The following is a 113420-nucleotide window of genomic DNA, read 5'->3' as shown; positions in this document are numbered from 1 at the left end:
GGCTCGAATCGCTGGCCCGCCACGTAGATCCGTCGGGCGCCGGCGGCCTCCTGCATGCGGATCGACGCGACGATCCCCTCGCGGAAGTGCTTGCGGTCCAGCTCGTCGTCGAACGGGTAGGCGTGCACGGCCTCGCCGTCGGGGCCGATCGTGACGGTGCCGGTGCCGCGGTCCTTGACCAGCACCACCCAATCGGCCCGGTTCCCGTACTGCGCGGTCAGCTCCTTGTGCGCGGCACCGCCGAGCCACGGCACGACGCTGTTGAACAGGCCGGGCAGGTGCTGCACGGACTCGACGAGGAAGCCGTAGCCCGAATCGGCATCGGCGAACTCGTTCATCACGCCGGACATCGCCGGGCCGTACCAGGGGTTCTGCGGCTCGTCGTAGATGCCGCTGACCAGCGTGGCCGGGTGCAGCCGGAGGCTCTGCCCGACGGCGGGGCCGCCGATCCCCGACCGCAACAGCAGGGCGGGCGTCTCGAGACTGCCGGCGGAGACGACGACGACGGGCGCCTCGATCCGCACCGGCGTCTGCGCGCCGGTCTCGGGGTCGGTGTACACGCCCTCCACGCCTGTCGTGGTGCGCGTACCGTCGGCCGCGTCGACGGTGGTGACGGTGGCGATCCGGGTGTTCGGCAGCAGCCGCGCGCCGGCGTCGGAGGCGTCCTGCAGGTAGGTCCTCATGGTGCCCTGCTTGGCGCCCGTCTGATCACCCATGCCGCTGTACGCGCTGCGCACCGGATCGAACCGGTCCGGGCTCACGTTGAGATCGACCTTCCGGTAGGTGTAGCCCAGGCCCGCGGCGCCCTCGGACAGCCGCTGGTGGGGCTCGTTCTGCAGCGCGACATCCTCGTTGCAGCCAAGCCGGGCGAAGACCGCGTTCAGGTGCTCGTCGAACTCGGGGCCGAGGGCATCGTCGAGGCCCGCACCGGCCCATTCCTTGCGGACGATCTCGGGCGTCTTGAGCGAGTTGGACCAGTTGACGGTGCTGCCGCCACCGACGGTGCCGCCCGCGGCCAGCATGATCATGCCGTCGGACGACGGGAAGAAGCCGCCGCGCAGGAACAGCGTCTGGTACGCGAACAGTTCGTTCTGCACGAAGTCGGCCTCGTTGCGGTAGGAGCCGCCCTCGACCACGATGACCTTCTTGCCGGCGCGAGCCAGCTCGGCCGCGGCCACACCGCCGCCGGAGCCGGAGCCGACGACCACGGCGTCCGCGGTCAGGGTCTCGCCCGCGGTCGGTGCGATCGCGGTGATCGTCTTCGGGGTGGCGGGCGGCGCGGACACGGGCCCGGGGTAGCCCATCCCGGCCCACAGCGGGTTGCGGCCCTCCTCGTCCATGAGGCCGTACGCGATCATCGTGGACAGCTGGCACAGGCTCGCGACAGCGAGGCCGGACTCAGGCGTGATGCCGCCGAGGTTCGCGAGGATCACCTCACGGACGGCCTGCGGCTGGTTCTTCAGGCCCACGAGGGCCGCGGTGTCGAGCAGCTGGGCGAGGCCGGCGAGCCCCTCCTCGGGCAAGTGGGCGAGCAGGTACTGCTCGACCGCGGCATCGACCATCAGGTCGCTGCCCTTGACGGCCCAGAAGCCGGTGGGATCGTCCTCGCGGGGCACGGAGGCGACGAAGGTGTCGACCACGGCGGTGAGCGTCTTGCGCTGGCGCGCATCGAATTCGAAGGTCATGATGGGTCCTCTCGGGAAGGTCGGTCGTGGAGTCGGGTGCGCACTCAGGGCAGCTGCATCGACTTGGTCTCGAGGTAGTCGTCGAGGCCCCACGCGCCGAACTCCCGGCCGTTGCCCGACTGCTTGTAGCCCCCGAACGGGGCGTTGATGTTGAAGGCACCGTCGTTGATCTGGACCTGCCCGGCCCGGATGCGCCGGCCCACCGCCACTGCGCGGTCCTGATCGGCGGAGAAGACCGCGGCGTTGAGGCCGTACGGAGTGTCGTTGGCGAGCTCGACCGCCTCGTCCTCGGTGTCGTAGGCCTGGATCACCAGGACGGGACCGAAGATCTCCTCGCGGACGATCGCCATCCCGGCGTCGACGTCGGAGAACACCGTCGGGCGGACGAAGTAGCCGCGATCCAGTCCTTCCGGCGCGGTCGGGCCGCCGGCGACCAGACGCGCACCGTCGGCGATGCCCTTCTCGATGTACCCGACCACCCGGTCCCGTTGCTGCGCGGAGACCAGCGGCCCGAGCACGGTGTCGGGCTCGAAGGGCCCGCCCACCTTGATCTGCTCGACGCCCGCCGCGGCGATGGCCTCGAACTGCGGCATCGCGGCTCGGGGCACGATCATGCGGGTCAGCGCGATGCAGGTCTGGCCGGAGTTGAGGAAGCACCCGTTCAGGCCGGCGGTGACCGCCTCGACCGGGTCGGCGTCGTCGAGGACCACGAGCGGCGACTTGCCGCCGAGCTCGAGGGCGACCTTCTTGATCGACTGCGCGGCCACCGCGCCGATGCGGCGGCCCGCGCCGGTGGAGCCGGTGAGCGAGACCATGTCGACCTCGGGGTGACCGACGAGCGCCTCGCCGACCGTCTGCCCGGTGCCCGTGACCACGTTGAACACGCCCTTCGGCAGCCCCAGTGCGTCGAAGACCTCGGCGAGCACGAACGCCGTCAGAGGCGCGACCTCACTCGGCTTGAGCACCACGGTGCAGCCGGCGGCGAGAGCGGGCGCGACCTTGGCGACCACCTGGTGCAGCGGGTAGTTCCACGGCGTGATCGCGACGACGACGCCGATCGGCTCGCGGACGACCAGCGAGTTGTACACCGTCTCCTCGAAGGCGTAGGTGCTCGCGACCTCCGCGATCGAGACCAGCGACTGCACCGGCAGGCCGGCCTGCACCACGTTGCTGTACGCGAAGGGCATGCCCACCTCCTGGCTGACCAGGGTCGCGATCTCGGTCTGCCGGGCCTGCAGGGCGCGGGCGGCGCCGAGGAGGAAGTCGAGCCGCTCGGCCAGGGGCGTGCGCGACCAGCCGTCGAAGGCGGCGCGGGCGGCGGCGACCGCGGCATCGGCATCGTCGGCGGTACCGGCGGCGACCCGGGCGATGACCTCCTCGGTCGTCGCGTCGTGGACGTCGATCGTCTCGGTGCCGGCCGACGGCCGCCACTGTCCGTCGATGTAGTGACTGGTGCGGTCGATCATGTCAGGCTCCTGCGGTCGGGTGTGTTGTTCGACACTCCTATGATCGTGTGTGATGAGCGTCATATTCTTGGTGTCATGAGCAAGGTTCGGCCCGATTTTTGTCCCTCCGAACAAAGCCCGTCGTCGTGACGGCGCTGTCGCCGCCCGCCCGCCGGTGGCTCGCGGAATTCGCGCGGGCCGGCGAGAACGAGCAGGCGCTCGACACGATGGTGCGCGACGTCGACGACGCGATCGTCGCGGCGCTGCCCGAGATCGACGAGCCTCTGCTGCGCGCCGAGCTCGACGCCAGCACCCGCGCGCACTGGCGCGGCGTGCTCGGCAACGCCACGCGCGAGACGATCACGATCCGCCCCGGCGAGGAGACCCACGACCTGGCCCGCACCATGGCGCGCCGCGGCCACGAACTCCGCGTCCTCCTCGCGGTCTACCGCGTGGGCCAGAGCGCGGCGTGGGAGCTGTTCACCACCACCGCTGCCGCCGAGATTCCCGACGCGGAGGTCCGCTCCGAGGTGCTGCTGCACTTCTGGCCCCGGACCACGCAGTGGCTGGACGTCTCGATCGAGGCGATGATCGGCACCTTCGTCGCGGAGCGCGAACAGTGGCAGCGCGGCGCGCTGGCCCGGCAGGCCGCCACCGTCGAGGCGCTGCTGTCCGGGCAGGACGTCGACCCCGCCGATGCCAGTGCTGCGCTCGGATATCCGGTGAACCCCGTGCACACCGCGTACACCCTGTGGGCCGACGAGGGCGTCCTCGACGCCGACGTGCAGCGGCACCTCGAGCGCGCAGGCCTCGCCGTGCACCGGGCCGTGGGCGGCGAGCACCGTCTGGCCCTACGGACCGGAGCCCGGTCACTGCGGTGCTGGAGCACGGGATCGACGGTGCCCGATCCCCCGGACCTCCCCCCGACGGTGCGCTGCGCCCTCGGCACCGCGCACCCCGGGATCGACGGATTCCGGACCAGTGCAGCCGAATCCGCGGCGGCCCTGGAGGTCGCGCAACGGACCGGCCGGCGGATCGTCGCCTATCGGGACGTGGAGCTGGCCTGCCTGGCGCACGGGATCGCGGGGCCGACCGGCGCGGACACGCTGATCCGGCGGGAGCTCGGCGACCTCGCCGCCGCGACGGATTCCGCTGCGCGCCTGCGGGAGACGGCGCTCGCCTACCTCGGCGCGGGCGGCGATGCGAAAGCCGCCGGCGAGTCGCTGATCCTGCACCCCAATACCGTTCGGTATCGGATCCGGCAGGTCGAGCAGCTGCTCGGGCACTCCATCGACGAGCGGCGCGTGTACGTCGAGCTGGCACTGCACGCCGTGAAGACCTTCGGTGCGGGCCCCGCGTGACGAGTCAGATCGTGGACTCGAGGGCGCCCTTGAGGTAGGCGGCGGCGCCGAGGTGCTGGGCGCAGTCGTCGACGATGCTCACCAGCCGCACGGCGACGGTGACCGGCGGGTCCCACGCCTCGTCGATCACGCGGGCGAGCTCGTCCGGTGTCACATCGGTCAGATAGGTGCGGGCCATCGCGTCGACGTCGCGGAAGTAGCCGATGAGCAGCGCGTCGCTGCCGTGCACCTGCGCCGCCTCCACGCGGGTGTGTCCGTATCCGGTGGAGTCCGCGGGCAGATCGAGGCCGAACCGGCCGAACCAGTCCTGCGCGGTCCAGACCTGCTCGACCCCGGCGATCGGCGCGAGCTGCGCGTCGATCACCCGGGCGCTGTGCCAGACCAGCCACGCGATCGTGTTGGCGTCCGGCACGATCCGACGGTCCGCGATGTCCGCGGTGAGCCCGTCCGTCACGGCCTCCGCGTGCTCGGCGATCCTCGCGAAGGAGTCGATCAGCAGGTCCCGGGCAGCGGTCGCGTCGTCCATGGACCCGACGGTACGCCTCCCGCCGCCGATCAGCCGAGGTTGCGGGCGAGCTGCCGGGCGAGCACCGCGGCGAACTCGGCCGGGTCGTCCACGGCACCGCCCTCGGCGAGCACCGCGGTGCCGTAGAGGATCTCGGCGGCGTCCTGCAGATCGTCGGCGGGCTCGCCGTCGCCGACCTTCTCGCGCAGGGCGAGCACGAGTGCGTTGTCCGGGTTGAGCTCGAGCGTGCGCCGGGTGCGCGGCACCTCCTGGCCGCTGGCGCGGTACATCTGCTCGAGCTGCGGACTGAGATCGAACTCGCCGCCCACGAGGCACGCGGGCGAGCTGGTCAGTCGGGAGGTGAGGCGCACGCCCGAGACCTTGTCCTCCAGCGTCTTCGCGAGCCAGGCGGTGAGCGACTCGAAGCCCTCCGCCTCCGGCGCGTCGCCGCCGAGATCGGCCTCGCCCTTCGCCACGGAGACGAACCGCTTACCGTCGAACTCCGCACCGGTGGTCCAGAGCTCGTCCACCTGGTCGGTCAGCAGCAGCACCTCGAAGCCCTTGGCGGCGAAGGCCTCCAGGTGCGGAGAGGACTCCAGCTGGCGCCGCGACTCGCCTACCGCGTAGTAGATCACGTCCTGCGCCTCCGGCATGCGGGAGACGTACTCCGCGAGGCCCGTCGTGCCGTCCTCGCTGAAGGTCGACGCGAACGACGATGCCCCCAGCAGGGTCTCGCGGTTCTCCTGATCGTCGAGCAGGCCCTCCTTGAGCACGGCGCCGAAGGCGGTCCAGAAGGTCTCGTACTTCTCCCGCTCGTTGTCCCGCATCGCAGTGATCGTCTGCAGCACGCGCTTGACCAGACGCTTGCGGATCATCACCAGGTGGCGGTCGTTCTGCAGGATCTCGCGGGAGACGTTGAGGGACAGGTCCTGCGCGTCCACGACACCGGTGATGAACCGGAGGTACGGGGGCAGCAGCGCCTCACAGTGATCCATGATGAACACCCGCTTGACGTAGAGGGCGGGGCCCGGCTTGGTGTTCCGGTAGAACATGTCGAAGGGCGGCATCGTGGGGATGAACAGCAGTGCCTGGTACTCGAAGGTGCCCTCGGCGCGGACGGCGATGGTCTCGAGCGGCTCGTCGAAGGCGTGGCTGGTGTGTCGGTAGAAGTCGGCGTACTCCTCGGCACTCACCTCGTCCTTCGGGCGCGCCCAGAGCGCCTGCATGGAATTGAGGGTGTCGTCGCCCAGGCGGATGGGGAAGGCGATGAAGTCGCTGTAGCGCCGCACGACCGTGCGGAGCACGGACTCGGAGGCGTAGTCGTGGAGGCTGTCGTCTCCGTCCGCGGCACGCAGGTGCAGGGTGATGGTGGTGCCGTGCTGCGCGGGCACGTCGTCGCCGGTGAGATCGGTGACGGTGTACGTGCCGTGGCCCTCGGACTCCCAGCGCGTCGCGGTGTCCTCGCCGGCCTTGCGCGTGACCAGTACGACGCGGTCGGCGACCATGAACGCCGAGTAGAAGCCGATGCCGAACTGGCCGATGAGCTCCGCCGAGGCGCCCTGCTCCTTCGCCTGCCTCGCGGCCTCCAGCTTGCGCTTGAGCTCGCCCGTTCCGGACTTCGCGAGCGTGCCGATCAGGTCGACGACCTCGGCGCGGCTCATGCCGATCCCGTTGTCCGCGATGGTCAGCGTGCGGGCCTCGGCGTCGGGGCGCAGCTCGATGTGCAGGTCGGAGGCGTCCGCGTCGAGATCCTTGTCCTGGTAGGCCTCCAGCCGCAGCTTGTCCAACGCGTCCGAGGCGTTGGAGATCAGCTCGCGCAGGAAGACGTCCTTCTCCGAATACACGGAGTGGATCATCAGCGACAGCAGCTGATCGGTCTCGGCCTGGAACTGAAGGGTCTCCGCGGTCACGGCTCTCTATCTCCTCATCATCCGACGGTGCTCCCGACGATTCTGCCAACGGGCGGCTCGGCCCGCGCGGCGGGGTTGCCCGCCGGGAGCGCAGCGCGGGGTGTGCGGCGGATCGGCTGCGCGGAACACCGATGCGTCCGGCGCATCCCTCCGAACCTGCTGCTCAGGACGATGCTCGGACAGCAGGTGATGCTCTCAGCGCATCACCCCGTGCCGCCCCTACCGCCGCCGGTCAGCGATCAGCCCTGCACCGTGGGGAGCACGACCATCCGGGTGGCCATCACCCTGACGCCCCGCCGAAAGTGACAAGAATCCCCGCACGGCGCGAATGTTGTCACTTTAGCTTCGTCGTAAAGTGACAATACGCAGGTCAACGTCTACTCTGAGCCCGTACCAACCCGTACGAACCACACGGCCACCCGACGGAAGGGAGCCACTACGATGCGCCCTTGGAGCATGGACCAGCGCCAGAAGCTGGAGGAGTCCGTCGAAGCGATCCTCGCCTCCGAATCCGACGGATCACTCCTCCTCACCCGCGAGCATCAAGCGATCGACTTCAAAGAGGAGGCCGGGCGACGCATCGGCAAGATCATCGAACCCGGATCCCCCCAGAATCCCGAGGCTGCGAAGAAGCTCGCTGACGAGGTGGCCTGCTTCGCCAATACCCCGGGTGGCGGCGCTCTGATCCTCGGTGTGGAGGATCGCACCGGCGCGTTGATCGGCACCGAGCTCGACGTGGACTGGCTTCGACAGCGCATCCACCGCGCCGTGGACATCGCACCCGATATCCGCGAGCGCCGTGTCGGTGGTCAGCGGCTACTCGTCCTGTTCGTGGCGGAGTCCCCCGAACCCGTGACCGATTCCGGGGACCGGATCCGTTGGCGCGTCGGAGATTCCTGTGTTGCGGTCGATCGAGCCGAATGGTGGGAACACCGTTCCACCCGGCTCGGCTACGACCCGATGGGCGCGGCCTCGGACCGCGGCCTCACCGATGTCACTCCACGCGCGTTGGCCCTCGTGCGTGAGTACGTGCCCGGAGGCGACGACCTCAGCGCCGAACAGCTGATCCGGCGCATCGGCGGGCTTCGTAGCGACGGACGACTCTCGGCGGCCGCCGCCCTGCTCCTCACCCCTGTCGGGTGGTCAGCGATCGACCTGACCACATTGGAAGTACCCGGAGGCGCCCTGCTCGGCAGAGAGGCCGCGCGGCAGGACCAGTCCCTCATCGAGCAGCTGGAATACATCGAGACGGCGCTCAACGCGCGAAACCTCCCCATCTCGCGAACCGACCGATTCGCGGCGACGCCGATCCGCGAGGTGCCCCAACAGGCCGCTCGTGAGGCGATTCTCAACGGCCTGGTCCACCGGGATTGGAACCGTCGGGAGCCCACCGAGGTCCGATGGATCAGCGCGGACTCGACTCTGCTGGTGCGAAGTCCGGGCGGCTTCAGCGGCGAAGTGTCCGAGCGAAACGTCCTCTCGAGCAGGCATGCGCGATACCCCGCTCTAGCGGATCTGTTCCGCGCCCTCGGCCTCGTCGAGAAGCAGGGGCTGGGCGTCGACCGCATGTACCAGGCGATGATCGTCGTGGGTCATCGTCCACCGCGCATCGTCGAAGTCTCCGGTCCGCACGTCGAGTGCGTACTGGTCGGCGGGGAGCCCGTGAATCCCGTCGTCGAATTGGTGCGTGCCATTCGACCGGTCGCTCGCCAGGATGACTTCCGTATCGCGATCATCGTCTTCGTTCTCCTGCGAGAGCCCTATCTGACGATCGATACGCTCGCCGAGGTTCTCCAGGCTCACGCCGAGGAGGCGCGGGATGCGGTGCGCAGCGCCATGCAAACCACAGTCGACGACGAACCGCTGATCGTCGAGTACAAGGATGTGTGGATGTTCGGCCCCGGCGCTTGGGCTCGTGCGGTAGCGGCGGGCAGCGGCACGCGCCTCGACCCCGCGATGGCGCACGCGTCCACCGCACCCGACACTCTGAGAGCCGTCGTCGAGCACTGGCTGTCGACGCATGAGGCGGTGACCTCCGGCGACCTCATGGAAGTCACGGGCGTCTCCCGCGGTACGGCACAACGGTTCCTCCGCGAGCAGGGCTGGTTGAGCAGCGAAGGTGCGGGCAGGACCACACGGTTCGTCCGCCGAAAGTGACAAGAATCCCCGCACGACGCGAAGGTTGTCACTTTAGCTTCGCCGTAAAGTGACAATGCGCAGGTCGAAGGCGGAAAAGGAAGGGCCCGGCACCGTCGAATACGACGATGCCGGGCCCGAAATCCCAAGCCGAGTGGCTGGACTTAGAAGTCCATGCCGCCCATGCCGCCGGTCGGATCGCCCATGGGCGCTCCGGCCTTCTCCGGCTTATCGGCGACGACGGCCTCGGTGGTGAGGAACAGCGCCGCGATCGAGGCTGCGTTCTGCAGCGCCGAGCGGGTGACCTTCACCGGGTCGTTGATGCCGGCGACCAGCAGGTCCTCGTACACGCCGGTGGCGGCGTTGAGGCCGGTGCCGGACGGCGAGTTGCGGACCTTCTCGGCCACGACGCCGGGCTCGAGGCCCGCGTTGAAGGCGATCTGCTTGACGGGAGCGTCGAGCGCGACCTTGACGATGGACGCGCCGGTGGCCTCGTCACCCTCGAGCGCGAGGGCGTCGAAGACCGAACCGGACTGCGCGAGAGCGACGCCACCACCGGCGACGATGCCCTCCTCGACGGCGGCCTTGGCGTTGCGCACGGCATCCTCGATGCGGTGCTTGCGCTCCTTGAGCTCGACCTCGGTCGCAGCGCCGGCCTTGATGACGGCGACGCCGCCGGCCAGCTTCGCGAGGCGCTCCTGCAGCTTCTCCCGGTCGTAGTCCGAGTCGCTGTTCTCGATCTCGGCGCGGATCTGCGAAACGCGGCCGGCGATCTGCTCCTGCGAGCCCGCACCGTCGACGATGGTGGTCTCGTCCTTGGTCACGACGACCTTGCGGGCGGTGCCCAGCACCTCGAGGCCGGCGGTGTCCAGCGACAGGCCGATCTCCTCGGAGATGACCTGGCCACCGGTGAGGATCGCCATGTCCTGCAGCATCGCCTTGCGACGATCGCCGAAGCCGGGGGCCTTGATGGCGACCGACTTGAAGGTGCCGCGGATCTTGTTGACGATGAGCGTCGACAGGGCCTCGCCCTCGACGTCCTCGGCGATGATCGCGAGCGGCTTGCCCGACTGGATGACCTTCTCCAGCAGCGGCAGCAGGTCCTTGACGGTCGAGATCTTGCCGGCGACGAGCAGCACGTAGGCGTCCTCGAGCACGGCCTCCTGACGCTCGGCGTCAGTGGCGAAGTAGCCCGAGATGAAGCCCTTGTCGAAGCGCATGCCCTCGGTCAGCTCCAGCTGGAGCCCGAAGGTGTTGCTCTCCTCGACGGTGATGACGCCTTCCTTGCCGACCTTGTCCATGGCCTCGGCGATGAGCTCACCGATGGCGGGGTCGCCGGCCGAGATGCCCGCGGTAGCAGCGATCTGCTCCTTGGTCTCGACCTCCTTGGCCTCCTTGAGCAGGTGCTCGGTGACGGCCGCGACGGCCTTCTCGATGCCCCGCTTGAGGCCCAGCGGGTTCGCACCCGCGGCCACGTTCCGCAGGCCCTCGCGCACGAGCGCCTGGGCCAGCACGGTGGCGGTGGTGGTGCCGTCGCCCGCGACGTCGTCGGTCTTCTTGGCGACCTCCTTGACGAGCTCGGCGCCGATCTTCTCGTAGGGATCCTCGAGCTCGATCTCCTTGGCGATGGAAACACCGTCGTTGGTGATCGTGGGGGCGCCCCACTTCTTCTCCAGCACGACGTTGCGGCCCTTGGGGCCGAGCGTCACCTTGACGGCGTCGGCGAGGGCGTTCAGGCCCCGCTCGAGACCGCGGCGTGCCTCTTCGTCGAACGCGATGATCTTGGCCATTGCGAAGTGATTCCTCCAGATAGGGGCCTGTTCGGCCCGTACTTTGGACACGTCTCCTAGGTCGATTCGATGCCCGCGACGGACGACCCGGCGTGTCACCTGCGCGCGTTGTGCACAGGGCCCGGTCTCACCTACTCGACCTAGCACTCACGTAATCCGAGTGCTAACTCGTTTCTAGCACTCGACGGGGTCGAGTGCAAGGTCGATCCCGGCTGTTCCGCCCCGGGCGGAAGCACGGCACCGTCGGACGGTTCCTACTCATGGGTAGGATCCGGTCATGGCAACCCCCGTATTGGAGTCGAGCGTCGTGATCGACGCGCCCGTGGAGAAGGTCTGGGCCGTCGTGTCCGACCTCGAGGCGATGGGCCGTCGCAGCCCGCAGTGCAAGAAGGTGTTCGTCTTCGGCGGCCCGCTCAAGGTCGGCAGCCGCATGCTGAACATCAACCGTCAGGGGTGGAAGGTCTGGCCGACCAACACCCGGGTCACCGAGTTCACGGCGAACGAGCGGGTGGCCTTCCGCGTCGCCGAGAACCACACCGTCTGGAGCTTCACCCTCGTGCCTGACGGCGACAAGACCACCGTCGTCGAGCGGCGCGAGGCGGCCGGCGGCAGGACCACCGCGCTGAGCAGCGGCCTCGTTTCCGCGCTGCTGGGCGGCAACGAGGACTTCGAGCGTGGCCTGCTGGTCGGCATGAAGCAGACCCTCTCCCACATCAAGACCGAGGCCGAGGCGAAGTAGCCCGCTCCCGCACGATCGAAGGGCGCACCCGGCAAGGGTGCGCCCTTCGTCGTTCGCGCTACTTCTGCGCGGCGAGGATCAGGTAGGCCGCACCGATCGCCTGGGTCGCCTGGTCGTGCTGCGTGGTGGTGACCTCCGCCAGATACCGACCAACCGGAACGACGCAGTACGTCCGCTTGTCCTTCGACCCCTCGTAGGTCGCGTAGGTCAGGCAGGTCGAGCCCGGCACGCCCGTCACCCGCTCGGATTCGGCGCCTGCGTAGGCGCCCTTCGTCTCCGCGATGAACTCGTCGGCGACGTGCTTCGCCCCCTCGGCATCGCGCGCCCGGTACACGGTGCTCCCACCCGAGCCGATCACGTCCACCCCGGCGTCGGCGAAGGTCTTCACCGAGCGTGAGACGTCCGTCTGACGGGGGACCGCCTGGCGGGTGGGCAACGAGTATCCGCCGCTGCCCTTCGACGGGGCCAGGGTCAGCGTGGCCACTCCGGATTCGTCGAGCTTGAGCGAGGTGACCTTGTCGAGCGGGGTGGGGGTGAACCCGTCCAGCTCCTTCGTCTGCTTGTCGAAGTAGGTGCGGATCTGGTCGGCGGAGAAGTCGCCGTACACGCCGATGACGTACTGCTTGTACGTCAGGAAGGCAACGGTCGACCTCCCGGCGCCCTCGTAGGCCTGGGTATACGCGATCGCCTTGTCGTAGCCCGGGATCGACAGGGCGACCTTCGCCGGCTCGTCCTTGCCGAAGATGTCCTTCTGCGCGGCCATCAGCGAGGAGCCCACCGCGGAGGCTGCGACCCCGTCCGAAGCAGTGCGCAGAACCGCGATGGTGACCTCGCGCTTCTCGACCTTCGGGTCGTACTTGGCACCCTGCTGCTGGGATCCGGCACCGACCACCGCCGCGACCTCGACGACGCCGCCGATCGCCTTGTCGGCCGCCTCGCCGAAGATGTTCTTGACCGACGCCGCTCCGGTCTTCCCCGAGCCCACCGACACGTCGCCCTGGAAGTGCAGCGCGGGGTCGATGTCGTAGAGGTACGGCATGGCCGCAACCATCCGGTAGCCCTCGAGCGACACCCCGTCGGCCTGCGACGGTGCGCCGATCGTGCGGGCCGTCGTTGCATAGGAGCCCGTCTCCGGCTTCGGCACCGCTGACGGATCCGCCACCGGGGTACCGGCCACCGTCGTACTGCACCCGGCGACGACCGCACAGGCGGCGAGCACCGCCGCCGTCACTGATTTCCGCACTGTGTTCCTCACTTCGCGTCCCTCAGAATCAGGTATTCGGCGCCGATCCGTTGAACGGCCTGTTGCTGTTGCCCCGCAGCGACTTCCACGACGTATCGGCCCGCCGTGGCGATGCACCAGTTGGTCGTGACGGAGCTGCCCGGGTACATCGGCAGCACCATGCACACCACGCCGGGGATGTTCTTCGCGGCGATGGGCGTGTTCGTCGAGTAGAAGCCCCGCACGTCGTCGACCAAGGACCTCTGCATCCGGACCGCCGCGGCCGCGTCCTTCGCGCGGTAGACGGTGCTGTTGCCCACGCCGACCGCGTCGACCCCGGCGTCGTCGAAGGCGTTCTTCGCGCTGGTCACGTCGAGCTGGTTCTGCAGGGCCACCGGGATCGGCAGTGTCCCTGTGCGCGTGGGGTCCTCAGTGCTCGGCGGCAGTGTGTACTTCGCGACGCCGGAGTCGTCGACGGGGAGTGTGGTGACCTTGTCGACGGGGGTCGGCGTGAAGCCGCCGAGGCCCTTGATCTGGGCGTCGAAGTACTTCTGGATCTGCGCGGGCGAGTACGCGCCGTAGGCGAAGATCACGTACTGCTGGTAGGCCAGGAACGCGGCGTTCGGCGTGCCGGTCTTGAAGGCCTGCGAGTACGCGATCGCCGTGTCGTAGCCGGGGATCGCGAGCGTCTTCTTCTCCGGGGTGTCCGCGCTCGCATCGGGTTCGCGACCGCGCAGGCCGGCGGTGACGGCGGCCGCCGCCCTAGCCGGCGACGGCATGCGGAGCACTCCGACGGTGACGCCGCGGGACGTCGTGGTCGAGGAGCTGCGGACACCGGGCTTCTGGTCGCTCGCGCCGATGAAAAAGCCCACCTCGTGATCGCGGAAGGCGTCCGCACCGAGCTGCCCGACCATGAACCGCACATTGTTCCGTCCGGTGTTGAGCTGCCCGGCCTCGACCTGGCTGCTGTACCGGATCGCGGGGTCGATCGTGAACAGGAGCGGCGCCGTCGCCGCCATCCGGCGACCCTCGAGCACGAGCCCCAGCACGGTATCGGCCGTACCGACGTCACGGGGCTCGATGCGGTTGGAGCCGTAGTCCGGCCTCGGGACCGCGCCGGGATCGACGACGGCGGTGCCGGGCACCGTCGTCGAGCACCCGGCGAGGAGGGCGGCGGAGGCGAGCACGAGGGCCACTCGGATCCTCACTTCGCCTCCCGCAGAACGAGGTACGACGCACCGATGGCCTGATTCGCGCGCGTCTGCTGCGTATCGGAGACCTCCGCCAGGTAGCGCCCGACCGGCGCGACGCAGTATGTACTGGTGTCTTTGGATCCGGAGTACGAGGGATAGGTCAGGCAGCGCCCGCCCGGCACCCCCTTCGGCTTCGACTCGGTCGACCCGGCGTAGAAGGTCCGCGTCTCGGTGATGAACCGATCAGCGAGCAGCGAGGCACCGGCAGCGTCCCGCGCACGATAGACGTTGTTCCCGGCGCGGGCGATGTAGTCGACGCCGGCGTCGGCGAAATCCTTGACGGCAGCAGTGATATCGCTCTGCATGGGCGTCATCGTCCGGGCGTTCAGCGTGGCCTGGTAGATGGTCGGGGTCGATTCCGCGAGGGTGTACTTCAGCAGATCGTCGTGGTCGCGCGTCAGGGTGGAGAACTTGTCCACCGGCGTCGGCGTGAAGTCCTTCAACGCCGGGATCTGCAGGTCGAAGAACTTCTTGACCCAGTCGAGCGAGCCCGTCGTCCAGCCGGCGAGGACGTACCGCCCGCTCGCGAGCAGTCCGACGGTGCTGGTCGAGTACGTGGTCGTCTTCGTGTACGCCTTCGCGTTCGCGTATCCCGGGACGGTCACGGGCACCTTCGGTGTCGGCGTGGAACCCGCGAAACCCTTGTCCTCGGCGAAGACGGCCGGATTGCCGACCGCCGCGCGCGCCGCGGCCTCGTCCTTGAACCGGAACACGCCCGTGATCAGGTCCTTACCGGAATCGGTCGACTTCGAACCCGGCGCCTTGTCGCCCGCCGAGGTGTACGCCCCCACTTCCAGGCCCTCGAGCGCCTTGCCGACCCCCTCGCCGATGGCTGACCCGATGGAACTCGAGATCCGACCGACGCCGGGCCTCCCCGGGTACCGGACCGAGCCGTCGATCTGAGTGGCGAGCGGAATGATCTCCATCATCCGGAAGCCCTCAGCAGCGGCCTGCACCTTCTCCGTCATCGGTTCGACGGTCCGCGGTGCGGTCGCGTACGAGCCCGTGTCCGGCCTCGGCATTCCCGACGGGTCCGCCTCGGGTGTGCCCGCCACCGTCGTGGAACAGCCGGCGAGCAGTAGTGCGGCCCCCACCGCGGCGATCGACCTTCGTACCATGGATTCCTCCTCCGGAGTCATCCAGTCAACCACGGGACGCGTATCGACTCCCTGCGCCGCGCTATCGTGAACCGATGACCGACAGCAGCCTGCCGCGCACCGTCGAATCCCTGATGGACCGGGCCAGGTCGGACCTGGCGGAGCTGGTCGCGCACCCGTCGGTGCACGACTCCCCCGAGTTCGGCGCCGAGCCGAACGCCGCGTCGGCGGCATGGGTCGCGAAGGCCTTCGCCGAGGCCGGCATCGAGAACGTCGAGCGGATCACGACCTCCGACGGGTCCATCGCGGTCGTCGGGCACACACCCGCACCCGCGGGCGCACCGACGGTGCTGCTCTACAGCCATCACGACGTCCAGCCGCCCGGGCCGCGGGAGGCCTGGGAGTCCGACCCGTTCACGCTGACCACCCGGCCGGGGCCGGACGGCACGGACCGCTGGTACGGCCGCGGCGCCGCGGACTGCAAGGGCAACCTCGTGGCGCACCTGACGGCACTGCGCGCGGTGAAGGCGGCGGACGGGGGCTTCCCGGTCGGCGTCCGGATCGTCATCGAGGGCTCCGAGGAGGGCGGCGGCGCGGGTCTGGAGGACCTCGTCGCGCAGCGTCCCGAGCTCGCGCAGGCGGATCTCATCGTCATCGGCGACACCGGCAACGTCGCCGTCGGCCGCCCCACCCTGACCACCTCGCTGCGCGGCGCCGCGAGCGTCCGCGTCGAGGTCAGCACCGGCACCTCGGACCTGCACTCCGGCGCCTTCGGCGGTGCCGCGCCCGACGCCCTCGGTGCCCTCATCGCCCTGCTCGCGACCCTGCGGGACGGCTTCGGCAACACCACGATCGACGGGCTCGACAGCTCGGGCCGCTGGGCCGGCGAGCCCTACGACCCGGCGCAGTTCGCCACCGACGCCGCGATCTACGACGACGCCGCGATCCTCGGCTCCGGAACCATCGCCGACCAGCTGTGGGCGCGGCCCGCGCTGACCGTGATCGGCCTCGACGCCCCCGCGACCGCGACGGCCGCCGCCGCGATCCAGCCGCGCGCCGCCGCATTGCTCAACCTGCGCGTGCCCCCGGGCACCGACCCGCACGCCGCCAGCGACCTGCTCCTCGCCCACCTGCGCAACAACGCGCCGTGGGGCGCGCACGTCGACGCGCACATCGAGTCCATCGGCGAGCCCTTCGCCGCGGAGACCACGGGCCCCGCGTACGCCGTCCTCAGGGAGGCCCTCGCCGAGGCGTACGACGGTGCCGAGGTCGCGTTCAGCGGTCAGGGCGGGTCGATCCCGCTGTGCACGCAGCTGCGGAAGGCGGCACCGAACGCCGAGATCGCGCTCCTCGGCGTCGAGGAACCGCAGTGCCGCATCCACGCTCCCAACGAGTCCGTCGACCCCGGTGAGCTGCGGCGCACCGCGCTCGCTGAGGCCCTGCTGCTCACCCGGCTCGCCGGGGCTCCCGCTTGATGCGGTCCGTCGGCGACCACCGCGCGGCCGTCGCCGCGCTGGTTCCGCGGCGGCGGACCGTCGACCTGCCACCCGAGGCGGCGGTCGGCCTGCCCGTCGCCCGCGATGTCGCCGCACCGATCTCGCTGCCGCCCTTCACCAACTCCGCGATGGACGGCTACGCGGTGCGTGCCGCCGACGCCGCCGCGGGTGCCGTACTACCCGTCGCCTTCGACGTCCCCGCCGGGCGCACCGATGTGCCCGCGCTCCCGCCCGGGGCCGCGTGCCGCATCATGACCGGTGCCCCCGTGCCCGACGGTGCCGACGCCATCGTCCCCGTCGAGCGGACCGACGGAGGCGTCGAGCGGGTCCGCATCGACGAGGCGCCCGAACCGGGCCGGTTCTTCCGCGCCTCCGGCAGCGACATCGAGGCCGGGGAGGTCGCGCTGCACGAGGGCGAACGGATCGGGCCGGCCACCGTCGGACTGGCGGCCGCCCTGGGCCTGCGGACGGTGCGCGTGCTCGCGCCGCTGCACGTCGCCGTGCTGTCCACCGGCTCCGAGCTGGTGGAACCGGGGACGCCGCTGCTGCCCGGGCAGATCTACGAGTCCAACGCCCCGATGCTCGCCAGCGCGCTCCGCGAGGCCGGCGCCACCGCCGAGGTGCTGCGGTTCGTCGCCGACCATCCGGACGAGCTGCTCGGCCGCCTCGCGGAGCGGCTCGGCGCGGGCGATGTCGACCTCGTCGTCACCAGCGGCGGGGTCAGCGCCGGCGCGTTCGAGGTGGTCAAGGAGGCCCTCGCGTCCCGCGGCGTGGAGTTCGCCAAGGTCGCGATGCAGCCCGGCATGCCGCAGGGATGCGGCACCGTCGGGTTCGACGGCGGGGCCCGGGTCCCGTTCGTGACCTTCCCCGGCAACCCGGTCAGCGCCCTGGTCTCGTTCGAGGTCTTCCTGCGCCCCGCCCTGCGGGCCGCGATGGGCCTACCGGACCGCTCCCGACGGTCCGCGCGACTCGCCGGGCCGGTGGACTCGATCCCCGGGAAACGTCAGTACCTGCGCGGACGCCTGACGCCGGAGGACGACGGTACCGATTCGGTCTCGGTTATCGGCGGACCGGGTTCGCACTATTTACGATGGCTTGCACAGGCCGATTGCCTGCTGGACATCCCCGCCGACGTCAAACATCTGGCCGGCGGGGAGGCAGTAGACGTCATCGTCCTAGACCACTAGACGAGGAGACGTCATGATCGCTCAGTACGCAGACACCGCCCTACTCGCAGCCGGCGGAGTAGCCAAGGTCGGCTGGATCGCCTGGATCATCATCGGCGGCCTCGCCGGCTGGATCGCCAGCAAGTTCATGGGCACCGACAAGCAGATGGGGTTCATCCTCAACGTCGTGGTCGGCATCGTGGGCGGCCTGCTCGGCGGGTTCCTGCTCAAGCTGGCCGGCGTCGACGTCGAGGGCGGCGGCTACTGGTTCACCTTCTTCACCGCCATCGCGGGCGCCGTCGTGCTCCTGTTCGTCGTGAAGCTGGTCACCGGACGCAAGTGATCGCACCGTCGGGTGCGATGATGTCACCCGACATGACAGCGAACAGAGAGGACGTCAGGTGGCGCGCCGACCCCGCACACCGGTCGACGGGCATCTGACCGAGCACTCGACCGGTATCGGTCACATCACCGAGCTGATCCGGCACACCGTCCCGCCGCTGCACCCCGCGGGCACCCCGTTCATCGCGGGGTCCCTCGGGGTCGCGGCGGTCGGCTACCGAAAGAGCTGGATCCGCGTACCCGCGCTGCTCACGGCCGCCGCCTGCGCCGGTTTCTTCCGGCACCCGGCGCGCGTGACGCCCACCCAGGAGGGCGTCGCCGTCGCTCCCGCCGACGGCGAGGTCACCCTCGTCGACGAGCACGTCCCCCCGCGCGAGCTGGGCCTGGGCGATGCCCCGCTGCCCCGCGTCTCGATCTTCCTGTCGGTGTTCGACGCGCACGTGCAGCGCGCGCCGCTGACGGGCGTCGTCGACTCGGTCGTGCACACCGACGGCAAGTTCCTCCCCGCCGACCTCCCCGAGGCCAGCGACGCCAACGAGCGCACGACGGTGCGCCTGGCCACCGAGTACGGCCCCGTCGGCGTCGTGCAGATCGCGGGCCTCGTCGCCCGCCGCATCCGCACCGACTGCGCTCCCGGCGACACCCTCGAACTGGGCGAGACCTACGGCATCATCCGGTTCGGTTCGCGGGTCGACACCTACTTCCCCGCCGGCACCGAGCTCACCGTCTACAGCGGCCAGCGCGCCGTCGCGGCCGAGACCGTGATCGCGCACCTCCCGATCGCGCAGCCGTGAGTCCCGCCCCGCAGGAGCAGCCGCGCCCCGTCGGGATCATGATCCTGCCGTCGGTGCTGACGGTCGCGGCGCTCTGCGCCGGCCTGACGGGCGTGCGTTTCGCGGCGGCCGGCAAGGTCGACCTGGCGCTCATGCTCGTCGTGGTCGCCGCGATCCTGGACGGGCTCGACGGCCGCGTCGCGCGCCTGCTGGGCGCGTCCACGAAGATCGGCGCTGAGCTCGACTCGCTCGCCGACGCCATCAACTTCGGCGTGACGCCCGCGCTGATCCTCTATTTCGTGTGCTTCCCCGGCTCGCCGGCCGGGTGGATCGTCGCGCTGCTGTTCGTGGTCGCCATGGTGCTACGGCTGGCCCGCTTCAACACGCTCGCCGCCGACCCCACGGCGCCCCCCTACACCAAGGACTTCTTCGTCGGCGTGCCCGCGCCCGCCGGCGCGCTGCTGGTCCTGGCTCCGCTGGCGGCGCAGCAGGAGTGGGGCACGGGCTGGTGGGTGAGCACGCCCGTCGTCGCGGTCTGGACGCTGTTCGTGGCCGCGCTAACCGTCTCGCGCATCCCCACCTCCAGCTTCAAGAGCATGACCGTGCAGCCCGCGAAGGCGGCCGGCGTGCTCGTGCTGGTCGCCGGCCTGGTCGCGCTGATGCTCACCTACCCGTACATCGCGCTGCTCGTGGTGATCGTGGCGTACCTGCTGCACATCCCGTTCGCGTGGCGGTCCAAGCAGTGGGTCGCCTCGCACCCGTCGGCGTGGGACAGCAAGCCCGCGGAGCGCCGCGCGATCCGGCGTGAGCAGCGGCGCCCGCTGCGGCCCCGTCGTCGCGCCGCGACCGCGGTCCGCGGAGGCCGACGGTCCGCCGCCCGCCTCGGCCTGCGCCGCCCCACGCGCGAGGACTGACGGCCCACCACCGCGGGGCGCCCGCCCACTAAGCTGGCCAAGGTGCCGAACCTGTCGCTCACCGTCCGCCTGCAGACCTCGGCCCTCGAGGCGCGGCGGGGCATTGTCCGGATCCATCCCGAGGCCCTCGCAGCGCTCGGTCTGCGCGAGTGGGACGGCATCGAGCTGCTCGGCGCGCGCCGCACCGCGGCGGTCGTGGCGGCGGCACCGTCGGGCAGCGCGCCCGGGGTCGCGCTGCTGGACGAGCTGACCATCGCGAACTGCGGCCTCCGCGAGGACGCGACGGTCGTGATCTCGCCCGCCGTCGTCTACGGCGCCAAGCGGGTGCTCCTGCGCGGCAGCGCCCTCACCCGCAACGCCCTCGACGGTGCCGCCCTCCGGCAGGCGCTCCTGGGCAAGGTGATGATGCCCGGCGACAGCGTCTCCCTGCTACCGCGCGACCTCGGCCCCGGCACGTCGAACGCCGAGGCCACCCAGCAGCTGTCGCGGCTGGTCGGGATCACCTGGACGAACGAGCTGCTCACCGTCGTGTCCGTCGATCCCGCGCCCGGGCCGGTGTCGGTGCAGCCGAACTCGGCGGTGCTGTGGTCGGACGAGGCGGCACCCACAGCACCGTCGGAGATGGTGACGCTCGCGGCGCAGGCGCCCGAGGCCGAGGAACCCGCGGTGCGGCCCGTTGCCGATCTCGTCGGCGCGGACACCGCGGTGAAGCGGCTCACCGAGTGGCTGTCGCTGGCGCTGGACGAGCCGGAGCTGCTGGAGAAGCTGGGCGCGCCCGCTCGGCTCGGGGTGCTCGTCACCGGCCCCACGGGCGGCGGCAAGGCGACCGTCGCGCGGGCCGTCGTGGCCCCGCGGCCGCTCGTCGAGCTCGACGGTGCCTTCACCGGCGCGCTGGAGCCGCAGGCGCGGCTCGAGCGGGTGCGGGACGCCGTCGCGCGGGTCCGGGCCGCGGTCGACGGCTCCGGGGCGGCGCTACTGGTCCGGGACATCGAGGCGCTGCTCCCCGCCACGCGCGAGCCCGTCTCGACGATGATCCTCGACGAGCTGCGGCGCGCCGTCGCCACGCCGCGCGTCGCGCTCATCGCCACCACCTCCGCGCCCGGCGACCTCGACTCGCGGCTGCGGGAGCCCGACCTCGCGGACCGGACGGTCGCCGTCGACCTGCCGGGCGTGGAGCAGCGGGAGAAGCTGCTCGAGCTGCTGTTGCGGGAGGCTCCGACCGTCGACCTCGATCTGCACGAGGTCGCGCTGCGCGCACCCGGGTTCGTGGCCGCCGACCTCGCGGCGCTGTGCCGGGAGGGCGCACTACGGGCCGCCGCGCGGGTGGTCGGCACGGACGAGCGCATCGCGATCACGCAACCGGACCTGCTGAGCGCGCTGTCGGTGATCCGGCCGGTGTCGCGGTCGGCGACCGAGGAGGTCTCCGTCGGCTCGATCACGCTCGACGACGTGGGCGACATGGTGGAGACGAAGCAGGCCCTCACCGAGACCGTGCTGTGGCCGCTGCGCCACCCGGACACCTTCGCCCGCCTCGGCGTCGAGCCGCCGCGCGGCGTACTGCTCTACGGTCCGCCCGGCTGCGGCAAGACCTTCGTGGTCCGCGCGCTGGCCGCGTCCGGTCAGCTGTCGGTGCACGCGGTCAAGGGCGCCGAGCTCATGAACAAGTGGGTCGGTGAATCGGAGAAGGCCGTCCGCGACCTGTTCGCCCGGGCGCGGGGCAGCGCACCGTCGTTGATCTTCCTGGACGAGGTCGACGCGCTCGCGCCGCGCCGCGGGCAGTCCTCGGACTCCGGAGTCGGGGACAAGGTGGTCGCCGCACTGCTCACCGAGCTCGACGGTGCGGAGCCCCTCCGCGACGTGGTGGTGCTGGGCGCGACGAACCGGCCGGACCTCATCGATCCGGCGCTGCTGCGACCGGGCCGGCTGGAGCGGCTGATCTTCGTGCCGCCGCCGGACGCCGAGGCCCGGGCGGAGATCCTGCGGACCGGCTCGCGGTCGATCCCGCTGGCCGACGACGTGGACCTGCCGGCGCTGGCCGAGCGGCTCGACGGCTACTCGGCCGCGGACTGCACCGCGCTGTTGCGCGAGGCGGCGCTGACCGCGATGCGGCGGGACCTGGACACGGCCACCGTCACCGCCGCGGACGTCGAGGCCGCGCGCCAGGCCGTCCGGCCGTCGTTGGATCCGGCCCAGGTCGCGGACCTGCAGGCGTACGCGGACCGTCGAACCTCCTGACGTGGGTGCTACGCCTTGCTGACGGCGTAGAAGACGGCGTTGGGAATCGCTCCCGCCGAGGCCGCGTTCACGGTCACGATGTAGCCCTTTCCGGAGAACTGCGCCGACCGGCTGTCGGGGGCCCCGGCGCCGTCGCCGAGGGCGGTGTAGCCGGCGGCGACGAGCTTCTTCTTCGCCTCGTCGTACCCCTCGGGCTTGGCCTGGACCGTCACGCTGAAGACGGTCACGCCGCCCTGGGAGCGCTCCCCCGCGTCGATGATGTTCCCGTCGACCAGCGGCACATCGTCCTTGGGGAAGGTGGCCGGGAGAGTCACGGTGGCAGCGGGCGTGTCCGGGGCATCGCGGTTGCACGCGGCGGTGCCCAGGAGCAGCCCGGCGACCGCCAGGAGCGACGCGACGGCGGGCCCGACGCGCCGACGCGCGGGCCCGAATGAAGTGGTCGGACGATCCGTCATCTGGTCCATGCAGTTCCCGATATCCCTCACCGGTAGAATCAGCAAAGTACGACACCCCGCTCACCAAGGACGGAGTGCCCATTGCTCATCATTCTCATCTGTTTGTCATTTGCGACCTTAGCCGCACCGGTCGTGGTCGGACGTTTCGGCGCGCGCGCCTTCCTCGGTCTCGCCGCGGTCCCCGCCGCGGCTCTGGTGTGGGTCATCACCGTGTGGCCCGTCGCCGGCGAGCCCGCACGCACCGAGTCCCTGCAGTGGGTCCCGGCCCTGCACATGAACCTCGATCTTCGGCTCACCGAGCTCGGCGCGATCATGTCGGTGCTGGTCCTCGGGATCGGCGCGGTCATCCTCGTCTACTGCGCGGGCTACTTCACCGATGTGTCGAGCACCCGCAAGCTGCCCACCTTCGCGGCCGAACTGGTCGCCTTCATGGCCGTCATGTTCGGCCTCGTCGTCAGCGACAACATGCTGGCGATGTACGTCTTCTGGGAGCTCACCTCGGTGCTCAGCTTCCTGCTCGTCGGGTACTACGCCGAGCGCGCCACCAGCCGCCGCGCGGCCACCCAGGCGCTGCTCGTCACCACGCTCGGCGGCCTCGCCATGCTGGTCGGCATCGTCGAGCTCGGCGAGCACTACGGCAGCTACCTGTTCTCCGAGGTGATCGCCCGCGCGGTCGCGGACCCGTCGAGCATCTCCATCGGCGTCGAGGTGGGCGTCGTGCTCATCCTGATCGGCGCGATCAGCAAGTCGGCGATCGTCCCGTTCCACTTCTGGCTCCCCGGCGCCATGGCGGCACCCACGCCGGTCTCGGGGTACCTGCACGCGGCCGCCATGGTCAAGGCCGGCATCTACCTCGTCGCGCTGCTGGCTCCGGCCTTCGCCCACCTGAACGCGTGGCGGGTGATCGTGCTGGGCCTGGGGATTCTCACGATGATCCTGGCGGGCTGGCGCGCGCTGCGCGAATTCGACCTCAAGCTCATCCTGGCCTTCGGCACCGTGAGCCAGCTCGGCATGCTCATGGTGCTGGTCGGCGGGGGCGAGCGGAACCTGATGCTCGCCGGCTTGACGATGCTCACCGCGCACGCCCTGTTCAAGGCGACGCTGTTCATGGTCGTCGGCATCATCGACCACACGACCGGCACGCGGGACATCCGGCGGCTCGCCCGCCTCGGCGACCGGCAGAAGGTGCTCGCGGTGGTCGCGGCGCTGGCCGCCGCGTCGATGGCCGGTATCCCGCCGCTGTACGGCTTCGTCGGCAAGGAGGCGGCGCTCGAGACGATGCTGCACAGTTCCCTCCCCGAGCCGCTCCCGATCGTGCTGCTCACCGGGATGTGCGTCGGCTCGGCGTTGACGATGGCCTACAGCATCCGCTTCCTGTGGGGCGCGTTCGGCCGCAAGGGGCAGTCCGCACCCACCCGTGCCGTCGCCGAGATGCATTCGATCAGCCCGTTGTTCCTGGCCGGACCGGCCCTGCTGGCCGTGCTCTCGCTCGTCGACGGGCTCGCCTCCGGTCAGCTCGACCACGTGCTGTCCGGCTATCCCGACGATGCCTTCCCGCCCGAGTCGGAGCCCTACCACCTGGCGCTCTGGCACGGCTTCACGCTGCCGCTCCTGCTGACGACCCTCATCATCGCCACGGGCATCGTCGTCGCGCAGCCGCACAGCCCGTTCGCCCGGCTCCGCCGCCGCAACAGCGTGCTGCTCGGCAACGCGGACCGGCTCTACGACGCCACCCTCCGCGGCGCCGACGTGCTGTCGCTGCGGATGACGCAGAGCACGCAGCGCGGTTCGCTGCCGCTCACGCAGGGCACCATCCTGCTGACGCTGGTGCTACTTCCGCTCCTGGTGCTCGCCTTCGGCACCCGGGCGCGGCCCGACCTGCGGGTCGAGGCCTCGCCGCTGTTCCTATCCATCTCGGTGCTGATGTGCGCCGCCGCGCTGACCGCGGTCCTGCTGCGGAACCGCCTGGCGACGGTGCTCGTCGTCGGCGTCACCGGCTACGGCACGGGCGTGATCTTCGCGATCTACGGCGCGCCCGACCTCGCACTCACCCAGTTCCTCGTGGAGACGCTGACCCTGGTGGTCTTCGTGCTGGTGCTGCGCAAGCTGCCCGCCGAGGCGCCGATCACCGGTAGCCGTCCGTCGCGGGTGGCTCGCGCACTGCTCGGCATCGCGGTGGCGGCGATGGTCCTCGTGGTGGCGGTCGCGACCCGTGCCGCGCGGGTCGCCGCACCCGTCGCGGACCGGCTTCCCGAGCAGGCCTACAGGTTCGGCTACGGCCACAACACGGTGAACGTGATCCTGGTCGACATCCGCGCCTGGGACACCTTCGGTGAGATCTCGGTGCTGCTCGTGGCGGCGACGGGTGTCGCCTCGCTGGTGTTCCGCAACCGCCGCTTCGGTTCGGCGCCGCGGGTGAGCGCGGAAGCCGCCGCTGCGGCCGCCGCCGCGCCGGGCACCACCTGGCTGCGCGGGAGCGCGCTCCGCGATCCGCGGCACCGCTCGCTGGTCCTGGAGATCACCTCCCGCATGGCTTTTCCCACGATCATGGTGGTCTCGGTCTACTTCTTCTTCGCCGGCCACAACGCGCCGGGCGGCGGCTTCGCCGGCGGCCTCACCGCGGGTCTCGCGCTGGTGCTGCGCTACCTCGCGGGCGGCCGGTACGAGATCGGCGAGGCGCTCCCGCTCGATGCGGGCCGGGTCCTCGGTACCGGCCTGCTGCTCGCGGCGGTCGGCACCATCGTCTCGCTGCTCGCCGGCGCCCCCGCCATGTCGTCGGTCGCCTACGAGTTCACCCTGCCGGTCTTCGGTGACGTCAAGGTGGTGACTGCGCTGATCTTCGACGCCGGCGTGTACCTCATCGTGGTGGGCCTGGTGCTCGACGTCCTGCGCAGCCTGGGAGCACGACTCGACCTGGAGGGATCCCCCGCTGACATGACCTCGCCCCTGCCCGTCCAGTCGGGGGGTGGCGCGCGATGATCGTCGACATCGGTCTGTTCGCGGCGATCGCCGTCATGATCGCCACCGGCGTGTACCTGCTCCTGGACCGCAGCCTCACGCGGATGCTGATGGGCATCATCCTGGTCGGCAACGCGGTGAACCTGCTGCTGCTCGCACTGTCCTCCCCGCCCGGCAACCCGCCCATCGTCGGGTACTTCTCCGCGGGCAGGCTCACGGACGCGGATCCGTTGGCGCAGGCGATGATCCTCACCGCCATCGTCATCACGATGGGCATGGCGGCGTTCATCCTCGCGCTGGCCTACCGCTCGTTCACGATCAACACCGACGACGAGGTCGACGACGATCCCGAGGACACGAAGGTCCTCGAGCGCGACGCCGACATCGCGGCCGACGATCCCGACTACGACGCCTCGGACGACCCGATCACCGGCGCACCGTCTGCCCTGGGCGATGCCTACGGCCCCGACGGTGAGCTGCTCTCCCCCGAGGAGCTCAAGCGGGCCCGCGTCGATGTCGTCGACACCGGGGCGCTGCCCCTGCCCAGCGTGCCGCGCGAGAAGCAGCTCCCGCCCGGCGAGCCCGACGGGGAGGGCGAGCGATGACGGAATCGATGATGCTCGCGCTCGTCCCGCTGCCGACGGTGCTGCCGATCGTCGCGGCCGCGATCACGATGGTGATGGGCCGACACCCGCGGCTGCAGCGGCTGATCTCGCTGGTCTCGCTCGCGGCCATCGTCGCCGTCGCGGCCCAGATGCTCTACTACACGGACCGGCACGGCACCGTCGCCTTGCACGTGGGCGGCTGGGGCGACCGGGACGGCGGGGGCGGGCCGCTCGGCATCACCCTCGTCGCCGACCAGCTCGCCGCACTGATGGTGCTGGTCTCCGCGATCGTGCTGCTGGGCGTCCTCGTGTACTCGGTGGGCCAGGGCATCCGGGACGGCGATGAGAACCAGCCGGTCTCGATCTTCTACCCCACGTACCTGATCCTCGCAGCGGGCGTGTGCAACGCCTTCCTCGCGGGCGACCTGTTCAACCTGTTCGTCTCCTTCGAGATGCTGCTCGCCGCCTCCTTCGTGCTCCTGACGGTGGGCGGCAGCGCCGATCGCATCCGGGCCGGCGTCTCGTACGTCATGGTCTCGATGGTCTCGTCCGTGGTGTTCCTGCTGGGGATCGCCTACGCCTACTTCGCGACGGGAACGCTGAACCTCGCGGACATGGCGATCAAGCTGCAGGACCTGCCGTCGGGCACCAGAACGACCCTGTTCGCGGTGCTGCTCGTGGCCTTCGGGATCAAGGCGGCGGTGTTCCCCCTGTCGACGTGGCTGCCGGACTCCTATCCGACGGCGCCCGCCCCGGTCACCGCGGTCTTCGCGGGCTTGCTGACGAAGGTCGGCGTGTACGCGATCATCCGGGCGCACACGCTGCTCTTCCCGGGCGGCGCGCTCGACGACGTGCTCATGATCGCCGGTCTGCTCACCATGATCGTCGGCATCCTCGGCGCGATCGCCCAGACCGACATCAAGCGACTGCTGTCCTTCACGCTGGTCAGCCACATCGGCTACATGATCTTCGGCATCGCCCTGTCCACGCCGCTGGGCCTGAGCTCGACGATCTACTACGTGGTGCACCACATCCTCGTGCAGACGACGCTGTTCCTCGTGGTCGGCCTCATCGAACGGCAGGCGGGCGCGGCCACGCTGCGCCGCCTCGGCGGGCTCGCCGCGGCCAGCCCGGTGCTCGCGATCCTGTTCTTCCTGCCGGCGCTGAACCTCGGCGGCATTCCGCCGTTCTCGGGCTTCGTCGGCAAGGTGGGCCTCATCGAGGCGGGCGTGCGGCAGGGCTCGGTGCTGGCCTGGGTGCTGGTGGCGGGCAGCGTGATCACCAGCCTGCTGACCCTGTACGCGGTGATCCGCGTGTGGACGAAGGCCTTCTGGCGCCCCCGCTCCGACGCCCCCGAGGGGGAGTTGGCCGTCGCGCACCCGGAGGCCCTGCTCGACGACGCCGATGTCATCGAGTTCGCCGACCGGGAGGACCCGGGCCGCATGCCGATCAGCATGGTCGCGCCCACCGCGGGCCTGCTCGGCGTGGGCCTGGTCCTCGCGATCTTCGCGGGCCCGATGTTCGACGTCACCGACCGCGCGGCGACCCAGCTCATCGGCCGGGCGGACTACGTCGAGGCCGTGCTCGGCCCGGAGGCCCTGCACAAACTCAAGATGCCCGACGGTACGCCCGCGTCCGCCGGTTCGTACGAACCGCTGACCGTCGAACCCGCTCGACCGCAGACCCCGCAGGGAGGCGCGCATGGCTAGGCGACTCGTGACGCGGATCCTGCCCGACCTGCGCGACGGCCGCGCCGTCGGCGCCAAGATCGCGCAGCTGCTGTGGCTCGACGCGGTCTGGGTCATGCTGTGGGGCAACGTGACCTGGGGCAACATCGCCGCCGGCCTGCTGGTGGGCCTGGCGATCCTGCTGCTGCTCCCCCTGCCGCCGGTGCCGGTGGAGGGCCGCGTGCACCCGGGCTCGCTGCTCAAGCTGATCGGCGTCTTCCTCGTGGAGATGTTCCGGTCCTCGATCGAGGTGGCGTGGCTCGCGATCCGGCCCGGGTCGATGCCGCTGAGCGCGGTCCTGCGGGCGAAGGTCTCGATCAAGTCGGACCTGGTGCTCACGCTGCTGGTCGACATGATGAACCTGATCCCGGGCACGATGGTGCTGGAGATCGACACCAAGCGACGCCTGCTGTACGTGCACGTCGTCGACGTGAGCAGCGCGAAGGCGGTGCACCAGTTCTACCGCAGCACCGCGCGTCTCGAGCGGCTGTTCATCGACGCCTTCGAGCGCGACAACGAGTGGCACGCCAGCCCGATGCACGGCATCGACGACGACGATTTCCACCACGTCGCACCGGGCGCCCGGGGATTGGTGGGCGACGCCCGCCGGATGGCGGCGCCGGAGATCGCCTACCGCAAGGCGCAGAACACCGAGGCGGAGGGAAAGCCGTGACCGTCGTCTTCGTCATCACCGGTGTCATCCTCATGACCGCCGCCTTCCTCACCACCTTCCGGCTGCTGCGCGGCCCGAACACCCTCGACCGCGTCGTCGCGGTGGACGCGCTCGTCGCGATCGCCATGGGCGGGCTCGCGGTATGGGCGGCGTACAGCCGCAATTCGTCGGTGATCCCCGGGATCGTCGCGCTCTCGCTCGTCGGCTTCGTCGGCTCGGTCTCGGTGGTGCGGTTCCGGGTGCCCGACGATGCCGGGACCGCCCCGTCGCCGCCCGACGAGACGCCGGACATCGCGCCGCGGAACGGAGGACTGCGATGATCGTCGACATCGTCTCCTCGATCCTGTTCCTCACGGGCGCGGTCTTCGCCGTGACCGCCGCGATCGGCATCATCCGCTTCCCGGACACGCTGACGCGCATGCACGCGGCGACGAAGCCGCAGACGCTGGGGCTGCTCCTGCTGCTGGCCGGCGCCATCGTGCGGATGGCCGACTCGGTCGACGTGTGGATGCTGGTGCTGGCCGGGCTGTTCACGATGATCACGGCGCCCGCGGTCGCGCATCGGGTGGGCCGGGTGGCCTACCAGGAGCAGCGCCTGCGCGACAGCACCATCGACCCGGACCAGATGGAGACCGGCAGCCGCGACTGACGGCGGGCCGGTCCGTCGGTCAGGCCCCGTCGCGCCCCGACCAGCGCATCCGCGCCCACGGCAGCGCGATGTCCGACGGGTCGTCGACGAGCCGCGGCCCCACCGGCACCGCCGGGGCGGTGTCCTCGGCGTGGTCGGCGAGGGCCCGCAGGTAGCGATGTCCCGTGTCGGGCAGCACCTGCACGGTGGCGTCGACCGGTGCGCCGTGCGCCTGTTCGAAATCGGCTGCCGCGTGGCCCGCACCGGAGGACAGGCCGGCGAAGATCGCGTGCTCGCGGAGCAGTCGGAGTGTGCCGGCGCGGGCCACCTCGAAGGACACCCAGTGGATGACCTCGTAGAGCCCGTGCCGCACGTTGTCGAACGGGATGGATGACCCGATGCCGGCGATGAGCATGGCGGGGTCCTCCACGTGTTCGGCGCCGAAGGTGACGCTGCCGAAGGGCTGCACGCCGACCAGTTCCACCGCCAGACCCGCCTCCTCGAAGCCGAGTCGCAGTGCGCCGCTGGACACGCCCGAGCCGACGGGCGCGACGAGGCGCACCGACGCGGCCCCCTCGGCCGCCAGCTCCGAAGCCACCCCACGGGCGATGTCCCGGTAGCCGCGGTAGTGCACCGGGTCGTGGTACTGCCGCATCCAGTGCAGCGCCGGATCCTGCGCGAGCAGTTCGGTGATCCGCCGAACCCGGCGGTCCTGGTCGAGTTTGAGCGATGCCGACCGCGGCATCTGCTCGAGATCGACTCCCAGGGCGAGCAATTGGACCCGCAGCCCCTCGTCGATCGTGGTCGATCCGACGATGCGGCAGCGCACCCCCGCCTCGTGGCAGGCCAGGGCCAGGGCGTAGGCGTAGATCCCCGACGACGAGTCGATGACGGTGCCGCCGGGCCGGACGCGACCCGCGTCGAGGGCGGCGCGCAGGGCCGCCCGGGCCGAGGCGACCTTCATCGATTCGAACCGCAGCAGGTACCGGTCGTCCGTGCCGCGGAGCAGGGCGGGGCGGCTCAGCGCCTCGGCGATGTGGCCGTCGATCCTCATGCGGCGCCGCCGATCACGATCGGGGCATCGGCCACTCGGAAGCCGACCGCCCGGACGCGGGTGCATGCCCGCCGCAGGCGCTCCCGCGGGTACTCCCGGTCGAAGAGCAGGCCCGCGACGTTCCCGGAGTGGGCCACCTGCACGCCGAGCGCTCCCCCGCGCTCGGCCGCCGCGATGAGGCGGTCGAGTCGGGGCTTGTGGTGGCGACTCTGGTTGAGCACCGCGCTGCGGGTCGCGACCGCGGCGACCCCCGCCGCGTCCCCGGCGGGCACCGCGCCGCGCAGCCGAGCGCGCAACTCCTCGTACTCCGCCACGTCCCCGGCGCCGGCCGCGGGCAGCGTCAGCGTGTCGACGGGGCCGCCGAGTACGCACCGCACGAGCAGCATCGCCGGGAGGGTCTCGCCCAGTTCCTCGATGACGTGGCCGTGCCGGTGCGCGAACAGGATCGGGCGGTCGGTCCACAGGGGGTCGGAGGCCCCCTCGGCGGAGACGGCGAGGCGAGCGACGGTGTCGGCGTCGAGCTCCGCGTCCGCGCAGTCCGCGACCGCGCGGACCGCGGCGAGCACGTCGGCGGTCGAGGAGCCGAGCCCCAGGCCGACGGTCGTCGTCCGCGCGACGCGGAGTTCGCCGCCGGTGCAGCCGAGGAGGTCGCGCTCCCGCAGGTGGGCCAGCGTGGCCTCGGCCGCCCGTCGCGCCTTGTCCAGGTCGCCCGCGCCGCCGGTGGTGCGCGCCCGTACGACGCCCGAGACGTCCGGGGCGAAGACCGCGACGGACCCGATGGTGCCGATCGGCACGGTCACCAGGCCCGGGCACTCACCCTGGAGCGGGCAGCGGAACCGGCCCTGGAGGAGCTCGCCGTGGTGGCCGGTACTGCGGCCCACCCCTCGACCGCGGGAGACGGTGCGCGGCGCGCTCATCCGATGCACTCCTGCGCGCGGGTCCCGCGCAGCGCGCGTCGCGCGAAGACCGCGGCCAGCGCGGTGGCACCGCCGAGGACGATGCCAACGCCGGGCCAGCCGCCGAGTGCGAGGGCCCCGCCGGCGAGGGAGGCGCCCGCGAAGACGCCGACGCTCTGCGCCGCCCCGTTGAGCGAGAGGACGGTGCCGCGCACCGCTCCCGCCCCTCGGACCAGTGTGGTGGTCACCGCGGCGGCGATGACGGCGTGCGCGGCGGACACGAGGGCCACCATCGACCAGGCGACGACCACATGCGGTGCGGTGTGGAGCGCCACCATCGAGAGGGCGGCGACGAGGATCGCCGTGAGCACCGTGCCGAGCAGGCGGTCGGCGCCGCGGTCCTGCATCACCCTGCCGCCCAGGAAGTTCCCGAGGAAGAAGGCGAGGCCGGAGGTCGCCCATACCAGGGAGAACCAGCCCGTCCCGATGCCGAAGCGCTGGCCGAAGGTGGCGGCGAGGTAGGCGAGGGAGCCCATGAACGCGAGAGTGCGCAGGAGGGAGACCGCCAGGATGTCGAGGGCGCCGGGGATCGACCGCACGGTGCGGAAGGCCTCGAGGTAGCTCATGGAGGTCTCGCCGCCGCGCGGATCCCGGCGGCGGGCGATCAGTGCCGCGACCACCAGCAGCACCACGGCGGTCGCGGCCATATCGGCGCGCCAGCCCCACAGCACGGCGGGCAGCGCGAGGACCGGCGCCGCGAGGACCGCCGTCAGCGTCATCGTCGACGAGACGAGGGTCGCGGCCCGCGCGGAGGCCGCCGGGGTGTCGAACCGGTCGGCGGCCATGGCCGACACCGCGGGATTGAGGACGGCGGTTCCCGCACCGATCAGCAGGCAGAAGACCACCCACGCGGCGGTGCTGCCCTGCAGCGCCAGCCCGCACCCCACCGCGAGGACGAGTAGGGCCAGCGCGGCCACCGACGAGCGCGAGATCCGGTCCAGGAGAGGCGCGGCCGCGATGCCGACGAGGAGGGCGGCCACCCCGCCGAGGCCGCGCAGGCCGCCGATGAGGTCGATGCCCGCGTGTGCGTCGGCGGCGATGGCGACGAGGAAGTTGGCCATCACGGTGAACGGGACGAGGCCCAGTGCGGCTGCGGCGAGCATCGGCCAGATCGCGCGGACCAGCGCCCGGTCCGGCAGGGGGCGGTCCCCCGGTGCGCTCATGTCCCGCTCCGGTAGAGGTACATCGGGGAGGCGTCGGCGGAGAACTGGGAGAAGGGGAAGTGCTCGGCGGAGAGCGCGCTCAGGCCCGACCCGAGGAAGGCGCGGGCGACGGCCGATCCGCTCTGCGCGTACACGGCGAGCGGCAGCTGACGCTCCCGGCAGGTCGCGAGGATCTCGTCGAAGCTGCCGTTGCCCAAGGTCATTCCGGTCGCGAGTACCGCGTCGGCCTCGGCGAGCACCGCACGGTGATCGTCCGCGACGGGGTCGCCCCAGTGCGTGCGCTGCAGGTTCCGGTCCGCGAGCAGGGGCTCGCCGCCGCGCTCGCGAATGGCGGCCACCAGCGGGTTCACCACGCCGATCAGCGCGACCCGTGCGCCCGGTGCGACCGTGAGCAGCTCCGCCACCGCGGCGTCGCGGGCGATCGCGCGGGCATCGGGGGTACCCGTGGGCAGCATCCGGCGCTCCGCCCGCGGGTCCTCGCGGTGCGGGGCCGCGGCGCCGAGCGCGGCGTCGGCCGCGGCGATCCGCAGCGGCTGCGCGGCGTGCTCGAGCAGGGCGGCGAGCGGTTCGCCGGACAGGTCCGCGATGTCCGGGTCCAGCTCACCCTCCTCGAAGGCACACGCGCCGAAGGCGTCTCCGACACGGACGAGGACGTACCGGTTGCGGTAGCGCTGCTCGCTCCCGGCGAGGCGGGTGCCGTGTGCGACGAAGAAGACGCTGCGCGCCACCTCGTTCTGCGCGACCTCGCGGGCATGGTCGAGGACCTCGGCGACGGAGCCGGGCCCGGTCATCGAGCGACCCCGCTCTGCTCCAGGTAGTCGGCGAGAGCCGCCGCGGCGTCGAGGTTGCGCGGCCCGGCCACCAGCTCGGCGTAGTCCACCACGCGGATGCGGTTCTCGCGCACCGCCGGCGAGTCCTTGATCGGCGACGACTGTCGCAGGTAGTCGATCTTCTGCTGCGCGGGCTGCTTGTCGTAGTCGACGATGACGACCACCTCGGGCTGCGCGTGCACCACGGACTCCCACCCGACCGAGGTCCATCGGCCGTCGACGTCGTGGGTCACGGAGCGACCGCCCGCGAGGGAGATCACCTGGTCGGCCGCGGCGCGGCGGCCCGCGGTGTAGGGCTCCGCGGTCCCCGAGTCGTAGATGAAAACCGACGGCTTCACACTCTTGCGGTCGGCGCGCTCCTGGAGCGTGCGCTGGCGCGCCCGCAGGTCCTCGACCAGCTTCGTGGCGCGGTCCGGGACGCGGAAGATCGCGCCCAGGTTGGTGAGGTCGGTGTACGTGTCCGCCAACGGATTCACCTCCCGCGCGGCGGGCTTGTCGCCGTAGTTGTAGCAGGTCTCCTCCTGCATGTAACTGTCGATCCGCAGCTTGCCCAGAGACTCGGGGGTGACGCCGCGGGCGGGGCTGAACCCCGCCTGCCAACCCGCGAACACCCAGTCCGCCTTGGCGGCGACGAGCGGCTCCTGGGTGAGGACGCCGTCGCTGAGGATCGGGACCTTGGCGTATTCGTCGCGGTACGGCGACTTCGCGATCACGCCGTTCACCGTCTTCGGTAGGACGATGCCCTTGATGCGGTCGGTGAGTCCGAGCGCGAACATCTTCTCGATCGCCGACACGTCGTAGGGCACCGCGGCCGTGGGCGACCGGTACTGCTGGTGCACACCGCAATTGGTCACATCGATGAGGTCGGAGCCGGATTCGGCGGGGCGGGCACCGCAGGCGGTGGCGGCGAGCAGGGTGCCCGCCGCGAGGGCCGCGGAGAGGAGGGAACGGGGACGCATCGGTCGATCCTTTCGATCGGTCGGTCTTCTAGAGTTCGAAGTGGATCCGGGGCGGGCCGGTGCCCGTCACGGCGACCACGGGCCGCACGCCGTAGACCTCGGCGATCCTGTCGGCCGTGAGCACCTCGCCCGGGGTGCCGCTGGCGACCACACGGCCGCGGTCGAGGAGCACGAGGCGATCGCAGCTCTGGGCGGCGAGGTCGATGTCATGGATCGCGGTGACGGTCGTCTTGTTCGCGGCCCGGAGCAGGCGCAGCAGGTCCAGCTGGTGCCGTACGTCGAGGTGGTTGAGCGGCTCGTCGAGCAGCAGGACCGGGGTGTCCTGCGCGAGGGCGCGGGCGATGAGGACGCGCTGCCGCTCACCCCCGGAGAGGCCCAACACGCTTCGTCGCCGTAGCGCGGTGGCGTCCACCGCGACGAGGGCCGCCTCGCAAGCGTTGATCGCGGCCGGGCTGCCGGCGTCGCCGTGGGCGAACCGCCCCAACATCACCGTCTCCTCAGCAGTGAACCCGAGGTGGCCGGTCTCGCTCTGGGTGACGGCGGAGACCAGACGCGCACCGTCGCGCCGACGCATCGCGGCGAGGTCCCGCCCGCCCACGCGGACCGTCCCCGAGGTGGGAGCGATCGCCCGGTAGAGGCAGCGCAGCAGCGTCGACTTGCCGCTGCCGTTCGGCCCGATCAGTCCGACGTGCTCCCCCGCCTCGATGTCGAGCGAGACCCGGTCGAGGATGCGGCGGCCGGCGAGCTCGACCGTCACCCCGTCCAATTCCACTCTCACGCCGCACCTCCCAGCAGTCCGCCGCGACGACGGAGCAGCGCGATGAAGACGGGCACCCCGACGAGGGCGGTGACGATGCCGAGCGGCAGCTCTCGGGGTGCGACCACCAGACGGCTGAGCAGGTCGACCCAGACCAGCAACAGCGCGCCCACGAGCGGCGCGAGCAGCAGCATCCGCCGGTGCGCGGGCCCCACGATCATCCGCACCGCGTGCGGGACCACGAGTCCGACGAACCCGACGGTGCCCGCGACCGCGACGAGGACCGAGGTCAGCACCACGATGATGAGGAACAGCATTCGCCGGGCGCGGTGCGGATCGAGGCCGAGAGCCGCGGCGGCCTCGTCGCCCTGCGACAACACGTCCAGCACACCCGCGAGGCGCGCGATGATCACGCCACAGACCGCCACGGTCACCGCGACCAGCGGCAACACCGACCACTGCGCACCGCCCAGCCCGCCGAGCAGCCAGAACATCACCGACCGCGCCGCATCGCCGACGGGGTCGAAGAAGACGACCGCGCCCGCCAGGCCCTGGAAGGCGAAGGCGAGCACGACCCCCGTCAGCACCAGCCGGACCGGGCTGAGCGCACCGTCGGGGGTCCGGCTGAGCAGATAGACCAGCACCGAGGCGAGGACTGCGGTGACGAACGCGGCACCCGCGGTACCGGCGACGCCGAACCCGGCCACCACGCCGGTGGTGACCACGAAGCTCGCCCCCACGGAGGCGCCGCTGGAGATGCCGAGGATGAACGGATCCGCGAGCGGGTTGCGCACGAGCGCCTGGCAGGCGACGCCCGCCAGCGAGAGCCCGGCCCCGACGAGGGCCGCGAGGATCACGCGCGGGACCCGGAGGTCCCACAGGATCGAGTAGGTCGAATAGTCCTCGCGCGCCACCGTTCCGCCGCGCAGCGCGGCCCAGAGGAGCCGGCGCACGTCGTCGAGCGGCACTGTCGCGGCGCCCTGGGATACGGCGATCGCCATCGACACGACCAGCGCCGCCGTGAGGGCGCCCGCCGGCAGCAGCTGGCGGAGGCCGACGCGAGGACCGGTCTGGATGGGGGGCACGAGGCCAGGCTAACGATAATAGTTATCGTTAACAAAGACGCATGCGGCTATGCGTCCGGAGGAACCGGGGCTACGGCAGGATCAGCTCACGGGTCACGGACCGGACCACGTCGCGATAGGCGTCCGTGCTGCAGACCCCTTCGGCGACGGCGCGTTGCCGCTGGTACGAGGCGCCGCGCCGCGGGATCGCGGCGACCGCGGCCAGTTCGCGCGAGCAGCCGAGCCGGCGTGCGATCGGGGCGAGCTGCTCGAGCAGATCGTCGAGATCCTCGGTGACGAGCCGCTCGTTGTTGTCGGCGTCCTGGATGATGATGGCATCGAGACCGTAGCGGGCGGCGCGCCACTTGTTCTCCTGCACGTGCCACGGGGGCAGCGTCGGCAGGGTCTCGCCCGCGTCGAGGCGGGCGTCCAGCCACACCACGAGGCAGTGGATCAGCGCGACGACGGCCTCGAGCTCCGCGAACGACGACATGCCGTCGCAGATCCGGACCTCGATCGTGCCGAGGTGGCACGCGGGCCTGATGTCCCAACGGATCTCGTTGAGGTGGTCGATGATCCCCGTGGTCTTCTGGTCGTGCACGAAGCGCTCGAACTCGCTCCACTGCTCGAACTGGAAGGGCAGGCCCGCGGTGGGCAACTGCTGGAACATCATCGCCCGGGTGCTGGCGTAGCCGGTGTCGTGGCCGCCCCACATCGGCGAGCTGGCCGAGAGCGCCAGCAGGTGCGGGTAGTGGTTGAGCAGCGCCGAGATGATCGGCAGCACCTTGTCTCGGTGGTTCACGCCGACGTGCACGTGCACGCCCCAGATGAGCATCTGCCGGCCCCACCACTGGGTGCGGGCGATCAGCTCGTCGTACCGCGGATTCTCGGTGAGCTGCTGCGCGTTCCACTGCGCGAACGGATGCGTGCCGGCGCCGAAGAGATCGACGCCCATCGGGTCGGCGGTCTCACGGACGGCACCGATCACGCGGGCCAGGTCGGCCATCGCCTCCGCGGTGTTCTCGCAGACGCCGGTCACCACCTCGACGGTGTTGCGCAACATCTCCGAATGCACCTGGTGCGCGATGTCCGGGCGGGACGCGCGGACACCGTCGAACAGCTCCCCGGCTCTGCTGACCAGGTCCGCGGTCTCCCGGTCGACGAGGGCGAATTCCCACTCGACGCCGATCGTCGGCCGCGGCGACGCCTCGAAGGCGACGGTCTCGATGATCAGCCGACCTTGATCACGCCGCAGGCGATGCGACCGCCCGCGTCACCGGTCTTGAGGGTCTGCTCGTCCGGCACGGGCTGGCCGGGAACGATGTTCGTGTAGCGCGCGGACGGGATGTTGCCGAAGTTGTCGGCGTCCGCGTGGATCATGAGCGCGTTGCCGTCGGCGTTCTTCTTGATGTCCGCGAGGGTGAAGGCACCGGTGCTGGTCACCGTCTGGCCCGTGCCGTTGGCGTTGACGTAGATCGACACCAGGTCGCCCGTCATCGGGTGGCCGGTGGCGCCGGGCTTCTGCCAGTGGCCGCCGGCGGAGCCGAAGTTGGTGGCGGAGCCGGGCGCGCCGTTCTTGGCGACCGAGTTCGGCTCGCACTTGCCCACCTCGTGGATGTGCATGCCGTGGAAGCCGGCGGTCAGCCCGGTGACGCGCACGTCGATCACGACGACGCCGTCCTTCTCGGTGAAGGTCGCCTTGCCCGCACTGCTGCCGTCGGGCTTGACGAGCGAGGCCTCCGCCGTGCCGGCCGACGGGCCGTTGCCGCCGGCCGCGTCCGAACCGTGACCGCCCTCATTGCTGGTGACCAGGCCCTGGGTCGGGACCTCCGCGCCGCTCACGACCACCGGCGCGGTCGGGCCGGTGCCCTTCTCGGCGGGCTTCTCGTTGGTGCTGCAACCGACCAGGGCGAGGGCCGCCACCGGGAGGATCGCAAGCGGGGCGAGGAACTGACGCTTCGTCATCGATGACTCCTTATGGAACGGCTTCCTCGGCGTTGCCGCCGTGGGCTGGGTTGCCCGAATCATATCGGGGTCGGTGGCCGCCGCTGCGGACAGGACCCGTGTCGGCCCTTCGCCGACCTACTTCTTCACCACGGCGACGGCGAGGACACCGGCGCACGCCTCGAGCCCGGCCGGGCGCGCCGCGGTGGTCGAGCCGGGCAAGGCGGACGCGACGGTCTTGGCGTCCGCTTCGCCGCCGTCACCGAAGTAGACGGTGGTGGCGCGCGGGGCCGCGGGACGGTTGGGCCAGACCTCGGTCTCGGGCTGGACGGTGACACCCGCCCTCTTGAGCTTGTCCGTCGCGTCGGCGAGCGGCGCACGCGCGACGGCGAGCAGGCACACCGTCGGCGTGGAGACCGGCGCGGCGGCCGTCTCGGTGCTCGCCGCCTTGAGCTTGGCCTCCTGGGCGTTGAGGGCCGCCTGGGGATCGTCGTTGCGGGTCACGAGACCGTGCACCCCGATCGCCGCGAGGATGATCGCGGCCGAGATCAGAATCATGATGATCGTCCGGATCGGCACGGCACGGGTGTTCTGAGTGCTCACGACACCCGACTGTATCGGATCACGTGATCTCGAAGCCGAGCTTGCGCGCGGCGCGGGCCTTCTGCCGACTCGCACGGACGCGGCGCAGGCGCTTGACGAGCATGGGGTCCGCGGCCAGCGCCTCCGGCGTATCGACCAGGGTGTTGAGCACCTGGTAGTACCGCGTCGCGGACAGCCCGAAGAGCTCCTTGATCGCGTCCTCCTTGGCACCGGCATACTTCCACCACTGCCGCTCGAAGGCGAGAATCTCGTGCTCACGCCTGGTCAGGCCGTCGTCGCCCCGCTCGTGCACGGCGTGCGCGTCAGTATTGGCCAGGTCGTGCGCGGCCGCACCGGCGCCCTCCATGCGTTCCCCTCGCATTCGGAATAACACTGCTGTAGTTCGGTTCAATCTAACCACGGGCGCGTTCGCGGTCGCGGGGCCACGGGGGCGTGTCGCGCAGGTTCCCGCACCGCCGGCGCCTTGTCACGCCCGGTGCGCCGGTGCGGTCCGAACCGACCCCGACTACCGTGGATACATGCCTGTTCTCCCCATCGTCATCGTCGGCGACCCAGTGCTGCACACCCCCACGACGCCCGTCGAGGTGGACGCGGACGGCAGGCCCTCGGCCGAGATCGTGGCGCTGCTCGACGACATGTACGAGACGATGGACGTCGCCAACGGGGTCGGCCTGGCCGGCAACCAGGTGGGCCGCGGCCTGCGCCTGTTCGTCTACGACTGCCCCGACGAGGAGGCCGGCGAGCGGCGCCGCGGCGAGGTCATCAACCCCGTCCTCACCACCTCGGAGATCCCCGAGACCATGCCGGATCCGGACGACGACTGGGAGGGGTGCCTCTCCGTCCCCGGCGAGTCCTTCCCCACCGGCCGCGCCGACTGGGCGAAGGTCGTCGGCACCGATCGGGACGGGCAGCCCGTCGAGATCGAGGGCACCGGCTTCTTCGCGCGGATGCTGCAGCACGAGACCGGACACCTCGACGGCTTCCTCTACACCGACGTCCTCACGGGGCGGTACGCGCGCCAGGCCAAGAAGGCCATCAAGAAGAACGGCTGGACCGAGCCCGGGCTCACGTGGGTACCCGGCACCGTCGAGGACCCCTTCGGCCACTGAGCGACATGACTCCCCCGCCTCCGAGGCCCGGCGACCGGGTCGTCGTCCGGCGGCTGCTGCCGTCCGGGCAGGCCTCGGACGTCATCGGGACCCTCGTCTCCGACGGTGAGCCGCTCGTCGTCGAGCGCGAGGGGCAGCGGATCACGGTGCCCCGGGCCGACATCGTCGCCTACAAGGGCGTGCCGCCGAAGCCCGTGCGGGCGAGCGAGATCCGTTCGCTCGACCTGGCCCGAGCACGGTCCTGGTGGTCGGTGGAACGGGAGTGGATCGACGGCTGGCTGTGCCGGGCCGCCCCCGGCATCGCCGGCAACCGCGCCAGTTGCGCCGCGCCGCTGCATCCCGACGCGTCGCTGGAGCGGCTCGACGGCGTCCGCGCCTGGTATGCGGTACGCGGCCTCCCCGTGCACCTGACGCTCTCCGACCGGCTGCTCCGCGGCGCGCGGGAGAGGTCACCCGTCCTGCAGCCGACCGACGTCCTCGTCGCGCCGGCCGGCGGCCCGGAGCCGGACGGCACCGTCGACATCGTGGACGTCCCGAGCGCCGCCTGGCTCGCCCGCACCGGCACCGACGCGGCGCTGGTGACCTCCGTCGTGGGGCGGGCGCGGTTCGCCGCTGTTCCTGGGCCCGACGGTGCGCCGATCGCCGCGGGTCGGTTGACCCTCACCGCCGACGCGGCCGGGACCGTGTGGGGCGGGCTCGGCTCGATGGCCGTCGCGCCCGAGTACCGCCGACGGGGCCTCGCGTCCCGCCTGGTGCACGCCCTGCGCTCGGAGGCCGGCCGGGCCGGCGCAGATCGGGTGTTCCTCGAGGTCACGCATGAGAACGCGGGCGCGCAGGCCCTGTACCGGGGCCTCGGTTTCAGCCCGCACCACAGCTACCACTACTGGACCGCACCGTGACGCGACCCGAGGAACCCACCTGGGACGACGCACCGTCGGGCTACCGGCGGGCCGAGATCGTCACGACGATCGGCCACGGCGACGAGGCCTTCCGCCGCGCTGCGCACGATGTGCTGCGCTGGGTGGTGAAGACGCGGAGCGGCTTCACCGTGTCCACGGATGAGCCCGTGTCGTCCGGACAGCGCCTGACTGTGACCGCGCGGGTCGCGGGTGTCACGGTGCGCGAGCCGGTCGAGGTGCTGGGCGTGGTGGATAGTGCCCGCAGGGCGGGCTTCAACTACCGCACGTTGCCGGGCCACCCGCGCGTGCGGCGGACTAGGCGCGCGCCGCGTTGACCACGTCCTGGTACTGCGGGAATCGGGTCACGAACGAGCGCACGTAAGTGCACACGGGGATCGCGTGTCGGTTCCGCGAGCGCAGGTCGTCGAGGACGCCGGAGACGAGCGCACGCGCGAAGCCCTGCTTGCCGAACTTCTCCATCACAACCGTGTGCAGCAGGATCACATCACCGTGGTCGGTGACCTCATAGCCCTCGACGCCGATCAACTCGTCACCCGACCACAGCTCGTACCGGTCGCGAACGGGGTTGTCGAACAAGCGCAATGACTCCGCCAGCTCCATCGTGGGCGGCGGAACCTCGACCATGTCTGCCATGAACACCTCCGTGACGTGATGCGTATCACTTCACCGTACGCCGCAGCACCGGCAAGTCGGCGCTGCCGACGCGACCGTGTCCCGATCGTTGCGCGTTTTATGATTCTCAATTCGGCAGCGCAGTTGTCGTAGATTCGCCGCCCCGCGTCCCGCCGGAAGGGCCGCCCCCGGGGTGTGCGGGCCGCCCGACCGCCGATCACCTGAGGACTCGGCGCGGGTGCGTTACGCTCGGTAGCGCACACCATCGGGAGCTCGCCGCAGCGAGCTGAGAGGGCGCCTGGCGCGGGCGTCGACCGTACGAACCTGTCCGGGTAATGCCGGCGTAGGGAAGAGGAGTCCCGCATGCCTGTTTCGTCGTCCACACCTGTCTCCACCGTCACCGTCGGACCGATCGAGGGTTCCGCCAAGCAGTACCGCACCGTCCCGGGCGCACCGGAAGGCGGAGTTGAGCTCCACGTGCCGTTCCGGCGCATCGCGCTCACCAACGGCGATCATCACGACGTCTACGACACCTCCGGTCCGTACACGCAGTACACCGCCGAGGATCAGCTGCACGACCTGGCCGAGGGCCTGCCCAAGACCCGCGCTCGCTGGCACAGGCCCGCCCCGGTCGACGGCGCCAGCACCCAACTCGCCTGGGCGCGTGCGGGAATCATCACCGACGAGGTCCGCTTCGTCGCCGCCCGCGAGGGCATCGCCCCGGAGAAGGTGCGCGAGGAGGTCGCCGCCGGCCGCGCGGTGATCCCCGCGAACCGCAAGCACCCCGAGCTCGAGCCCGCGATCATCGGCAAGGCCTTCGCGGTGAAGATCAACGCGAACATCGGCAACTCCGCGGTGACCAGCTCCATCGCCGAGGAGGTCGAGAAGATGGTGTGGGCCACCCGATGGGGCGGCGACACCATCATGGACCTCTCGACCGGCAAGGACATCCACGAGACGCGCGAGTGGATCATGCGCAATGCGCCCGTCCCCGTGGGCACCGTGCCCATCTACCAGGCACTGGAGAAGGTCAAGGGCGACCCGACCAAGCTCACCTGGGAGATCTTCCGGGATACCGTGATCGAGCAGTGCGAACAGGGCGTCGACTACATGACCGTGCACGCGGGCGTGCTGCTGCGCTACGTGCCGCTCGCGGCGAATCGCGTGACCGGCATCGTCAGCCGCGGCGGCTCGATCATGGCCGCCTGGTGCCTCGCGCACCACGAGGAGTCGTTCCTGTACACGCACTTCCGCGAGCTGTGCGAGATCCTGCGCGAGTACGACGTCACCTTCTCCCTGGGCGACGGCCTGCGTCCCGGGTCCATCGCCGATGCCAACGACGAGGCGCAGTTCGCGGAGCTGCGCACGCTGGGCGAGCTGACGAAGATCGCGAAGTCCTACGGCGTGCAGGTGATGATCGAGGGCCCCGGCCACGTGCCGATGCACAAGATCGTCGAGAACGTGCGGCTCGAGGAGGAGTTGTGCGAGGAGGCGCCGTTCTACACGCTCGGCCCGCTCGCCACCGACATCGCGCCGGCCTACGACCACATCACCTCGGCGATCGGCGCCGCGATCATCGCGCAGGCGGGCACGGCGATGCTCTGCTACGTGACGCCGAAGGAGCACCTCGGCCTGCCCGACCGCGACGACGTGAAGACCGGCGTAATCACCTACAAGATCGCCGCGCACGCCGCCGACCTGGCCAAGGGGCACCCGGGTGCCCAGTCCCGCGACGACGAATTGTCCAAGGCGCGTTTCGAGTTCCGCTGGGTGGATCAGTTCAACCTGTCGTTGGACCCGGACACGGCGCGCGAGTTCCACGACGAGACGCTGCCCGCGGAGCCCGCGAAGACGGCGCACTTCTGCTCGATGTGCGGACCGAAGTTCTGCTCGATGCGGATCAGCGCCGACGTGCGCGCGTACGCGCAGGAGCACAACCTGGTGACGCAGGAGGACATCGACAACAAGCTCGCGGCCGACATGGCGGCGAAGTCGCAGGAGTTCGCCGATGCCGGTGGGCGCGTGTACATCCCGCTGGAGACGGCGTCCCGTTGATCGCGGCCCACGGGGCGACCGCCGGAGAGCCGACGGTGGTGACCGTCGGCGCACCGTCGCGCCTGCCGACTGCGCCGCTGGGCGCGGCACCGCACCGGGTCCTGACCATCGCGGGGTCGGATTCCGGTGGCGGCGCGGGCATTCAGGCCGACATGCGGACCTTCGCCACCCTGGGCCTGCACGCGTGTGTGGCGATCACTGCTGTGACGGTGCAGAACAGTACGGGAGTGCAGGACTTCCGCGGGGTCGATCCGGATATCGTCGGGGCCCAGATCCGTTCCGTCGCGGGCGACATCGGCATCGAGGCCGCCAAGACCGGGATGCTCGCCTCCACCGCGATCATCGAGGCGGTCGCCGCGGCGGCGGATGCTGAGGGCATCGGCAAGGGCCGCGCCACTCCCCTGGTGGTCGATCCGGTGGCGGCGTCGATGCACGGCGACCCGCTGCTCGCTTCCGAGGCGCTGGACGCCCTGCGCGCGGAACTGATCCCGCGCGCCACCGTCGTCACGCCCAACCTCGACGAGGTGCGCCTGATCACCGGCATCGAGGTCGTCGACGGTGACAGCCAGCGCCGGGCCGCCGACTCGCTGCTCGCGCTCGGTGCGCAGTGGGCCCTGGTCAAGGGCGGTCACCTGCGGGAGAGTCCGGACAGCCCGGATCTGCTCACCGACGGCGCGCAGTTCGTCGCGTTCACCGCGCCGCGCGTCCCCACCGGGCACGACCACGGGGCGGGCGACACCCTCGCCGCGGCGATCACGGCCGCGCTCGCGCACGGCCGAGCAGTGCCCGCCGCCGTCGAGTTCGGCAAGGCCTGGGTCACCGAGGGCCTGCGCTGGGCGTATCCGCTCGGGGCCGGCCACGGCCCCGTCAACCCACTCTGGGCGGTCGCCCCCTCAATTGAACACCGTTATGGAGAGCAAACCGACAGGTCGGATTCTCCATAACGGTGTTCAATTCGGTCAGACGCCGGCGGGCCGGAAGGGCTCACGCACCAGACGCATTCCGGCCTCCGCCGGCGTGCGGTCGGCCTTGCGGTGATTGCAGCCCTCGCAGCACGCCACCAGGTTCGACCACGTGTTACCGCCGCCCCTCGACCGCGGGAAGACGTGGTCGATCGTGGTCGCCCGCGCACCGCAGCCCGCGTACTGGCACACGGAACCGTCGCGGCGCAGGATCTCGGACCGGCTCGCGTGGTCGGCGGTGCGCCGGTACGGCACCGTCGCATACCGCACCAGCAGCAGCGACCTCGGAACCTCGATCTCGGTGCTCGGGGACCGCAGCACGCGCGGCGGATCGTGGGGCTCGAGCGCGTGCGCCACCTCGCGCAGCATCATGCCCACGGCGTCCTGCCAGTGCACGATGTCGAGCGGGCTGTAGTCGGCGTTGAACACCCGCACCGGCGGCGCGGAAGCAGTCGCGTTCATCCCGCACCTCCTCTTCTTCTCGACCTGCGAGGCTAGACCTGCTCGCGCGACCGCTCAACGGAATTACGCCTCGCCCGGACGTACCGGCCGCCGCGCCGGTTCCCGGCGCTACCCTGAAGTCCATGCAGCACCTGCCCCTCCCCGGCACCGGCGAGACCCCGGTCCGGGTGATGACCATCGCCGGGTCCGATTCGGGCGGGGCCGCGGGGCTCCAGTCGGATCTGCGCACCTTCGCGCTCGCGGGCGTGCACGGCACCTGCGCGATCACCGCCGTCACCGTGCAGAACAGCCTGGGAGTCACCGGTTTCCACCCGGTCCCGCCCGCCACGGTCGCCGGCCAGATCCGGGCCGTGGTGGAGGACATCGGCGTCGGCGCGGTCAAGACGGGCATGCTCGCGACGGCGGAGATCATCGACGCCATCGCGGACACCGCGATCGACCTCGGCATCGGCGGCCGCCTCCCCGGCGGCACCGACGGCGTCCCGTTCCTGGTAGACCCCGTCTGTGCCTCGCAGCACGGAGACCCCCTCCTCACCCCCGAGGCATTGGACACGCTCCTGCGCCGACTGTTCCCGCTGGCCTGGATCGTCACGCCCAACCTCGACGAGGTGCGCCTGATCACCGGCATCGAGGTGGTCGACGAGGCCTCCCAACGCGACGCGGCCCGCGCCCTGCACGCACTCGGCCCGCGCTGGGCGCTCGTCAAGGGCGGGCACCTGCGCGCTGCCGTGACCAGCACGGACCTCCTCTACGACGGTGCCGAGTTCCTCGAGTTCGCCTCTCCCCGACTCGATACGCGCCACGATCACGGCGCGGGCGACACCCTCGGGGCGGCCACCGTCTGCGCCCTCGCGCACGGCCTGGACGTTCCCGCCGCGATCGCCTACGGCAAGGAATGGGTCACCCGGTCGCTCGCCGCCGCCTACCCGGTGGGCGCGGGGCACGGCCCGGTCAACGCGTCCTGGCGGTTGCGGGCGCACCCCTGAGCCGGGGAAGCCCGGCGCGCACCCGACCGACGGACTCAGGCATCGCGCCGGGCGAGCAGCGCGACCGCCCCCGTCCACAGCCCCCCGATCACCACCAGCAGGTACACCAAGGACACCGGCGCACCCCAGGGAAGGCTCGTGAACAGCACCCCCTGCAGGTTCTGCAGGTTGGAGAACGGTAGGAACGCGGCGGCGTCGTGGGTCTGCGGAATCTGGCTGATCACGTTGTCGACCACGAACAAGTAGCCCAACAACAGTGCGATCGCCCCGGCGCCGTTGCGCAGCGCCGCTCCGGTCGCGACCCCCAGGACCGTCGCGAAGGCCACGGCGAGAGGGAAGGTGAGCAGCGTAGTGCCCCCTGCACGGAACGCCGCGACCGGCGAGCCGTGCACGATCAGTCCGTAGAGTACGGCCCCGACGAGCAGCGCGAGGAGATGCACGACGGCGCAGACCACGACGACGACCGAGGTCTTCGCGAGCACCGCCACCCACCGGTTCGGCACCGCGAGGAAGGTCGTCCGCAGGGTGTTGAAGCGGATCTCCGTGGTCACCGACAGCACGCCGATGATCGCCGCGAAGACGATCGAGATGCCCGGTACGCCACCGAATCCGGTGAACGGCGCGAGGGCGATCACCCCCTCGTCCGATACGTCCTCGGAGCGGAGGACCGACCGCATGACGAGGGCGACGATCACCGTGATGCCGAGCGAGAACACCGTCGACCCGACGAGCAACCACCGGGTGGCCCGGACGGTGGTGAGCTTGACGAACTCGGCCCGTACCGCGCGCACGATCATCCGATGCCTCCCATTCCCCGGTACTCCACGGCAGCGCCGGTCAGCCGCATGAAGACCTGCTCGAGCGAGCTGGTCTGCGGCGCGAGCTCCGCGAGCGGCAGCCCCTCCGCGGCGGCGATCTCACCCACCGCGTCGCTGGTCGCGCCGCGCACCGTCAGGACGGTGCGGCCGCCGCCGCCCGGCGCCGGCTCGGCCGTCGCATCGACGGCGAACCCGCGCGAGGTCAGCGCGGTCGCGAGCTCACGATCGCGCGGGCTGCGCACGCGCACCGAGTGTTCCGAGTTCTGCGCGATGAAGTCGGCCATGGTCCCGTTCCACACGAGGTGCCCGCGGCCGACGATGACCACGTCGTCCGCGGTGAGCGCCATCTCGGCCAGCAGATGACTGGAGACGAACACCGTGCGGCCCTGCGCGGCGAGCGATTTCATGAACGTGCGCACCCAGACGATGCCCTCGGGATCGAGCCCGTTGACCGGCTCGTCGAACAGCAGCACACCCGGATCACCCAGCAGCGCACCGGCGATGCCCAGCCGTTGCGCCATGCCGAGCGAGAATCCACCCGCTTTCTTGCGGGCGGCGTCGGTGAGCCCGACCGCCGCCAGACAGACATCGGCGCGGGCCGCGGGGATCCCGCTCGCGACCGCCAGCCACCGCAGGTGATCGCGGGCGGAACGGTTGGGGTGCACCCATTTGGCGTCGAGGAGGGCCCCGACCTGCGTGAGCGGCCGATCGAGCGTCCGGTACTGCCGGCCACCGATGGTGGCGGCGCCCGCGGTGGGCCGATCGAGCCCGAGGATGCACCGCATCGTCGTCGATTTGCCGGCGCCGTTCGGCCCGAGGAACCCGGTGACCCGCCCCGGGCGCACGGCGAACGACAGGTCGTTCACCGCCCGGACGGCACCGTAGGTCTTGGTCAACCCCGTGACTTCGATCATGGATTCACGCTAACAATCATCCGGCGAACCCGCCCTGACGCCGCGCGGATACACTCGGCACGATCGGACTCTGGGAGGAGCGCGATGGACGGGGACGCAGCGGGAACGCGCGCGGGGAGCACCTTCGGCCGGTACCGCCTGGTCCGGCTACTGGGTCGCGGAGGGATGGGCGAGGTCTACCTCGCTCACGACACCACCAAGGACCGCGATGTCGCGCTCAAGCTGCTCCACGCGAGCGCCGCGCAGGATCCCGGCTTCCGCGAGCGCTTCACCCACGAGTCGCAGACCGCGGCACGGCTGTCCGATCCGCACGTCATCCCCATCCACGACTACGGCGAGATCGACGGCACCCTCTACCTCGACATGCGCCTGGTCGACGGCAGCAACCTCGCCGAGATCGTCGCCGCCGGCCCGCTGCCCGCGGACCGCGCCGTCGACCTCGTCACCCAGGTCGCCTCCGCGCTCGATTCTGCCCACCTGCAGGGCCTCGTGCACCGCGATGTGAAGCCGGCCAACATCCAGGTCACCCCGTCGGGCTTCGCCTACCTCCTCGACTTCGGGCTGGTCGTGACCGGCGACGCCGACCGCCTCACCTCCGCCGGGCTGTTCGTCGGCTCGCAGGCGTACGCCGCGCCGGAGCGGTTCGACGGTGGCGGAGCCGATCCGGCCGGCGATGTCTACTCGCTGGCGTGCGTGCTCTACGAGCTGCTGGTCGGGCGACCCCCGTTCACCGCGAACTCGATCTCCGAGATGATGCGGCACCATCTGCTCTCGCCGCCTCCCCGCCCGTCGGTCGATGCGCCCCGGCAACTCCCCGCCGCCCTCGACGCGGTGGTGGCCAAGGGCATGGCCAAGCGCCCCGAGGACAGGTACGCGACCTGCGGTTCGCTCGCCCGGGCCGCGGCTGCCGCCCTGCAGGGCACGCCGCAGAGCTGGGGCACCACGACGACGGTGCCGTCGGCTCCCCGCCCGGCGCCGCCCTCCTCCGTTCCACCGCCGGCGCACGTCTCCTACCCCCACAGCACGCCCGGGTCGAGCGGCGGGCCCCGCTATGTCACGCCGAGCTACGCACCCCCGGCGTCGTATCCGGCCGCACCCGCCGCACCGCCGCACCGGAAGCGCTCCGCGGTGCCCGCGCTCGTGATCGCCGCCGTGGTCCTGGTCGTCGCCCTCGTCGCCGCCGTCGCCGTGCTGCTCACGTCCGGCGGTTCGTCCTCGGCGCCGACCACGACGGCGGCCTCCACCGCGCCGTCCGTCGAGACCACGACGAGCACGGCACCGTCGACCACGCCGACCGTGACGAAGGCCGTCCAGCCGCCCAACACCGCGATCTGCACGCCCGGCACGGGCGAGGCCTTCACGTCGGTCGCGGCCGACAGGGGCAGCGGCGTCGACGGCGAGCCCTACACCTCCTGCGAGTTCGCCGGCGCGATCGCCGCCGCGTACCGCGCCCGCTTCACCGCGCCCCAGTCCGGGACTGTGGCGGCGGTCAGCCCCCGAGCGCCGGACCTCGGCGCGATCTCTATGTCGTGCACCGGCGAGTCGAACATCGTGACCTGCCGGGGAGGGAACAATGCGATCGTCTACATCTACTAGGACCGCAACACTGTTCGTGGTCGCGCTGAGCGCCGCGGCCTGCACGATCGGGGACGACGGTGCCGCCGCCCCGTCGTCCACGGGGTCGACGGTGGCCCCGGTCCCGTCCGCGGCGCCGGGCCGGCCGTCGGCACCGTCGCAGCGCGCAGATCCGCTGCAGGCGGCACTGGCCCACGCCGTCGGCGAGGTGCCCGGTCGGGCGAGCATCGCCGTCGCGGCCGGTGGCCGAGTGGTCACGGCGGGCGATCCCGCCGGGATCCCGGCGTGGTCGACCTCCAAGGTGCCGCTCGTGATGGCCGCCCTCGAGCGCTCCGGGCAGCAGGAGGCGACGGACCGGATGCGTGCCGCGATCACGCAGTCCGACAACGATGCCGCGGAGGCGATCTGGAACTCCCTCGGCACCCCGGCGCAGGCCGGAGCGGCGGTGCAGCAGGTCCTCCGCGCGGGCGGTGACGCCGTTACCGTGGTGCAGACCCGCAAGGTTCGGCCCGAATACTCCGCCTTCGGCCAGACGCTCTGGAACGACGACGCCGCAGCGCGATTCGCCGCCCGGATCCCGTGCTCCCCCGCGGGGCGGACGGCCCTGGGACTCATGCAGCAGGTCGCCGGAAACCAGCAGTGGGGCCTCTACGGCCTGCAGGGCACGCAGAGCGTGGGCGTCAAGGGCGGCTGGGGCCCCGGCGTCGACGGTGCCTACATCGTGCGGCAGCTCGCCGTCGTCCGGACCGAGCGCGGCAGTACGGGCCTCATGCTGACGGTGCGTCCCGCCGACGGTTCCTTCGCGTCCGGCAAAGACGCGCTCACCCGGCTCGCGGAGGCGGTCCGCACGCAGCTCGGGGCCCTCCCGGCGGCGCCCTGCTGACGCACCCTGCTGCGGTTCCCGCCACACGGACGAAACGGTCATGCGATGATGAATCGCCCGCAGTGACCCCGGAGAGACCGATGACCGCCAACACGATCGACGCCGATGTCACCCGGTCCGCGCTGCGAACCATTCGTACACGCACAGAACTTCCTGTGGCCTTCGCCGGCCTGGTCGACGAGGATCACGTGGTTCTGGGCGGCGGCGTCGGCCTTCGCACTCCGGCACTCAACGGCCTCCCCGTCGCGCGCGGAACGGGCCTCGGCGGGCACGTCCTGCGCAGCGGCCGCGCCACCGCCGTCGCCGACTACGGCACCGCGGGGATCACCCAGCACTACCACGCGCACGTCCAGGCGGAGGGCCTGCGCTCGATGGTCGCGGTCCCTCTCGCGGTGAACGGTGTGGTGCGCGCCGTCTTCTACGCCGCGGACCACCGGCAGTCCACCTTCGGCGATACGGTCCTGGGCGCGGTCGCGCGCACCGTCCGCGACCTCGCCTACGAGCTCCGCGTGCGCGACGAGGTGGAACGACGGATGCAGTTCGCCGAGGCCGCGGCCGCGGAACGCTCCGCCCTCGGCGGAGTCGACCGAGAACTCCTGCGTGAGGTCTTCTCCGAGCTCCGGGCCCTCGCCGGGGAGATCACCGACGGTGCCGTGCGATCCCGTCTGGAGTCCGCGTGCGGCCGGATCACCGATCTCGGCCGCCCGTCCCATGCCGCGGCCGCGCCCGAGCGCCCGCTCACGGCCCGCGAGCTGGACGCGCTCGCCCAGGTCGCGCTCGGCTGCACGAACGCCGAGGTCGCGCAGCGCCTGTCGATCAGCTCGGAGACCGTGAAGGCGTACCTGCGCAGCGCCGGCCAGAAGCTCGGCACCCGGACCCGGTTCGAGGCGGTCACGCGCGCCCGCAGCCTCGGCCTGCTGCCGTAGGGCCGGGCACCGTCGAGCGGCGCACCCCCTTTCGGGGGTACCGGGGGTGTGACCGCGATCACTACCGTTCGTGGGGTTCACCGACCCCGAGGAGCGCACGTGACTGCACCCGAACTCCCCGCCGTCCCGAAAGCCCGGCTCCGCCGGGTGGCGATGGCCAGCTCGATCGGTACCACGATCGAGTTCTACGACTTCTTCATCTACGGCACCGCCGCCGCCCTGGTGTTCCCCACCATCTTCTTCTCGAACATGAGCCCCGGCGTCGCGACGCTGGCCTCGTTCGCCACCTTCGCGGTGGCCTTCTTCGCCCGGCCCGTGGGCGCGATCCTCTTCGGCCACTTCGGCGACCGGATCGGCCGCAAGCGCACCCTGGTGTGGACGCTGCTCATCATGGGCGCCGCGACGGTGATGATCGGCCTGCTGCCCGGCAGCGAGACCGGCGTCTTCGGGCTGTTCCCGAACGGCATCGGCACGCTCGCGCCGGTGCTGCTCGTGGTGATGCGGTTCTTCCAGGGCTTCGCCGTGGGCGGCGAGTGGGCCGGCGCCACGTTGCTCACCGCCGAATACGCGCCGAAAGGCAAGCGCGGCCTCTACGCGATGTTCCCGCAGCTGGGCCCGTCGTTCGCGTTCTTCCTCTCCAGCGGCACGTTCCTGCTGTTCACCCTGGCCGCCGGCGACACCAAGAACGCCGACAGCGCCTTCATGACAATCGGCTGGCGCATCCCGTTCCTGCTCTCCGCGCTGCTGGTGCTCGTCGGCCTGTGGGTGCGCCTGACCGTCGAGGAGACCCCCGTCTTCACCCAGGTCCGCAAGCGCACGATGAGCGAGATCAACCGCACCAGGCTGCCCTTCCTGGACGCGATCCGCTTCCAGTGGAAGGAGATCCTCATCGCCGCCGGTGCGCTGGCATCCCTGTTCTCGCTGTTCTACATGGGCACCGCGTTCCTCACGAACTACGCGACGAAGAACCTCGGCTTCCCCCGCACGACGGTACTGGCGATGGGTATGGCCGGAGCCGTGTTCTTCGGGCTCGCGATCGCCGCGTCGGCGATCTACTCCGACAAGATCGGCCGCCGCAAGGTGATCATGACCTCCTGCGGGCTGGCCGTGGTCTGGTCACTGGTGCTGTTCCCGATCCTCGATACCAAGTCGCTGCCGATGTACGCCGTCGGGCTGATCGGCACGCTGATCATCTTCGGCATCGCCTACGGCCCGGCCGGAGCGGCCCTGCCCGAGATGTTCCACGAACGGTACCGCTACACGGGTGCCGGATTGGGTTACAACCTGGCCGGCATCCTCGGTGGTGCCATCCCGCCCCTGATCGCCGCGAAGTGGGTCGCCGACGGGCACCAGCTCTGGGTCGGCTTCATGCTGGCCGGGCTCTCCGCGGTGAGCGTGCTGTGCTGCTACCTGATGGTGGAGACGAAGGACCACGACATCGTCGAGACCGCGCTCGCGCAGGACGACGTGACGCCCGGTGACGACCTGGCCTCCGTCTAGTCGATCACAGCGTCCGGGCCCCGCCGAGAAGCAGATTCGTGACCACACGAGCGCTCTCGGCGGGGCTCGACACGTCGACATCGCTGACCATCGCCGCGGCGGTGCCCAGCATGTACCCCAGCCAGACCTGCGCGATGTCGTCGATGTCGAGACTCTCGTGCAACAGGCCCGCCGCCGCCGCGCCGCCCAGGATCGCCACGAACCGCATCACGGCCTCCCGGTACAGCCCCAGGTAGGTGTCGAAGGACTCGACGTCGACGCCGGGCACCTCCAGTGCGAGGAAGCGGAACTCGTCCACACGTTCCGCGATGTCTTGCAGGACATCGTGATTGAGATCGAACACCACGGCCTGTAGCGCCTCCACCGTGGAATCGGGCGGATCCGCCAGCACGGCGTCGAGCCGACCGAGGACGGCCTCTCGGTTCCGCTCGACGAGGATCGTCAGCATGTGCCGCTTGCTGTCGAAGTAGTTGTAGAAGGTGCCGTGGCTGACTCGGGCGCGCTCGGTGATCTCGCGGACCCCGACGGCGGCGTAGCCCTTGTCCACGAACTCGGCGATCGCGGCGTCCAGCAGCTCGGCGGAGCGACCGGCGGCGACCGGCGCCGGAGCATCGTCCGCCGGGGTGGGCACGCCCTCGCCCGCCGGCGCAAGGGACGGAAGCGCCGCCCTGGCATCGTGGGAGAGCACGCCGCTCGCCGACATCCGGACGGCGGAGCGCACGTACGCCCGCCGGCGTTCCGGGTCGTCGCCGCCGGTCAGTGCCATCACCAGGCCGGGGACGCCGAGCGACGGGAGCAGCCGCCCCAGGTGGACGGTCTCGCTCTCCGGGTGCTCGGTACGGGTCACGATCCAGCCGAGCTCACGGGCGTGGCCGAGCGCGCGCGCCATCATCGAATCGAAGGTCTGGTACAGGCCCTGGATCCGGTAGCGGACCTCCTCGTCGACCGTGCCGGACTGCACCATGACGACCTTGAGGATGTCGGGCCGCGAGTCGACGACGTCGAAGAGCCGCGCGGCGACGTCCTCCACCATCCGCTCGGCGGCCTTGAGGTCGCCGGCGGCGGTGACCTCCACGACCCGGTCGGGGCCGATGGCGGTCATGAGTTCGTCGACGCAGCGGTCGAAGACGAGGTCGAGGAGTTCACGCTTCCCCTCGACGTAGCGGTACAGGGTGCCCTGCCCCATGCCCGCGCGTTTCGCGATGTCCGCGACGGAGGCCTGCTCGTAGCCCAGCTCCGCGAACACCGCGAACGCCGCGTCGGTCAGCTGGTCCCGGCGCCGCTCGGCGAGGCCGGCCAAGGGCGGCCGGCCACGGCGGGGCCGGGGCCCGTCACTGACTCCCGACTCGGGTTGCGGCATGGTTGAAGATTCTAGCGTGGCGAGATCCCCCGGCGCGCACGCCAGTGTGCGATCTCATGGCCCATGGCGGTCGTCGGCCCGGCGATGTCGAGGACCTCGCACGCCACGTCGCGCCACGCGGCCGTCGCCCGGAGTTCGCCGAGCAGGGCGACCGTCGACATGTCGGTGCGGCGGCCGAGGGCGTGGGCCTCCTGCAGCATCTGACCTTCGAACTTGTCGAAGAAGCCGCCCGCCGGCAGCGTCGCGGTGATGACCGCGTCGCGCGCGGTCCGCGGCGTCACGGTGATCTCGCCTCCGCGCAGGTGCCAGCCGACCACCTTGTCGATGTACGCGGCGAGGTCCTCGGAGGTCATGACGTCGGGGCGGCCGATGAATCCCGCCCCCACCGCGAGTCGGTGCACTCGCTCGTGCTCGCCGCGCAACAGGGCCGTGAACAGTTCCCGCTCGAACTCGTGATCGGCGGGGCTCAGGTGCACCGTCATTCCGAAGTCGACGAAGCCCGCCCTCCCATCCGCGAGCACGATGACATTGCCGGGGTGCGGGTCCGCGCAGAACCGCCCGGTCCGATACATCTCACCGCAGTAGAACCGGTAGATCGCCTCGCCCAGCCGGTTCCGAACCGCCGGGGCGTCGTCGAGGGCCTCGGCGAAGGGCCTCCCGTCGAGGAACTCGGTCACCAGTACCCGGTCGGTACACAGGTCGTCGACGGGGTGCGGCACGGCGATCGAAGGGTGGCCGTCGAACAGGTCCGCGAAGTAGCGGTGGTGGCCGAGTTCGGCGACGAAATCGAGCTCGGCCAACACCTGCCGCGCGATCTCCTCCGACAGCTTCTCGGCGTTCGACGCCGGGATGTACTTGCCGAGCACCTTCATCAGCAGGCGCAGGTTCTTCAGGTCCGCCCGGACCATGGCCTGTACGCGGGGGTATTGGATCTTGACCGCAACGGCGCGACCGTCGTCGAGCACACCGCGGTACACCTGGCCGATCGACGCCGCTGCGATCGGACCCTCGAGCGAGACGATCCGGCCGCGGCGCTCGCCGAGCTGATGATCGAGGAGCTTCATCATCTCGGCATCGCTCCAGCGCGGCGCCGATCGGAACAGCGGTTGCAGCCGCCGTTCGAACTCCTCGCGCGCAGCGCGACTCGTGATGCCGATGTCGACGACCGCGAGCAGCTGACCGAGCTTCATCGCGGCGCCGCGCATCCCGCCGAGCACGGTCACCAGGTCGTCGGCCAGTGCCAGGATCAGTGCATCGCGCGCATCGCGATCCGCCTGCTCGTCGCGGAACCTGGACGCGACCATCGTGCCCGCCGTGCGTGCCGCGTGGCGGACGGCGACGCCGCCGATCCGGGCGCCCCGCCACACCCGCCCGGCCGGAGCGGCCGACCCGTCGTCGTGCGGATCACGCCGCGCCACGATCGCCCCCTGCCCGCAGACACTCCTTCATCCGCGGCGCTCCGCCGACGCGGCACCGCTCGCCGCGGTCCCCAGCCGCCCCTCCGCCGGGGACGACGCCCTCGCCCACCGCCGACGCGGGATCCGCCCGGCGCCCCGCGCGAGGAGCCCGGCCTCGACGGCGAGGCGCATCGCCGTCGCCATCGCCGCGGGATCGGCGGCGCGGGTGACGGCGGACGCGAGAAGCACGGCATCGCAGCCGATCTCCATCGCCAGGGCCGCATCACTCGCGGTACCGATCCCCGCATCGAGGATCACCGGGACCTCGCTCTGCGCCACGATCATCTCGATGTTGTGCGGGTTGAGGATCCCCAGCCCGGTGCCTATCGGCGCCCCCGCGGGCATCACCGCCGCGCAGCCGACGTCCGCGAGCCGGCGGGCCAGGATCGGGTCGTCGTTGGTGTAGGGCAGCACGATGAAGCCATCGGCCACCAGCTCCTCGGCGGCCTCCACCAGCGCGACCGCGTCGGGCAACAGGGTCTCGTCATCGCCGATCACCTCGAGCTTGATCCAATCCGTGTGCAAGGCCTCTCGCGCCAGTCGCGCGGTGAGGACCGCCTCGGCCGCGCCCAGGCAGCCCGCGGTGTTCGGCAACGGCACGATGCCGAGCTCACGGATGAGGTCGAGGACACCGCCGCCCTCCGCCAGGCTGGTGCGGCGCAGCGAGACGGTGGTCATCTCGGTCCCCGAGGCGACGAGCGCCGCCCGGAGGTGATCCAGGTTGGCGCTTCCGCCGGTGCCCGTGATGAGCCGCGAGCCGAAGGCGCGACCACCGATGATCAGCGGCTCGACCGGCGGGGTGCGCTGCGCCGCGTCAGCCACCCTGGACCGCCGTGAGCACCTCGACATCGGCGTACGCCGGCAGCGCCTCCGCCCACCGCGAGCGCGGGTGGACGGCACCGTTGACCGCGATCGCGACGCCCTTGTCGGGCAGCCCGAGCTGCTCGAGCAGCGACTCCGCGGACGTCCCGTCGAGGACCAGCCGGTCCTCGCCGTTCACCGTCAGCTCCATGCGTGCACCTCCTGATCGAGAACCATATCCGCCGCGCGCACCCCGGTGACCGGGGCGAGCAGGATGCCGTTGCGCCCGTGCCCGGCGGCGGAGAAGACGCGCCCGCCGAGCGGCGCGATCACGGGAACGTTGTCGGCCGTCGTGGGGCGCAACCCCGCCCCGACCTCGAGCAGGTCGTACTCGCGGAGGAAGGGCAGCACCGTGAACGCGTCGTCGAGCAGGTCCACCACCGGTCCGATGCGGGGCGCCAGGTCTCGATCGTTCTCGTACTGGGTCGCTCCGACGACCACGCCATCGGCACGCGGCACCACGTACACCTGCCGGCCGTGCACCCGGGCCCGGACCGTCACCGTCGGCGGAGGTAGGCAGGAGGGGCCGCACCGCAACCGCACCACCTCCCCCTTGATCGGGCGGACCTTCAGGTCCGGAGCGAGGGAACCCGAAGTCGAACCCGCGCAGATGATCACGGCATCACCCTCCAGTTCTTCCACGCCCGACGGTCCGCCGACGGCCTCCGCTCGGAACGCGACCCCGGCGTCCGCGCAGGCGACCATCAGCGCGCGGTGCACGAGGCGGTTGTCGACGGCGATCTCCCGCGGTGCCGCCGCGGCGGCCCGGATCCGCGGGGCCGCACCGGGAACCGTCCGGACGGCGGCCGACGGGCGCAGCGCCCCGAACAGCTCCTCGTCGCCGACCGACGCCGCGACGGTCGCCAGGTCGGCGGCGTCACCGTCGTCCATCGCCAGCCAGACGGTGCCGCGGGCCGTGATCAGCGGGCCGTCGGCGTAGGGCTGGAGGGATGCTGCGAAATCGGCCCACAGGCCGAGGGATTCGACGCCGAGGGCGTACAGCTCCTCCTCCCCCGGCCAGGCCTCCGAGTACGGGGCGATCATGCCGCCCGCGACCCAGGACGCCCCGGAACCGGGCTCCGGATCGACGACGGTGACGGCGCACCCCCGGCGCGCCAGCGACCACGCCACAGTGAGGCCGACGGTTCCGCCACCCACGACCGAGACACTCTTGTTCATCCGCACGGGATCCTTCCTTCGCCGGCATTACCCGGATCAGGTCTGACGGTCAGGGGCGGCGCGTGCCCCACTCTCAGCCCCGCGACCTCGGGGCTCCCGTGTGTACGTCGCCACCCTACTCCCGCGCCTAGTGTTGGGGCATGGTCTCCCCACGCGAGCGACTCGCCGCCTCCTCCCTGTACCTGTGCACCGATGCGCGTCGCGAGCGCGGTGACCTGGCGGAGTTCGTGACGGCAGCGTTGCGCAGTGGCGTCGACATCGTGCAACTCCGCGACAAGGGCTCGGCGGGCGAGCGCGAGTTCGGGGCGCTGGAGGCGGCGCAGGAGATCGAGATCGTTGCGCAGTTGCGGGAGATCGCGCACGCGCACGGCGCCCTGGTGGCGGTGAACGACCGCGCCGATATCGCGCTCGGCGCCCGCGCGGACGTGCTGCACCTGGGCCAGGACGACCTGCCGGTTCCCGTCGCGCGCACGATCGTGGGCCCGGAGGTGGTGATCGGCCGGTCGACGCACGACGCCGCGCAGGCCCGGGCCGCGGCGGTCGAGGACGGCGTCGACTACTTCTGCACCGGCCCGTGTTGGCCCACGCCCACCAAGCCGGGCCGCTCCGCGCCGGGCCTGCCCCTGGTCCGCGAGACCGCGGCCGCCGCGCCCGCGCGGAAGTGGTTCGCCATCGGCGGCATCAACCTCGAGCGCGTACCGGAGGTGACCGCCGCCGGCGCGAACGCGATCGTCGTCGTGCGCGCCATCACCGCCGCCGCCGATCCCGAAGCCGCCGCCCGCTCCCTCAAGGCAGCCCTGAGCTGACGGGGTCAGGCGCCCGCGAGCACTGCGACCACAACAGCGATCCGGGCAAGGCTGCGACGGCCGATCCCGTAGATCGGCTGCCCACTCTGGTCATCGCCGACGTCGCGTGGGGGACGACACACCCCACACGGCTCGTCGTGGGGGATTCGGCGTTCGGCGTGGGAGAGTCGGCGTTCAGTGGGGGAATCGGCGCCGCGCGGGGGACAGCCGAGCCCTCATCGAACGAACGGCGTCTGGTGTGGGACCGAACGCCGGATGGGGGAATCGGTGCCGCGCGGGGGACGAACTCCGGTCCCGGCGATCGGAAGGCCGCGACGACGTGAGCACCGCCCGCCTGCGACCGCGAACCAGCGGCTACTCCGCCGCGAGGGCGCGGACCTGGGCCTGCAGTTCCGGCCAGGCGGCGGCGAAGGCGGGGTGCAGTTTGCGGTCGGCGACGGAGCCCAGCGCGACCCACTCGAGGGCGGTGGACTCCTCGTTCGGCACCAGATCACGCGGCTCGACGACGCGGGCCAGCACCGTCGTATAAGTCCAGCCGACGGCGGAGCGGGCGGTGACCACCTCCGACAGCACCTCCAGCGAGGTGGGCGGGAGGCCCGTCTCCTCGAAGGCCTCGCGGAGTGCGGCATCGGCGGCGGACTCGTGCGAGTCGCGCGCGCCGCCGGGCAGCGCCCACGTACCGCCCTGGTGACTCCACCACGCCCGGTGCTGCAGTAACACGCTGCTCTCGTCCGACGACAGAGCCAACAGACCCGCTGCGCCGAACCGGCCCCAGAACCGGGAACCGTCCGGGTCGCGTACCCAGCCGTTCCCGTCACCCAACATGCACCCCACCGTAGCCGACGAACCGCGGACTCGGGCGAGGACAAAGCGCGTCATGCACGCCGATGCGGTGGGGTCGCGCGATAGGGTCGACACACAGTGTTCGTAGTGGCCCGACCCCGGCCGGAGGGTGAACTTCAGGGAAGGAGCAGACGGTGACAGCCCAGGCGTCGAAGAGCCGACAGCTATCGTCCCTGCGCCTCCGATCCTTCCCCGAGTCTTCGGTTTTCGGCGAGCTCCGCGAGTTCTTCACCTCCAGCCCCGGCAAGCTCGTGTCGATGGCCCTGGTCCTCATCACCATGTGCCTGTTCACCGGGTGGTTCACCTCCGCCGTGCAGCTCTCGCGCACCGAGGTGCTGCAGCAGAACCTCGCCGACTACGAGCCGCGCGCCCACGCCGCGCAGGTCCTCTACAGCTCGCTGTCCGCGGCGAACGAGTCCGCGAACGCCGCCTTCGTGGCCGGCGGTCTCCCCTCCGACGAGATCCAGAGCAGCTACAGCCTCGCCCTCGCGACCGCCGGCAAGGCGCTCATCACCTCCGCCACCAGCCTGCCGCCCGAAGACGGGCGCGCGCACGGCAACCTCGACACCATCGCGATGAACCTGCCCGTCTACACCGGCCTCGTCGAAACGGCCCGCACCAACAACCGGCTCGACAACTCGGTGGCAGCGGCCTACCTGGCGACCGCCTCCACCCTCATGCAGGACACGCTCCTGCCCGCCGCGGAGAGCTTCTACCGCGAGGAGACGGAGAACCTGCGCGATACCCACGCGAAATTCGCCTCGCCGCCCTGGGCGGTGTTCGGCGTGCTCGGGATCGCGCTCGCGTCGCTGCTGCTCACCCACGAGTACCTGGCCCGCCGCACCCAGCGCCGGATCAACCGCGGGCTCGTCGTCGCAGCGGCGGCGCTCACCATCGCGCTGTCCTGGGTGGCGGTCGCGGGCCTGGCATCGTCGACCTATTCCCTGCGCGCGGAGCAGCGCGGCACCGCGGCGGTGGACGCGCTCTCGCAGGCCCGGACACTCACCCAGAAGGCGCGCTCGATGGAGACGATGGCGCTCGTGCAGCGCGGCGCCGGACGAGGCGTGCCGGCGAGCGCCTTCGCCGACACCCTGCAGCAGGCACAGTCCGAGCTGCAGTCGCTCGGCACGCCCGACGCCGAGATCTCCGCGGCGGTGGACGCCGCCCGGGCCGACGCCGCGCACTGGATCTCGGCGCACCAGCAGATCGCGGCGCGGGAGGCGACGGGCGACTACCTGGGCGCGACGCGGCTCGCCATCAGCTCGGACCCGGGCTCCGCGGCGGTGGCCTACCGCTCGCTCGACGCGCACCTGACCGCCGCGATCGATCGAGCCCGAACCCTCTACCGCGACAACGTCAACACGGCACGCTTCGCCATCGCGTTCTCCGGCCCCAGCGCATTCGTGCTGTGCGTGCTGGCGGCGGCGGGCGTCGCCGCCGGCTTCTACCCTCGCGTCAGGGAGTACCGATGATGCGCAGACTCCTCAGCGGGATCGCCCTCGGCACGGCCGTCGCCCTCGCGACGACGGGATGCGTCGTCTCGGCTCCCGAGGCCCCGGGGGACGCGGTCACCTCGTTCTCCCAGCCGGTGCCGGGTTCCGGGGCGGTCGTCCCCACCGACGCGCCGATCCCGGCCGAGGTGTCCATGTGCCCCGGCACCCTGGCACCGTCGGGCCTGCCGCCCGCCGGCCAGATGGTCCCGGGCACCACCATGGCGACCATCCACGACCGCGGCCGACTCATCGTCGGGATCGACATCGGGTCGAACCTGCTGTCCTTCCGCGATCCGATCACGGGCGAGATCAAGGGCTTCGACGCGGACATCGCGCACCAGATCGCCGCCGCGATCTTCGGCGACCCGAACCGGATCCACTTCCGGATCCTCTCGACCGCCGAGCGCCAGAAGGCGCTCGAGGACGGCACCGTCGACATCGTGGTCAAGACCATGTCCGCGACCTGCGATCGGGCGAAGACGGTGGCCTTCTCCGCCACCTACTTCATCGCGCAGCAGCGCATCCTCGCGCCGCGCGGCGCCCCCGTCAACACGGTCGGCGACCTCTCCGGGCGGCGGGTCTGCGAGGTGCGGGGCACCACCTCGCTCGATCGGGTGCGGCGACTGGTCCCGAGTGCGAGCGTGGTCGCGGCCGACTCGTGGTCGGACTGTCTGGTGATGCTGCAGCAGTCCCAGGTCGACGCGGTCTCGACCGACGACGCCATCCTCGCCGGGCTCGGGCAGCAGGACCCCAACCTGACGCTGACGGGGCCGTCCATGGGCCTGGAGTACTACGCCGTCGGCATCGGGAAGAACCGACCGGACCTCGTGCGTTTCATCAATGGGGTGTTGCTGCGCATGGCCTTCGACGGCACGTGGATGCGCCTCTACAACCAGTGGTTCGCGCCGTCGCTGGGCCAGGTGTGGTCGGCACCCGCGGCCAGGTACGAGGGGTAGGGAAAGCACGATGGGCGACGAGGTCGAGGAAACGGAGCACACACGGGCGCAGATCGTCGTGTTCGACGACGACGAGGAGCCCGGCACCGTCGGCACTCCGATGGACGGGCTGCTGGACGACGACGAGGAGGGCACCGTCGGGGCACCGATGGAGGGGTTGTTCGACACCGAGCCCCCGCCCGTCGGCACGCAGGTGACGACGGTGCCGCCCCCGGCCCCGGCGGTCCAGACCGAGGCGACGCCGCGGTTCGGGAACGGACCCGTGCGCGCCGCGAGCACGACGCGGGTCGCGGCCCGCCGCCGCGTGGGCGGCGGCCTCGTCGAGATCCCACGGATCATCGAGGTCGACCCGTCCGAGGCCATCCGGACCAACCCGATCATCGCCGAGGGCAAGCGGTACTGCTGGAACTGCCGCAAGCCCGTCGGCCGCGCGCACGACGGTGAGCCCGGCCAGCTGATCGGCACGTGCCCGCACTGCGGCGCCCGGTTCTCGTTCGAGCCCGCGCTCAAGCCCGGCGACATCGTGGCGGACCAGTACGAGATCAAGGGCGCGATCGCGCACGGCGGCATGGGCTGGATCTACCTGGCGACCGATCTCAACGTGGTGGACCGGCCCGTGGTGCTCAAGGGCCTGCTCAATTCCGGCGACGCCCAGGCGCAGGCCGTCGCGGTCTCGGAGCGACGGTTCCTCGCCGAGATGACGCACCCGTCGATCGTCAAGATCTACAACTTCGTCGAGCACCCCGACCCGGACGGCACCCAGATCGGGTACATCGTCATGGAGTACGTGCCGGGCAAGACGGTCAAGGAGATCCTGTCCGAGACCGCCGACGGTGCCGGGGCGGGCACCAAGGTGGAGGTGGAGCAGGCGATCGCGTACATCCTCGAGGTGCTCCCCGCCCTCGGCTACCTGCACAGCCTCGGCCTCGCCTACAACGACCTCAAGCCGGACAACATCATGATCAGCGAGGAGGACGTCAAGCTCATCGACCTCGGCGCCGTCGCCCCGCTCGGCGGCTACGGCTACATCTACGGCACACCGGGTTTCCAGGCGCCGGAGATCGCCAAGACCGGGCCGTCGATCGCGTCCGACATCTACACGGTGGGCCGCACCCTCGCGGTGCTGGTCGCCGAGGTGCCGATGGAGAACGGCCGGTACGTCGACGGCCTTCCCTCCCCCGACGAGGACGAGACGCTCGCGCAGTACAACTCGCTGTACCGGCTGCTGGTGAAGGCGACGGCGGAGAACCCGGACGAGCGGTTCTCCTCGGCCGCCGAGCTCACCGATCAGCTCCTGGGCGTGCTGCGGGAGTGCCTGTCCACCAAGTCCGGTGAGCCTCGGCCGGGCCTGTCCGTGGTGTTCACCCCGCAGCGGTCGACCTTCGGCGTGGAGCTGATGCTGCGCGCCGTCGACCCCGACCCCGAGGTGCACGACGACCGGCTCCGCGCACCGGAAGTACTGGCCGCACTACCGATCCCGATCGCGAACCCCGCAGACCCCGCGGCGGGCGTGCTCGCGCTCACGATGCGCAGCGACCCGACGCAGGTCCTCGACTCGCTCGCCGAGCTGCGCGAGGCGATGGCCGGCACCGTCGAGATCGATCTGGCCGAGGCGCGCGCACACCTGGAGCTCGGCGAGGTCGACGCGGCGACCACGCTGCTCGACTCGCTGGCGGCGCGCGAGCCGCATCGCTGGCAGGTCACCTGGTACCGCGCCGAGACCGCGCTCATGATGGGCGACTACGCGGCGGCCTACGACTACTTCGAGACGGTGACCGATCAGGCGCCGGGCGAGGCGGCGCCGAAGCTCGCCGCGGCGGTGGCGGCCGAATTCTGTTACATGTCGGGGGAATCCGACCCGGAGGGCTGGCTCGACCGCGCCCGCTGCCGGTACGAGAACGTGTGGCGCACCGACCGCGGCATCATTTCCGCAGCCTTCGGCGCCGCCCGGATGCGCCGTGCCGCGGGCGATATCGCGGGCACCGTCGAGATCCTCGACCAGGTCCCGTCCACCAGCCGGCACTACCACAACGCGCTGTGCAGCTCGGTCGTCGCGCTGGTGCACGGCCGCGACCTGGGCCAGGTCACCGAGGCGCAGCTGCAGGAGGCCGCGCGCCGCGTGCGCACGCTCCCCAAATCCGAGTTCCGCCGGCTGCAGCTGCGCGCGCTGGTGCTCGGTGTCGCCCTGGGCTGGGTGCAGCACCGCAATCAGCACGGCCGGCTCGACGGCACGGGCACCCTGCTCGACCACGCCCTCACCGAGCGCGGGCTGCGCAAGGCCACGGAGAAGTCGCTGCGCGAGATCGCCGCGCTCGCCGAGCGCAAACGCCAGCGCCACGCCCTCGTCGACCTCGCGAACGCCATCCGCCCCCGCACGCTGTTCTGACCGCCCGCTCCGCTCGGGAGCGGCACCGTCGGCTTAGCCCGTGCGGCGCGCCCCGATCGGGATGATGCAGGGTCGACCGGGCGCGACGGGATCGTCGATCACCCTCGAGCGCAGGCCGAAGGTCTCGAGCAGCATCTCCTCGCTGATCACCTCCGCGGGCGTTCCCTGGGCGACCACCGCACCGTCACGCATGGCGATGATGTGGTCGCTGTAGCGGATCGCGAGGTTCAGGTCGTGCAGGACCATGACGACGGTCCGCCCCTGGCTGCTGAGCTCGTCGACCAGGTCGAGCACATCGAGGGCGTGCGAGAGGTCCAGGTAGGTGGTGGGCTCGTCGAGCAGCAGCAGGTCGGTGCCCTGCGCGAGGGTCATCGAGATCCAGACCCGCTGCCGCTGCCCGCCGGAGAGCGAGTCGACGGGGCGGTCCGCCAGGTCGCGCACGCCGGTCTGCTCGAGCGCGGCGTCGACGACCTCGGCGTCGTCGGAACTCCACTGCCGCAGCCAGGTCTGGTGCGGGTGCCGGCCCCGGGCCACGAGGTCGCCCACGGTGAGCCCCTCGGGCGCCAGCGGGCTCTGCGGCAGCAGGCCCATGGTCGTCGCGATCTGCTTCGACTTCAGGCTCGCGATGTCGGCACCGTCGAGCACGACGTGGCCGGACGAGGGCTTGATCAGTCTCGCGAGCGTGCGGAGGAGCGTCGATTTGCCGCACCCGTTCGGCCCGATGATCGTCGTGACGACCCCGGTGGGGATGTCGAGGTCCAGAGCGTCGAGAACGGTGGTCTGGCCGTACCCGGAGGTGACCCTGCGGGCGCCCAGGCGCGACGGTGCCGAGGTCGCGGTGTCGGTGGTGGTCACGGCCTGATTCACTTGGCCCCCTTGAGGTTCTGGCGGACGAGCAGGTAGACGAGGAACGGGCCGCCCACGGCGGCGGTCACGATGCCCACCGGCAGCGCGACGGAGAACAGGGTGCGGGCCACGAGGTCGGCGCAGGCCAACAGTGCGGCACCCATGAAGGCGGACGGGATGAGCGGCGGGGTGGGCAGCCGGGTCAACCGCATCGCGAGCTGCGGGGAGACGAAGGCGACGAACGCGATCGGTCCGGCGGCGGCGACGCCGGCCGCGGCGAGCAGGACCGCCGCGATGAGCAGGATCGCCCGGGTCCAGCCGAGGCGCACGCCCAGACCCAGCGCCACATCGTCGCCGAGTTGCACGGCGCGCAGCGCGAACGCCGCGCCGAGGGCGAGCACCGCCGCGGGGACCGCGATCGCCAATGACGACCACACGTCGGTCCAGCTGCGGCTCTCCAGCGAACCGACCAGCCACGCCTGGGCGCGGGCCACGTCGCGGATGTCGGCCCGCACCAGCATCCAGTCGATGAGCGCGCGCATCAGCGCGGTGATCGCGATGCCGACGAGGATGAGCCGCATCCCGTCGACCCCGCCGCGCACGGCCAGCAGGTAGACGAGGGCGCCGGTCGCGAGACCGCCCGCGAGCGCGACGATCGGCAGGCCGACACCGTTGTTCAGGGTCGCGGCGAGAGTGCCCGTGGAGGTCACGAGGAAGACGGCCGCCACGCCCGCGCCGGCGGTGATGCCCAGGATGTCGGGGCTGGCCAGCGCGTTGCGGGCGATCGACTGGACGATCGCCCCGGACATGCCGAGCGCCGCGCCCACGATGATCGCGACCAGGGCCCGCGGCATCCGCAGCTGCATGACGATGAAGTGGGTCATCGAGTCGCCGCGACCGACGAGGGCCTCCAGCACCTCGCCGAAGGTCAACGGGAAGGCGCCGATCCGGATGCTGGCGCAGAACGCGACGAACGCCACGGCCGCGATGATCGCGGTGACGATCACCGGCCAGGGTCGCCACACGAAGGAGACGACGGTGCCGAACCGCAGGCCGGGCCGGATGGGCGGCTTCTGCTCGAGGTCCGTCCGATCGATGGTCGCGCTCATACCCGGACCGCCTTCCGCCACCACACGAGTCCCACGAAGAAGGGCGCACCGACCATGGCCACGACGATGCCCACCTCCAGTTCCCCGGGCCGGGCCACGACCCGGCCGACGATGTCGGCCGCGAGCAGCAGCCAGGCGCCCATGAGCGCCGAGTAGGGCAGCAGCCAGCGGTAGTCGGGGCCGGTGAAGTACCGGACGATGTGCGGCACCATCAGGCCGAGGAAGGCGATGCTGCCGCACGCCGCCGTGGCCGCGCCCACGAGGATCGTCACCGCCACCACGCCGACGGTCCGCGAGAGATTGATGTTCAGGCCCAGCCCCTTGGCCACGTCGTCGCCCATGTTGAGGAGGTTGACGGCCGGGCCGTTGGCCAGGGCGAGAATCACCCCCAGCAGGATCGGGAGCGCGACCACAGCGATCACGTCGTAGCCGCGGCCGACGACGGCGCCCGCGTTCCAGAACCGCAGTGTGTCGAGCGAGGCGTTATCGCTGAGCGCGATCGCCGAGGTCATCGAGCTGAGGAAGACGCTCACCCCGGTACCCGCGAGCACCAGCGTCAGCGGCGAGGACACGCCCCGCCCCATGCTGGAGAGACCGAAGACGACCACCGCGGCGATCGCCGCCCCGGCGAACGCGAACCACACGTACTGGATCGGCGCGGTCAGTCCGCCGAGGAAGGTCGCGCAGACCACGGCGAACGCCGCGCCCTGGGTGATGCCGAGGATGCCCGGGTCGGCGATGGGGTTGCGGGTGTGGCCCTGGATCAGCGCGCCGGCCAGGGCCAGCGCCGCGCCGGCGATCAGCGCCAGCAGCGTGCGGGGTACGCGCAGGGTCTGCACGATGATCGCGGCCTGGTTCAGCTCGGCGTCGGCCGGGTTCGGGCCGGTCGTGTACCGGTGCCACAGGCCGGCCCACACGTCCGACGGTGCCAGGCTGCGCGAGCCGATCGCGAGCGACGCGATGACGGTCACCACGAGCAGCACCACCAGCACGGCGAGCCCGATCGTGCGGCGCCTGCGCCGCGCGGCGCCGGAGGTGGACTCCGAGCGCGCAGGTGGCGCCGCCCCGGGGGCGGCCTCCTCAGTCGATGTAGCGGTCACGGTCGTAATGATAGGCTGCCCTTCATTCCAAGGAAGGGGTGGTATGCGTCTGATCTCGATCGTCCTCGCCGTGCTGGTGTCGCTCACCGTGACCGCGTGCGGCTCCGCGTCCGATTCGAGCTCGACGAGCGAGGCCCCGGCCGCGCCCCAGCGGGTCGCCTCGCTGGGCCTGGGTGACGTGGACACCCTGCTCGCGCTCGGCGTGGTCCCGGTGGTCGTCACTCCGTGGGCGCAGGACGCCAAGGAGCCGGTCGGTGAGTGGGCGAAGCCGCTGCTGCAGGGCAAGAACCCGCAGATGCTGCTGGGCACCGGAACCCAGCTGGACACCAAGGCCCTCGAGACCCTCGCCGCCGCGAAGCCCGATGTCATCGTCGCGGTCAACTCGGGCTTCGACGATGCGACCTTCACCCGGCTCGAGGCGATCGCCCCGGTGGTCCGCCGGCCGGCCCAGTACGAGGCCTGGGGCGTGCCCTGGCAGGACCAGGTCCGTGCCATCGCCACCGGGGTCCACCGCGCCGCGCAGGGCGACGCGCTGATCGGCAAGACCGAGGCCACCATCCGCCGCACCCAGGAGCAGCACCCGCAGTACCGCGGCAGGACGGCCGTCGCGGTCCTGCCGAAGTCCGACGGCGGCTTCTACGCCTACGCTACGTCCGACGGCCGCGGGCAGGTGCTCACGATGCTCGGCTTCACCCTGCCGGAGACGATCTCCTCGCTCATCCCCGCCGGGAAGTTCTTCGCGGAGATCCCCGCGGAGAAGGTCTCCGTCCTCGACCTCGACGCGCTGGTCTACCTCGACTACGGCACGAAGGTCAGCGAGGACACGGCCTTCCGCGCGCTCGCCGTCAGCCGCGAGAACCGGGTCACCACCATCGACCGGACCATCGGCAACGCGATGTCGATGCCCAACCCGGTCACCATCGAATGGGTCCTCAAGGCCCTTCCGCCGAAGCTGCCCGCGTTCGCCTGAGCATCACCGTCTGGCCGGTCAGCGCTTGGCGACGTACATCCGGGTCTCGAGGGTGCGGCCCCGCAGCACGTCGACGGGGCCGGGCCGCCAGCGCGTGCACTCCCCCGGGTCGGCGGTCTCGACCGCCGGGGCCGAGGCCCACGGCACCGTCGGGTCCGCCTTGGCGTAGGTCGACAGCCGCGCCGCCTCGTTGACCGGATCGCCGATCACCGTGTACTCGAAGCGGTCCGCCGCGCCCACGTACCCGGCGACCACGGTGCCGTAGGTGACGCCGCAGCCGGCCCGCACCTCGGGCACCTCCCGGGCCAGGCGCCGCATCATCGCGCGCGACGCGGACAGCGCGGCGCCGGCCGGGTCCGACAGCGCGGCGGGCGCGCCGAAGATCGCGAGCACGGCGTCGCCCTCGAACTTGTTCACCAGCCCGCCGCGACTGTTGACCTCGGCCACGACGACGCTGCAGAACCGGTTGAGGATGTCGACCACCTCGGCCGCGGGACGCTGTGCGGCGAGCGCGGTCGACCCCACGAGGTCGATGAAGATCACCGCGACGGTCTGCTCCACGCCGCCGAGCTCGGGGTCGCGCTCGATGCTCGCGTGGGCCACCTGCTCGCCCACCTGTCGGGCGTAGAGGTCACGCACCCGCTCCCGTTCCCGCAGCCCGTCCGCCATGGCGTTGAAGCCGGACTGCAGATCGCCCAGCGAGGTCCCGTCGTAGACCACGACCTCGGTGTCGTACCGGCCCTCGGACACCCGACGCATGCCATTGGTCACGCTCTTGACCGGCGCGGAGACGCGCGAGGACGAGAGCAGGTTGAAGGTCATGCCGGAGAAGAAGCCGCCCGCGGCGAGCACGGACATGCTCACGGCGATCCCGCGCACGGTGGCCGCGGGCTAGAACAACGCGAACATCGCCACGGTGACGACGCCCAGGAAGGGCAGCCCCGAACCGAGCAGCCACAGGCGGAGCGACCGGGCCTGCAGGCTCTGGTGCCGCGGCTCCGGGCGCGCGACCTGCAGCGCGATCGCGGTGACCGGCCGCATGCTGAACTCCGTCAAGACCCGGACGACGCCGGAGGTCATCAGTCCGGCGCCGAGCACGACCAGCGAGACCTTCGGCACGAGGTTGACGTCGACCCTCCCGTACAGCCAGCCGAACAACATCGCGGCGCACAGCCAGGCCACCACCTCGAACCAGTAGAGGCGGCGCGGCAGGGCCAGCGCATCGGAGGCCTCCTGCCGGGTCGGCGGATCCCCGCCACCCGTCCACCGCAGCGAGAAATAGACCAGCCAGAACGTGTACAGGTGCCCCACCACGAGCCCCGCCGCGATGTACAGGGGCACGGCCACCGTGTTGACCGTCTCCAGTTCCGGTCGCTGCACGGAGGGTTCGGGGATGCCGACCACGATGAGCATGGCCGCGAAGCCGCCGCCGAGGAGCGTCGCGACGGAGGTGCTGGCCGCGATCAGCGCAACGGTGCGGGTCCTGCGTTTCCGGGCGCCCTCGGTGCGGGTACCGAGCAGCGGGGAGCCGTAGTCGGTCCCCTCGCCCTCGACCCCCGCCGCGCGCCCGCGGGGCATCAGAGCGCCGCTGCCTCGCGCGCGATCGCGAGCTCCTCATTGGTCGGGATCACGAGCACGGCGACGGGGGCGTCGTCGGGCGAGATCCGGGTGGGTTCGGAGATCCGGCCGGCGTTCCGCTCAGGGTCGACGACGATGCCGAAGCCCTCCAGCCCGGCGAGGGCATCTTCCCGGACGTGCGCGGCGTTCTCGCCGACGCCGGCCGTGAAGGTGATCGCGTCGGCTCCTCCGAGGTCGACGAGGTACGCGCCGATGTACCGCCGCAGCCGATGGATGTACACCTCGTAGGCCAGCTTCGCGTGCTCGTCGCCCTGCTCGATCAGGGCGCCCAGGGCGCGGAAGTCGTTCTCGCCTGCGATCCCCTTCAGCCCCGACCGACGGTTGAGGAAGGTGTCGATCTCGTCGATGCCCATGCCGAGCGATCGCCCCAGGTGCAGCACGAGACCCGGGTCGATGTCCCCGGACCGGGTGCCCATGACGAGTCCCTCGAGCGGCGTGAGCCCCATCGAGGTGTCGACGGCGCGGCCCCCGCGGACGGCGGACGCCGAGGCACCGTTGCCCAGGTGCAACACGATCTGGTTCACCTCGGAGGTCGGCCGACCCAGGAACTCCGCGGCCCGCCGCGAGACGTACTCGTGCGATGTCCCGTGGAATCCGTAGCGCCGCAACGCGTGTTTCTCCGCGAGCTCACGGTCGATCGCGTAGGTGGCGGCCGCCGCGGGTAGGTGGAAGAAGAAGGCCGTGTCGAACACGGCCACCTGCTTGACTCGTGGCAGCAGTTCACGCGCGACCTCGATGCCCTGCGCGTTCGCCGGATTGTGCAGTGGCGCCAGCGAACTGAGCCGACGGATCTCGGCCAGCACGTGATCGTCGATCACCGTGGGCGAGTGGAAGCTCCGGCCGCCGTGCACCACCCGGTGCCCCACCGCGACGAGCCCCTCCGGAGTCCCGGCACCGTCGGTCAGGTCCAGGCCGCGCGCGGTGAACTCGTCGAACACCCGGCGCAGCGCCGTCTTGTGATCGGGCACCTCGGTCTCGCCGATCCGTTCGATGAGACCGCCGTGCACCACCTCGCCCGAACCCGGGTGCAGCAGTTGGTACTTCAGCGACGACGAGCCCGAGTTGAGGACCAGCACCGCTCCCGCGACGGCGTTCATGACCGCCTCTTCTCCGCGGCGAAGGCCTGCGCCTGGATCGCGGTGATCGCCACCGTGTTCACGATGTCCTCGACCAGCGCCCCGCGGGAGAGGTCGTTGATCGGCGCGTTGAGACCCTGCAGCACCGGGCCGATCGCGACGGCGCCCGCCGAGCGCTGCACCGCCTTGTACGTGTTGTTACCGGTGTTGAGGTCGGGGAAGACGAGCACCGTGGCCTGCCCGGCCACCGGGGAGTCGGGCATCTTCGACGCCGCCACGCTGGGATCGACAGCGGCGTCGTACTGGATCGGGCCCTCCACCAACAGTTCCGGCGCACGTTCGCGGACCAGAGCGGTGGCGGCGCGCACCTTGTCGACATCGGCGCCCGTACCGGATTCGCCCGTCGAATAGGAGAGCATCGCGATGCGCGGGTCGATGCCGAACTGGGCGGCGGTCTGCGCCGACGAGATGGCGATGTCCGCCAGCTGCGTCTCCGTCGGGTCCGGGACCACCGCGCAGTCGCCGTAGGCGAGCACCTTGTCGGCCAGGCACATCAGGAAGATGGACGACACCGTCGACACGCCGGGCTTGGTCTTGATGATCTCGAAGGAGGGCCGGATGGTGTGCGCCGTGGTGTGCGCCGCGCCGGAGACCATGCCGTCGGCCATGCCGAGGTGGACCATCATCGTGCCGAAGTAGCTCACGTCCACCACGGCCTCGGCCGCGCGCTCCAGTGTCATGCCCTTGTGTTTGCGCAGCTCGTAGTAGGCCTGCGCGAACTTGTCGACGAGGTCGCCGGCGCGCTTCGGGTCGATCACCTCGGTGTCGCCCAGATCGACGCCGAGCTCCGCGGCGCGGGCCCGCACGCGGGACTCCTGGCCGAGGATGGTCAGGTCGGCCACCTCGCGTTGCAGCAGCCTGCCGGCCGCACGCAGAATGCGATCGTCGCCGCCCTCGGGCAGCACGATGCGCTTGCGGTCGGCCCGCGCGCGGGCGATGAGGTTGTACTCGAACATCTGCGGCGTCACGACGCCCGGGTTGGACACCTGCAGCGCCTCGAGCAGGGCGTCCGAGACGACGTACTTCTCGGTGAGCGCGATCGCGAGGTCCACCTTGCGCTCCGAGCCGGGACCGACGCGGCCGCGGGTCTTCGCGGCCAGCCGGGCCGTCTCGTAGGTACCGTGCTCGACGGAGATGATCGGCACGTTGGGCGCGAGACCATCGACCAGCGCCGCGGTCACCGGGTGCGGCATGTATCCGCCGTTGAGGATGATCCCCGCCAGCGACGGGAACCCGGCGGCCCGGTGCGCGGTGACCATGGCGAGCAGCACCTCGGAGCGGTCGCCCGCGGCGATGACGGCGACGCCCTCGGTGACCCGCTCCAGGCTGTGCTCGGCCGTCATGCCGGCGACCAGCACCGACATCGCCTCGCGCGAGAGCAGTTCCGGATCGCCCCACAGCAGCTTGCCGTCCATCGCGTCCATGAGCTCGCCGATGGTGGGTGCGGTGAGCACGGGCTCCTCCGGCAGTACCCAGACCGGCAGCCCGGTGTCGGCCTTGAGCGCCTCGCACACCGCCTCGAGCTGGTTCGGTGCGCAGCGGTTCGCGATGATCGACGCGGTGTGGGCGTGGTTGGCCCGGATCTCGGCCATCGACTGCTCGGCCACCAGGACGACCTGCTCGGGCGTGCGATCCAGAGCCTTGACCGCCAGCAGGATCGACGACCCGAGGTTCGCGGCGATCCGCGCGTTGAAGGACAGCTCGGTGGGGGTGGTGACATCGGTGTAGTCGGACCCCAGGACCAGCACGAAGTCGCACTTGTCGGTGACGGCGTGGAAGCGGCTCACGATCTCGGCGATGGCGGCGTCCGGGTCCTCGTGCACCTGCTCGTAGCTGACGCCCACGCACTCGTCGTAGTCGAGGTCGGCGGTCGCCTGCTCGATGAGCAGTTCCAGGATGTAGTCGCGCTGCTCCCCGGTGGACCGCGGGATCGGCCGGAACACCCCGATCGTCCAGCCGGTCGATGTGAGCAGGTTCATCGCGCCCAGCGCGATGGTGGACTTGCCCGTGTCGCCCTCCGGGGACGCGATGTAGATGCTGGTCGTCTTCGGTGCTCGATCCGCGGCCATGAGCATCACTCTTCCAGCCGCGGGTCAGCCGAGCGCACGCAGGCGGGGCTCGAGATCGCGCTGGAAGTTGGTCAGGAACCGGCGCTGGTCGTGGCCGGGGGCGTGGAACACGAGGTGGTTCAGGCCGGCATCGACGTACTGCTTGACGGCGGCCACGGCCTCGTCGGGATCCGACGAGACGATCCAGCGCTTGGCGACCTGCTCGATCGGCAGTTCGTCGGCGAGGCGCTCCATCTCGGCGCTCGAGTTCACCGAGTGCTTCTGCTCCGCGGTGAGTGAGAGCGGCGCCCAGAAGCGCGTGTTCTCCAGCGCCAGAGCGGGATCCGGGTCGTAGCTGATCTTGATCTCGATCATCTTGTCGAGCGCGTCGAAGTCACGTCCGCCGAGCTCGGCGCCCTCCGCCGCGGCGGGGATCAGCTTGTCGGTGTAGAGCTCCATGCCCTTGCCGGAGGTGCAGATCATGCCGTCGCCCATCCGGCCCGCGTACTTGGCGACGACGGGGCCGCCCGCGGCGATGTAGACCGGCACGGGGCGCTCCGGGATGTCGAACAGGACGGCGTCCTTGGTGTGGTAGTACTCGCCCTCGAAGTTCACGACCTCGCCGCTCCACAGCTCACGCATGAGCCGGACGGCCTCGCGCAGCCGGGCGAACCGCTCCTTGAACTCGGGCCATTCGCCCTGGAAGCCGGTCGCGTACTCGTTGAGCGCCTCGCCGGTGCCCGCGCCGAGGAAGATGCGGTCCGGGTACATGCACGCCATGCTCGCGAAGGCCTGGGCGATGACCGCGGGGTTGTAGCGGAAGGTCGGGGTCATGACCGAGGTGCCGATCTTCACGCGCTCGGTGCGCTCGCCCACCGCGGCCATCCAGGCCAGGGAGAACGGGGCGTGGCCGCCGTTCACGCGCCACGGCTGGAAGTGGTCACTCACCGCGACCGAGTCCATTCCCGCGGCTTCCGCCGCGACCGCGATCTCCACCAACTCACGGGGCCCGAACTGCTCCGCCGATGCCTTGTACCCGAGCTGCAACTTCGCCATGCGGTCCAGCCTACTGGGAACGGTCCGCGCGTCGACGGCGCTCGGCGCACATGCCCGACGTCGCCCGGTACGCGCGCCCGACGGTGCGGCCGGCGGAGCTTGCGGCCCGAGTCACCGGACCGGGTCGACCGCCGGATCGTCGGCGCGGGAGGCGCCGTACTCGGTCTCGTAGACGCGGCCGTTCTGGGCCATGACCAGACCGCTCGTGCTGGACACGGCCGCGTCGGTGCGCGGGTCCTCCTTGTCGATCCCGCCGTACACCTGCGAGCCCTGCGTGTCGTCGAACTGCTCGCCGCGCGCGGCTCCGCGGACGAGGGCGTAGGAACGGGCGGCGATGGCCTGCGCCTGCAGCGCGGCGGTTCCGCCCTCGTCGGCCCAGCCGGGCGAGTTCTCGACCGGCACCACGCTGCGCACGTAGTCCTCGACGCCGACGATGTTGATGACGCCGTCGGGTCGGGCCGCGAGGCGGCCCCGGTAGCCGATGTTGCTGCCGCAGAACCGCAGCACCTGGTTCGGCGCGAGGGACTGGTCGTTCGTCATGGGGCTGACGGTGCCGTCCGGCACGTCGAGCGTCCCGAGCACCGGCCCGCCGCAGCCCGAGCGCACCGTCGCCGTGGTCCCGCTGATGCTGACCGCCTGACCGGGCGCCAGGGACTTCCCCGCGATCATGCCGCCCGCGGGGGCGAGGACATCCAGCCTGCTCTGCTCGGTCAGCCGGACAGTGACCGGCAGGCCGGTGTTCACCCGGCCCAGCGTGGTGCCGGGGTAGTACTTGGCCAGGATCTGCTCGGCGTTCCACCCCTGCTTGGCGTAGGTGAGTGCGCCCAATTGGCTCATGCCCCGACCGTGCCCGCCGGCACCGCCGGGGGCGGTGTCGTTGGGCCCGTCGACCAGCGTGGTCGCCGGCAGTGCGCCCGATCCGGCGAGCGCGCCGCCGATCAGCAGCGCGGGCACCACCGCGACCAGCGCCGCGCGGGTCGCCAGGGCACGCGGAGAGCGACGGGGGCCTCCGTCGATCCACACGGGCATCCGATGTCTCCTTCGGTCACGCACGACATCCTGTGACGAATGTTGCAGCTGTGATTATTGAGACTCATGTAAATCCCAGGAGATGTCAAGGCCCGCGACTCCGCGCGATCGGTGTGACGCGCGCCCCTCCGTTTCGCGTGGAGCGAAAACGGGTGGACATGAAGGTCACTTGAGGTCCTAGCCTTATATGCATGAGCATGGAATCGGTCGCGTGGAGCACGCTGTATCAGGGGAACCGGTCGCTCGATGCACCCTCGCGGCGCCCGAGCGAGACATTGCGGCGGATGGGCCCGTTCGCCCGGCCGCACCGCTGGCGCCTGACCTGGTTCCTCCTGCTCTCGGTCGTCTCGGCCCTGCTGGCCGTGGCGACGCCGCTGCTCGCGGGCAGGGTCGTCGACCGGATCGTGGGCGGCGGGCCCACCGGCACCGTCGTCGAGCTCGCGATCCTCATCGCGGTGATCGCCCTCGCGGGCGCCGGAGTGGACCTGCTCTCCCGCTGGTTCTCCAGCCGCATCGGCGAGGGCTTGATCTACCAGCTGCGGACCGCCGTCTTCGACCATGTGCAGACGATGCCCGTGGCCTTCTTCACCCGCACCCGCACCGGCGCTCTGGTGAGCCGGCTCAACAACGACGTCCTCGGCGCGCAGCGTGCGTTCTCGGACACCCTCGCCGGCGTCGTCACCAATGTCGTCACGCTCGCGCTCACGCTCGGCGTCATGCTCAGCATCTCGTGGCAGATCACGCTCCTCGCGCTCGTGCTCCTCCCCGTGTTCATCGTCCCGTCGCGCAGCATGGGCGTGCGGATCGCGGCGATGTCGCGGCGAGCGGCGCGGCACAACGCGTCGATGAGCGACCAGATGACCGAACGCTTCTCGGCGCCCGGCGCCACCCTCGTCAAGCTGTACGGGCGGCCCGAGATCGAATCGCACGAATTCGCCTGGCGCGCCGCGGCCGTCCGCGACATCGGCGTCCGCACCGCGATGGCGCGAATGACCTTCGTGACCATGCTGACGCTGGTCAGCTCCCTGGCCCTGGCTCTGGTCTACGGCCTCGGCGGCTTCTACGCCCTCCGCGGCGAGCTGCAGGCCGGCGCCGTGGTCGCGCTCGCGCTGCTCCTCACCCGGCTGTACGTCCCGCTCACCGCGCTCGCCAACGCCCGGGTCGAGGTGATGACCGCCCTGGTCTCGTTCGAGCGCGTCTTCGAGGTCCTCGACCTCGAACCGATGGTCCGCGACGCCCCGGATGCGCGCACCATCGGCAAGGGCCCCACCGAGCTGCGGTTCGAGAGCGTCGATTTCGCGTATCCCTCGGCCGACAAGGTCTCGCTCGCCTCCCTGGAGGAGGTCGCGCAGCTGGACACCCGCGGCGGCGAGACGGTGCTGCACGACGTGTCCTTCACCGCGGCACCGGGTTCGATGGTCGCGCTCGTGGGCAGCTCGGGCGCGGGCAAGTCGACGATCGCGCAGCTCGCGACCCGGCTGTACGACCCGGATCGCGGGGCGATCACCCTGAACGGCACCGACCTGCGCGACATCACCGCCCGGAGCCTGCACGGCACCGTCGGCCTGGTGACACAGGACGGGCACCTGTTCCACGACAGCATCCGGGCGAACCTGCTGCTCGCGAATCCCGACGCGTCCGACGCCGAGGTCCACGACGCTCTCCGCCGCGCGCGACTGGACGACCTCGTCGAGCACCTGCCCGACGGGCTCGACACCGTCGTCGGCGAGCGGGGTTACCGTCTCTCCGGGGGCGAGCGACAGCGGCTGACCATCGCACGACTGCTCCTCGCCCAGCCCTCGGTCGTGATCCTCGACGAGGCCACCGCACACCTCGATTCGACCTCGGAGGCGGCGGTGCAGGCGGCGCTCGGCGAGGCGCTGGCGGACCGGACGTCCCTGGTGATCGCGCACCGGTTGTCCACGATTCGCGCCGCCGACGAGATCCTGGTGTTGGAGGCCGGGCGCATCGTCGAGCGGGGAGCGCACGAGACCCTGCTCGCGCAGGGCGGGCGGTACGCGGAGCTCTACCGCACCCAGTTCGCCGATCAGGCGGCCTGACCCGTCGACGAAAGACCGAGCTTAGGCTAACCTCCATACCGATGGCCTCGACGCCCCGACGCACCCGCGCCCGGGCGCGCGGCGGGAGGGCGGCGATATGGCACGCGGGTTCAGCGGGGCGGTCATGCGGGCGTTCGGCGCGCAGGACTACGCGATCACGGTGGTGGACAAGGAGCAGCGCGCCGCGCACTGCATCCGGATCCGGTTCCACTCCGACACGCTCTTCGACGTCGTCTCGGACGGTCCCACCTCCTGGATCCGCTGCTGGTTCCCCGACGACTCGGGCAAGGAGTTCCAGCGCGCGTACACCTTCTCCGAGGTGGACGCCCCGTCCGGTCGGTTCGCCCTCGACTTCGTGCTGCACGAGCCCGCGGGTCCCGCGTCGAACTGGGCGCGCTCCGCGGAACCGGGCGACGAGTTGGCCGTGAACTACATGAGCTCGGTCCCGCTCGAGATCCCGCAGGATGCTCCGCCCGCCGGCTACCTGCTGATCGGCGACTCCGCGTCGATCCCCGCCATCAACACCATCATCGCCGCGATGCCGCCCGAGATCCCCGTCGAGGCCTACCTCGAGGAGCACGAGCCCGCCGACCGCGAGCTGCCGATCAACCCGCACCCCCGGCTCCGGGTGCACTGGGTGCATCGCGCGGGCGCGCACTCGCTCGCGGACGCCCTCGAGCCGCGCGACTGGTCGAACTGGTACGCATGGGCGGGGCCGGAACAGGGATCGCTCAAGCTCATTCGTGCGCGGCTCAAGGAGTTCGGCTTCCCGCGATCCGAGACGCACGCCCTCGCCTACTGGTCGCAGGGCAAGGCCATGGGCAAGGAGCGCGCCCCCGTCAGTCCCGAGTCCGACGGTGCCGCATCGCCCTCCGAGCCCGATGGGGCCGCCCCCGCGTCCGGGGTGCAGGCGCCGGAGACCGGGTCCGACGGGGCCGTCATCCGTCCTGACCCGAGACCCGATGCACCGTCGAAAACCCCTGCTCCACAGGGCCACTGGCGCGCGGCCGGCGCAGGACGACTGCTCGCACCGCTCAAGCGCACGCTGATCCTCGCCGGGGTGGCGCAGGCCGTCGTGACCCTGCTGCAGTTCGCCCCCTACCTGCTGCTCATCGAGCTGAGCCGGCGGCTGCTGGACGGCGCACCCGCGGCGGACCTGTGGTCGATCGGCGTGCTGGCGATCGTGCTGTTGGGCGTGGGCACGCTCCTCGAGTCGGCGCTCATGCTATGGCTGCACGCCGTCGATGCGCGCTTCTCGCGCGACCTGCGCGGCCGCCTGCTCGGCAAGTTGGCCCGGCTGCCCCTCGGCTGGTTCTCCGCGCGGAGCTCCGGCGGGGTCAAGACTCTGATCCAGGACAACACGCTCGCCCTGCACTATCTCGTCACGCATGCGACGCTCGACGCCGTCTCCGCGGTGGTGGCGCCCATCGCCGTACTGGTCTACCTGTTCACGGTGGACTGGGGCATCGCCCTGTTCCTCCTCCTGCCGGTGCTCGGGTACGTGATCGCCATGTACCGCATGGTGATCGGATCGTCGGCACAGATTCCGCAGCATCAGGCGTGGGTCGACAGGATGGGCGGCGAGGCGGGCGCCTACCTCGACGCGCAGCCCGTGATCCGGGTGTTCGGCGGCGTGCTCGCGTCCGGCTTCCAGCGGAGCCTGGACGGCTACATCGATTTCCTCGCCGGTTGGCAGCGCCCGTTCGTGCGCACCAAGACCGTGATGGACATCGTGACCCGTCCCACCACGTTCCTGTGGGTGATCGCTTCCGCTGGAACGCTCTTCGTGATCCAGGGCTGGACCCGGCCGGTCGATCTGGTGCCCTTCCTCCTGCTCGGTGCGACCTTCGGCGTCCGACTGCTCGGGATCGGCTACGGCCTGAGCGGGCTGCGCTCCGGCATGATCGCCGCCCGCGACCTGCAGACCGTCCTGGACGAGCCCGAGCTGGCGACGCGCGCACCGTCGGGCGACGATGCCGCGGCGGTCGCGCCCGGCGCCGTGGAGGTCCGCGGCGTGACCTTCGGCTACCGACCGGACGTTCCCGTGCTGCACGACATCTCGATGAGCCTGGCGCCGGGCACGGTGACCGCACTGGTCGGGCCGTCGGGCTCGGGCAAGTCGACGCTCGCCGCTCTGCTCGCCAGGTTCCACGACGTCGACGCCGGCACGATCTCCGTCGGCGGCCGCGACATCTCGACGCTGACGGCCGACGAGCTGTACGCCCGTCTCGGATTCGTGCTGCAGCAGACACAGTTGGTGGTGGGCACGGTCGCCGAGAACATCGCGCTGGCCGACCCCGACGCCACCCCGCAGCGGATCGAGGATGCGGCCCGGGCGGCGAACATCCACGAGCGGATCCTGCGCATGCCCCAGGGCTACGACACGCCGCTCGGACGGGATCCCGCGTTGTCCGGCGGTGAGCGCCAACGCCTCACGATCGCCCGGGCGATCCTCGCCGACGCGCCGGTCCTCGTGCTCGACGAGGCGACGGCGTTCGCCGACCCCGAATCCGAGTACCTCGTGCAGGAGTCCCTGAGCCGGCTCGCCGCGGGCCGCACGGTGCTCGTCATCGCGCACCGCCTGCACACCGTCGCCGACGCCGACGCGATCGTCGTGCTCGACGGGGGCCGGATCGTCGAGCACGGCACACACGACGACCTGCTCGCCGCGGGCGGCGCCTACCGCTCGCTCTGGGACGCGGCGCGCCCCGCGGCCCCGTCGATGGGACAGACCCGATGATCCGCACCTTGTTCGCCCTGCTCCCCCACGACCGACGCCCGCTCGTGGTGCGCTTCCTGGTGCTCGCGTTCGTCTCGGTCGCGGCTCGCGCCGCGGGGGTGGTGTTGCTGATCCCCCTGCTCACAGCCCTGTTCGAGGGCCGGAACTCCGATGCGCTCGGGTGGCTCGGCGCACTCACCGCGGCAGCCGTCCTCGGCTGGATCATCGATGCCGCGACCTCGCGCGCCGCCTACGAGCTGGGCTTCCACACCTTGAGCAGCGCCCAGCACGCGGTCGCCGAACGACTCTCGCGGATCGAACTCACCTGGTTCGGCGCGGACAATGTCTCGACCGCCCGGCAGGCGATCGCCGCGGCCGGACCCGATCTGGTCGGTCTCGTCGTCTACCTGGTGCTACCGCTGTTCACGGCGCTGCTCCTTCCCGTCGCGCTCGGCCTGGCACTGGTGCCGATCGCATGGCAGCTCGGCCTGGTCGCCCTGGCCGGGGTGCCGCTGCTGCTCGGGGCGCTGTGGGCCGGCGGAGCGATCAGCCGGCGGGCCGACCACCTCGCCGACGAGGCGAACGCGCTGCTCGGCGAGCGGGTCATCGAGTTCGCGCGGACCCAGCAGGCGCTGCGCGTCTCCCGTCGGGTCGAGCCGGAGCGCAGCCTCGCGGGCGAGGCGCTGCGCCGCCAGCACGGCGCGACCATGCGTCTGCTGCTCCTCCAGGTCCCCGGGCAGATCGTCTTCGGCGTCGCCGGGCAGATCGCGCTCTTCGCGCTCGCCGGCACCACCGCCTGGCTCACCCTGCGCGGCGATCTCACCGCGCCCGCCGCGGTCGCCCTCATCGTGGTCGCGGTGCGTTACCTCGAGCCCTTCACCACGCTGGGCCTCCTCTCCGGCGGTCTGGAGTCCACGCGGCTGACCATGCGGCGGATCAAGGCGGTGCTCGACGGTCCCATCGCGCCGACCGGCAGCGCGGCCCGCGCGATCGACGGCGCGCCCCGCATCGAGTTCCAGGGCGTCACCTTCCACTACGACGACCCCGACCACCCGGTGCTCCGCGACCTGGATCTCGTCCTCGAGGCCGGCTCCACCACCGCGATCATCGGAGCGTCGGGATCGGGCAAGAGCACGATCCTCGGCCTGCTCGCCGGCCTGTACCAACCGGTGTCCGGCCGCATCCTGGTCGACGGCGCCGATGTCGCCGACCTCGACCTCGCCTCGCGTAGGGCGCTGACCAGCGTGGTCTTCCAACAGCCCCATCTGGTGGCGGGCACCGTCGCCGAGAACGTCCGCGCCGGTGACCTCGCGGCATCGCCCGAGCGCATCGCGGCGGCCACGGCACTGGCCCGCGTGGACGAGCTGGTCGACCGGATCCCGGGCGGCCTCGACGCGCGGGTCGGCGAGGCCGGGACCGCGCTGTCGGGCGGCGAGCGCCAGCGGGTGAGCATCGCCCGGGCCCTGCTCAAGCCCGCCCCGATCCTGCTCATCGACGAGGCGACGAGCGCGCTCGACAACGTCAATGAGCGGGCGGTCGTCGATGCCCTGTCCGCCGACGCGACCGCGCGGACCCGGGTGATCGTGGCGCACCGTCGGGCGGGGATCCGGCGGGCCGACCGCGTGATCGTGCTCGACGACGGGCGGATCGTCGAATCCGGAACACCGGACGAGCTGCTCGCCGCCGGCGGACCGTTCGCGCGGTTCTGGCGCGCTCAGGACTCCGCGGCGGCGTGGCGGCTCACCGACGCTCGCTGAATCACCCCTGGGCGATGCAGAACTCGTTGCCCTCCGGATCCGTCAGCACGGCCCACTGCACACCCCACTCGTCGTGGTCGCGCAGGTGCGTGGCGCCCAGGGCCACGAGCCGCGCGACCTCGGCGGCGCGGTCGTCCGCGTGCAGATCGAGATGCATCCGGTTCTTCACGGTCTTGCCCTCGGGCACCTTGAGGAACATCATGCGCGGGAGCGCGGGGCTCTGATATCCGACGGTGCGCATGAAGGCGTTGCCGTCGTTCTCGTCGACGGGCACGCCGAGCGCCTGCGACCAGAACGCCGCCTGTCCGGCGACGTCGGCGCAGTCCAGGTTGATCATCTGCAGTGTGAGGGCCATGTCAGGTCTCCTTCGTCGAGGTGATCGAACCTACCCGCGTCCGCGGTACTGTGGGCGACCCGTCGCGATAGGCATTGGCAAGGCTCACCTATTTAGTGCAATACTCTCCGTTAAATACCGAGAGAGGCGGCGCGATGCCCGAACCCACCAACGAACTTCCGCTGCACGCTCGCAGGACCGAGGACCTGCCCGGGCACTGGCTGCTCGCCCGCCTGGGCAAGCGGGTGCTCCGGCCCGGCGGCCGGAAGATGACCGAGGACCTGCTCACCGACGCGGGTCTGCGCGATGCCGACGTGGTCGAGCTCGCCCCGGGCCTCGGGAAGACGGCCGCCGAGATCGTCAGCCGCTCGCCGGCGTCGTACGTCGGTGTCGAGTCCGACCCCGCGGCGGCGGGGTGGACCGGCGCGACGGTGGGCGCCAACGGTCGCGTCGTCGTCGCGGAAGCTCAGCACACCGGCCTGGACGCGGCCAGCGCCGACGTCGTGATCGGCGAGGCGATGCTGACGATGCAGACCGAGCGCGGAAAGAAGGAGATCGCCGACGAGGCGCATCGCGTGTTGCGTCCCGGAGGCCGGTACGCGATCCACGAACTCGCCCTGCATCCGGACACGCTGCCGGACGAGACCAAGACCGAGATCCGCAAGGCGCTCGCCCGGTCGATCAAGGTGAATGCGCGGCCGCTCACCGAGGACGAATGGCGTGCGACGCTCGACCGCTCGGGCTTCGATGTCGAGGTGGTGCGATTCGCGCCGATGGCGCTGCTCGAGCCGCGGCGGGTGATCGCCGACGAGGGCCTGGTGCGGACCCTGCGGTTCGTGGGCAATGTCCTGCGCGACGGTGCGGCTCGCAAACGCATTCTCGCGATGCGCTCGGTGTTCACCCGGCACAAGGCCAACCTGGCCGCGATCGAGATCGTCGCAGTGAAGCGAGCGGAAGCGTGAGCGCGGGCTGGGCAGCGGTCGACGGACTCGCCACGGGGACCGCGAAGGACGGCGACACACCCGACGTGAGCCTGCGGCAGCGCACCGACGCCGCGCGCATCATCCAACTCACCTTCGCCGCCGGTCAGAGCATGCCCGGTCACAGTGCACCGCGCCCGATCGTGCTCCTCGGGCAACGCGGCACCGTCACCCTCGAGGTCGGCGGCGACGAGACCCTCCTCGAGCCCGGGCGCGCGGCGCAGATCGACGCGCGGGTACCGCACTCACTCACCGCGGTCACCGACGCCGACGTCACCCTCATACTGGTGGGGTGAACGCCCGGGCCCCGGGCGAGCAGGTCCGGGAGGTCATGAACATGGAGTCGGCGGGACGCGACGGGGTGTTGACCCTCATCCGCACGCAGGGCCCACTGACAGCCACGGAGGTCGCAGCGGCGCTCGACGTCCACGTGAGTACCGCCCGATTCCACCTGACCAACCTGGTGGAGTCCGGGCTGGCCGAGACCGCACCGGACAAGCGGCGGACCGTCGGCCGACCGCGCGTGACCTATGCCGCCCGCCCGCAGGCGCCGACGGCCGAGCTCCTCGGACTGTTGCTCGCGCAGCTCGGCCCCACGCCCGAGCTGCGTGAACGGGCGGCGGCGGATGCCGGCCGGCTGTGGGCCGCGTCGCGCGCCGTCGCCGCGCCGTCCGACGGCCTGCCGGACCCCGCGGCCGTCGCGAGCACGATCCTGCGCGGGCTCGGCTTCGAGATCGAGTCCACGACCAGCGCGTTCGGCACCCACACTCTGCAGATCTGCGCATGCCCGCTGCAGAGCCTGGCGAGCGACTCCCCCGAGATCGCGCGCGGCGTGGTCCGCGGCGCCATCGAGCAGGCCCTGGCGATCTCCTCGCCTTCGCTCGGCTCGCAGTACGCGGTGCGCGTGCACCCGGATCCCCACGGCGACTGCGCGATCAGCGTCCGCTTGGCTCCGATGGCGACACGCTCGGTGTGACGACAGTCTCGACAAGGCCAGCCTTGCCTTATTTATTTAAATGAGTAAGACTCCTTTTTATCCGGGCGACCACCGTCCGGCAAGAGAGGAACCCGATGCCGACCATCCGCCCACGCACTGTCGCCGCCACCCTCGTGGCCCTCGCCGCACTCGCGCCCGCCGCTCCCGCCCTCGCCGCCCCCGGCGCCGGGTTCCGCGTCACCTCGGAGAACCCCACCGCGGCCGAGCTGAACGACCTGGTGCAGTTCATCGTCACCACGCCCGCCAGTGACGCGGACAAGGCGGCCAACGTCGAGGGCGGGATGTCCTCGGTCGTCGTGCCCCGCACCGTGTACACCCTGGGGCTGTTCCGCGCGCCGCGCGGCTCCAGCGAGGTGACGGGCCCGCTGGCGCGAAACGGCAACCGGGTCACCGGCAACCTGACCGCGAGCTCGGTCGGCATCCCCACCGTCCGGATGAAGGTCGATTTCGTCCGCGAGGGCGGCAACTGGAAGCTCGCCTCGAGCTCGATGTGCGAGGGCGTCAAGGCCGTCGGCCTGCCCATCTTCTGCAACGCCTGATGATCTCCGTCCAGGAGCTGCGGGTGCACCGCGCTCGGCGCCCAGTCCTGCAGGACGTCACCCTCACCGTCCCCGACGGTGCCGTGACCTACCTACTGGGACGCAACGGCGCCGGCAAGTCGACGCTGCTCCGCGCCGTCGCCGGATTGCTCCGGCCCAGCGCGGGCACCGTCGATCCCGGCGGGAGCATCGGTCTGCACCTGGGCCCGGACGCCGCCGCCCCCGCGCACACCGTCCACCGCCACCTGCGCTGGGTCGCTGCGGGTTCGGGGTGCCCGCCCGCGCGCGTGGACGTCGTGATCCGCGACGCCGGCCTCGGCGAGGTGGCCGGGGCCCGGATCGGGGCCCTGTCCCTGGGCTGGCGGCAACGCGTCGCGGTCGCGGCGGCACTGCTCCCCGACGCGGGCGCCGTCGTCTTCGACGAACCGCTCAACGGCCTCGATATCGATGCGGCCCTGTGGTTCCGGGGTGTGCTCACGCGCCTCGCCGCACGCGGCGCGAGCGTGCTCGTCGCATCGCATCACCTCGACGAGGCGCTCCGCACCGGCGACCGGCTGGCCGTGCTCGAGGGCGGGCGGATCGTCGCGGAGCACCTCCCGGGCGACTTCGCCGACGGTGCCGCATTCGAGACCGCCTACCTCCGCGCGATCGGCACCGCGGCATGACGGCCCTCGCCCGGGCCGCCCGCGCGGAGGCGATTCGGGTCGGCGGGCCCCGCGGAGCGGGTGCGGTGCTCCTGGCGCTCGCGATCGCGGCCCCGGCCGCGGTGACCCTCGCGGTCGCCGCCCTCGCGGAACGGGTCGCGCGACTGGCGTCGTCCGTCCAGGTCACCGCGGTCTCGACCACCAACTCCGCCTATTGGCTGCTGTCGCTGACCCCGGTGGCGTGCTGCGCGGTCGCGGCGTACACGGCGGCGGGATCGGCCCGCCGGGAGTGGGACCGCTTCCTGGCCCCGAGCCCCGCGGTGAGTGCCACGGCCCGCTGGCTGGTCTTCGGCGGCTTCGCCGCGGCCGCGACCTCGGGCCTCACCGCGCTCGCCCTCGCCGCGCTGCCCCACGTCTTCCCCCGCGTCTACGGCGACGTACGGCTGGCGAGCGCCGCGGGCGTGCGGATGGTCCTGGTGGGCGGCATCACGGCGTTCCTGCTGGTCGGCGGCGCGATCGGCATCGGGCTCCTGCTCCGGCACCCGATCGCGGCACTGATCGCCGGCGTCGGGTGGGCGGAGATCGTCGAGCCCGGCATCGCGCTCGTCCCCGGTGCGGCGAACGCCCAGCGGTACATGCCCTTCCTCAACGCCGTCTACGCGAGCGGGCAGGAGCTGATCTTCGCCCCGCCCTGGTCGCCCGACGGCGCCGTCGCCTACCTCGCCGCGCTCTGCCTCGGCGTATTCGCAGCGGGACTGCTCAGCCGGCTCAGGCCGCGTCGCTGCGCGTGGCGTCCGTCTCCGCCTCGGTGAGCTGCTCGGAGAGGAAGGCGACCGCCGTCTGGTACGCGGCCCACGACTCGGGGGTGAGCCCGGCGCCCACGACGAAGGCGTGCACCTGAGCGTCGTAGAGGTGCACCTCGTTCTCCACGCCCGCGCGGTCCAGCGACGCGTGCAACTCCAGCGAGTCCAGCTCGAGCGCCTCGCGGCTCGCCGCGAACAGGATGGTGGGCGGGAAGTACCGCGCCGTCGCGTCGGTGGTCATGTTCTCCGGGCCGCGGAGCTCCTCCGGGCCGCGGCCGAGCACCGTGCGCAGCTTGCGGATCTTGCCGAGCGGCAGCATCGCGTCGTGACGCGAGGAGCGCGGCAACTCGGCACTGATGTCGAGGAAGGGGGAGAAGCCCGCGAACGCGGTCGGCGCCTGGATACCCGCCTCGCCGGCGTACTCGATGACCTTCGCGCACACGAAGCCGCCGGCCGAGTCGCCCGCCACGAGGATCCGATCGAAGTCGCCCGAGTCGAGCAGTTCGCGGTACGCAGCGAAACCGTCGGCGACGGACGTTCCGACGCCACCGTCGGGGTACTGCCGGTACTCGACGTTGTAGACGGGCACGCGCAGGCCGCGGGCCAGCAGGACCGCGATGCGGCGATGGGTGTCCAGGTTGCACCCGATGAAGGCACCGCCGTGGTAGTAGACGAGGGCCGCGCGCGGGTGCGGATCGGCGTCACCGTCGGGGACGATCCGCTCCGTGGGCACGCCACCGAGGACGATCTTCTCGATCCGGACACCGCGCACCGACTGCGGCACCCGGCTCAGGTAGGGCTCCGCGGCGCGCAGCAGCGGCAGGGTCCGGTCACTCATCGGGAAGACGCGGAAAACGGTCTTCATCACGATCCGGACGAACCACAGCACGATCAACGCACGCAGACTGCGGCCTCGATGGGCGACGACGGCCATCGCGATCACTCCTTGTTACTGGCCGGTAATCAATACGGCCATAGTAACGCCGGAAGCCCCTGCTGCAGGATTCCTGTGACCTGACACAATCAACCCGAAGTTCTGTGCTCTCTGTCGTCCCCGTTCTCTTAACCGGAGGAAGTCGACCACCGTGGTCCCGCACGAGATCCCCCCGCAGTACCTGCTCTCCCCGCTCGCACCCGAGCCCCGCACGCTGATCGACATCCTCAGGGCGTCGGTCGACGAGCATCCCGAGGCGCCGGCGATCGACGACGGAGACGTCGTCCTCACGTACTCCGAACTGTGGGAGGAGGTGCTCGAGGGCGCCGACTTCCTCGGACGGAGCGGTGTCGTGGCGGGCGATCGCGTCGGCGTCCGCATGCCCTCCGGGCACCGCTCGCTCTATGTCGCGATCCTCTCGACGATCGCGGCCGGCTGCGCCTACGTCCCCGTCGACGCCGACGACCCGCAGGAGCGCGCCGACCTCGTCTTCGGCGAAGCAGTCGCCGCCGCGATCTTCACCGGCGAGGGCCTCTGGCGGGCACCGTCGACCAAGGAACGGGCGGCCGCGATCGAGGCCGGGACCGCCCAGCCGGGCAACCGCCTGCCGACGCCCGAGGACGACTCCTGGATCATCTTCACCTCCGGTTCGACGGGCACCCCGAAGGGCGTGGCCGTCACGAACCGCAACTCGGCGGCCTTCGTCGACGCCGAGGCCCGGCTCTTCCTGCAGGCCGAGCCCCTCAAGCCCGGCGACCGGGTGCTCGCCGGACTGTCCGTCGCCTTCGACGCCTCCTGCGAGGAGATGTGGCTCGCCTGGCGCCACGGCGCCTGCCTGGTCCCCGCACCCCGCTCGCTGGTGCGCTCGGGCATGGACCTCGGGCCCTGGCTCGTCTCCCGCGACATCTCCGTGGTCTCGACGGTGCCGACCCTGGCCGCGATGTGGCCCGCCGAGGCGCTCGAGGCCGTCCGCCTGCTGATCTTCGGCGGCGAGGCCTGCCCGCCCGAGCTGGCGCAGCGGCTCGCCGTCGACGGACGCGAGGTGTGGAACACCTACGGCCCGACCGAGGCCACCGTCGTCGCGTGCGCCGCACCGCTCGACGGGCAGGGCCCCGTCCGGATCGGCCTGCCCCTGCAGGGCTGGGACCTGGCCGTCGTGGACCCGACGACGGGGCTGCCCGTCGCGGTCGGCGAGTCCGGCGAGCTCGTGATCGGCGGTGTGGGCCTCGCCCGCTACCTCGATCCGGCCAAGGACGCCGAGAAGTACGCGCCGATGGAGAGCCTCGGGTGGGATCGCGCGTACCGCTCGGGCGACCTCGTGCGGCTCGAGCTCGAGGGCCTGCTCTTCGAAGGCCGCGCCGACGACCAGGTGAAAGTCGGTGGTCGCCGGATCGAGCTCGGCGAGGTCGACACGGCGCTGCAGAATCTGCCGGGCGTGTCCGGCGCTGCCGCCGCGGTGCGGAAGAACTCGGCCGGTACGTCGATGCTCGTCGGCTACCTCGCGTCGACCGACCCCGATTTCGACCTCAAGGCGGCCCGCGAGCTGCTGTCGAAGGAGCTCCCCGCGGCGCTGGTGCCGCGGCTCGCACTGATGGACGAGCTGCCCACCCGCACCTCGGGCAAGGTCGATCGCAACGCGCTCCCCTGGCCGCTTCCCGGCTCGGACGACACCGATACCGGCGACCTGGCCGGCACCGCGGCGTGGGTCGCGGAGCGCTGGGCCGGCATCCTCGGCGCATCGATCACGAGCGAGGACGCCGACTTCTTCGCCGAGGGCGGCGGGTCACTGAGCGCGGCGCAGCTGGTCACCTCGTTGCGCGAGCAGTACCCGTCGATCACGGTCGCCGATCTCTACGACCACCCCCGGCTCGGATCCCTGGCCGCGTACCTGGAGTCGCTGCGGCCCGCGGAGGTCGCCGAACCGCGCGATGTGCGGCCGACGCCGAGGTCGACGGGGCTCGCGCAGATCCTGCTGTCGGTGCCGCTGACCACGCTGACGGGCCTGCAGTGGCTGACGTGGATGGCGATCGCCAACAACGTCTTCGCCCGGGCCACCGGCTCGACCCTGCTCCCCACCATGAACTGGTGGGTGGTCCTCGTCCTGTTCCTGGTGTTCATCACGCCGATCGGGCGCATGGCACTGTCGGTGATCGCGTGCCGCCTGCTGCTCAGCGGGCTCAAGCCCGGCGTCTACCGCCGCGGCGGCCCGGAGCACCTGCGGCTGTGGATCGCGGAGCGATTCACCGCCGCGTCCGGCGCCGAGAACCTCTCCGGCGCACCGTGGATGATCTACTACGCCCGCGCGCTGGGCGCGAAGATCGGCCGCGGCGTCGACCTGCACGCCCTGCCGCCCGTGACCGGCATGCTCGAGCTTGGCGACTACGCGTCCGTCGAGCCCGAGGTCGACCTCGCCGGGCACTACCTCGACGGCGACGAGCTGCACATCGGCGAGATCAGCATCGGCGAGGAGGCGTCCATCGGAGCGCGGTCCACGCTGTTGCCGGGCGCGAAGGTCGGTAAGCGCGCCGAGGTGGGGCCCGGCTCCGCGGTGTTCGGCAAGGTCAAGGCGAAGCAGCACTGGGCGGGCTCGCCCGCGGAGAAGATCGGCAAGGCCGAGCACCCGTGGCCCGCGGAGCACCCGCCCCGCAAGCCCTTCTGGGTGTGGGTCTACGGCGTCAGCTCCGTGCTGCTCGCCGGACTGCCGATGGTCGCGATCGCCTCGGGCCTCGCACTCATCGGCTGGTTCGTCCGGGACGACGCCTACCTCAGGGAGGCCGCACTGCACGGGCTGGCGATCCTTCCGATCGCGGTCCTCGTCTCGCTCACGGTCTACGCCCTGCTCACCCTGATCGCGGTCCGGCTGCTCGCGATCGGCCTGCGGCCCGGGTACCACGCCGTCCGCAGCCGCGTCGGCTGGCAGGTCTGGGCCACCGAGCGGCTCATGGACGCCGCGCGCACCTTCCTGTTCCCGCTCTACGCCTCGCTCCTGACGCCGATCTGGTTCCGGATGCTGGGCACCAAGGTGGGCAAGGACGCCGAGATCTCCACGGCCATGGTCATTCCCAAGTTCACCACGATCGGTGACGGGTCCTTCCTCGCCGACGACACGATGGTCGGCAGCTACGAGCTCGGCGGCGGCTGGATGCGCATCGACGAGGCCAAGATCGGCAAGCGCGCCTTCCTCGGTAACTCGGGGATGACGGGGCCGGGCCGTCGCGTCCCGAAGGATGGCCTGGTGGCCGTCCTGAGCGCCACCCCGTCGAAGGCGAAGAGCGGCAGCTCCTGGCTCGGCTCTCCCCCGGTCCGCCTGCGCCGCACCGCCGGTAACACCGACTCCACCTTCACGTACAACCCGTCGCTCGGCCTGCGGTTGGCCCGTGGATCCGTCGAGACGGCGCGCCTGCTCGCGGTGTTCGTCAGCTTCGGCCTCGGCCTCGCGACGCTGGTCGCGTTGAACTACTTCGCGATCAACGTCGGCTGGTGGCTCGCGGCACTGCTCTCGGGTGTGACGCTGCTGGTGGCCGGCGCCATCGCGTGCTGCGTCGCCGCGGCGGCGAAGTGGCTGGTGGTCGGGCGGATCGGCCGCGAAGAGCACCCGCTGTGGTCGTCCTTCGTCTGGCGCAACGAGCTCTCCGACGCGTTCGTCGAGTGCGTCGCCGCCCCGTGGTTCGCGCACGCCGCGACCGGCACGCCGATCCTCAACCTGTGGCTGCGGATGCTGGGTGCCAAGATCGGCCGCGGCGTGTGGTGCGAGACCTATTGGCTCCCCGAGGCCGACCTGGTGACCCTCGGCGACGCCGCCACCGTCTCCCGCGGCTGCGTGGTCCAGACGCACCTGTTCCACGACCGCATCATGGCGATGGACACCGTCGTGCTCGGCAAGGGCGCCACCCTCGGCCCGCACTGCGTCGCGCTTCCCGCGTCGTCCGTGGGCGACGGTGCCACCGTCGGCCCCGCCTCGCTGGTCATGCGCGGCGACTCCGTGCCCGCCAACACCAAATGGCAGGGCAACCCCATCTCGCCGTGGATCTTCAACGAGGGCAAGCGCAAGCGCGACTGATCCGGCGATCCGGCCACTGAGGCCGGCCCCGACACCCCCGACGAAAGGGCTCCCGTGAGCGACGGGCTCGAGATCACCCCGTTCCAGCCGAGCGACGTGGCGGAACTGCTCGTGTTGCAGCGGTGCTGCTGGGTGCAGGAGGCGATCGCGAACGACAGTCTCGACATCCCGCCGCTCACCGAGACACACGACGACATCCTGCGGTGGGCATCCCAGTGGGCGACCTTCGTGATGCGGCTCGACGGTCGGCTGATCGGCGCGGTCCGCGGCCAGGCGGAGCCGAACCACCGCTGGCACATCGGTCGCGTGATGGTCGCGCCGGACCTCGCCGGGCGCGGGCTCGGCACGGAGCTGATCGCCCTCATGGAATCCCTCGCACCTCGGGGCACCCAGGAGTTCGTCATGTTCACCGGCGCCGGCAGCGAGCGCAACATCCGGACGTACGAGCGCGCGGGATATACGGTCTCGGATCCGGAGCCCGCGCCGCACGGCGGCGTCACCACCGTGACGCTGCGCAAGCCGGTAAGGTGATCATCCGAACCCCAGCGAAAGGAAGTGCGATCCGTGGTGCGCAAATCGGTCGGCCCGAAGCTCGTCGCCGCACCGAATCCGCAGCACGCGCGCGCGGTGGATCCGTACATCCCCGGCCACGGCAATCCGGGGTACCGAGTCTCCCGGTACGACCTGGAGTTGAGCTACAAGGTCGAGAGCAACCGGCTCGACGGTAGGGCCGAGATCACCGCAACGGCCTCCGAGCCGCTCAAGCGTTTCTCGCTCGACCTGTCGGACGCCCTCACCGCGGCGAAGATCTCGGTCAACGGTCGCCGTCCACAGCGCTACGCCCACCGCGGGGGCAAGCTCACGCTCACGCTCGCCGACGAGGTCCCCGCCGGCGCGGCGATGACGATCTCCATCCGGTACGCGGGAACGCCCCGCCCGATCCGTTCCACCTGGGGCGAGGTCGGCTGGGAGGAGCTGTCGGAGGGCGTGATCGTCGCCTCACAGCCGAGCGGCGCACCGTCGTGGTTCCCGTGTGACGACCATCCTGCATCCAAGGCCTCGTACCGCATCACCATCACCACCGATTCCCCCTACCGGGTGGTGTCCAACGGAAAGCTGGTCTCCCGGAAGGTCTCGGCCGCCCACACCACGTGGGTGTACGAGCAGGCCGCGCCGATGGCGTCGTACCTGGCCACCATCCAGATCGGCGCGTACGACCTGCTCAAGGTCGCCGACAAGCCGGTGCCGATCCGGGCCGCGGTCCCCGCGCGCCTGACCTCCGACTTCCAGCGCAGCTTCGGCAATCAGGAACGCATCATGCGCGCCTTCACCCGCTGGTTCGGCCCGTACCCGTTCCCCGGGTACACGGTCGTCGTCACGGACGACACGCTGGAGATCCCCGTCGAGGCCCAGACCGTCTCGATCTTCGGGGCCAACCATTGCGACGGTACGCGGCAGGCCGAACGGCTCGTGGCCCACGAGCTGGCCCACCAGTGGTTCGGCAACTCGCTGACGCTGACCCGGTGGAAGGACATCTGGCTGCACGAGGGCTTCGCCTGCTACTCCGAGTGGCTGTGGGCCCAGGAGTGCGGCGAGGCCACGACCCAGCAGATGGCGGCGCGGTACTACGCGAAGCTGGCGGCATCGCCCACCGACATCGTCGTCGGCGATCCTGGCCCGGACCTGATGTTCGACGACCGGGTGTACAAGCGAGGCGCCCTGACCGTGCACGCGCTGCGGGTGGCGCTGGGCGATCCGGCGTTCTTCTCCCTGCTGCACGAGTGGACCTCCGAGTTCGCCCATCAGTCCGTGTCCACCGAGGACTTCGTGACCCTCGCCGCCAAGCACAGCGCCGAGCCGCTCCGCGCGCTGTGGCGGTCCTGGCTGTACGAGACCTCGCTGCCGCCGCTGCCGGTCCTCACCGCGCTCTGACAGCGGACGGATAGCCTCGTTCGCCGACCGCGGGAAACTTTCTGTAGGGATGATGTCGAAGCGGGGTCGACCCGTTCGACGTACCGGTGAGACACGCTCCACCCACCACAGAGAAGGACTGATCGATATGCCTCGTTTCATGGGATTCGTACGGATGGCGGAGGGCCCCGAGGTCGGCGCGCCGCCTCAGGCCCTCTTCGACGCGATGGACGTCTACATCGGCGAGCAGGCGGCCAAGGGCCACTTCCTCGACGGCGGCGGCCTGTACGGCACGGAGGACGCGGTGAACTTCGTGGTCCGCAAGGGCGAGATCACCCGGGTCGACGGCCCCTACGCCGAATCGAAGGAGATCGTCGGCGGCTGGTCACTACTGCAGTACGACTCCCTCGAGCAGGCGATCGCCGCATCGGAGGAGTTCGCCCAGCTGCACGCCACCCACTGGCCGGAGGTGAGCATGGTCTCCACGCTGCGGCAGATCTCGGACGAGCCGCCGACTCCGGCGGACGCCTGACGGCCCGTCCGCCGACGCTTCGGCGGTGATCCCGCCTACGCTGGTGAAGTGCCAGCCGGGACCACCGCCGAAGCGATCACCGCCACCTGGCGGGCGGAGTCCACGCGCCTCGTCGGCGCGCTGACCCGCATGACCCGCAGCATCCAGCTCGCGGAAGACCTCGCGCAGGACGCCTTGGTCGCCGCGCTGGAACAGTGGCCGGAGACCGGGGTCCCCATCAACCCGGCGGCCTGGCTCATGACCACCGCGAAGCGCCGCGGCGTCGATGCGATCCGCCGCGCCGAGACTCTGCGCCGCAAGACCGAGGAGATCGGCCGCGGCCTGCGGGAGGACGACGGTATGCCCGACCTCGACGCGCAGGTCGACTTCATCTTCGACGACGCGCTGCGCCTGATCTTCCTGTCCTGCCATCCCTCGCTCACGCCGGAGTCGCGCGCGGCGCTGACGCTCCGCGTGGTGGGCGGCCTCACCACCGCCGAGATCGCGCGCGGCTTCCTGGTTCCGGAGAAGACCATGGGGCAACGGATCTCCCGCGCGAAGAAGACACTCACCACCGCCCGGGCCGAGTTCGAGCTGCCCGTCGGCGAGGAGCGCACGCGCCGCCTCGACGATGTGATGGCCGTGATCTACCTGATCTTCACCGAGGGCTACACCGCCACCGCCGGCGACGACTGGATGCGACCGGAACTGGCACGCGAGGGCATCCGGCTGGCGCGGATGCTCGCCGGACTCGCGCCGGACGAGCCCGAGACCCACGGCCTGCAGGCCCTGCTCGAACTCCAGGGCTCACGCCTCGACGCGCGCACGGACCCCGACGGCGCACCGGTTCTGCTCGATGATCAGGACCGCAGCCGGTGGGACGCGTTGTTGATCCGACGGGGCCTGGTCGCGCTCGAGCGGGCCGAATCCCTCGCCGCGCGGGGCATTCCCGTGGGCCGGTACTTCCTCCAGGCGGAGATCGCCGCCCAGCACGCCCGCGCCCGCGCTCCCGGCGAGACGGATTGGCGGCGCATCGCGACGCTCTACGACGCGCTCGCCGAGGCTGCGCCCGGCCCCGTCGTCGAGGTCAACCGCGCTGTGGCGCACGGCCGTGCCCTCGGCCCGGATGCGGGACTGACGATCCTCGACGCCGTCGATCCGGCAGCGCTGCGCGAGTCCCCGCTGCTGCCGAGTGTCCGGGGCGACCTCCTCGCCCGCGCCGGTCGGCACGCCGAGGCGGCCGAGCAGTTCGACGATGCCGCCCGTCGCACCCGCAACGAGGGTGAACGGGGGCTCCTCGAGCGTCGAGCACGGGAGAACCGTTCGGAGCGGGCCTGATTCAGCCGAGCCACCGCGGCAGCGCACCCGCTGCCAGCGCCTGGGCCAGCGACGGCGCCGCCGTGTCCTTCTCGGACAGGATCGGCGGGACGTCGTCCGGCCAGGCGATCGCGAGCTCCCGGTCCAGCGGATCCACGCCGTGCTCGGCGGACGGGTTGTACTCGGACGACACGTGATACGCGACCACGGCACCGTCGGTCAGGGCGCAGAAACCGTGCCCCAGCCCCTCCGCGAGGTACACCGTGCGGTGCGCCTCGGAGTCGAGGCGCACCGTCTCGACGGCACCGAAGGTGGGCGATCCGACGCGCAGGTCGACGATCACATCGAGGATGGATCCGTGGAGACACGCGACCAGCTTCGCCTGCCCCGGAGGGACATCCGCATAGTGGATGCCGCGGACCGCGCCCACGCGGTTGACGGACACGTTGGTCTGGGCGACCACCAGATCGTGCCCCGTGGCCGCGCGGAAGGCGGTTCCCTTGAACAGCTCGAAGAACTCGCCGCGCGGGTCCGGGCGGACGATCGGATCGAGAACGAACGCGCCGGCGATCGACAGCTCCCGCACATTCATCGGTGGTCCTCCTCGAGCAGGCCGCGCAGGTAACCGCCGTAGCCCGACTTCGTGAGCCGGTCGGCGTGCGCGAGCAGCTGCGCATCGTCGATGAATCCGTTGCGCCACGCCACCTCCTCGGGCGCACCGATCTTGGTGCCCTGTCGCTGTTCCACTGCGCGCACATAGCCCGTGGCATCGGCGAGGGCGTCGAAGGTGCCCGTGTCCAGCCACGCGGTCCCCCGCGGCAACACCTGGACGGCGAGCCGCCCCTCGTTCAGGTAGTGCCGGTTGACGTCGGTGATCTCGTATTCGCCGCGCGCCGAGGGCTTCAGGTTCCGGGCCACCTCGACGACGGAGGGATCGTAGAAGTACAGGCCCGGCACCGCGTACTGCGAGCGCGGCCGCTCCGGCTTCTCCTCGAACCCGATCGCGCGACCGGCACCGTCGAACTCGATGACACCGTAGGCGCGCGGGTCGGCGACCCGGTACGCGAAGACCGCGCCCCCCTCGATCCCGTCGAAGCGCCGCAGCTGCGAGCCGAGGCCCGGTCCGTAGAAGATGTTGTCGCCCAGGATGAGCGCCACGGTCTGGTCGCCGATGAAGTCGGCACCGAGCACGAAGGCCTGCGCGAGGCCGTCCGGGCTCGGCTGCACGACGTAGTCGATCCGCACGCCGAACTGGGAGCCGTCACCCAACAACCGACGGAACTGATCGGCGTCCTCCGGCGTCGTGACCACGAGGATCTCCCGGATCCCCGCGAGCATCAGGGTCGAAAGCGGGTAGTAGATCATCGGCTTGTCGTAGACCGGCAGCAGTTGCTTGCTGACGCCGACGGTGATCGGGTGCAGCCGGCTCCCGGTTCCCCCGGCCAGGATGATCCCTCGCATGCGCACCACCTTACGTCCCACCCTCGGCGGGCTACGGTATGCATATGCACATCGTGGTCACCGGCGGCGCCGGGTTCATCGGCGCGAACTTCGTCCGCCGCACCGTGGCGACCCGCCCGGACGTGCGGATCACGGTCCTGGACGCACTCACCTACGCCGCCAACGAGGCCTCGCTGGACGAGGTGCGCGAGCGGATCGACTTCGTCAAGGGCTCGATCGTCGACCCCGCGGTCGTCGATGAGGTCGTCGCGGGCGCGGACGCGGTGGTCAACTTCGCCGCCGATACGCACAACGACAATTCACTGAGCGATCCGTGGCCCTTCCTGGACACCAATATCCGCGGCACGGCGGTCCTGCTCGACGCCGTGCGCCGGCACGAGGTCCGGCTGCACCACATCTCCACCGACGAGGTCTTCGGCGACCTCCCACTGGACACCCCGGAGCGGTTCACCGAGGACACCCCGTACCGCCCGTCGAGCCCGTATTCGGCGTCCAAAGCGTCCTCGGACCACCTGGTCCGGGCGTGGGTACGCAGCTTCGGCGTGCGGGCCACGATCTCCAACTGCTCCAACAACTACGGTCCGTACCAGCACGTCGAGAAGTTCATCCCGCGACAGATCACCAACATTCTCAGCGGCGAGCGCCCCAAGCTGTACGGCGCGGGCGCGAACGTCCGCGACTGGATCCACGTCGACGATCACAACGACGCGGTCTGGACCATCCTCGACCGGGGCGAGATCGGCGAGACCTACCTCATCGGGGCCGACGGTGAGCGATCCAACCGCGAGGTGCTCCGCACCCTCCTCGAGGTGATGGGCCGCCCGGCGGACGACTTCGACGTCGTCCCCGATCGCGCCGGGCACGACCTGCGGTACGCGATCGACTCGAGCAAGCTCCGGCGCGAGCTCGGCTGGGAGCCGACACACGCCGATCTCGACGCCGGCCTGCGTGAGACCGTCGAGTGGTACCGGCGCAACCGCGCGTGGTGGGAGCCCGGTAAGGCCGGGGTGGAGGCGGACTACGCGCGCCGCGAGACGGCGCGCTGACGCCGGAAAATCGTGTGATCTTCGACCGAACCATCGCGGACCGCACAGGTCCGGGCCGAAAACCTGTTTCAATTGTCGCGACATCAAACGCGACCGACCGCCCGGACCATCGACCGGCGGCCGACGAGATCCAGAGGTGACCACTCATGCCGCCCGAAGGCATCCCCGCCGCTACCGCTACCGCCACCGCAGCTCCGCCGCGGGAGGACCTCGACACCGCGGAGCAGCGCGAGCGGCGCAAGCGCATCATCGACGCCACGCTGGCGCTGGCCCGTAAGGGCGGCTACGACGCGGTGCAGATGCGCGCGGTGGCGAAGAAGGCGGACGTCGCGCTCTGCACGCTGTACCGATACTTCCCGTCGAAGGTGCACCTCCTGGTCGCGGGCCTGGTCAGCCAGTTCGAGCGGGCGGGCGAGCGGATCGGGAAGGTGCAGATCCCCGGCGATACGCCGGCCGAGCGGCTGATGTTCGTGCTGGACCGCAACACCGAGGCACTGCAGCGGGCACCCCTGCTGACCGAGGCCATGGTGCGGGCGTTCATGTTCGCGGACGCGACGGCCGCCGCCGAGGTGGAGCGGGTGGGCCGCCTGCTCGAGGACATGTTCGCGCACGCGCTCGGCGTGGCGGACCCGGACGATCGTCAACGCGACACCTTCCACCTCATCGCCGATGTGTGGATGGCGAACCTCGTCGCCTGGGTCACCCATCGCGCATCCGCCACCGAGGTGCAGAAGCGCCTCTCCGTGGCCGTCGACCTCTTGATCAAAGACTGACAAAACACCTGTTCACGACAGGTCCCACACCGAAAAACTGAAACACGTACTATTTCTGCCCGACTGTTGATACGCTCCTTCCCATAATTCAGGGAGAGGGACAGACGATGGCGCGTTCGTCAGGCACGGCATGAGGGCCGCGACGCTGTACCGGCTGTATCAGTTGGCGGCGATCTTCACCAAGAGCCTGTCCACGGTTGGCCGATCGGTCCTGTTGGCCGGGCAGATCATCACGTGGACGGTGCGCGGTGTCCTGAAACGGAACTTCGCGGTCGGCGAGACGATCACGCAGGCGGTGACGCTGCTTCGAGTGACCACCCTGCCCGCGATCCTGGTCGCGATCCCGTTCGGCGCGGTGGTATCGGTGCAGGTCGGCGCCCTGGTCGACACCGTCGGGGCGAACTCCCTGGTCGGCGCGGCCAGCGGCATCGGCATCATCCGCCAGGGTGCGCCGCTCGCCACCGGCGTGCTGCTGGGCGGCGTGTGCGCCTCCGCCATCGCGGCGGACCTCGGCTCCCGTACGGTGCGCGAGGAGTTGCAGGCCATGCAGGTCATGGGCGTCGACCCGGTCGCGCGGCTCATCGCTCCCCGCGTGCTCGCGCTGATGCTCATCGCACCGATGCTGCTCGTGGCGATCGTCGCGGTCGCGATGATCGTCGCGCTCACGGTCTCGGTGTGGCAGTTCGGGCTCAGCTCCGGCGGATTCTGGTCGTCGTTCGGCGCGTTCTCGGCACCGTCGGACCTCGCCTTCGCAGTGCTCAAGGCCGAGACCGGGGCGATGATCGTCGGCCTGGTGGCCGGTCTCCGCGGCCTGGAGGCCTCGGGCGGCCCGCGCGGCGTCGCCGACGGTGTGAACTCCTCGGTGGTGCTGTCGATCACGCTGATCTTCCTGTCCTTCCTGGGGTTGACCCAGCTGCAGACGATGTTCTTCCCGAGTCAGGTGGCGTGAGATGACCACGAACACGCCCGCTCCCGCCGAGGCACCCGAGACGGCGACGAAACGCAGCGCACTGGCCTCGAGACCCGCGGGACTCGTCGCCCGGATCGGCGAGGCCGTCGTCTTCGTCGCACAGTCGATCTACCTGGTTCCCCTCGCGCTCAAGAGGTACCGCGGGGAGACCTCGCGGGTACTCAAGCAGCTCGCGTGGGGCCGCGGGTCGGTGATCGTCGACGGCGGCGTGGTCGTCATGATGGTCATCCTCGGCGCCGCCAGCGGCGCCGCCGTCGCGATCGAGGCCTACGCCGGCCTGAACCTCATCGGCTTCGGCCCCCTCACCGGCGTCATCGGCGGCCTGGCGAACATCCGCGAGATGATCCCCATCTCCGCGGGCATCGGCTTCGCCGCGCAGGCCGGCTGCCGGATGACCGCGCAGATCGGCTCGATGCGGATCGCGGAGGAGATCGACGCCGTGGAAGCACTCGGCATCCGCTCGATCCCGTACGTGGTCAGCACCCGCCTGATCGCCGGCATCGTCGTGGTTCTCCCCGCGTACCTGCTGACGCTGCTGCTGAGCTTCCTCACCTGCAAGCTCATCGTGGTGGTCTTCCACGGCCAGGCCCAGGGCACCTACAACCACTACTTCGAGCAGTTCCTCAGCCCCGGCGATATCGCGCTGTCCACGGTCAAGGCCCTCGTGTTCTGCGCGGCCGTCACGATCATCCACTGCTACTACGGGTACTTCGCCAAGGGCGGCCCGGAGGGCGTGGGCCTCGCGAGCGGCCGCGCCGTGCGCGCGAGCCTCGTCACCGTGCTGACGCTCGACTTCATCATGACCATCGTGATGTGGGGCATCACGCCCGAGATCGTGTTCAAGGGTTAGGGGGAGCCGTGTACGAATTGCTCGGTGGCACACCGCAACGCCAACAGCGGGTCTTCTTCGTCGTGGGCGCCGCGACGGTCGCGGCCATCCTGGTGGCGGCCCTGGCCGGCTTCATCTCCTCCCGCATTCCGGCATCGGACAGCCGCCTCGCGGTCACCGTCGAATCCGCGGACGTGGGTCCGGGCGTGAAGGCGGGCACGCGGGTCACGCTCCGGGGCGTCCCGATCGGCGAGGTCCAGTCCGTCGTGATCCCCCGCGCGGGCCAGGCCAAGGTCGCGGTCCGGCTGGATCGCGGAAGCATCCGCGGCCTGACCGACGCGCTGTCGGTGCGCTACCAGCCCGGCAACTACTTCGGCGTCACCGAGATGGCCCTGGTCCCGGGGAGCGGCGGCGGGGACCTGCGCTCCGGCAGCACTCTGCGCCCCATGTCGAGCAACGACACCATCTCGGACCTGCTCACCCGGAGCGCGGTCTCCGTCTCCGGCGTGATGACGCCGAAGCTCATCGAGGTCACCAAGAAGGCCACCGCGTACACGCAGGCCATCACCCCGCTATTGCAGGTCGCGTTCTCCGTCGAGCAGCAGAACGCACTGACGGTCAAGGTCCCCATCGCGACCACACTGCACACCGTGCGCACCACGCTCGACGGGGTGCCGGGCCTGGTCGAGGGCGCCTTCGAAGGGTGGTTCGTCCCCCAGATGCGCGGCGGCGAGGCCGCCGGGTCCCTCGACTACATCGTCAACAACTACGACAAGATCGACAAGACGGCGACCCTGCTGGGAACCGGCTTCTTCACCCCGCTCGCCGACATGTTCGGCTCGCACGAGGCCGAGTTCACCTCCGGCACCGTCCTCCTGCGCGTCATCATGGACAGCACCACCAAGGTGATGCGCACCGTCAGCGTCCCGCGCCAGATCGTCCCGTTGATCACCGGCCTGAACAACGCCTTCATCACCGTCCCGGAGGGCACCGCACTGCGCATGAACATCATCGCCGACCGCATCCCGGCAGCCGCCTCAGTGCTCGAGGGGGGCCGCTGACATGCGCGCGAAGAACACCCGCGCCGCCATCACACTGGCCATCGCGCTCATCGTCACGCTGGTCGTCGCCGCGGGCATCTTCGCCGCACTGCGCAATCCGGCGGGCGGCGAGACCCGCGACTACGAGGCGCATCTGTCCGACGCGTCGGGCCTGCGCGTAGGCAGCGACGTGCGGCTGCGCGGCGTGCTCGTCGGGAAGGTCACCTCCGTCGACGTCCGCAGCGCGGCCGATGGGAACGGCAACGAGGCGGTGGTCGGCTTCTCGGCGCAGAAGGACCACCCCGTCACGTCGACCACGCGGATCGCGGTCAAGTACCGCAACCTCACCGGAGAGCGGTTCATCGAGGTCCAACCCGGCTCCTCCGCCGGCGGGGTGCCCACCTCGACGATCCCGATGGGCCGCACCACCCCGTCGTTCGACATCACGACGCTGTTCAACGGTCTCGCGCCCGTGCTGCGCACGCTGAGCCCCGAGGACGTCAACGATCTCACTCGTAACCTGCTCGGTCTCCTGCAGGGCGACGACACCACCGCGGCGCAGACCTTCGCGGCGATCGACAGGATCACCGCCAACCTGGCCGACCGGCAGACCGTGATCAAGACCCTCATCGACAATGTGACCCGGGTCGCGAACATGATCAACGACTACTCGCCGCAGGTCGTGGAGTTCATCGTCAACTTCGACCTGCTGCTGACGAAGGTGCTCGAGAATCTCGACGAGTTCCGGCGCACCGCCACCTACGGCCCCGGGTTCGGCGCCGCGACCAACCGGGTGCTCACCGCACTCGGCCTGTCCAAGGACCTCGACGTGGAGAACCTCGTCCGCACGGCCTTCAAGGATCCGGGCGCGGCCGTCCAAGCCATGGGCAAGCTGCCCGGACTGTTCACCGGTGTCGCCGCCCTGCTCGGCGCGCCGCCGGCGCCGTGCTCGAAGGGCACGGCGCAACTCCCGAACAAGGTCACCGTGCTGACCGGTGGAACGAATGTGACGGTGTGCCTGAAATGATCTTCACCGGACGTCCGCCCTGGCGCGGACTCATCAACCGCAGCACGCGGATCGGCGCGATCGCCGTGGCGGTGGCCCTGCTACTCACGGCGGGCCTGGCGTACGTGTACCTGCGCCCGCCGGGGCAGAAGGAGATCATGTTCGTCACCCAGGACGCGGCGCTCATCAAGCCCGGCGTCGAGGTGCGCGCCTCGGGCGTGCGCATCGGATCGATCTCCTCGGTGGACCTGCGCAAGGACGACGTCGAGGTGACGGCACGCATCGACGACTCCGTGTTCGTGGGCGACCAAACCTCGGTCTCCGTCCGCATGCTCACCGTCGCCGGCGGCTTCTACGTGGCGGTCACCTCCGCCGGCCGGGCGGCCCTGGGCGACAAGCCGATCCCCCGCACCCGGGTGGAACTGCCGTACAGCATCGGCGACCTGCTGCAGGACACGCCCGAGAAGCTGGTCCCGGTCGACCGGACGCAACTCGCCGCGTCGATCAAGGCGCTGAGCACCGGCCTCGACTCGAACCCGGGATCCGTCGACAACATCGTCGAGGGCGTTAACTCGCTGGTCGGGCAGCTCACCGACCAGCGCGATCAGGTGGGCCGGATCATCAACATCAGCACGCAGTACACCACCGATTTCGCCAAGCAGCGCGAGACCATCATGAACATGATCCACAAGGCGTCGCTGGCGATCGTGACGCTCGATCAGACCGCCGCGAACTTCGGCATCGCCTACCAGGGCCTCGACGGGATGTTCGGCAAGATCAAGCCCTTCCTCGACCTGTACTGGAAGTACCGCGACACCCTCGGCGATGCCTTCACCAAGATGGAGTCCGCGCTGAAGACCACCAACGTGACCATCCCGGCGATGATCGCCGAGCTGCAGAAGACGATCGACACCATGCAGAAGACCCTGGAGAAGCAGGGCAAGCCCATGTCACCGGACACGGTGCTGGCCAGCCGCCTCTGCTTCCCGACGGCGACGGTGAGCTGCTGATGCGCCCCGCGAGGATCTCCCTGATCGCGGCGGCCGCGGCGCTCGTCGCCGCGACCGTGCCCACCGCGATCGGCACTGCCGCAGCTGCTTCCACCACCCAGTGCGCCTATCTGGCCGACGGCATCGGCCTCTCCCCGAACAACGACGTCACCCAGATGGGCGTGAAGATCGGTTCGGTGCGCAAGGTCGAGCCGAACGGCGACGGCGTGAAGGTCACCTTCGACGTCTCCGGGCGCACCCTTCCGGCCACCGTGAAGGCCGTGACCCGCTCGATCTCGATCCTCGCGGACCGATCACTCGAGCTGGTCGGCAACTACTCGTCCGGCGCGACGCTCTCCCCCGGGACGTGCATCGCCCGCGACCGGACCGCGACGCCGAAGTCGATCTCCGAGACCACCTCCGCGGCAACCCGGCTGGTCGATTCGGTCACCGAGGGCGGGGCCTCCGCGGACCTGGGCAAGCTCCTCACCCGGCTCGATACGGAGGTCGGCCCGTCGGTGCCGCCGCAGGCCTCGCGCTCGCTGACCAATCTCTCCACGCTGCTCAGCGATCCGGCGGGATTCCTCGGCGATGTGACGACCGTGGTGAGCGATCTCCGACCGTTGATGCAGAGCATGGACTCCCAGTGGGGCGAGTTGCTGCTCACCCTGCAGCACGCGGGCAACGTGCTGGACCAGTACGGCAAGGTCACCTTCCCCGCGGTATCGGAGATCTTCCAGGCGCTCCCGGTGTTCGTCCTGGTGGGCGACGACGCGATGCGCCGCTACGGCAGCATCCTGCGGCCCGGCGGCACGATGGCCGCGGACGCCGTCCGACTCGCGGCCACCGGCGTGCGCTCGAACGAGGCGCTCGCACGGACGCTCCCGGTGTTCGGCTCGCAGATCGCGCCGTACCTGCCCCGGGGCGGCGACGAGGCGCCCAGCACCGTCGCCGGTGTACCCGTCACCACGGTCGCGACCGCTGATCCGGCGAAGCTCTGCGCGAGCATCAACGCCCAGGCGCCCGGCAGCTGTTCGGTCGTCGCCGGCAAGGCGCAGACCGCCACCGTCAACCTGCTCCAGCTGCCCCTGCAGGGAGGTCGATGATGTTCGGCACTCGGAAGCCCGTCCGCTGGCTCCCCCGGTCGGTCGCCGCGGCGATCGCGCTGACGGCGGGCGTGCTGCTCGCCGGCTGCACGGTGAGCCCGGCGAACATGGACATGCGCAACCCGATCGGCGGTGGCGACCAGTACGACGTGAAGTTGCAGTTCGCCGACGTCCTGAACCTTCCCATCGGCGCCCGGATCTCGCTCGGCGGACTGACCGTCGGCCGGGTCAAGGCCGTGGACCTCGGCGATGATGCGGCCACCGTGACCGTCCGGGTGGACAAATCGGTCGAGCTGCCCTCGGACATCCACGCGTCGGTCCTGCAGGACACCCTGCTGGGCGAGGCCTATGTCCGGCTCGAGGCGCCGGCGACGCCGAGCGGCTCCGCGACGCCGCTGCGCGCGGGTTCGGTCGTGCCCCTGTCCCAGACGAGCCCGCCCCGCTCGGTGGAGAGCACGCTCACCATCCTGGCGGACTACTTCGGCAGCGGCTCGGTGCAGGAGATCAGCCGCACGATCAACCGGCTCAACACCGCGGTGCCCAAGGACCGTCCGCAGTTCAAGCAGCTCTCCGATCAGCTCAGCCGCGATGTCACGGGCATCGGGTCGTCGACCGCGGAGGTCAACCGGCTTCTCGACTCCGCCACGGAGACGGCGGACCGACTGGCCAAGCAGGAGAAGAACTTCAAAGACACGTTGACGCCCTACCACCTCAAGTACTGGCGCAATCAGGGCAAGATGATGTCGAACATCGGCGCCCTGCTGCCCGCCGTCGGCAGCATGCTGCAGCAGGGCACGTGGCTGATCCCGCTCATGAACAGCTCGTCGGACCTGTTCGAACTGCTCACGGCCGACATGGTGTCGCTGGGCACGGCGATCCACGGCGGATCGATCCTGGTGAACAAGAACCTGGTCCCGTTCCTCGACAAGCCCGTCGTCCGGCTCGACTCCGTGACCGGCGCCGGCGGCCAGGACCTCTCGCCCGGCATGGTCAAGGTCCTCCGACTGATCGGACAGGCCCGATGACGCGTTCCTCCATCGCCTCCACCCTCGGCCTGATCGCGCTCGTCGTGGTGTCGGTCCTCCTCCTGGGACAGCAGGGCGTGCAATGGTTCTCGCCCTCGGGGCAGCGCACGGCGTTCATCCAGCTGACGGACGCCAACGGGCTGCAGGAGGGTTCCCGCGTCCTCGACCGCGGCGTCGAGGTCGGCAAGGTACGTGCCCTCGCGGTCAACGCCGACCGCGTGGAGGTCGAGGTCCGCTACGCCAAGGACACCCGGATCACCTCCGGCGCGAAGATCCGGGTCCAGAACCTGTCCGGGCTGGGCGAGACCTATCTCACCATCGCACAGGGCGACGGTGCGCCCGTCCCCGACGGCGCCCGCCTCGAGGGCGTCGTGGACACCGCCGATTCCACCGTCGGCGCGCTGTCGAGTTCGCTGTCGCGCCTGATGAAACAGCTCGACCCCGCGACGGTGCAGCGTCTCCTCACTCGTGCGGACGAGGCACTGCCCGCCGGCGAGCAGACCGTGCCCACGATCGACGCCGGCGCGCTGCTCACCGCGACATCGATCCTGCGGCAGCTGCCCGACATCAAGGACCTCATGCAGTCCTTCAACTCGATCACCCCGCGCGCGGGCGACGTCGGCGCACTGCTGCTGAGCCTCGACCAGCCACTGCGGACCTTCGGCAAGGGCTACAGCGACATGGCGCCGTACTCCGTGAACTACATGAGCAAGGGCGACTACCCGAACGTCATCCAGAACGGCATGCTCGAGCTGTTCAAGATCATTCAGAAGTTCGAGGACGGCGCGGCGCCCAGCGTGCAGTACCTGTCCGACCTGGTGCTCCCGTCGGTACGGGCCATGGCCGAGCCCCTCTCGACCATCAACGGCGGGCAGTTGCTCGACACCGCGCTGGCGTCCGTTCGCGGCCGCACCGGCGCCGTCACGCTACGAATGGCACCGCCGAGCGCCCCCGCGGGGGCGACGGCCCCGAAACCCTCCACCGCACCGTCGAGCGCCGCACCGTCGACCTCCGGGGCCGCCGCACCGTCCAGCACCCCTGCCCAGCCCCGCTGACGCGGGACCGAAGGAGACCCCGGAGAAATGGCCCTCGCGCTCACCGATGTCCAGATCGCCCTCGCCGATTCGATCCGTGACTGGGCGGACCGCGCGCACCCCGTCGACGCCGTCCGCTCCGGCGACCCCGGCGCCGTGGAGAAGGCGTGGCGCGGCCTGGCCGACATCGGGGTCTTCGGCATCACGCTGAGCGAGGACCTGGGCGGGTTCGGCGGGACCGCCGACGATGCGGCCGCCGCCGTCGAAGCCGCGACCGCAGTCCTCGCCCCCGGTCCGATCGCCGGCACCATCGCGGTCGGTGTCCTGCTGGAACATCACCTGCGCGGAACGGACCGGCTCGCGGACGTGCGGGCCGCACTCGCTGCGGGGGAGGCACGCGCCGCACTCGTCGTCGACGGTGACGGCTCGCTCGCCCCGGACGCGACCCCGGGCTCGCATCTCCTCGTGGCCTCGCCCGAGGCCGCGTGGCACCTGCTGCCGCCCGGGCACCCCGGAGTCATCGTGGAAACCGTTGCCGGGTTCGATACCTCGCGCCCCCTCGCGCGGGTCCGTCTGGAGGACCCCGTCTTCGGCGATGACACCCTGGTCCCCGGGGTCACCTCGGACGACGCCCGCGCGGCGCTCGCCGCGTTCGCCGCCGCGGAGGCCGCGGGGGTCGCGGCCTGGTCGCTGCGCACCGCCGCCGAGTACGCCAAGGTCCGAGTGCAGTTCGGCAAGCCGATCGGCTCGTTCCAGGCGGTCAAGCAGATCGCGGCCGACATGCTCTGCCGCTCGGAACAATCCGCCGCGCTGGCGTGGGACGCTGCTCGATCTCTCGGGGCGGGCCCGGAGCACCTGCTCGCCGCTGCGGTCGCCGCCGCGGGCGCGCTCGACGCCGCAGTGGACAACGCCAAGGACGCGATCCAGGTGCTCGGCGGCATCGGCTTCACCTTCGAGCACGACGCCCACCTGTACCTGCGTCGCGCGACCTCGCTCCGGGCGCTGCTGGGCGATTCGTCGCGCTGGCGAACGCGCGCCGCGGAACTCGCCCGGGCGGGCGTGCGCAGGGGGCTCGACTACGAGGTGGACGGTGACCACGCGGGCGCCGCGGCACAGGTCGCGGCGATCGCAGAGCTTCCCGCGGACGAGCAACGGCGTGCGCTGGCGGAGTCCGGACTGCTGGTGCCGCACTGGGATCCGCCCTACGGCCGCGGCGCGGGCCCGGCCGAGCAGATCGTGTTGGACGGCGCGCTCGAGGCGGCCGGGATCGAGCGGCCGACGCTCGTGATCGGGGCGTGGGCCGCGCCCACCATCCTCGAGCACGGCACCGCCGAGCAGGCGGAGCGCTTCGTGTGGCCGACCCTGTTCGGAGAGATCAGCTGGTGCCAGCTGTTCAGCGAGCCCGAGGCCGGCTCGGACCTGGCGTCGCTGCGCACGAGGGCGACACGGGTCGAGGGCGGCTGGTCGCTGACCGGCCAGAAGGTGTGGACCTCGCTCGCGCACGAGGCGGACTGGGCGATCTGCCTGGCCCGCACCGACCCCGACGCGCCGAAGCACAAGGGCATCACCTACTTCCTCGTCGACATGCTGTCGGACGGCCTGGACGTGCGGCCACTGCGGGAGATCACCGGCGATGTCCGGTTCAACGAGGTGTTCCTCGAGGACGTCTTCGTGCCCGACGACTGCGTGGTCGGGCCGGTCGACGGCGGCTGGCGGCTCGCTCGCACCACGCTCGCCAACGAGCGGGTCGCGATGAGCGGCTCCGGCCTGGGCGCGCGCCTTGAGGCGCTCATCGCCGAACCGGGCGCGAACGTCGACGGCGGCGAGCTCGGTGCGCTGATCACCGAGGCGGCCTCCTGCTCGCTCCTCGACCTGCGGGCCGTCATCGCCAGCGTCGGCGGGCAGGACCCCGGTGCCGCGTCCAGCGTCCGCAAGCTGGTGGGCGTGCGCCACCGTCAGGCGGTCGCGGAGGCCGGCCTGCGCAGCCTCGGTCCCGACGGTGCCGTGGCCGGCCCCGAGGACCCCGCCGACGCGCGGTACGAGTTCCTGCTCAGCCGCTGCTTGTCGATCGCGGGCGGCACCGAGCAGATCCTGCGCAATGTCGCCGCGGAGCAGTTGCTGGGCCTCCCGCGCTCCTGATCCGAACCCAGTACGGCCGGTTCACCACCGCTGGACTGGAACCTGTTCTAATATTCGACCATGGACGATTCCGCCATCTCCGCCGCCGCCGATGCACTGCTCGGCGCCTACGCGGCGCGCACGCCGATCGGCCCGATCATCGAGCGCTTCCCCGAGGCGACGATCACCGACGCGTACCGCATCCAGCAGGAGCAGGTACGCCGCTGGGAGGCCGACGGTGATCTGGTGAAGGGCCACAAGGTCGGGCTGGCGTCGCCGGCGATGCAGCGCCAGATGAACGTCTACGAACCCGATTTCGGGCACCTCACGGCGTCGATGTTCCACCTCGAGCAGCTGCCGATCGACACCTCGTCGTGGATGCAGCCGCGGATCGAACCCGAGATCGCCTTCGTCCTCGGCCGCGAGCTCAGCGGCCCCGGCGTGACGGTCGCCGATGCGATCCGCGCGGTCGACTTCGTGGTGCCCGCGCTCGAGGTGGTGGACTCACGCATCACGGACTGGAACATCTCGATCGTCGACACCGTCGCCGACAACGCCTCGTCCGGCGGCGTGATCCTCGGCAGCCGGCCCACCCGCCTGCACGACATCGACCTTCGCACCGTCGGATGCACGTTCCGGATCAGCGGCGAGCAGGTGGGCACGGGCGCCGGCGGCGCCGTCCTGGGCTCGCCCATCAACGCGCTCGTCTGGCTCGCCAACACCGTCGGGCCGCTCGGCACCGTGCTGCGGCCCGGGCACGTCGTGCTACCCGGATCGATGACCCGGGCCGAGCCCGTCCGCGCCGGCGATGTCGTCGTCGCCGACATGGGCCCGCTCGGATCCGTGACCGCGGTCCTGGCCGCCTGACGCCCTCGTCCCCTGCACCCTGCACCCTGCGAGAACGGAGTACGACATGAAGATCACGATCGGCGACGCCTGCACCGGATTCGGTGTCTGCGAGGGCATCCGGCCCGATGTCTTCGAGGTCAACGACGAGGGCTTCGCGGAGGCCACCGACGAGGGCCTCACCGACGCCGACCGCGAGGACATCGAGTACGCGGCGAGTCAGTGCCCCACCCAGGCCATCCTGATCCAGGACTGATCCCGCCCCGGACGGCAGCGGGTCGGGGGCCCGACGGTGCGCGCCGGGCCCCGTCCGGTCAGACCTTCTGCGCCTTCTTCGCCTCGGACATCTCGACCGCGATGGCGATGATCATGTCCTCCTGGCCGCCGACGTATCCGCGCCGACCGCACTCGTAGAGGATCTCGTAGGCCGGCACGCCGTAGCGCTCAGCCGCCCGCTCGGCGTGCAGCAGGAAGCTGGAGTACACGCCCGCGGCGCCCTGCACGATCGAGCTGCGGTCCATGACCGGCAGACGCGTGATGTACGGCTTGACCACGTCCTCCGCGGCGGCCATGAGCGCGTCCTTGTCGGTACCGGTGCGCACGCCCAGCTTCTCGAAGGCGGCCGAGAGGACCTCCGTCGGCGAATTGCCCGCGCCGGCACCGAGGGCCAGCAGCGAACCGTCGATCTGCTTGGCGCCCGCCCGGTAGGCGATGACCGAGTTGGCCACGCCGAAGCTGAGGTTCTGGTGCCCGTGGTAGCCCACCTGCGCATCCTCGCCCAGCTCCGCCACCAGGGCCGCCACGCGGTCGCCGGCGTCCTCGAGGATCAGCGCGCCGGCGGAGTCCACGACGTAGACGCACTGGCAGCCCGCGTCGGCCATGATCCGCGCCTGCTTCGCGAGCGCCTCGGGAGTGGACATGTGCGAGAGCATGAGGAAGCCGACCGTCTCCAGGCCCAGTTCCCGTGCGGCACCGAAGTGCTGGATCGAGACGTCCGCCTCGGTGCAATGGGTGGCGATGCGCAGCGCGCCCGCGCCGAGATCCGCCGCGACCCGAATGTCCTCCACGGTGCCGAGGCCAGGCAGCATGAGCACGGCGATCTTCGCCTGCTGCGCCTCGTCGACGGCGGCGGCGATCAGCTTGCGCTCGTCGACCAGGGAGAAGCCGTAGTTGAAGGTGCTGCCGCCCAGGCCGTCCCCGTGGGTGACCTCGATGAGCGAGACCCCCGCGCCGTCGAGGGCGCGCACGGTGTCGCGGACGTTCTGCTCGGTGAACTGGTGCGCCATGGCGTGGCTGCCGTCGCGCAGTGAGGTGTCGACGATGCGGACGTCCCGGTTCGGGTCGCTCCACAGGTCTCCGTTGATGCCGGTCATGCCTTCACTCCTGCCAGGATGCGCTGCGCGAGCAGCTCGCCGGCGCGCGCGGCGGCGGCGGTCATGATGTCGAGATTGCCCGCATAGGTAGGCAGGTAGTCGCCGTTGCCGGCCACTTCGAGGAACACGGCGACGCGCGCCTTGCCCTCCCAGCCCGGCCGGGGCTCGTCGTACTGCGGGGGCGCCTTGAGCGTGTAGCCGGGCACGTACTGCTGCACGTCCGCAACCATCTTCTCGATGGACGCGGTGATCGCGTCCCGGTCGGCGTCGGGGTCGATGGCACAGAACACGGTGTCCCGCATGATCATCGGCGGCTCGACCGGGTTGATGATGATGATCGCCTTGCCCTTGGCGGCGCCGCCCACCTCCTCGATGGCGCGGGCGGTGGTCTCGGTGAACTCGTCGATGTTCGCGCGGGTTCCGGGGCCCGCCGAGCGCGAGGACACCGAGGCCACGATCTCCGCGTAGCTCACCGGCGTGACCCGGCTGACCGCGTGCACCATCGGGATGGTCGCCTGGCCGCCGCAGGTGATCATGTTGACGTTCGGCGCGTCGAGGTGCGACTCGAGATTGACCACGGGACAGGCCAGGGGGCCGACCGCGGCGGGCGTCAGGTCGACGGCGACGATGCCGGCCTCCGCGTACCGGGGCGCGTTGGCCAGATGAGCCTTCGCCGACGTCGCCTCGAAGACGATCTGCGGGGGTTCGGGCCGGCTCAGGAGCCAGTCCACGCCCTCCGCCGAGGTCTCCAGCCCGAGAGCGGCGGCCCGTTTGAGACCGTCCGACTCCGGGTCGACGCCCACCATGTAGCGCACGTCCACGTGTTCGCTCCGCCGCAGCTTGGCCAGCAGATCCGTTCCGATGTTGCCGGGGCCTACGATGGCCGCCGTTACCTTCTCCGTCATGGTCCCAGCGTGGCCCCCGGGGGACCACCGCGTCCACCGTCGCGTTCCGCTGAGCGGGACGTCTATCGCGATGCCCTACGCCCTTGACGTGTGGCGTTGATCGTCTTAGATTCGAGACAGAAAGATATATTCGTCTCACGCCGGGAGCGCGCCGATGCACCCACCCGTTTTCACCCCCTTCTCCGACTCCACGTGGGCGGATCCGTTCTCCCTGTACCGCGACCTCCGCGCGTCCGGCGCGGTCCACCGAGCGGGCCCGCTCGACGGCGAGGAGCTCGAGTACTACGTCCTCCCCCGCCATGCCGACGTGTGGCGCGCGGTCCGCTCGCCCGAGGAGTTCTCCTCCGCGCAGGGCCTCACGCTCCACTACGGCGAGCTCGAGAAGATCGGCCTGCAGGACGATCCTCCGATGGTCATGCAGGATCCCCCGGTGCACACCGCGTTCCGTCGACTCGTGGCGCGCGGCTTCACGCCGCGGCAGGTGGCGGCGATCGAGCCCGAGGTCCGCGCCTTCGTGGTCGAGCGGGTCGAGCACATGCGCGAGCAGGGCGGCGGCGACATCGTCCGGGAGCTGTTCAAGCCCATGCCCTCCATGGTCGTCGCGCACTACCTCGGCGTGCCGCCGGAGGACCGCGGGAGGTTCGACGGATGGACCGAGAGCATCGTCGCCGCCAACTCGGGCGGCGGCGACCTCGCGTCCGTGGTGACCTCCGCGGCCGATGCCGTCGGCGAGCTCATGGCCTACTTCGCCGCCCTGATCGAGCGGCGGCGCACCGAGCCGGAGGACGACGTGGTCTCGCACCTCGTCGCCGCGGGCATCGGCGCGGACGGTGATCCCGCCGGCGTGGTCTCGATCCTCGGATTCACCTTCACGATGGTCGCGGGTGGCAACGACACCACCACCGGCCTGCTCGGCGGTGCGATCCAGCTCCTGCAACAGCGCCCCGACCAGCGGAGACTGCTCCTCGACGATCCCGGACTGATCCCCGGGGCGGTCGAGGAGTTCCTCCGCCTGACCTCGCCGGTGCAGGGGCTCGGGCGCACCACCACCCGCCCCGTGGAGGTCGACGGGACGGTGATTCCCGCGGACCGTCGGGTCCTGCTGCTCTACGGCTCCGCCAACCGCGACGAGGCGGTCTTCGGCGCCGACGCCGACGCACTGGACGTCACGCGCAACCCGCGCAACATCCTCTCCTTCGCGCAGGGCCCGCACCACTGCCTGGGCGCCGCCGCGGCGCGCATGCAGTCGCGGGTCGCCCTCGAGGAACTGCTCGGCCGCATCCCCGAGGTCACCGTCGACCTCGACGGGGTGCGCTGGGCACCCGGGGCCTACGTCCGCCGGCCCACCGCGGTGCCCGTCTCCGTGGGCCGGTGACAATGACACCCACTGCACGCACCGGCTGGTCCGATGCCGCACGCTCGGGCGCCACCGAGCGGATCCTCGATGCGGCTGCGGACCTGTTCGCCGAGCACGGCGTCGCCGCGGTGGGCATGGACGACATCGCCCGTGCCGCGGGTTGCTCGCGTGCCACGCTCTACCGCTACTTCGCGAACCGCGAGCGCCTGCGCTCCGCCTACGTCCTCCGCGAGATGGTCCGGGCGCTGGCCCATCTCACGGCCCGGGACGAGGCTACCGGCACGCCTCCGGAGCGGCTGGTGGCGGTCATCGAGTCCGCGATCGCCTACGTGCGGGAGCGGCCGGCGCTGCTGGCGTGGTTCAACTCGGAGGACTTCGCCGTCGGCCCCGTCCTCGCGGAGAACGCGGCCGCGCTCGCCGCTGCGGCAGCGCACGCACGCGTCGCGGACGACCTGCCGGAGCTCGCCGATCCCCAGGTCTTCGACTGGGTCGTCCGCGTCATCGTCGGGCTGCTCACGCACCCCGGGGCCGGCACCGACTACGAGCACGACCTCCTCGTTCGGTTCGTCGGTCCGATCGTCGATAGCCGCGGCGGCGCGGGCCCCGGGCTGGCACACTGAGTCCATGTGTCCCGCCGAGCGGAACGACGGTGCCACGGTCGATCGGATCGCCTCCGTGCTGTCCGCCTACCGGCCCGGCGACGGCGGACTCGGCGTGTCCGAGCTCGCGCGGCGCACGGGCCTACCGAAGTCGACGGTCCACCGCCTGACCGGGTATCTCGTGGCCGCGGGACTGCTCGCGCGGTCCGGCACGGACCTGCGGCTCGGCCTGCGGCTCTTCGAGATCGGGCAGCTGGCCACCGGACAACAGGATCTCGTCGACGCCGCGCGCCCGCTCCTCGCCGACCTGCGCTCCGGCACCCGCAACACCGTCCATCTGGCGCGGCTCGAGGGCACCGAGGTCGTCTACTTCGAGGTCCTCCCGGGGCCGGACGCGCCGAACCTGCCGTCGCGGGTCGGCGGGCGGATGCCCGCGCACGCCACCGGCGTGGGCAAGGCGATCCTGGCGTTCTCGGACGCCGAGGTCGTGGACAGCGTGATCGCGACCGGCCTGCCCCGGCTGCGGCCGCGGACCATCACCTCGCCCACGATCCTGCGCCGCCAGCTGCAGCGGATCCGGAACGACGGCGTCGCCTACGAGCGGGAGGAGTCCAGTGCCGGGACGGTCTGCGTCGCCTGCCCCGTCCTCGATGCCGGCGGTGCCCCCGTCGCCGCCGTCTCCGTGGCCGGATGGAGCAACCGCATGCGCCCCGAGCGGGTCGCGCCCGCAGTCCGCGCCGCCGCCCTCACCCTCTCCCGCGTCGCCGCCCGTCGCCCCGATTGAACACCGTTATGGAGAGGAAACCCGCACTTGGGTCCAAGGGGTCAGCGCAACATCTGAGGTAGATGAGGTGTTGTCTGATGGGAAGACCGAAGAGCCCGGCGGAGCGGGAGCGTCCGTTCTGGGATCAGATCCGCAGCGGTAAGACGGTCACGG

105 protein-coding genes and 1 riboswitch (1 of these 106 running past the window's edge) are annotated in these 113420 nt (G+C 71.0%); of the genes, 60 read left to right on the top strand and 45 right to left on the bottom strand.

Features of this window, described 5'->3' with window-relative positions:
- Positions 1-1685: the 5' portion of a GMC family oxidoreductase N-terminal domain-containing protein gene (locus HF999_RS08875; protein WP_068571156.1), read on the bottom strand. 286 nt of this gene lie to the left of the window's left edge; the window shows 1685 of its 1971 coding nt (coding positions 1-1685); the start codon lies at positions 1683-1685; its stop codon lies beyond the left edge, outside the window.
- 44 nt (positions 1686-1729) lie between these two features.
- Positions 1730-3151 carry an aldehyde dehydrogenase family protein gene (locus HF999_RS08870; RefSeq protein WP_068571157.1) on the bottom strand — a complete coding sequence of 474 codons (1422 nt, stop codon included), beginning with the start codon at positions 3149-3151 and terminating at the stop codon, positions 1730-1732.
- 98 nt (positions 3152-3249) lie between these two features.
- Between HF999_RS08870 and HF999_RS08865 the strand changes: the two genes are divergently transcribed.
- The gene (locus HF999_RS08865; RefSeq protein ID WP_139057887.1) at positions 3250-4491 is read left to right on the top strand and encodes an RsbRD N-terminal domain-containing protein; all 1242 of its coding nucleotides are present in this window, start codon (positions 3250-3252) and stop codon (positions 4489-4491) included.
- 4 nt (positions 4492-4495) lie between these two features.
- Here the strand turns inward: HF999_RS08865 and HF999_RS08860 are convergent, their stop codons facing one another.
- Both HF999_RS08860 and htpG read right to left on the bottom strand, forming a co-directional pair.
- Entirely contained in the window at positions 4496-5017 is a 522-nt protein-coding gene (locus HF999_RS08860) for a mycothiol transferase (protein ID WP_068571159.1), read from the bottom strand.
- A gap of 29 nt (positions 5018-5046) precedes the next feature.
- Positions 5047-6906: a molecular chaperone HtpG gene (gene htpG / locus HF999_RS08855; protein WP_168545529.1), complete on the bottom strand. Its 1860-nt coding sequence runs from the start codon at positions 6904-6906 to the stop codon at positions 5047-5049.
- Between the two features lie 456 nt (positions 6907-7362).
- On the opposite strand from htpG, the gene HF999_RS08850 reads away from it, so the two are divergent.
- Entirely contained in the window at positions 7363-9063 is a 1701-nt protein-coding gene (locus HF999_RS08850; protein ID WP_246207498.1) for a DUF5635 domain-containing protein, read from the top strand.
- A gap of 143 nt (positions 9064-9206) precedes the next feature.
- Here the strand turns inward: HF999_RS08850 and groL are convergent, their stop codons facing one another.
- Positions 9207-10832: a chaperonin GroEL gene (gene groL, locus HF999_RS08845; protein ID WP_168545527.1), complete on the bottom strand. Its 1626-nt coding sequence runs from the start codon at positions 10830-10832 to the stop codon at positions 9207-9209.
- Between the two features lie 277 nt (positions 10833-11109).
- Here groL and HF999_RS08840 point away from each other — a divergent pair, with 277 nt between their 5' ends.
- A complete protein-coding gene (locus tag HF999_RS08840; protein ID WP_168545526.1) occupies positions 11110-11571 on the top strand; it encodes an SRPBCC family protein in 462 nt (153 codons plus the stop codon).
- 58 nt (positions 11572-11629) lie between these two features.
- Here HF999_RS08840 and HF999_RS08835 read toward each other — a convergent pair whose 3' ends face one another.
- The 3 genes from HF999_RS08835 to HF999_RS08825 are packed head-to-tail and all read right to left on the bottom strand — an operon-like array spanning position 11630 to position 15164.
- Complete coding sequence (locus tag HF999_RS08835) at positions 11630-12826, bottom strand: DUF7373 family lipoprotein (protein ID WP_168545525.1); 1197 nt, start codon at positions 12824-12826, stop codon at positions 11630-11632.
- Positions 12823-14001 carry a DUF7373 family lipoprotein gene (locus HF999_RS08830; protein ID WP_168545524.1) on the bottom strand — a complete coding sequence of 393 codons (1179 nt, stop codon included), beginning with the start codon at positions 13999-14001 and terminating at the stop codon, positions 12823-12825. Before HF999_RS08830 ends, HF999_RS08835 begins: the two co-directional genes overlap by 4 nt.
- Positions 13998-15164, bottom strand: a complete 1167-nt coding sequence (locus HF999_RS08825; RefSeq protein ID WP_168545523.1) for a DUF7373 family lipoprotein — start codon at positions 15162-15164, stop codon at positions 13998-14000. Before HF999_RS08825 ends, HF999_RS08830 begins: the two co-directional genes overlap by 4 nt.
- A gap of 74 nt (positions 15165-15238) precedes the next feature.
- Between HF999_RS08825 and HF999_RS08820 the strand changes: the two genes are divergently transcribed.
- Genes HF999_RS08820 through HF999_RS08795 form a run of 6 tightly spaced genes read left to right on the top strand, consistent with a single transcriptional unit; the run spans position 15239 to position 22069 of the window.
- Positions 15239-16618, top strand: coding sequence for a M20/M25/M40 family metallo-hydrolase (locus HF999_RS08820; protein WP_168545522.1), 1380 nt, complete (start codon positions 15239-15241; stop codon positions 16616-16618).
- Positions 16618-17826 (top strand): molybdopterin molybdotransferase MoeA, encoded by a 1209-nt coding sequence (locus HF999_RS08815; protein ID WP_168545521.1) that lies wholly within the window; start codon positions 16618-16620, stop codon positions 17824-17826. Before HF999_RS08820 ends, HF999_RS08815 begins: the two co-directional genes overlap by 1 nt.
- Before the next feature lie 13 nt (positions 17827-17839).
- Complete coding sequence (locus tag HF999_RS08810; RefSeq protein WP_168545520.1) at positions 17840-18148, top strand: GlsB/YeaQ/YmgE family stress response membrane protein; 309 nt, start codon at positions 17840-17842, stop codon at positions 18146-18148.
- A 58-nt stretch (positions 18149-18206) separates the two neighbouring features.
- On the top strand, positions 18207-18941 hold the full coding sequence (locus HF999_RS08805; protein WP_312854071.1) for a phosphatidylserine decarboxylase: 735 nt from the start codon (positions 18207-18209) through the stop codon (positions 18939-18941).
- Positions 18942-18979: 38 nt separating this feature from the next.
- On the top strand, positions 18980-19834 hold the full coding sequence (locus HF999_RS08800; RefSeq protein ID WP_168545557.1) for a CDP-alcohol phosphatidyltransferase family protein: 855 nt from the start codon (positions 18980-18982) through the stop codon (positions 19832-19834).
- Positions 19835-19876: 42 nt separating this feature from the next.
- Positions 19877-22069 (top strand): AAA family ATPase, encoded by a 2193-nt coding sequence (locus HF999_RS08795; protein ID WP_168545519.1) that lies wholly within the window; start codon positions 19877-19879, stop codon positions 22067-22069.
- 8 nt (positions 22070-22077) lie between these two features.
- On the opposite strand, the gene HF999_RS08790 is transcribed toward HF999_RS08795, so the two are convergent.
- Positions 22078-22533: a hypothetical protein gene (locus HF999_RS08790; protein WP_168545518.1), complete on the bottom strand. Its 456-nt coding sequence runs from the start codon at positions 22531-22533 to the stop codon at positions 22078-22080.
- A gap of 72 nt (positions 22534-22605) precedes the next feature.
- Here HF999_RS08790 and HF999_RS08785 point away from each other — a divergent pair, with 72 nt between their 5' ends.
- Genes HF999_RS08785 through mnhG form a run of 6 tightly spaced genes read left to right on the top strand, consistent with a single transcriptional unit; the run spans position 22606 to position 29136 of the window.
- Positions 22606-25503 carry a Na+/H+ antiporter subunit A gene (locus HF999_RS08785; protein ID WP_168545517.1) on the top strand — a complete coding sequence of 966 codons (2898 nt, stop codon included), beginning with the start codon at positions 22606-22608 and terminating at the stop codon, positions 25501-25503.
- A complete protein-coding gene (locus HF999_RS08780; RefSeq protein ID WP_168545516.1) occupies positions 25500-26087 on the top strand; it encodes a Na(+)/H(+) antiporter subunit C in 588 nt (195 codons plus the stop codon). The genes HF999_RS08785 and HF999_RS08780 overlap by 4 nt, the downstream gene beginning before the upstream one ends.
- Entirely contained in the window at positions 26084-27796 is a 1713-nt protein-coding gene (locus tag HF999_RS08775) for a Na+/H+ antiporter subunit D (protein WP_168545515.1), read from the top strand. Before HF999_RS08780 ends, HF999_RS08775 begins: the two co-directional genes overlap by 4 nt.
- The gene (locus tag HF999_RS08770; RefSeq protein ID WP_168545514.1) at positions 27789-28487 is read left to right on the top strand and encodes a Na+/H+ antiporter subunit E; all 699 of its coding nucleotides are present in this window, start codon (positions 27789-27791) and stop codon (positions 28485-28487) included. The genes HF999_RS08775 and HF999_RS08770 overlap by 8 nt, the downstream gene beginning before the upstream one ends.
- On the top strand, positions 28484-28807 hold the full coding sequence (locus tag HF999_RS08765) for a monovalent cation/H+ antiporter complex subunit F (protein WP_168545513.1): 324 nt from the start codon (positions 28484-28486) through the stop codon (positions 28805-28807). The genes HF999_RS08770 and HF999_RS08765 overlap by 4 nt, the downstream gene beginning before the upstream one ends.
- Positions 28804-29136, top strand: coding sequence for a monovalent cation/H(+) antiporter subunit G (gene mnhG, locus HF999_RS08760; RefSeq protein ID WP_168545512.1), 333 nt, complete (start codon positions 28804-28806; stop codon positions 29134-29136). Before HF999_RS08765 ends, mnhG begins: the two co-directional genes overlap by 4 nt.
- Before the next feature lie 19 nt (positions 29137-29155).
- On the opposite strand, the gene HF999_RS08755 is transcribed toward mnhG, so the two are convergent.
- From HF999_RS08755 to napA, 11 genes are all read right to left on the bottom strand, one after another.
- Positions 29156-30169 carry a pyridoxal-phosphate dependent enzyme gene (locus HF999_RS08755; protein ID WP_168545511.1) on the bottom strand — a complete coding sequence of 338 codons (1014 nt, stop codon included), beginning with the start codon at positions 30167-30169 and terminating at the stop codon, positions 29156-29158.
- Complete coding sequence (locus HF999_RS08750; protein ID WP_168545510.1) at positions 30166-31086, bottom strand: GHMP family kinase ATP-binding protein; 921 nt, start codon at positions 31084-31086, stop codon at positions 30166-30168. Before HF999_RS08750 ends, HF999_RS08755 begins: the two co-directional genes overlap by 4 nt.
- Positions 31083-32288, bottom strand: a complete 1206-nt coding sequence (locus HF999_RS08745) for an MFS transporter (RefSeq protein WP_168545509.1) — start codon at positions 32286-32288, stop codon at positions 31083-31085. Before HF999_RS08745 ends, HF999_RS08750 begins: the two co-directional genes overlap by 4 nt.
- Positions 32285-33079, bottom strand: a complete 795-nt coding sequence (locus tag HF999_RS08740; protein ID WP_168545508.1) for a Rossmann-like domain-containing protein — start codon at positions 33077-33079, stop codon at positions 32285-32287. The genes HF999_RS08745 and HF999_RS08740 overlap by 4 nt, the downstream gene beginning before the upstream one ends.
- Complete coding sequence (locus tag HF999_RS08735; protein ID WP_168545507.1) at positions 33076-34077, bottom strand: ABC transporter substrate-binding protein; 1002 nt, start codon at positions 34075-34077, stop codon at positions 33076-33078. The genes HF999_RS08740 and HF999_RS08735 overlap by 4 nt, the downstream gene beginning before the upstream one ends.
- Before the next feature lie 28 nt (positions 34078-34105).
- On the bottom strand, positions 34106-34855 hold the full coding sequence (locus HF999_RS08730; protein WP_168545506.1) for an ABC transporter ATP-binding protein: 750 nt from the start codon (positions 34853-34855) through the stop codon (positions 34106-34108).
- Positions 34852-35919 carry a FecCD family ABC transporter permease gene (locus HF999_RS08725; protein ID WP_312854070.1) on the bottom strand — a complete coding sequence of 356 codons (1068 nt, stop codon included), beginning with the start codon at positions 35917-35919 and terminating at the stop codon, positions 34852-34854. Before HF999_RS08725 ends, HF999_RS08730 begins: the two co-directional genes overlap by 4 nt.
- A gap of 70 nt (positions 35920-35989) precedes the next feature.
- Positions 35990-37126 carry a glutamate--cysteine ligase gene (locus HF999_RS08720; protein WP_168545555.1) on the bottom strand — a complete coding sequence of 379 codons (1137 nt, stop codon included), beginning with the start codon at positions 37124-37126 and terminating at the stop codon, positions 35990-35992.
- 2 nt (positions 37127-37128) lie between these two features.
- A complete protein-coding gene (sodC, locus tag HF999_RS08715; RefSeq protein WP_168545505.1) occupies positions 37129-37863 on the bottom strand; it encodes a superoxide dismutase[Cu-Zn] in 735 nt (244 codons plus the stop codon).
- A gap of 117 nt (positions 37864-37980) precedes the next feature.
- A complete protein-coding gene (locus HF999_RS08710; protein ID WP_168545504.1) occupies positions 37981-38445 on the bottom strand; it encodes a LytR C-terminal domain-containing protein in 465 nt (154 codons plus the stop codon).
- Between the two features lie 19 nt (positions 38446-38464).
- A complete protein-coding gene (gene napA, locus HF999_RS08705) occupies positions 38465-38791 on the bottom strand; it encodes a nucleoid-associated protein NapA (RefSeq protein ID WP_168545503.1) in 327 nt (108 codons plus the stop codon).
- Positions 38792-38963: 172 nt separating this feature from the next.
- On the opposite strand from napA, the gene HF999_RS08700 reads away from it, so the two are divergent.
- From HF999_RS08700 to HF999_RS08690, 3 genes are read left to right on the top strand one after another with little or no spacing between them, the layout of a single operon-like run.
- Positions 38964-39554 (top strand): peptide deformylase, encoded by a 591-nt coding sequence (locus tag HF999_RS08700; RefSeq protein WP_168545502.1) that lies wholly within the window; start codon positions 38964-38966, stop codon positions 39552-39554.
- 5 nt (positions 39555-39559) lie between these two features.
- Positions 39560-40453: a GNAT family N-acetyltransferase gene (locus tag HF999_RS08695; RefSeq protein WP_168545501.1), complete on the top strand. Its 894-nt coding sequence runs from the start codon at positions 39560-39562 to the stop codon at positions 40451-40453.
- Entirely contained in the window at positions 40450-40788 is a 339-nt protein-coding gene (locus tag HF999_RS08690; RefSeq protein WP_168545500.1) for a DUF1990 family protein, read from the top strand. The genes HF999_RS08695 and HF999_RS08690 overlap by 4 nt, the downstream gene beginning before the upstream one ends.
- Here HF999_RS08690 and HF999_RS08685 read toward each other — a convergent pair.
- A complete protein-coding gene (locus tag HF999_RS08685; RefSeq protein ID WP_168545499.1) occupies positions 40769-41107 on the bottom strand; it encodes a GNAT family N-acetyltransferase in 339 nt (112 codons plus the stop codon). The two genes, HF999_RS08690 and HF999_RS08685, sit on opposite strands and share 20 nt — an antisense overlap.
- A 342-nt stretch (positions 41108-41449) precedes the next feature.
- On the opposite strand from HF999_RS08685, the gene thiC reads away from it, so the two are divergent.
- Both thiC and thiD (HF999_RS08675) read left to right on the top strand, forming a co-directional pair.
- Positions 41450-43141: a phosphomethylpyrimidine synthase ThiC gene (gene thiC, locus HF999_RS08680; protein WP_168545498.1), complete on the top strand. Its 1692-nt coding sequence runs from the start codon at positions 41450-41452 to the stop codon at positions 43139-43141.
- A gap of 38 nt (positions 43142-43179) precedes the next feature.
- Positions 43180-44085 carry a bifunctional hydroxymethylpyrimidine kinase/phosphomethylpyrimidine kinase gene (gene thiD, locus HF999_RS08675; RefSeq protein ID WP_312854074.1) on the top strand — a complete coding sequence of 302 codons (906 nt, stop codon included), beginning with the start codon at positions 43180-43182 and terminating at the stop codon, positions 44083-44085.
- A gap of 15 nt (positions 44086-44100) precedes the next feature.
- Here the strand turns inward: thiD (HF999_RS08675) and HF999_RS08670 are convergent, their stop codons facing one another.
- Positions 44101-44565: an HNH endonuclease gene (locus HF999_RS08670; RefSeq protein WP_168545497.1), complete on the bottom strand. Its 465-nt coding sequence runs from the start codon at positions 44563-44565 to the stop codon at positions 44101-44103.
- Positions 44566-44687: 122 nt separating this feature from the next.
- Here HF999_RS08670 and thiD (HF999_RS08665) point away from each other — a divergent pair, with 122 nt between their 5' ends.
- Positions 44688-45551: a bifunctional hydroxymethylpyrimidine kinase/phosphomethylpyrimidine kinase gene (thiD, locus tag HF999_RS08665; RefSeq protein WP_168545496.1), complete on the top strand. Its 864-nt coding sequence runs from the start codon at positions 44688-44690 to the stop codon at positions 45549-45551.
- A 35-nt stretch (positions 45552-45586) separates the two neighbouring features.
- Here thiD (HF999_RS08665) and HF999_RS08660 read toward each other — a convergent pair whose 3' ends face one another.
- Both HF999_RS08660 and HF999_RS08655 read right to left on the bottom strand, forming a co-directional pair.
- Positions 45587-46348 carry a hypothetical protein gene (locus tag HF999_RS08660; protein ID WP_168545495.1) on the bottom strand — a complete coding sequence of 254 codons (762 nt, stop codon included), beginning with the start codon at positions 46346-46348 and terminating at the stop codon, positions 45587-45589.
- Entirely contained in the window at positions 46345-47283 is a 939-nt protein-coding gene (locus HF999_RS08655) for an ABC transporter ATP-binding protein (RefSeq protein ID WP_168545494.1), read from the bottom strand. The genes HF999_RS08660 and HF999_RS08655 overlap by 4 nt, the downstream gene beginning before the upstream one ends.
- A gap of 84 nt (positions 47284-47367) precedes the next feature.
- On the opposite strand from HF999_RS08655, the gene HF999_RS08650 reads away from it, so the two are divergent.
- The 4 genes from HF999_RS08650 to HF999_RS08635 all read left to right on the top strand — a co-directional run bounded on the left by HF999_RS08650 (position 47368) and on the right by HF999_RS08635 (position 52167).
- Positions 47368-48879 (top strand): serine/threonine-protein kinase, encoded by a 1512-nt coding sequence (locus HF999_RS08650; RefSeq protein ID WP_168545493.1) that lies wholly within the window; start codon positions 47368-47370, stop codon positions 48877-48879.
- Positions 48880-48895: 16 nt separating this feature from the next.
- Positions 48896-49741 (top strand): serine hydrolase, encoded by an 846-nt coding sequence (locus HF999_RS08645; protein ID WP_168545492.1) that lies wholly within the window; start codon positions 48896-48898, stop codon positions 49739-49741.
- Between the two features lie 80 nt (positions 49742-49821).
- On the top strand, positions 49822-50667 hold the full coding sequence (locus tag HF999_RS08640) for a LuxR C-terminal-related transcriptional regulator (protein ID WP_168545491.1): 846 nt from the start codon (positions 49822-49824) through the stop codon (positions 50665-50667).
- Between the two features lie 153 nt (positions 50668-50820).
- Positions 50821-52167: an MFS transporter gene (locus HF999_RS08635; protein ID WP_168545553.1), complete on the top strand. Its 1347-nt coding sequence runs from the start codon at positions 50821-50823 to the stop codon at positions 52165-52167.
- Between the two features lie 4 nt (positions 52168-52171).
- Here HF999_RS08635 and HF999_RS08630 read toward each other — a convergent pair whose 3' ends face one another.
- From HF999_RS08630 to thiO, 5 genes are all read right to left on the bottom strand, one after another.
- Positions 52172-53527 carry a TetR/AcrR family transcriptional regulator gene (locus HF999_RS08630; protein WP_168545490.1) on the bottom strand — a complete coding sequence of 452 codons (1356 nt, stop codon included), beginning with the start codon at positions 53525-53527 and terminating at the stop codon, positions 52172-52174.
- An 11-nt stretch (positions 53528-53538) separates the two neighbouring features.
- On the bottom strand, positions 53539-54945 hold the full coding sequence (locus HF999_RS08625) for an ABC1 kinase family protein (RefSeq protein WP_312854069.1): 1407 nt from the start codon (positions 54943-54945) through the stop codon (positions 53539-53541).
- A gap of 27 nt (positions 54946-54972) precedes the next feature.
- The gene (locus tag HF999_RS08620; protein WP_168545489.1) at positions 54973-55833 is read right to left on the bottom strand and encodes a thiazole synthase; all 861 of its coding nucleotides are present in this window, start codon (positions 55831-55833) and stop codon (positions 54973-54975) included.
- Positions 55799-55996: a sulfur carrier protein ThiS gene (gene thiS / locus HF999_RS08615; protein ID WP_168545488.1), complete on the bottom strand. Its 198-nt coding sequence runs from the start codon at positions 55994-55996 to the stop codon at positions 55799-55801. Before thiS ends, HF999_RS08620 begins: the two co-directional genes overlap by 35 nt.
- The gene (thiO, locus tag HF999_RS08610) at positions 55987-57024 is read right to left on the bottom strand and encodes a glycine oxidase ThiO (RefSeq protein WP_168545487.1); all 1038 of its coding nucleotides are present in this window, start codon (positions 57022-57024) and stop codon (positions 55987-55989) included. Before thiO ends, thiS begins: the two co-directional genes overlap by 10 nt.
- Positions 57021-57134: riboswitch (TPP riboswitch) on the bottom strand. (Overlaps the previous gene by 4 nt.)
- A gap of 30 nt (positions 57135-57164) precedes the next feature.
- Here thiO and thiE point away from each other — a divergent pair.
- Positions 57165-57830, top strand: coding sequence for a thiamine phosphate synthase (gene thiE / locus HF999_RS08605; RefSeq protein ID WP_168545486.1), 666 nt, complete (start codon positions 57165-57167; stop codon positions 57828-57830).
- A 354-nt stretch (positions 57831-58184) separates the two neighbouring features.
- On the opposite strand, the gene HF999_RS08600 is transcribed toward thiE, so the two are convergent.
- Positions 58185-58655, bottom strand: coding sequence for an NUDIX hydrolase (locus HF999_RS08600; RefSeq protein WP_168545485.1), 471 nt, complete (start codon positions 58653-58655; stop codon positions 58185-58187).
- 152 nt (positions 58656-58807) lie between these two features.
- On the opposite strand from HF999_RS08600, the gene HF999_RS08595 reads away from it, so the two are divergent.
- The 3 genes from HF999_RS08595 to HF999_RS08585 are packed head-to-tail and all read left to right on the top strand — an operon-like array spanning position 58808 to position 63508.
- Entirely contained in the window at positions 58808-60145 is a 1338-nt protein-coding gene (locus HF999_RS08595) for a GlnX family signal transduction membrane protein (protein WP_168545484.1), read from the top strand.
- On the top strand, positions 60142-61122 hold the full coding sequence (locus HF999_RS08590) for a glutamate ABC transporter substrate-binding protein (RefSeq protein ID WP_168545483.1): 981 nt from the start codon (positions 60142-60144) through the stop codon (positions 61120-61122). The genes HF999_RS08595 and HF999_RS08590 overlap by 4 nt, the downstream gene beginning before the upstream one ends.
- Positions 61123-61132: 10 nt before the next feature.
- On the top strand, positions 61133-63508 hold the full coding sequence (locus HF999_RS08585; RefSeq protein WP_168545482.1) for a serine/threonine-protein kinase: 2376 nt from the start codon (positions 61133-61135) through the stop codon (positions 63506-63508).
- Between the two features lie 33 nt (positions 63509-63541).
- On the opposite strand, the gene HF999_RS08580 is transcribed toward HF999_RS08585, so the two are convergent.
- From HF999_RS08580 to HF999_RS08570, 3 genes are read right to left on the bottom strand one after another with little or no spacing between them, the layout of a single operon-like run.
- Positions 63542-64363, bottom strand: a complete 822-nt coding sequence (locus tag HF999_RS08580; protein ID WP_312854067.1) for an ABC transporter ATP-binding protein — start codon at positions 64361-64363, stop codon at positions 63542-63544.
- A gap of 8 nt (positions 64364-64371) precedes the next feature.
- Positions 64372-65463 carry a FecCD family ABC transporter permease gene (locus tag HF999_RS08575; RefSeq protein WP_168545480.1) on the bottom strand — a complete coding sequence of 364 codons (1092 nt, stop codon included), beginning with the start codon at positions 65461-65463 and terminating at the stop codon, positions 64372-64374.
- Positions 65460-66563 (bottom strand): FecCD family ABC transporter permease, encoded by a 1104-nt coding sequence (locus HF999_RS08570; protein WP_168545479.1) that lies wholly within the window; start codon positions 66561-66563, stop codon positions 65460-65462. Before HF999_RS08570 ends, HF999_RS08575 begins: the two co-directional genes overlap by 4 nt.
- Before the next feature lie 43 nt (positions 66564-66606).
- Here HF999_RS08570 and HF999_RS08565 point away from each other — a divergent pair, with 43 nt between their 5' ends.
- On the top strand, positions 66607-67533 hold the full coding sequence (locus HF999_RS08565; protein WP_168545478.1) for an ABC transporter substrate-binding protein: 927 nt from the start codon (positions 66607-66609) through the stop codon (positions 67531-67533).
- Positions 67534-67551: 18 nt separating this feature from the next.
- On the opposite strand, the gene HF999_RS08560 is transcribed toward HF999_RS08565, so the two are convergent.
- From HF999_RS08560 to HF999_RS08535, 6 genes are all read right to left on the bottom strand, one after another.
- Positions 67552-68391 carry an adenylate/guanylate cyclase domain-containing protein gene (locus tag HF999_RS08560; RefSeq protein WP_246207509.1) on the bottom strand — a complete coding sequence of 280 codons (840 nt, stop codon included), beginning with the start codon at positions 68389-68391 and terminating at the stop codon, positions 67552-67554.
- A 33-nt stretch (positions 68392-68424) separates the two neighbouring features.
- Positions 68425-69111 (bottom strand): hypothetical protein, encoded by a 687-nt coding sequence (locus HF999_RS08555; protein ID WP_168545476.1) that lies wholly within the window; start codon positions 69109-69111, stop codon positions 68425-68427.
- Positions 69111-70268 carry an acetate kinase gene (locus tag HF999_RS08550; protein WP_168545475.1) on the bottom strand — a complete coding sequence of 386 codons (1158 nt, stop codon included), beginning with the start codon at positions 70266-70268 and terminating at the stop codon, positions 69111-69113. Before HF999_RS08550 ends, HF999_RS08555 begins: the two co-directional genes overlap by 1 nt.
- Positions 70265-72382: a phosphate acetyltransferase gene (gene pta / locus HF999_RS08545; protein WP_376766481.1), complete on the bottom strand. Its 2118-nt coding sequence runs from the start codon at positions 72380-72382 to the stop codon at positions 70265-70267. The genes HF999_RS08550 and pta overlap by 4 nt, the downstream gene beginning before the upstream one ends.
- An 18-nt stretch (positions 72383-72400) precedes the next feature.
- A complete protein-coding gene (gene fgd, locus HF999_RS08540; RefSeq protein WP_168545473.1) occupies positions 72401-73411 on the bottom strand; it encodes a glucose-6-phosphate dehydrogenase (coenzyme-F420) in 1011 nt (336 codons plus the stop codon).
- Positions 73412-73522: 111 nt separating this feature from the next.
- Positions 73523-74440: a SpoIID/LytB domain-containing protein gene (locus tag HF999_RS08535; RefSeq protein ID WP_168545472.1), complete on the bottom strand. Its 918-nt coding sequence runs from the start codon at positions 74438-74440 to the stop codon at positions 73523-73525.
- A 191-nt stretch (positions 74441-74631) separates the two neighbouring features.
- Between HF999_RS08535 and HF999_RS08530 the strand changes: the two genes are divergently transcribed.
- The 3 genes from HF999_RS08530 to HF999_RS08520 all read left to right on the top strand — a co-directional run bounded on the left by HF999_RS08530 (position 74632) and on the right by HF999_RS08520 (position 80976).
- Complete coding sequence (locus HF999_RS08530) at positions 74632-76500, top strand: ABC transporter ATP-binding protein (RefSeq protein WP_168545471.1); 1869 nt, start codon at positions 74632-74634, stop codon at positions 76498-76500.
- 97 nt (positions 76501-76597) lie between these two features.
- Positions 76598-79240 carry an ABC transporter ATP-binding protein/permease gene (locus tag HF999_RS08525; protein ID WP_168545470.1) on the top strand — a complete coding sequence of 881 codons (2643 nt, stop codon included), beginning with the start codon at positions 76598-76600 and terminating at the stop codon, positions 79238-79240.
- Complete coding sequence (locus tag HF999_RS08520) at positions 79237-80976, top strand: ABC transporter ATP-binding protein (RefSeq protein ID WP_168545469.1); 1740 nt, start codon at positions 79237-79239, stop codon at positions 80974-80976. The genes HF999_RS08525 and HF999_RS08520 overlap by 4 nt, the downstream gene beginning before the upstream one ends.
- A 1-nt stretch (position 80977) precedes the next feature.
- On the opposite strand, the gene HF999_RS08515 is transcribed toward HF999_RS08520, so the two are convergent.
- Positions 80978-81331: a VOC family protein gene (locus HF999_RS08515; protein WP_168545468.1), complete on the bottom strand. Its 354-nt coding sequence runs from the start codon at positions 81329-81331 to the stop codon at positions 80978-80980.
- A gap of 134 nt (positions 81332-81465) precedes the next feature.
- Here HF999_RS08515 and HF999_RS08510 point away from each other — a divergent pair, with 134 nt between their 5' ends.
- The 6 genes from HF999_RS08510 to HF999_RS08485 all read left to right on the top strand — a co-directional run bounded on the left by HF999_RS08510 (position 81466) and on the right by HF999_RS08485 (position 85282).
- The gene (locus tag HF999_RS08510) at positions 81466-82272 is read left to right on the top strand and encodes a class I SAM-dependent methyltransferase (protein WP_168545467.1); all 807 of its coding nucleotides are present in this window, start codon (positions 81466-81468) and stop codon (positions 82270-82272) included.
- Positions 82269-82586: a cupin domain-containing protein gene (locus HF999_RS08505; RefSeq protein WP_168545466.1), complete on the top strand. Its 318-nt coding sequence runs from the start codon at positions 82269-82271 to the stop codon at positions 82584-82586. The genes HF999_RS08510 and HF999_RS08505 overlap by 4 nt, the downstream gene beginning before the upstream one ends.
- Entirely contained in the window at positions 82583-83266 is a 684-nt protein-coding gene (locus HF999_RS08500; protein ID WP_312854066.1) for a helix-turn-helix transcriptional regulator, read from the top strand. Before HF999_RS08505 ends, HF999_RS08500 begins: the two co-directional genes overlap by 4 nt.
- A 95-nt stretch (positions 83267-83361) precedes the next feature.
- Complete coding sequence (locus HF999_RS08495) at positions 83362-83826, top strand: MTB12 C-terminal domain-containing protein (RefSeq protein WP_168545465.1); 465 nt, start codon at positions 83362-83364, stop codon at positions 83824-83826.
- Positions 83826-84491, top strand: coding sequence for an ABC transporter ATP-binding protein (locus tag HF999_RS08490; RefSeq protein ID WP_168545464.1), 666 nt, complete (start codon positions 83826-83828; stop codon positions 84489-84491). The genes HF999_RS08495 and HF999_RS08490 overlap by 1 nt, the downstream gene beginning before the upstream one ends.
- Positions 84488-85282, top strand: a complete 795-nt coding sequence (locus tag HF999_RS08485; RefSeq protein WP_168545463.1) for an ABC transporter permease — start codon at positions 84488-84490, stop codon at positions 85280-85282. Before HF999_RS08490 ends, HF999_RS08485 begins: the two co-directional genes overlap by 4 nt.
- Here the strand turns inward: HF999_RS08485 and HF999_RS08480 are convergent.
- Positions 85239-86207 carry an alpha/beta hydrolase gene (locus tag HF999_RS08480; protein ID WP_168545462.1) on the bottom strand — a complete coding sequence of 323 codons (969 nt, stop codon included), beginning with the start codon at positions 86205-86207 and terminating at the stop codon, positions 85239-85241. The two genes, HF999_RS08485 and HF999_RS08480, sit on opposite strands and share 44 nt — an antisense overlap.
- Positions 86208-86358: 151 nt before the next feature.
- On the opposite strand from HF999_RS08480, the gene HF999_RS08475 reads away from it, so the two are divergent.
- The 5 genes from HF999_RS08475 (at position 86359) to HF999_RS08455 (ending at position 94027) form a co-directional block, all read left to right on the top strand.
- Complete coding sequence (locus HF999_RS08475; protein WP_168545461.1) at positions 86359-90267, top strand: Pls/PosA family non-ribosomal peptide synthetase; 3909 nt, start codon at positions 86359-86361, stop codon at positions 90265-90267.
- Between the two features lie 54 nt (positions 90268-90321).
- Positions 90322-90798, top strand: a complete 477-nt coding sequence (locus HF999_RS08470) for a GNAT family N-acetyltransferase (protein ID WP_168545460.1) — start codon at positions 90322-90324, stop codon at positions 90796-90798.
- 36 nt (positions 90799-90834) lie between these two features.
- Entirely contained in the window at positions 90835-92199 is a 1365-nt protein-coding gene (locus tag HF999_RS08465) for a M1 family metallopeptidase (RefSeq protein ID WP_168545550.1), read from the top strand.
- A 139-nt stretch (positions 92200-92338) separates the two neighbouring features.
- Positions 92339-92710 carry a YciI family protein gene (locus HF999_RS08460; RefSeq protein ID WP_246207497.1) on the top strand — a complete coding sequence of 124 codons (372 nt, stop codon included), beginning with the start codon at positions 92339-92341 and terminating at the stop codon, positions 92708-92710.
- Between the two features lie 48 nt (positions 92711-92758).
- Positions 92759-94027, top strand: coding sequence for an RNA polymerase sigma factor (locus tag HF999_RS08455; protein WP_168545458.1), 1269 nt, complete (start codon positions 92759-92761; stop codon positions 94025-94027).
- 1 nt (position 94028) lies between these two features.
- Here HF999_RS08455 and HF999_RS08450 read toward each other — a convergent pair whose 3' ends face one another.
- Together HF999_RS08450 and rfbA are read right to left on the bottom strand one after the other, a co-directional pair.
- Positions 94029-94598: a dTDP-4-dehydrorhamnose 3,5-epimerase family protein gene (locus HF999_RS08450; RefSeq protein WP_210733613.1), complete on the bottom strand. Its 570-nt coding sequence runs from the start codon at positions 94596-94598 to the stop codon at positions 94029-94031.
- Positions 94595-95467 carry a glucose-1-phosphate thymidylyltransferase RfbA gene (gene rfbA / locus HF999_RS08445; protein ID WP_168545457.1) on the bottom strand — a complete coding sequence of 291 codons (873 nt, stop codon included), beginning with the start codon at positions 95465-95467 and terminating at the stop codon, positions 94595-94597. The genes HF999_RS08450 and rfbA overlap by 4 nt, the downstream gene beginning before the upstream one ends.
- 44 nt (positions 95468-95511) lie before the next feature.
- Here rfbA and rfbB point away from each other — a divergent pair, with 44 nt between their 5' ends.
- From rfbB to HF999_RS08380, 13 genes are all read left to right on the top strand, one after another.
- Positions 95512-96513, top strand: coding sequence for a dTDP-glucose 4,6-dehydratase (gene rfbB / locus HF999_RS08440; RefSeq protein WP_168545456.1), 1002 nt, complete (start codon positions 95512-95514; stop codon positions 96511-96513).
- Between the two features lie 146 nt (positions 96514-96659).
- Entirely contained in the window at positions 96660-97286 is a 627-nt protein-coding gene (gene kstR, locus HF999_RS08435; protein WP_168545455.1) for a cholesterol catabolism transcriptional regulator KstR, read from the top strand.
- A gap of 130 nt (positions 97287-97416) precedes the next feature.
- Positions 97417-98235 carry an MlaE family ABC transporter permease gene (locus HF999_RS08430; RefSeq protein WP_168545454.1) on the top strand — a complete coding sequence of 273 codons (819 nt, stop codon included), beginning with the start codon at positions 97417-97419 and terminating at the stop codon, positions 98233-98235.
- A gap of 1 nt (position 98236) precedes the next feature.
- On the top strand, positions 98237-99106 hold the full coding sequence (locus HF999_RS08425) for an MlaE family ABC transporter permease (RefSeq protein ID WP_246207496.1): 870 nt from the start codon (positions 98237-98239) through the stop codon (positions 99104-99106).
- Between the two features lie 8 nt (positions 99107-99114).
- Entirely contained in the window at positions 99115-100146 is a 1032-nt protein-coding gene (locus tag HF999_RS08420) for an MlaD family protein (RefSeq protein WP_168545453.1), read from the top strand.
- 1 nt (position 100147) lies between these two features.
- Entirely contained in the window at positions 100148-101152 is a 1005-nt protein-coding gene (locus HF999_RS08415) for an MlaD family protein (RefSeq protein ID WP_168545452.1), read from the top strand.
- Entirely contained in the window at positions 101149-102141 is a 993-nt protein-coding gene (locus HF999_RS08410; RefSeq protein WP_246207502.1) for an MlaD family protein, read from the top strand. Before HF999_RS08415 ends, HF999_RS08410 begins: the two co-directional genes overlap by 4 nt.
- A complete protein-coding gene (locus tag HF999_RS08405; RefSeq protein ID WP_168545450.1) occupies positions 102141-103226 on the top strand; it encodes an MlaD family protein in 1086 nt (361 codons plus the stop codon). Before HF999_RS08410 ends, HF999_RS08405 begins: the two co-directional genes overlap by 1 nt.
- On the top strand, positions 103226-104251 hold the full coding sequence (locus HF999_RS08400; protein ID WP_168545449.1) for an MlaD family protein: 1026 nt from the start codon (positions 103226-103228) through the stop codon (positions 104249-104251). Before HF999_RS08405 ends, HF999_RS08400 begins: the two co-directional genes overlap by 1 nt.
- On the top strand, positions 104248-105306 hold the full coding sequence (locus tag HF999_RS08395; protein ID WP_168545448.1) for an MlaD family protein: 1059 nt from the start codon (positions 104248-104250) through the stop codon (positions 105304-105306). The genes HF999_RS08400 and HF999_RS08395 overlap by 4 nt, the downstream gene beginning before the upstream one ends.
- A gap of 27 nt (positions 105307-105333) precedes the next feature.
- Complete coding sequence (locus HF999_RS08390) at positions 105334-107424, top strand: acyl-CoA dehydrogenase family protein (protein WP_168545447.1); 2091 nt, start codon at positions 105334-105336, stop codon at positions 107422-107424.
- Positions 107425-107484: 60 nt separating this feature from the next.
- Entirely contained in the window at positions 107485-108270 is a 786-nt protein-coding gene (locus HF999_RS08385) for a 2-keto-4-pentenoate hydratase (protein WP_168545446.1), read from the top strand.
- Positions 108271-108316: 46 nt separating this feature from the next.
- Positions 108317-108505 carry a ferredoxin gene (locus tag HF999_RS08380; RefSeq protein WP_168545445.1) on the top strand — a complete coding sequence of 63 codons (189 nt, stop codon included), beginning with the start codon at positions 108317-108319 and terminating at the stop codon, positions 108503-108505.
- A gap of 58 nt (positions 108506-108563) precedes the next feature.
- On the opposite strand, the gene dmpG is transcribed toward HF999_RS08380, so the two are convergent.
- Together dmpG and HF999_RS08370 are read right to left on the bottom strand one after the other, a co-directional pair.
- Positions 108564-109622: a 4-hydroxy-2-oxovalerate aldolase gene (gene dmpG / locus HF999_RS08375; protein ID WP_168545444.1), complete on the bottom strand. Its 1059-nt coding sequence runs from the start codon at positions 109620-109622 to the stop codon at positions 108564-108566.
- Positions 109619-110527, bottom strand: coding sequence for an acetaldehyde dehydrogenase (acetylating) (locus HF999_RS08370; RefSeq protein ID WP_168545443.1), 909 nt, complete (start codon positions 110525-110527; stop codon positions 109619-109621). Before HF999_RS08370 ends, dmpG begins: the two co-directional genes overlap by 4 nt.
- A gap of 154 nt (positions 110528-110681) precedes the next feature.
- Between HF999_RS08370 and HF999_RS08365 the strand changes: the two genes are divergently transcribed.
- From HF999_RS08365 to HF999_RS08355, 3 genes are read left to right on the top strand one after another with little or no spacing between them, the layout of a single operon-like run.
- A complete protein-coding gene (locus HF999_RS08365; RefSeq protein WP_168545442.1) occupies positions 110682-111902 on the top strand; it encodes a cytochrome P450 in 1221 nt (406 codons plus the stop codon).
- A gap of 2 nt (positions 111903-111904) precedes the next feature.
- The gene (locus tag HF999_RS08360) at positions 111905-112504 is read left to right on the top strand and encodes a TetR/AcrR family transcriptional regulator (protein ID WP_168545441.1); all 600 of its coding nucleotides are present in this window, start codon (positions 111905-111907) and stop codon (positions 112502-112504) included.
- A gap of 4 nt (positions 112505-112508) precedes the next feature.
- Positions 112509-113267: an IclR family transcriptional regulator gene (locus HF999_RS08355; RefSeq protein ID WP_168545440.1), complete on the top strand. Its 759-nt coding sequence runs from the start codon at positions 112509-112511 to the stop codon at positions 113265-113267.
- Positions 113268-113420 lie beyond the last annotated feature (153 nt).

The organism is Tsukamurella spumae, assembly GCF_012396015.1.
GTDB lineage: Bacteria > Actinomycetota > Actinomycetes > Mycobacteriales > Mycobacteriaceae > Tsukamurella > Tsukamurella spumae.
Note: the sequence above shows the minus strand (reverse complement) of the source record. Positions and strands in the feature narration are given on the sequence as shown.

Bases quoted from the DNA above. Each gene is read 5' to 3' on its own strand.
- HF999_RS08450 (WP_210733613.1), bottom strand. From the start codon at position 94,598: ATGAATGTGCGGGAGCTGTCGATCGCCGGCGCGTTCGTTCTCGATCCG.
- HF999_RS08495 (WP_168545465.1), top strand. From the start codon at position 83,362: ATGCCGACCATCCGCCCACGCACTGTCGCCGCCACCCTCGTGGCCCTC.
- HF999_RS08775 (WP_168545515.1), top strand. From the start codon at position 26,084: ATGACGGAATCGATGATGCTCGCGCTCGTCCCGCTGCCGACGGTGCTG.
- HF999_RS08485 (WP_168545463.1), top strand. From the start codon at position 84,488: ATGACGGCCCTCGCCCGGGCCGCCCGCGCGGAGGCGATTCGGGTCGGC.
- rfbA (WP_168545457.1), bottom strand. From the start codon at position 95,467: ATGCGAGGGATCATCCTGGCCGGGGGAACCGGGAGCCGGCTGCACCCG.
- HF999_RS08800 (WP_168545557.1), top strand. From the start codon at position 18,980: ATGATCCTGCCGTCGGTGCTGACGGTCGCGGCGCTCTGCGCCGGCCTG.
- groL (WP_168545527.1), bottom strand. From the start codon at position 10,832: ATGGCCAAGATCATCGCGTTCGACGAAGAGGCACGCCGCGGTCTCGAG.
- HF999_RS08695 (WP_168545501.1), top strand. From the start codon at position 39,560: ATGACTCCCCCGCCTCCGAGGCCCGGCGACCGGGTCGTCGTCCGGCGG.
- HF999_RS08355 (WP_168545440.1), top strand. From the start codon at position 112,509: ATGTGTCCCGCCGAGCGGAACGACGGTGCCACGGTCGATCGGATCGCC.
- HF999_RS08745 (WP_168545509.1), bottom strand. From the start codon at position 32,288: ATGAGCGCACCGGGGGACCGCCCCCTGCCGGACCGGGCGCTGGTCCGC.
- HF999_RS08480 (WP_168545462.1), bottom strand. From the start codon at position 86,207: ATGGCCGTCGTCGCCCATCGAGGCCGCAGTCTGCGTGCGTTGATCGTG.
- HF999_RS08390 (WP_168545447.1), top strand. From the start codon at position 105,334: ATGGCCCTCGCGCTCACCGATGTCCAGATCGCCCTCGCCGATTCGATC.
- HF999_RS08415 (WP_168545452.1), top strand. From the start codon at position 100,148: ATGCGCGCGAAGAACACCCGCGCCGCCATCACACTGGCCATCGCGCTC.
- sodC (WP_168545505.1), bottom strand. From the start codon at position 37,863: ATGACGAAGCGTCAGTTCCTCGCCCCGCTTGCGATCCTCCCGGTGGCG.
- HF999_RS08395 (WP_168545448.1), top strand. From the start codon at position 104,248: ATGACGCGTTCCTCCATCGCCTCCACCCTCGGCCTGATCGCGCTCGTC.
- HF999_RS08525 (WP_168545470.1), top strand. From the start codon at position 76,598: ATGGCACGCGGGTTCAGCGGGGCGGTCATGCGGGCGTTCGGCGCGCAG.
- HF999_RS08685 (WP_168545499.1), bottom strand. From the start codon at position 41,107: ATGGCAGACATGGTCGAGGTTCCGCCGCCCACGATGGAGCTGGCGGAG.
- HF999_RS08620 (WP_168545489.1), bottom strand. From the start codon at position 55,833: ATGTCGAGGTGCTCACGGCGGTCCAGGGTGGCTGACGCGGCGCAGCGC.
- HF999_RS08560 (WP_246207509.1), bottom strand. From the start codon at position 68,391: ATGTCCGTGCTCGCCGCGGGCGGCTTCTTCTCCGGCATGACCTTCAAC.
- HF999_RS08430 (WP_168545454.1), top strand. From the start codon at position 97,417: ATGAGGGCCGCGACGCTGTACCGGCTGTATCAGTTGGCGGCGATCTTC.
- HF999_RS08660 (WP_168545495.1), bottom strand. From the start codon at position 46,348: ATGATCGTGCGCGCGGTACGGGCCGAGTTCGTCAAGCTCACCACCGTC.
- HF999_RS08365 (WP_168545442.1), top strand. From the start codon at position 110,682: ATGCACCCACCCGTTTTCACCCCCTTCTCCGACTCCACGTGGGCGGAT.
- HF999_RS08370 (WP_168545443.1), bottom strand. From the start codon at position 110,527: ATGACGGAGAAGGTAACGGCGGCCATCGTAGGCCCCGGCAACATCGGA.
- HF999_RS08410 (WP_246207502.1), top strand. From the start codon at position 101,149: ATGATCTTCACCGGACGTCCGCCCTGGCGCGGACTCATCAACCGCAGC.
- HF999_RS08380 (WP_168545445.1), top strand. From the start codon at position 108,317: ATGAAGATCACGATCGGCGACGCCTGCACCGGATTCGGTGTCTGCGAG.
- HF999_RS08400 (WP_168545449.1), top strand. From the start codon at position 103,226: ATGTTCGGCACTCGGAAGCCCGTCCGCTGGCTCCCCCGGTCGGTCGCC.
- HF999_RS08815 (WP_168545521.1), top strand. From the start codon at position 16,618: ATGCGGTCCGTCGGCGACCACCGCGCGGCCGTCGCCGCGCTGGTTCCG.
- HF999_RS08405 (WP_168545450.1), top strand. From the start codon at position 102,141: ATGCGCCCCGCGAGGATCTCCCTGATCGCGGCGGCCGCGGCGCTCGTC.
- pta (WP_376766481.1), bottom strand. From the start codon at position 72,382: ATGCTCATGGCCGCGGATCGAGCACCGAAGACGACCAGCATCTACATC.
- HF999_RS08385 (WP_168545446.1), top strand. From the start codon at position 107,485: ATGGACGATTCCGCCATCTCCGCCGCCGCCGATGCACTGCTCGGCGCC.
- thiS (WP_168545488.1), bottom strand. From the start codon at position 55,996: ATGGAGCTGACGGTGAACGGCGAGGACCGGCTGGTCCTCGACGGGACG.
- HF999_RS08655 (WP_168545494.1), bottom strand. From the start codon at position 47,283: ATGATCGAAGTCACGGGGTTGACCAAGACCTACGGTGCCGTCCGGGCG.
- thiC (WP_168545498.1), top strand. From the start codon at position 41,450: ATGCCTGTTTCGTCGTCCACACCTGTCTCCACCGTCACCGTCGGACCG.
- HF999_RS08640 (WP_168545491.1), top strand. From the start codon at position 49,822: ATGACCGCCAACACGATCGACGCCGATGTCACCCGGTCCGCGCTGCGA.
- HF999_RS08825 (WP_168545523.1), bottom strand. From the start codon at position 15,164: ATGGTACGAAGGTCGATCGCCGCGGTGGGGGCCGCACTACTGCTCGCC.
- HF999_RS08590 (WP_168545483.1), top strand. From the start codon at position 60,142: ATGATGCGCAGACTCCTCAGCGGGATCGCCCTCGGCACGGCCGTCGCC.
- HF999_RS08490 (WP_168545464.1), top strand. From the start codon at position 83,826: ATGATCTCCGTCCAGGAGCTGCGGGTGCACCGCGCTCGGCGCCCAGTC.
- rfbB (WP_168545456.1), top strand. From the start codon at position 95,512: ATGCACATCGTGGTCACCGGCGGCGCCGGGTTCATCGGCGCGAACTTC.
- HF999_RS08550 (WP_168545475.1), bottom strand. From the start codon at position 70,268: ATGAACGCCGTCGCGGGAGCGGTGCTGGTCCTCAACTCGGGCTCGTCG.
- thiE (WP_168545486.1), top strand. From the start codon at position 57,165: ATGGTCTCCCCACGCGAGCGACTCGCCGCCTCCTCCCTGTACCTGTGC.
- HF999_RS08770 (WP_168545514.1), top strand. From the start codon at position 27,789: ATGGCTAGGCGACTCGTGACGCGGATCCTGCCCGACCTGCGCGACGGC.
- HF999_RS08810 (WP_168545520.1), top strand. From the start codon at position 17,840: ATGATCGCTCAGTACGCAGACACCGCCCTACTCGCAGCCGGCGGAGTA.
- HF999_RS08520 (WP_168545469.1), top strand. From the start codon at position 79,237: ATGATCCGCACCTTGTTCGCCCTGCTCCCCCACGACCGACGCCCGCTC.
- HF999_RS08860 (WP_068571159.1), bottom strand. From the start codon at position 5,017: ATGGACGACGCGACCGCTGCCCGGGACCTGCTGATCGACTCCTTCGCG.
- HF999_RS08740 (WP_168545508.1), bottom strand. From the start codon at position 33,079: ATGACCGGGCCCGGCTCCGTCGCCGAGGTCCTCGACCATGCCCGCGAG.
- HF999_RS08515 (WP_168545468.1), bottom strand. From the start codon at position 81,331: ATGGCCCTCACACTGCAGATGATCAACCTGGACTGCGCCGACGTCGCC.
- HF999_RS08780 (WP_168545516.1), top strand. From the start codon at position 25,500: ATGATCGTCGACATCGGTCTGTTCGCGGCGATCGCCGTCATGATCGCC.
- HF999_RS08635 (WP_168545553.1), top strand. From the start codon at position 50,821: ATGGCCAGCTCGATCGGTACCACGATCGAGTTCTACGACTTCTTCATC.
- HF999_RS08750 (WP_168545510.1), bottom strand. From the start codon at position 31,086: ATGAGCGCGCCGCGCACCGTCTCCCGCGGTCGAGGGGTGGGCCGCAGT.
- HF999_RS08700 (WP_168545502.1), top strand. From the start codon at position 38,964: ATGCCTGTTCTCCCCATCGTCATCGTCGGCGACCCAGTGCTGCACACC.
- HF999_RS08535 (WP_168545472.1), bottom strand. From the start codon at position 74,440: ATGCCCGTGTGGATCGACGGAGGCCCCCGTCGCTCTCCGCGTGCCCTG.
- HF999_RS08735 (WP_168545507.1), bottom strand. From the start codon at position 34,077: ATGCGTCCCCGTTCCCTCCTCTCCGCGGCCCTCGCGGCGGGCACCCTG.
- fgd (WP_168545473.1), bottom strand. From the start codon at position 73,411: ATGGCGAAGTTGCAGCTCGGGTACAAGGCATCGGCGGAGCAGTTCGGG.
- HF999_RS08650 (WP_168545493.1), top strand. From the start codon at position 47,368: ATGGACGGGGACGCAGCGGGAACGCGCGCGGGGAGCACCTTCGGCCGG.
- thiD (WP_168545496.1), top strand. From the start codon at position 44,688: ATGCAGCACCTGCCCCTCCCCGGCACCGGCGAGACCCCGGTCCGGGTG.
- thiO (WP_168545487.1), bottom strand. From the start codon at position 57,024: ATGAACAAGAGTGTCTCGGTCGTGGGTGGCGGAACCGTCGGCCTCACT.
- HF999_RS08585 (WP_168545482.1), top strand. From the start codon at position 61,133: ATGGGCGACGAGGTCGAGGAAACGGAGCACACACGGGCGCAGATCGTC.
- HF999_RS08555 (WP_168545476.1), bottom strand. From the start codon at position 69,111: ATGCCCCGCGGGCGCGCGGCGGGGGTCGAGGGCGAGGGGACCGACTAC.
- HF999_RS08850 (WP_246207498.1), top strand. From the start codon at position 7,363: ATGGACCAGCGCCAGAAGCTGGAGGAGTCCGTCGAAGCGATCCTCGCC.
- HF999_RS08755 (WP_168545511.1), bottom strand. From the start codon at position 30,169: ATGAGGATCGACGGCCACATCGCCGAGGCGCTGAGCCGCCCCGCCCTG.
- HF999_RS08360 (WP_168545441.1), top strand. From the start codon at position 111,905: ATGACACCCACTGCACGCACCGGCTGGTCCGATGCCGCACGCTCGGGC.
- HF999_RS08575 (WP_168545480.1), bottom strand. From the start codon at position 65,463: ATGAGCGCGACCATCGATCGGACGGACCTCGAGCAGAAGCCGCCCATC.
- HF999_RS08600 (WP_168545485.1), bottom strand. From the start codon at position 58,655: ATGTTGGGTGACGGGAACGGCTGGGTACGCGACCCGGACGGTTCCCGG.
- HF999_RS08530 (WP_168545471.1), top strand. From the start codon at position 74,632: ATGAGCATGGAATCGGTCGCGTGGAGCACGCTGTATCAGGGGAACCGG.
- HF999_RS08565 (WP_168545478.1), top strand. From the start codon at position 66,607: ATGCGTCTGATCTCGATCGTCCTCGCCGTGCTGGTGTCGCTCACCGTG.
- HF999_RS08630 (WP_168545490.1), bottom strand. From the start codon at position 53,527: ATGCCGCAACCCGAGTCGGGAGTCAGTGACGGGCCCCGGCCCCGCCGT.
- HF999_RS08670 (WP_168545497.1), bottom strand. From the start codon at position 44,565: ATGAACGCGACTGCTTCCGCGCCGCCGGTGCGGGTGTTCAACGCCGAC.
- HF999_RS08790 (WP_168545518.1), bottom strand. From the start codon at position 22,533: ATGGACCAGATGACGGATCGTCCGACCACTTCATTCGGGCCCGCGCGT.
- HF999_RS08425 (WP_246207496.1), top strand. From the start codon at position 98,237: ATGACCACGAACACGCCCGCTCCCGCCGAGGCACCCGAGACGGCGACG.
- kstR (WP_168545455.1), top strand. From the start codon at position 96,660: ATGCCGCCCGAAGGCATCCCCGCCGCTACCGCTACCGCCACCGCAGCT.
- mnhG (WP_168545512.1), top strand. From the start codon at position 28,804: ATGATCGTCGACATCGTCTCCTCGATCCTGTTCCTCACGGGCGCGGTC.
- HF999_RS08460 (WP_246207497.1), top strand. From the start codon at position 92,339: ATGGGATTCGTACGGATGGCGGAGGGCCCCGAGGTCGGCGCGCCGCCT.
- HF999_RS08820 (WP_168545522.1), top strand. From the start codon at position 15,239: ATGACCGACAGCAGCCTGCCGCGCACCGTCGAATCCCTGATGGACCGG.
- HF999_RS08510 (WP_168545467.1), top strand. From the start codon at position 81,466: ATGCCCGAACCCACCAACGAACTTCCGCTGCACGCTCGCAGGACCGAG.
- HF999_RS08870 (WP_068571157.1), bottom strand. From the start codon at position 3,151: ATGATCGACCGCACCAGTCACTACATCGACGGACAGTGGCGGCCGTCG.
- napA (WP_168545503.1), bottom strand. From the start codon at position 38,791: ATGGAGGGCGCCGGTGCGGCCGCGCACGACCTGGCCAATACTGACGCG.
- HF999_RS08840 (WP_168545526.1), top strand. From the start codon at position 11,110: ATGGCAACCCCCGTATTGGAGTCGAGCGTCGTGATCGACGCGCCCGTG.
- dmpG (WP_168545444.1), bottom strand. From the start codon at position 109,622: ATGACCGGCATCAACGGAGACCTGTGGAGCGACCCGAACCGGGACGTC.